The organism is Micromonospora sp. NPDC050276, assembly GCF_044459545.1.
In the GTDB taxonomy this organism is placed as follows: domain Bacteria; phylum Actinomycetota; class Actinomycetes; order Mycobacteriales; family Micromonosporaceae; genus Micromonospora.
In genome coordinates this window covers 1-111,772 of record NZ_JBITJA010000015.1, presented here as the reverse complement: position 1 = coordinate 111,772, position 111,772 = coordinate 1, and the positions used below count along the sequence as shown (strand labels likewise).

106 protein-coding genes and 5 pseudogenes (1 of these 111 cut by a window edge) are annotated in these 111,772 nt (G+C 68.9%); 35 read left to right on the top strand and 76 right to left on the bottom strand.

The features are described 5' to 3' along the window. Positions 1-722, top strand: partial view of a PP2C family protein-serine/threonine phosphatase gene (locus tag ACIBF8_RS26975; RefSeq protein WP_396786623.1) — the 3' portion only. Its footprint begins 472 nt before the window's first position; 722 of the gene's 1,194 nt are visible here — the last part of the coding sequence; its start codon lies off the left edge, out of view; its stop codon occupies positions 720-722. Positions 723-763: 41 nt separating this feature from the next. On the opposite strand, the gene ACIBF8_RS26970 is transcribed toward ACIBF8_RS26975, so the two are convergent. The 3 genes from ACIBF8_RS26970 to ACIBF8_RS26960 form a co-directional block, all read right to left on the bottom strand. Next, positions 764-1,111 carry an STAS domain-containing protein gene (locus ACIBF8_RS26970; protein WP_396786621.1) on the bottom strand — a complete coding sequence of 116 codons (348 nt, stop codon included), beginning with the start codon at positions 1,109-1,111 and terminating at the stop codon, positions 764-766. Continuing rightward, positions 1,108-1,572, bottom strand: coding sequence for an ATP-binding protein (locus ACIBF8_RS26965; RefSeq protein ID WP_396786619.1), 465 nt, complete (start codon positions 1,570-1,572; stop codon positions 1,108-1,110). The genes ACIBF8_RS26970 and ACIBF8_RS26965 overlap by 4 nt, the downstream gene beginning before the upstream one ends. A gap of 70 nt (positions 1,573-1,642) precedes the next feature. Continuing rightward, positions 1,643-1,939, bottom strand: a complete 297-nt coding sequence (locus ACIBF8_RS26960; protein ID WP_396786617.1) for a helix-turn-helix domain-containing protein — start codon at positions 1,937-1,939, stop codon at positions 1,643-1,645. Positions 1,940-2,742: 803 nt separating this feature from the next. Here ACIBF8_RS26960 and ACIBF8_RS26955 point away from each other — a divergent pair. After that, a pseudogene (locus ACIBF8_RS26955) lies at positions 2,743-2,829 on the top strand (ANTAR domain-containing protein); the annotation flags it as partial. 197 nt (positions 2,830-3,026) lie between these two features. Continuing rightward, entirely contained in the window at positions 3,027-3,311 is a 285-nt protein-coding gene (locus ACIBF8_RS26950; RefSeq protein WP_396786615.1) for a DUF2610 domain-containing protein, read from the top strand. A 151-nt stretch (positions 3,312-3,462) separates the two neighbouring features. On the opposite strand, the gene ACIBF8_RS26945 is transcribed toward ACIBF8_RS26950, so the two are convergent. From ACIBF8_RS26945 to ACIBF8_RS26935, 3 genes are read right to left on the bottom strand one after another with little or no spacing between them, the layout of a single operon-like run. Continuing rightward, positions 3,463-4,026: a GerMN domain-containing protein gene (locus tag ACIBF8_RS26945; RefSeq protein ID WP_396786614.1), complete on the bottom strand. Its 564-nt coding sequence runs from the start codon at positions 4,024-4,026 to the stop codon at positions 3,463-3,465. Continuing rightward, the gene (locus tag ACIBF8_RS26940; protein ID WP_396786613.1) at positions 4,023-5,378 is read right to left on the bottom strand and encodes a sensor histidine kinase; all 1,356 of its coding nucleotides are present in this window, start codon (positions 5,376-5,378) and stop codon (positions 4,023-4,025) included. The genes ACIBF8_RS26945 and ACIBF8_RS26940 overlap by 4 nt, the downstream gene beginning before the upstream one ends. Further along, positions 5,375-6,064 carry a response regulator transcription factor gene (locus ACIBF8_RS26935; protein ID WP_396786611.1) on the bottom strand — a complete coding sequence of 230 codons (690 nt, stop codon included), beginning with the start codon at positions 6,062-6,064 and terminating at the stop codon, positions 5,375-5,377. The genes ACIBF8_RS26940 and ACIBF8_RS26935 overlap by 4 nt, the downstream gene beginning before the upstream one ends. 153 nt (positions 6,065-6,217) lie before the next feature. Between ACIBF8_RS26935 and ACIBF8_RS26930 the strand changes: the two genes are divergently transcribed. The 5 genes from ACIBF8_RS26930 (at position 6,218) to nhaA (ACIBF8_RS26910) (ending at position 9,858) form a co-directional block, all read left to right on the top strand. Next, a complete protein-coding gene (locus ACIBF8_RS26930) occupies positions 6,218-6,634 on the top strand; it encodes an STAS domain-containing protein (RefSeq protein ID WP_396786610.1) in 417 nt (138 codons plus the stop codon). Positions 6,635-6,783: 149 nt separating this feature from the next. After that, positions 6,784-7,395: an STAS domain-containing protein gene (locus tag ACIBF8_RS26925; protein WP_396786608.1), complete on the top strand. Its 612-nt coding sequence runs from the start codon at positions 6,784-6,786 to the stop codon at positions 7,393-7,395. 174 nt (positions 7,396-7,569) lie between these two features. Further along, positions 7,570-7,932, top strand: coding sequence for a hypothetical protein (locus ACIBF8_RS26920; RefSeq protein WP_396786607.1), 363 nt, complete (start codon positions 7,570-7,572; stop codon positions 7,930-7,932). 103 nt (positions 7,933-8,035) lie between these two features. Continuing rightward, positions 8,036-8,335: a BON domain-containing protein gene (locus tag ACIBF8_RS26915; RefSeq protein ID WP_396786605.1), complete on the top strand. Its 300-nt coding sequence runs from the start codon at positions 8,036-8,038 to the stop codon at positions 8,333-8,335. 203 nt (positions 8,336-8,538) lie between these two features. Beyond that, positions 8,539-9,858 carry a Na+/H+ antiporter NhaA gene (gene nhaA, locus ACIBF8_RS26910; protein ID WP_396786603.1) on the top strand — a complete coding sequence of 440 codons (1,320 nt, stop codon included), beginning with the start codon at positions 8,539-8,541 and terminating at the stop codon, positions 9,856-9,858. A gap of 146 nt (positions 9,859-10,004) precedes the next feature. Here the strand turns inward: nhaA (ACIBF8_RS26910) and ACIBF8_RS26905 are convergent, their stop codons facing one another. Further along, positions 10,005-11,204 carry an ABC transporter ATP-binding protein gene (locus ACIBF8_RS26905; RefSeq protein WP_396786602.1) on the bottom strand — a complete coding sequence of 400 codons (1,200 nt, stop codon included), beginning with the start codon at positions 11,202-11,204 and terminating at the stop codon, positions 10,005-10,007. Positions 11,205-11,281: 77 nt separating this feature from the next. Here ACIBF8_RS26905 and ACIBF8_RS26900 point away from each other — a divergent pair, with 77 nt between their 5' ends. Both ACIBF8_RS26900 and ACIBF8_RS26895 read left to right on the top strand, forming a co-directional pair. Further along, positions 11,282-12,175 carry an ATP-binding cassette domain-containing protein gene (locus ACIBF8_RS26900; protein WP_396786601.1) on the top strand — a complete coding sequence of 298 codons (894 nt, stop codon included), beginning with the start codon at positions 11,282-11,284 and terminating at the stop codon, positions 12,173-12,175. Between the two features lie 113 nt (positions 12,176-12,288). Further along, positions 12,289-13,803 (top strand): hypothetical protein, encoded by a 1,515-nt coding sequence (locus tag ACIBF8_RS26895; RefSeq protein WP_396786600.1) that lies wholly within the window; start codon positions 12,289-12,291, stop codon positions 13,801-13,803. A 13-nt stretch (positions 13,804-13,816) separates the two neighbouring features. On the opposite strand, the gene nhaA (ACIBF8_RS26890) is transcribed toward ACIBF8_RS26895, so the two are convergent. Then, positions 13,817-15,148 (bottom strand): Na+/H+ antiporter NhaA, encoded by a 1,332-nt coding sequence (nhaA, locus tag ACIBF8_RS26890; RefSeq protein ID WP_396786599.1) that lies wholly within the window; start codon positions 15,146-15,148, stop codon positions 13,817-13,819. 364 nt (positions 15,149-15,512) lie between these two features. Between nhaA (ACIBF8_RS26890) and ACIBF8_RS26885 the strand changes: the two genes are divergently transcribed. Together ACIBF8_RS26885 and ACIBF8_RS26880 are read left to right on the top strand one after the other, a co-directional pair. Continuing rightward, positions 15,513-17,015, top strand: coding sequence for a SulP family inorganic anion transporter (locus tag ACIBF8_RS26885; protein ID WP_396786597.1), 1,503 nt, complete (start codon positions 15,513-15,515; stop codon positions 17,013-17,015). Continuing rightward, positions 17,015-17,431 carry a MerR family transcriptional regulator gene (locus tag ACIBF8_RS26880; protein WP_396786595.1) on the top strand — a complete coding sequence of 139 codons (417 nt, stop codon included), beginning with the start codon at positions 17,015-17,017 and terminating at the stop codon, positions 17,429-17,431. The genes ACIBF8_RS26885 and ACIBF8_RS26880 overlap by 1 nt, the downstream gene beginning before the upstream one ends. Before the next feature lie 277 nt (positions 17,432-17,708). On the opposite strand, the gene ACIBF8_RS26875 is transcribed toward ACIBF8_RS26880, so the two are convergent. The 5 genes from ACIBF8_RS26875 to ACIBF8_RS26855 all read right to left on the bottom strand — a co-directional run bounded on the left by ACIBF8_RS26875 (position 17,709) and on the right by ACIBF8_RS26855 (position 21,289). Next, entirely contained in the window at positions 17,709-18,140 is a 432-nt protein-coding gene (locus ACIBF8_RS26875) for a hypothetical protein (protein ID WP_396786593.1), read from the bottom strand. Continuing rightward, a complete protein-coding gene (locus ACIBF8_RS26870) occupies positions 18,137-18,949 on the bottom strand; it encodes an MFS transporter (RefSeq protein ID WP_396786591.1) in 813 nt (270 codons plus the stop codon). Before ACIBF8_RS26870 ends, ACIBF8_RS26875 begins: the two co-directional genes overlap by 4 nt. Next, positions 18,949-20,367, bottom strand: a complete 1,419-nt coding sequence (locus ACIBF8_RS26865) for an FAD-dependent oxidoreductase (RefSeq protein ID WP_396786589.1) — start codon at positions 20,365-20,367, stop codon at positions 18,949-18,951. Before ACIBF8_RS26865 ends, ACIBF8_RS26870 begins: the two co-directional genes overlap by 1 nt. A 74-nt stretch (positions 20,368-20,441) precedes the next feature. Continuing rightward, positions 20,442-20,939 carry a GNAT family N-acetyltransferase gene (locus ACIBF8_RS26860; RefSeq protein ID WP_396786587.1) on the bottom strand — a complete coding sequence of 166 codons (498 nt, stop codon included), beginning with the start codon at positions 20,937-20,939 and terminating at the stop codon, positions 20,442-20,444. Beyond that, positions 20,939-21,289, bottom strand: a complete 351-nt coding sequence (locus tag ACIBF8_RS26855; RefSeq protein WP_396786585.1) for an ArsR/SmtB family transcription factor — start codon at positions 21,287-21,289, stop codon at positions 20,939-20,941. Before ACIBF8_RS26855 ends, ACIBF8_RS26860 begins: the two co-directional genes overlap by 1 nt. 261 nt (positions 21,290-21,550) lie before the next feature. On the opposite strand from ACIBF8_RS26855, the gene ACIBF8_RS26850 reads away from it, so the two are divergent. After that, positions 21,551-21,928 carry an ArsR/SmtB family transcription factor gene (locus tag ACIBF8_RS26850; RefSeq protein ID WP_396786583.1) on the top strand — a complete coding sequence of 126 codons (378 nt, stop codon included), beginning with the start codon at positions 21,551-21,553 and terminating at the stop codon, positions 21,926-21,928. On the opposite strand, the gene ACIBF8_RS26845 is transcribed toward ACIBF8_RS26850, so the two are convergent. Further along, positions 21,900-23,006: a flavin-containing monooxygenase gene (locus ACIBF8_RS26845; RefSeq protein WP_396786582.1), complete on the bottom strand. Its 1,107-nt coding sequence runs from the start codon at positions 23,004-23,006 to the stop codon at positions 21,900-21,902. The genes ACIBF8_RS26850 and ACIBF8_RS26845 overlap by 29 nt on opposite strands. Before the next feature lie 62 nt (positions 23,007-23,068). Between ACIBF8_RS26845 and ACIBF8_RS26840 the strand changes: the two genes are divergently transcribed. The 4 genes from ACIBF8_RS26840 to trxB all read left to right on the top strand — a co-directional run bounded on the left by ACIBF8_RS26840 (position 23,069) and on the right by trxB (position 25,870). Continuing rightward, the gene (locus ACIBF8_RS26840; protein ID WP_396786580.1) at positions 23,069-23,398 is read left to right on the top strand and encodes an ArsR/SmtB family transcription factor; all 330 of its coding nucleotides are present in this window, start codon (positions 23,069-23,071) and stop codon (positions 23,396-23,398) included. A gap of 203 nt (positions 23,399-23,601) precedes the next feature. Continuing rightward, positions 23,602-24,303, top strand: coding sequence for a helix-turn-helix domain-containing protein (locus ACIBF8_RS26835; RefSeq protein ID WP_396786579.1), 702 nt, complete (start codon positions 23,602-23,604; stop codon positions 24,301-24,303). Between the two features lie 159 nt (positions 24,304-24,462). Next, positions 24,463-24,870 (top strand): arsenate reductase ArsC, encoded by a 408-nt coding sequence (locus tag ACIBF8_RS26830; protein ID WP_396786577.1) that lies wholly within the window; start codon positions 24,463-24,465, stop codon positions 24,868-24,870. Between the two features lie 70 nt (positions 24,871-24,940). Continuing rightward, entirely contained in the window at positions 24,941-25,870 is a 930-nt protein-coding gene (trxB, locus tag ACIBF8_RS26825) for a thioredoxin-disulfide reductase (RefSeq protein WP_396786576.1), read from the top strand. Between the two features lie 112 nt (positions 25,871-25,982). On the opposite strand, the gene ACIBF8_RS26820 is transcribed toward trxB, so the two are convergent. The 7 genes from ACIBF8_RS26820 to ACIBF8_RS26790 form a co-directional block, all read right to left on the bottom strand. Beyond that, positions 25,983-26,351 carry an ArsR/SmtB family transcription factor gene (locus tag ACIBF8_RS26820; protein ID WP_396786574.1) on the bottom strand — a complete coding sequence of 123 codons (369 nt, stop codon included), beginning with the start codon at positions 26,349-26,351 and terminating at the stop codon, positions 25,983-25,985. A 77-nt stretch (positions 26,352-26,428) separates the two neighbouring features. Beyond that, complete coding sequence (locus ACIBF8_RS26815) at positions 26,429-27,124, bottom strand: response regulator transcription factor (protein WP_396786572.1); 696 nt, start codon at positions 27,122-27,124, stop codon at positions 26,429-26,431. 69 nt (positions 27,125-27,193) lie between these two features. Further along, positions 27,194-28,018 carry a phosphate ABC transporter ATP-binding protein PstB gene (pstB, locus tag ACIBF8_RS26810; protein WP_396786675.1) on the bottom strand — a complete coding sequence of 275 codons (825 nt, stop codon included), beginning with the start codon at positions 28,016-28,018 and terminating at the stop codon, positions 27,194-27,196. A 93-nt stretch (positions 28,019-28,111) separates the two neighbouring features. Next, positions 28,112-29,032, bottom strand: coding sequence for a phosphate ABC transporter permease PstA (pstA, locus tag ACIBF8_RS26805; protein ID WP_396786571.1), 921 nt, complete (start codon positions 29,030-29,032; stop codon positions 28,112-28,114). After that, positions 29,029-29,973: a phosphate ABC transporter permease subunit PstC gene (gene pstC, locus ACIBF8_RS26800; RefSeq protein ID WP_396786569.1), complete on the bottom strand. Its 945-nt coding sequence runs from the start codon at positions 29,971-29,973 to the stop codon at positions 29,029-29,031. The genes pstA and pstC overlap by 4 nt, the downstream gene beginning before the upstream one ends. 8 nt (positions 29,974-29,981) lie before the next feature. Then, the gene (locus ACIBF8_RS26795) at positions 29,982-30,947 is read right to left on the bottom strand and encodes a PstS family phosphate ABC transporter substrate-binding protein (protein ID WP_396786567.1); all 966 of its coding nucleotides are present in this window, start codon (positions 30,945-30,947) and stop codon (positions 29,982-29,984) included. A gap of 327 nt (positions 30,948-31,274) precedes the next feature. After that, positions 31,275-33,374, bottom strand: coding sequence for a PhoX family protein (locus tag ACIBF8_RS26790; RefSeq protein ID WP_396786566.1), 2,100 nt, complete (start codon positions 33,372-33,374; stop codon positions 31,275-31,277). A 201-nt stretch (positions 33,375-33,575) separates the two neighbouring features. Between ACIBF8_RS26790 and ACIBF8_RS26785 the strand changes: the two genes are divergently transcribed. From ACIBF8_RS26785 to ACIBF8_RS26775, 3 genes are all read left to right on the top strand, one after another. After that, positions 33,576-33,935, top strand: coding sequence for an ArsR/SmtB family transcription factor (locus ACIBF8_RS26785; protein ID WP_396786564.1), 360 nt, complete (start codon positions 33,576-33,578; stop codon positions 33,933-33,935). Next, on the top strand, positions 33,932-35,008 hold the full coding sequence (gene arsB, locus ACIBF8_RS26780) for an ACR3 family arsenite efflux transporter (RefSeq protein ID WP_396786562.1): 1,077 nt from the start codon (positions 33,932-33,934) through the stop codon (positions 35,006-35,008). Before ACIBF8_RS26785 ends, arsB begins: the two co-directional genes overlap by 4 nt. Positions 35,009-35,083: 75 nt before the next feature. Further along, positions 35,084-35,734: an arsenate reductase ArsC gene (locus tag ACIBF8_RS26775; protein ID WP_396786560.1), complete on the top strand. Its 651-nt coding sequence runs from the start codon at positions 35,084-35,086 to the stop codon at positions 35,732-35,734. A 117-nt stretch (positions 35,735-35,851) separates the two neighbouring features. Here ACIBF8_RS26775 and ACIBF8_RS26770 read toward each other — a convergent pair whose 3' ends face one another. The 22 genes from ACIBF8_RS26770 to rpmB form a co-directional block, all read right to left on the bottom strand. Continuing rightward, the gene (locus tag ACIBF8_RS26770; protein ID WP_396786558.1) at positions 35,852-36,160 is read right to left on the bottom strand and encodes an ArsR/SmtB family transcription factor; all 309 of its coding nucleotides are present in this window, start codon (positions 36,158-36,160) and stop codon (positions 35,852-35,854) included. After that, positions 36,157-36,996: a metal ABC transporter permease gene (locus tag ACIBF8_RS26765; RefSeq protein ID WP_396786557.1), complete on the bottom strand. Its 840-nt coding sequence runs from the start codon at positions 36,994-36,996 to the stop codon at positions 36,157-36,159. The genes ACIBF8_RS26770 and ACIBF8_RS26765 overlap by 4 nt, the downstream gene beginning before the upstream one ends. Next, positions 36,980-37,840 carry a metal ABC transporter permease gene (locus ACIBF8_RS26760; RefSeq protein ID WP_396786555.1) on the bottom strand — a complete coding sequence of 287 codons (861 nt, stop codon included), beginning with the start codon at positions 37,838-37,840 and terminating at the stop codon, positions 36,980-36,982. Before ACIBF8_RS26760 ends, ACIBF8_RS26765 begins: the two co-directional genes overlap by 17 nt. Before the next feature lie 23 nt (positions 37,841-37,863). Next, positions 37,864-38,634: a metal ABC transporter ATP-binding protein gene (locus ACIBF8_RS26755; RefSeq protein WP_396786553.1), complete on the bottom strand. Its 771-nt coding sequence runs from the start codon at positions 38,632-38,634 to the stop codon at positions 37,864-37,866. A gap of 1 nt (position 38,635) precedes the next feature. Further along, entirely contained in the window at positions 38,636-39,625 is a 990-nt protein-coding gene (locus ACIBF8_RS26750; protein WP_396786551.1) for a metal ABC transporter substrate-binding protein, read from the bottom strand. Between the two features lie 120 nt (positions 39,626-39,745). After that, positions 39,746-40,507: a methyltransferase domain-containing protein gene (locus tag ACIBF8_RS26745; protein ID WP_396786549.1), complete on the bottom strand. Its 762-nt coding sequence runs from the start codon at positions 40,505-40,507 to the stop codon at positions 39,746-39,748. Positions 40,508-40,620: 113 nt separating this feature from the next. Continuing rightward, a complete protein-coding gene (locus ACIBF8_RS26740) occupies positions 40,621-41,811 on the bottom strand; it encodes an aminotransferase class V-fold PLP-dependent enzyme (protein ID WP_396786548.1) in 1,191 nt (396 codons plus the stop codon). 1 nt (position 41,812) lies between these two features. Next, on the bottom strand, positions 41,813-43,132 hold the full coding sequence (locus tag ACIBF8_RS26735) for a pyridoxal-phosphate dependent enzyme (RefSeq protein ID WP_396786546.1): 1,320 nt from the start codon (positions 43,130-43,132) through the stop codon (positions 41,813-41,815). Next, positions 43,129-44,577, bottom strand: a complete 1,449-nt coding sequence (locus ACIBF8_RS26730) for a Y4yA family PLP-dependent enzyme (RefSeq protein WP_396786544.1) — start codon at positions 44,575-44,577, stop codon at positions 43,129-43,131. Before ACIBF8_RS26730 ends, ACIBF8_RS26735 begins: the two co-directional genes overlap by 4 nt. Positions 44,578-44,872: 295 nt before the next feature. Further along, positions 44,873-45,280: a Fur family transcriptional regulator gene (locus ACIBF8_RS26725; protein WP_396786542.1), complete on the bottom strand. Its 408-nt coding sequence runs from the start codon at positions 45,278-45,280 to the stop codon at positions 44,873-44,875. A 363-nt stretch (positions 45,281-45,643) separates the two neighbouring features. After that, a complete protein-coding gene (locus tag ACIBF8_RS26720) occupies positions 45,644-46,297 on the bottom strand; it encodes a choice-of-anchor M domain-containing protein (RefSeq protein WP_396786540.1) in 654 nt (217 codons plus the stop codon). Beyond that, positions 46,294-46,950, bottom strand: a complete 657-nt coding sequence (locus ACIBF8_RS26715) for a choice-of-anchor M domain-containing protein (RefSeq protein ID WP_396786538.1) — start codon at positions 46,948-46,950, stop codon at positions 46,294-46,296. Before ACIBF8_RS26715 ends, ACIBF8_RS26720 begins: the two co-directional genes overlap by 4 nt. A 64-nt stretch (positions 46,951-47,014) precedes the next feature. Beyond that, complete coding sequence (locus ACIBF8_RS26710; RefSeq protein WP_396786536.1) at positions 47,015-47,932, bottom strand: anchored repeat-type ABC transporter permease subunit; 918 nt, start codon at positions 47,930-47,932, stop codon at positions 47,015-47,017. Then, positions 47,932-48,645, bottom strand: a complete 714-nt coding sequence (locus ACIBF8_RS26705) for an anchored repeat-type ABC transporter ATP-binding subunit (protein WP_396786673.1) — start codon at positions 48,643-48,645, stop codon at positions 47,932-47,934. The genes ACIBF8_RS26710 and ACIBF8_RS26705 overlap by 1 nt, the downstream gene beginning before the upstream one ends. Positions 48,646-48,671: 26 nt before the next feature. Beyond that, a complete protein-coding gene (locus ACIBF8_RS26700) occupies positions 48,672-49,664 on the bottom strand; it encodes a choice-of-anchor M domain-containing protein (protein ID WP_396786534.1) in 993 nt (330 codons plus the stop codon). Then, positions 49,664-51,244, bottom strand: a complete 1,581-nt coding sequence (locus ACIBF8_RS26695; protein ID WP_396786533.1) for an anchored repeat ABC transporter, substrate-binding protein — start codon at positions 51,242-51,244, stop codon at positions 49,664-49,666. Before ACIBF8_RS26695 ends, ACIBF8_RS26700 begins: the two co-directional genes overlap by 1 nt. After that, on the bottom strand, positions 51,241-52,845 hold the full coding sequence (locus ACIBF8_RS26690) for a TIGR03773 family transporter-associated surface protein (protein ID WP_396786671.1): 1,605 nt from the start codon (positions 52,843-52,845) through the stop codon (positions 51,241-51,243). The genes ACIBF8_RS26695 and ACIBF8_RS26690 overlap by 4 nt, the downstream gene beginning before the upstream one ends. A 148-nt stretch (positions 52,846-52,993) precedes the next feature. Then, on the bottom strand, positions 52,994-54,199 hold the full coding sequence (locus ACIBF8_RS26685) for a WxL protein peptidoglycan domain-containing protein (RefSeq protein WP_396786532.1): 1,206 nt from the start codon (positions 54,197-54,199) through the stop codon (positions 52,994-52,996). Positions 54,200-54,318: 119 nt separating this feature from the next. Further along, positions 54,319-55,791: a choice-of-anchor M domain-containing protein gene (locus ACIBF8_RS26680; protein ID WP_396786530.1), complete on the bottom strand. Its 1,473-nt coding sequence runs from the start codon at positions 55,789-55,791 to the stop codon at positions 54,319-54,321. A gap of 53 nt (positions 55,792-55,844) precedes the next feature. Next, positions 55,845-56,150 (bottom strand): 30S ribosomal protein S14, encoded by a 306-nt coding sequence (gene rpsN / locus ACIBF8_RS26675; RefSeq protein WP_396786528.1) that lies wholly within the window; start codon positions 56,148-56,150, stop codon positions 55,845-55,847. Then, positions 56,150-56,317: a 50S ribosomal protein L33 gene (gene rpmG, locus ACIBF8_RS26670; RefSeq protein ID WP_013287204.1), complete on the bottom strand. Its 168-nt coding sequence runs from the start codon at positions 56,315-56,317 to the stop codon at positions 56,150-56,152. Before rpmG ends, rpsN begins: the two co-directional genes overlap by 1 nt. After that, on the bottom strand, positions 56,317-56,553 hold the full coding sequence (gene rpmB, locus ACIBF8_RS26665) for a 50S ribosomal protein L28 (protein WP_203118037.1): 237 nt from the start codon (positions 56,551-56,553) through the stop codon (positions 56,317-56,319). The genes rpmG and rpmB overlap by 1 nt, the downstream gene beginning before the upstream one ends. A 198-nt stretch (positions 56,554-56,751) precedes the next feature. On the opposite strand from rpmB, the gene ACIBF8_RS26660 reads away from it, so the two are divergent. The 3 genes from ACIBF8_RS26660 (at position 56,752) to ACIBF8_RS26650 (ending at position 59,202) form a co-directional block, all read left to right on the top strand. Further along, positions 56,752-58,053: a CobW family GTP-binding protein gene (locus tag ACIBF8_RS26660; RefSeq protein ID WP_396786527.1), complete on the top strand. Its 1,302-nt coding sequence runs from the start codon at positions 56,752-56,754 to the stop codon at positions 58,051-58,053. Then, positions 58,050-58,310, top strand: a complete 261-nt coding sequence (locus ACIBF8_RS26655) for a type B 50S ribosomal protein L31 (RefSeq protein WP_396786525.1) — start codon at positions 58,050-58,052, stop codon at positions 58,308-58,310. The genes ACIBF8_RS26660 and ACIBF8_RS26655 overlap by 4 nt, the downstream gene beginning before the upstream one ends. A gap of 439 nt (positions 58,311-58,749) precedes the next feature. Then, positions 58,750-59,202, top strand: a complete 453-nt coding sequence (locus tag ACIBF8_RS26650; RefSeq protein WP_396786524.1) for a hypothetical protein — start codon at positions 58,750-58,752, stop codon at positions 59,200-59,202. 124 nt (positions 59,203-59,326) lie between these two features. On the opposite strand, the gene ACIBF8_RS26645 is transcribed toward ACIBF8_RS26650, so the two are convergent. The 3 genes from ACIBF8_RS26645 to ACIBF8_RS26635 all read right to left on the bottom strand — a co-directional run bounded on the left by ACIBF8_RS26645 (position 59,327) and on the right by ACIBF8_RS26635 (position 61,663). Next, positions 59,327-60,559 (bottom strand): GTP-binding protein, encoded by a 1,233-nt coding sequence (locus ACIBF8_RS26645; protein WP_396786523.1) that lies wholly within the window; start codon positions 60,557-60,559, stop codon positions 59,327-59,329. After that, positions 60,556-60,735 (bottom strand): 50S ribosomal protein L32, encoded by a 180-nt coding sequence (rpmF, locus tag ACIBF8_RS26640; protein ID WP_278153539.1) that lies wholly within the window; start codon positions 60,733-60,735, stop codon positions 60,556-60,558. The genes ACIBF8_RS26645 and rpmF overlap by 4 nt, the downstream gene beginning before the upstream one ends. Before the next feature lie 511 nt (positions 60,736-61,246). Beyond that, a complete protein-coding gene (locus ACIBF8_RS26635) occupies positions 61,247-61,663 on the bottom strand; it encodes a Fur family transcriptional regulator (RefSeq protein WP_203118058.1) in 417 nt (138 codons plus the stop codon). Between the two features lie 866 nt (positions 61,664-62,529). On the opposite strand from ACIBF8_RS26635, the gene ACIBF8_RS26630 reads away from it, so the two are divergent. After that, positions 62,530-63,612: a permease gene (locus tag ACIBF8_RS26630; RefSeq protein ID WP_396786522.1), complete on the top strand. Its 1,083-nt coding sequence runs from the start codon at positions 62,530-62,532 to the stop codon at positions 63,610-63,612. Further along, positions 63,609-64,412: a TIGR03943 family putative permease subunit gene (locus tag ACIBF8_RS26625; RefSeq protein ID WP_396786521.1), complete on the top strand. Its 804-nt coding sequence runs from the start codon at positions 63,609-63,611 to the stop codon at positions 64,410-64,412. The genes ACIBF8_RS26630 and ACIBF8_RS26625 overlap by 4 nt, the downstream gene beginning before the upstream one ends. 179 nt (positions 64,413-64,591) lie before the next feature. Here the strand turns inward: ACIBF8_RS26625 and ACIBF8_RS26620 are convergent, their stop codons facing one another. Continuing rightward, the gene (locus ACIBF8_RS26620) at positions 64,592-65,269 is read right to left on the bottom strand and encodes a hypothetical protein (protein WP_396786520.1); all 678 of its coding nucleotides are present in this window, start codon (positions 65,267-65,269) and stop codon (positions 64,592-64,594) included. A gap of 546 nt (positions 65,270-65,815) precedes the next feature. Beyond that, complete coding sequence (locus ACIBF8_RS26615; protein WP_396786519.1) at positions 65,816-67,063, bottom strand: cation:proton antiporter; 1,248 nt, start codon at positions 67,061-67,063, stop codon at positions 65,816-65,818. A 689-nt stretch (positions 67,064-67,752) separates the two neighbouring features. Between ACIBF8_RS26615 and ACIBF8_RS26610 the strand changes: the two genes are divergently transcribed. The 5 genes from ACIBF8_RS26610 (at position 67,753) to ACIBF8_RS26590 (ending at position 71,412) form a co-directional block, all read left to right on the top strand. Next, positions 67,753-68,238, top strand: coding sequence for a fluoride efflux transporter FluC (locus ACIBF8_RS26610; RefSeq protein ID WP_396786518.1), 486 nt, complete (start codon positions 67,753-67,755; stop codon positions 68,236-68,238). Further along, complete coding sequence (locus ACIBF8_RS26605; protein WP_396786517.1) at positions 68,235-68,576, top strand: DUF190 domain-containing protein; 342 nt, start codon at positions 68,235-68,237, stop codon at positions 68,574-68,576. Before ACIBF8_RS26610 ends, ACIBF8_RS26605 begins: the two co-directional genes overlap by 4 nt. Beyond that, a complete protein-coding gene (gene crcB, locus ACIBF8_RS26600) occupies positions 68,573-68,947 on the top strand; it encodes a fluoride efflux transporter CrcB (RefSeq protein ID WP_396786516.1) in 375 nt (124 codons plus the stop codon). The genes ACIBF8_RS26605 and crcB overlap by 4 nt, the downstream gene beginning before the upstream one ends. Before the next feature lie 648 nt (positions 68,948-69,595). After that, on the top strand, positions 69,596-70,621 hold the full coding sequence (locus ACIBF8_RS26595; RefSeq protein WP_396786515.1) for an aromatic acid exporter family protein: 1,026 nt from the start codon (positions 69,596-69,598) through the stop codon (positions 70,619-70,621). Positions 70,622-70,812: 191 nt separating this feature from the next. Beyond that, a complete protein-coding gene (locus ACIBF8_RS26590) occupies positions 70,813-71,412 on the top strand; it encodes a universal stress protein (protein ID WP_396786513.1) in 600 nt (199 codons plus the stop codon). A 15-nt stretch (positions 71,413-71,427) separates the two neighbouring features. On the opposite strand, the gene ACIBF8_RS26585 is transcribed toward ACIBF8_RS26590, so the two are convergent. The 4 genes from ACIBF8_RS26585 to ACIBF8_RS26570 all read right to left on the bottom strand — a co-directional run bounded on the left by ACIBF8_RS26585 (position 71,428) and on the right by ACIBF8_RS26570 (position 77,955). Beyond that, positions 71,428-72,282, bottom strand: a complete 855-nt coding sequence (locus ACIBF8_RS26585) for a universal stress protein (RefSeq protein ID WP_396786511.1) — start codon at positions 72,280-72,282, stop codon at positions 71,428-71,430. A 6-nt stretch (positions 72,283-72,288) separates the two neighbouring features. Then, on the bottom strand, positions 72,289-72,738 hold the full coding sequence (locus tag ACIBF8_RS26580) for a hypothetical protein (RefSeq protein ID WP_396786510.1): 450 nt from the start codon (positions 72,736-72,738) through the stop codon (positions 72,289-72,291). A gap of 88 nt (positions 72,739-72,826) precedes the next feature. Then, positions 72,827-75,292, bottom strand: coding sequence for a glycoside hydrolase family 65 protein (locus tag ACIBF8_RS26575; RefSeq protein WP_396786509.1), 2,466 nt, complete (start codon positions 75,290-75,292; stop codon positions 72,827-72,829). Beyond that, a complete protein-coding gene (locus tag ACIBF8_RS26570) occupies positions 75,289-77,955 on the bottom strand; it encodes an HAD-IC family P-type ATPase (RefSeq protein WP_396786508.1) in 2,667 nt (888 codons plus the stop codon). Before ACIBF8_RS26570 ends, ACIBF8_RS26575 begins: the two co-directional genes overlap by 4 nt. Positions 77,956-78,413: 458 nt before the next feature. Here ACIBF8_RS26570 and ACIBF8_RS26565 point away from each other — a divergent pair, with 458 nt between their 5' ends. Continuing rightward, on the top strand, positions 78,414-81,602 hold the full coding sequence (locus ACIBF8_RS26565) for an amino acid adenylation domain-containing protein (RefSeq protein ID WP_396786507.1): 3,189 nt from the start codon (positions 78,414-78,416) through the stop codon (positions 81,600-81,602). Here the strand turns inward: ACIBF8_RS26565 and ACIBF8_RS26560 are convergent. The 14 genes from ACIBF8_RS26560 to ACIBF8_RS26495 form a co-directional block, all read right to left on the bottom strand. Further along, positions 81,589-82,959 carry a KamA family radical SAM protein gene (locus ACIBF8_RS26560; RefSeq protein WP_396786670.1) on the bottom strand — a complete coding sequence of 457 codons (1,371 nt, stop codon included), beginning with the start codon at positions 82,957-82,959 and terminating at the stop codon, positions 81,589-81,591. The genes ACIBF8_RS26565 and ACIBF8_RS26560 overlap by 14 nt on opposite strands. Positions 82,960-82,961: 2 nt before the next feature. Continuing rightward, a complete protein-coding gene (locus ACIBF8_RS26555; protein WP_396786506.1) occupies positions 82,962-84,461 on the bottom strand; it encodes an amino acid adenylation domain-containing protein in 1,500 nt (499 codons plus the stop codon). A 25-nt stretch (positions 84,462-84,486) separates the two neighbouring features. Continuing rightward, positions 84,487-85,227: a GNAT family N-acetyltransferase gene (locus tag ACIBF8_RS26550; protein WP_396786504.1), complete on the bottom strand. Its 741-nt coding sequence runs from the start codon at positions 85,225-85,227 to the stop codon at positions 84,487-84,489. Beyond that, complete coding sequence (locus ACIBF8_RS26545) at positions 85,227-86,660, bottom strand: acyltransferase domain-containing protein (protein WP_396786502.1); 1,434 nt, start codon at positions 86,658-86,660, stop codon at positions 85,227-85,229. Before ACIBF8_RS26545 ends, ACIBF8_RS26550 begins: the two co-directional genes overlap by 1 nt. Then, a complete protein-coding gene (locus ACIBF8_RS26540) occupies positions 86,661-90,188 on the bottom strand; it encodes a beta-ketoacyl synthase N-terminal-like domain-containing protein (protein ID WP_396786500.1) in 3,528 nt (1,175 codons plus the stop codon). After that, positions 90,172-90,444, bottom strand: a complete 273-nt coding sequence (locus tag ACIBF8_RS26535; RefSeq protein WP_396786668.1) for an acyl carrier protein — start codon at positions 90,442-90,444, stop codon at positions 90,172-90,174. Before ACIBF8_RS26535 ends, ACIBF8_RS26540 begins: the two co-directional genes overlap by 17 nt. A 38-nt stretch (positions 90,445-90,482) precedes the next feature. Then, on the bottom strand, positions 90,483-91,862 hold the full coding sequence (locus ACIBF8_RS26530; RefSeq protein WP_396786498.1) for a class I adenylate-forming enzyme family protein: 1,380 nt from the start codon (positions 91,860-91,862) through the stop codon (positions 90,483-90,485). Continuing rightward, the gene (locus ACIBF8_RS26525) at positions 91,859-92,395 is read right to left on the bottom strand and encodes a hypothetical protein (protein ID WP_396786497.1); all 537 of its coding nucleotides are present in this window, start codon (positions 92,393-92,395) and stop codon (positions 91,859-91,861) included. The genes ACIBF8_RS26530 and ACIBF8_RS26525 overlap by 4 nt, the downstream gene beginning before the upstream one ends. Then, positions 92,392-93,522 carry a beta-ketoacyl synthase N-terminal-like domain-containing protein gene (locus ACIBF8_RS26520; RefSeq protein WP_396786496.1) on the bottom strand — a complete coding sequence of 377 codons (1,131 nt, stop codon included), beginning with the start codon at positions 93,520-93,522 and terminating at the stop codon, positions 92,392-92,394. The genes ACIBF8_RS26525 and ACIBF8_RS26520 overlap by 4 nt, the downstream gene beginning before the upstream one ends. Further along, positions 93,519-94,004: a 3-hydroxyacyl-ACP dehydratase FabZ family protein gene (locus ACIBF8_RS26515; RefSeq protein ID WP_396786495.1), complete on the bottom strand. Its 486-nt coding sequence runs from the start codon at positions 94,002-94,004 to the stop codon at positions 93,519-93,521. The genes ACIBF8_RS26520 and ACIBF8_RS26515 overlap by 4 nt, the downstream gene beginning before the upstream one ends. A gap of 18 nt (positions 94,005-94,022) precedes the next feature. Then, a complete protein-coding gene (locus ACIBF8_RS26510; protein ID WP_396786666.1) occupies positions 94,023-94,430 on the bottom strand; it encodes an acyl-CoA thioesterase in 408 nt (135 codons plus the stop codon). 23 nt (positions 94,431-94,453) lie between these two features. Beyond that, a complete protein-coding gene (locus tag ACIBF8_RS26505; RefSeq protein WP_396786665.1) occupies positions 94,454-95,674 on the bottom strand; it encodes an aminotransferase class III-fold pyridoxal phosphate-dependent enzyme in 1,221 nt (406 codons plus the stop codon). A 148-nt stretch (positions 95,675-95,822) separates the two neighbouring features. Next, positions 95,823-96,089, bottom strand: coding sequence for an acyl carrier protein (locus ACIBF8_RS26500; protein WP_396786494.1), 267 nt, complete (start codon positions 96,087-96,089; stop codon positions 95,823-95,825). 692 nt (positions 96,090-96,781) lie between these two features. Beyond that, a complete protein-coding gene (locus ACIBF8_RS26495; RefSeq protein ID WP_396786492.1) occupies positions 96,782-98,107 on the bottom strand; it encodes an MFS transporter in 1,326 nt (441 codons plus the stop codon). 567 nt (positions 98,108-98,674) lie between these two features. On the opposite strand from ACIBF8_RS26495, the gene ACIBF8_RS26490 reads away from it, so the two are divergent. Both ACIBF8_RS26490 and ACIBF8_RS26485 read left to right on the top strand, forming a co-directional pair. After that, positions 98,675-99,454, top strand: a complete 780-nt coding sequence (locus tag ACIBF8_RS26490; RefSeq protein WP_396786490.1) for a transposase family protein — start codon at positions 98,675-98,677, stop codon at positions 99,452-99,454. 727 nt (positions 99,455-100,181) lie between these two features. Then, a pseudogene (locus ACIBF8_RS26485) lies at positions 100,182-100,896 on the top strand (DNA-binding protein); the annotation flags it as partial. Between the two features lie 278 nt (positions 100,897-101,174). On the opposite strand, the gene ACIBF8_RS26480 reads toward ACIBF8_RS26485, so the two are convergent. From ACIBF8_RS26480 to ACIBF8_RS26470, 3 genes are all read right to left on the bottom strand, one after another. Continuing rightward, positions 101,175-101,849, bottom strand: coding sequence for a TrkA family potassium uptake protein (locus ACIBF8_RS26480; protein WP_347662510.1), 675 nt, complete (start codon positions 101,847-101,849; stop codon positions 101,175-101,177). Beyond that, positions 101,842-103,206: a TrkH family potassium uptake protein gene (locus ACIBF8_RS26475; RefSeq protein WP_396786488.1), complete on the bottom strand. Its 1,365-nt coding sequence runs from the start codon at positions 103,204-103,206 to the stop codon at positions 101,842-101,844. Before ACIBF8_RS26475 ends, ACIBF8_RS26480 begins: the two co-directional genes overlap by 8 nt. Before the next feature lie 416 nt (positions 103,207-103,622). After that, a complete protein-coding gene (locus tag ACIBF8_RS26470; RefSeq protein WP_396786486.1) occupies positions 103,623-104,003 on the bottom strand; it encodes a GbsR/MarR family transcriptional regulator in 381 nt (126 codons plus the stop codon). A gap of 151 nt (positions 104,004-104,154) precedes the next feature. Between ACIBF8_RS26470 and ACIBF8_RS26465 the strand changes: the two genes are divergently transcribed. Both ACIBF8_RS26465 and ACIBF8_RS26460 read left to right on the top strand, forming a co-directional pair. Further along, complete coding sequence (locus ACIBF8_RS26465) at positions 104,155-105,066, top strand: ABC transporter ATP-binding protein (RefSeq protein ID WP_396786485.1); 912 nt, start codon at positions 104,155-104,157, stop codon at positions 105,064-105,066. Further along, on the top strand, positions 105,059-105,847 hold the full coding sequence (locus tag ACIBF8_RS26460; RefSeq protein ID WP_396786483.1) for an ABC transporter permease subunit: 789 nt from the start codon (positions 105,059-105,061) through the stop codon (positions 105,845-105,847). Before ACIBF8_RS26465 ends, ACIBF8_RS26460 begins: the two co-directional genes overlap by 8 nt. Before the next feature lie 182 nt (positions 105,848-106,029). On the opposite strand, the gene ACIBF8_RS26455 is transcribed toward ACIBF8_RS26460, so the two are convergent. The 7 genes and pseudogenes from ACIBF8_RS26455 to ACIBF8_RS26425 form a co-directional block, all read right to left on the bottom strand. Next, entirely contained in the window at positions 106,030-107,688 is a 1,659-nt protein-coding gene (locus ACIBF8_RS26455; RefSeq protein ID WP_396786481.1) for an ABC transporter permease, read from the bottom strand. After that, positions 107,688-108,602: an ATP-binding cassette domain-containing protein gene (locus ACIBF8_RS26450; protein ID WP_396786480.1), complete on the bottom strand. Its 915-nt coding sequence runs from the start codon at positions 108,600-108,602 to the stop codon at positions 107,688-107,690. Before ACIBF8_RS26450 ends, ACIBF8_RS26455 begins: the two co-directional genes overlap by 1 nt. A gap of 92 nt (positions 108,603-108,694) precedes the next feature. Then, positions 108,695-109,168 carry a hypothetical protein gene (locus ACIBF8_RS26445; protein ID WP_396786663.1) on the bottom strand — a complete coding sequence of 158 codons (474 nt, stop codon included), beginning with the start codon at positions 109,166-109,168 and terminating at the stop codon, positions 108,695-108,697. A gap of 42 nt (positions 109,169-109,210) precedes the next feature. Continuing rightward, positions 109,211-109,387 (bottom strand): annotated as a pseudogene (locus ACIBF8_RS26440) (TetR family transcriptional regulator); the annotation flags it as partial. A 404-nt stretch (positions 109,388-109,791) separates the two neighbouring features. Next, a pseudogene (locus ACIBF8_RS26435) lies at positions 109,792-110,598 on the bottom strand (IS5 family transposase). Continuing rightward, positions 110,516-110,821, bottom strand: a complete 306-nt coding sequence (locus ACIBF8_RS26430) for a hypothetical protein (protein ID WP_396786677.1) — start codon at positions 110,819-110,821, stop codon at positions 110,516-110,518. Before ACIBF8_RS26430 ends, ACIBF8_RS26435 begins: the two are co-directional and overlap by 83 nt. Beyond that, a pseudogene (locus ACIBF8_RS26425) lies at positions 110,770-111,579 on the bottom strand (IS701 family transposase); the annotation flags it as partial. The gene ACIBF8_RS26430 and the pseudogene ACIBF8_RS26425, both read right to left, overlap by 52 nt. Positions 111,580-111,772 lie beyond the last annotated feature (193 nt).

Sequence of the window (111,772 nt, the reverse complement as noted above, 5' to 3'; positions counted from 1 at the left end):
TGCGGGCCCAGCTTCCCCCGCTCACCTTCGCCACCGGCAACATGATCATCAGTGGGATCCTGGAGCCCTGCTACGACGTGGGTGGCGACGCCTTCGACTACGCGGTGAACGGCGACACCGCCCACCTCGCTCTGTTCGACGCTGTCGGGCACGGCTCCGGGGGCGGGATGCGCGCGGTGATGCTCGCCGGCCTGGCGCTGGCCGCGTACCGCAACGCCCGCCGGGGCGGGCTCGACCTGGTCGAGACGTACCACCACATCGACACCGCGGTGCGTGACCACGACCGGCGCGGGCTGATCACCGGGGTACTGGCCGAACTCGACCAGCGCACCGGCCGGCTGCGGGTCATCTCCGCCGGTCACCCGGGCGGGCTGGTGATCCGGCGAGGGAAGGTCGCCACCGTCCTGCCCACTCCCACCGCCCTGCCGGTCACCCTGGGCGACCGGTGCCCTCCGGTCGTGGTCGAGGAGGCCCTCGAACCGGGCGACGATGTGCTCTTCTACACCGACGGCATCGTCGAGGCCCGGTCGGCAGACGGGAACCGGTTCGGCACCGAGCGGCTGGTCGACTTCACCGTGCGGGCGCTGGCCGATGGGCTTCCGCTGCCGGAGACCGCCCGACGGCTGGTTCACGCGATCCTCGCCCATCAGGACGACCGGCTCCAGGACGACGCGACCGTACTCATGGTTCGCTTCCTCGCGGCGAGGACAGGCCGGCCCTGACCACCGGGCGGCGCCACCGTCGCCGGCTGCCGGCCTCGACCTTAGATCGCGGCAGGTGGTGGTTCGGCCACCCGGCCGAGCAGCTGCATGATGCCGGTCATGTCGAGGACCCGGCGGACCTGCCCGGTGGCGTTGACCACGCTGAGGTCCACTCCCCGGCCGGCCGCGTGATGGTGCGCGCCGACGAGGGTGCTGAGCACGGTGGAGTCGATGAAGGTCAACCCCGCCAGGTTCACCTCCACCGTCGCAGCCTGGGCGATCGTCTCGAGCAGTAGGTCGTCGAGCAGGTCGGCGCCCGACATGTCGATCTCACCGGACAGCGCCAGGACGCTACGAGCGACACCGACGTCGACACGCCAGTGCCAGGTCTGCTCCGGAGCCACCGTCATACTCCCTCGTTCGCGGTCCGTCGGAGAGACAGCCGCGCTGTCACCGAGGCGGTCGTTCCCTGCCCAGAGTTGTCGATCATCAGTCCTCCGGTGAGCTGCTGCGCCAGCCACAGCCCCCGGTGGCCGACCTCCCCCGGCGACGGCAGGGCGACGGCGGTCTCGCCCAATCCGGGCCCATCGTCGCTGACCTGGCAGGTCAGCAGGTCGCGGTGCCGCCACAGCCGCAGCTCGCCGCTGCCCCCGCCATGGCGCACCACGTTGGTGACCAACTCGTGCACCGCCAGCACGAAGTCCTCCAGGCCGTCGCCCACCAGACCTGCCGCACGGGCTGCCGCGGTGACCTCGTGACGCAGCGCCGTCACCCGCACAGCGGTGATCTCTTCCGACACCAACGCCACTCCGCCGGCCCCAGGAGCGGTTCCCCACCCGGCGTCCGCGTCGTCCGTTCCGCCGCTGCCCATGCCCGGACGTTACACGCCGCCGACGACCTGGCCCGAGAGCGGTCGGCCCGTCCTGGCGCCGCGGCCCGCGCTACCGCTTGTCGTTCTGTCGGAGGGCTTCCTCGAGTTGGTCTTCGAGGATGATGATCCGGCAGGCGGCCTCCAGGGCGGTGCCCTGGTCGACCATCTCGCGGGCCCGGGCTGCCAGGCGCAACTGGTAGCGGGAGTAGCGGCGGTGCCCACCGCTGGAGCGGTGCGGGTTGATCAGTTTCGCCTCGTCCAGGCGACGCAGGAAGTCCTGCGTGGTGCCGAGCATCTCCGCGGCCTGGCCGATGGTGTAGGCCGGGTAGTTCTCATCGCCGAACATGTCATCGGGGTTCTGCCCCATGTCACCTCCACGTCGAGGGCCCCGGCGCTGACGCGCCGGGGCCCAGGGTTACGGGTCAGAACACCATCTGCCGACAGGAACGTCGGCTTGTCGTATCCGCACCAGCCGAGAATGACGGCTTCAGGCGCGAGGATCGCGTATGCGTGACCGGAGACCACCTCTCGTTCGATGGAAACTGCGGTGTCCGCCGAGCCTGGAATGACGGCTGCCGGCGGGCGATCCAACGGTGTACGGCCCTCCCTTTCCTCTGCCACTTCTCCTCTTGCCGACGTGCGGTCCGCCGGCGCCGGAGCCCACGCGACTTCCTGCCCCTGCGCCTACGGCGAACATCAGGTGGAACCCCGAAAGAGCATTGGCCCCACCTGCTCCCCGGCACGTATCACACCGGGCTTGACGTGCTCGTACTACATCTTGAGAGGAACGGGGACACCGCTCCTCTCGCCAGCCGCCCGTCGTGACCTCACGACCGGACAGCCCGTCTGCGTCCTGACGGGATCTTCGCTCTCAACTCAAGGAACAGTATTGCACGTTGCCAAAGATGTCTAGCGAATTCAGCCCAGATTTTCTGGTCTGTCGCGGTCAGGATCAGCGGACTGGCAGGCAAGTACCGCCGACGACCCCACAGAGCGCCGACCGGGATTGGCGGCGGCGGACGACGGGTAGCAGTGGGACATCGAGAGACGTAGTAGGCCGACCGACGGGCCGCGCTGGCCGGTCGCCTGCCCCCCGCAGACAGCCGGGACGGTTGACCAGCAGCAGGATGAGCGGTGGGAAACGGCGAGAACACGCACGGCCGTCGCGGGATGGAGCGGTACCGGCTCACCGGCGACGAGGCGCTCGCCCTACTGGTGCGGGTGAGCCAGAACGCGAACGTCAAGCTGGTCGAGGTGGCCCGCGACCTGACCTGGAGCACCGGTGGCTGCGGTCTCGGTGCTCTTCCTGATCAGCGAAGGGCTCGAGCGAGCTGGTGGGCCGGAATAGGCAGCCTCACCGTCGCAGTGACGGCCGTGGTCGTTTCCGTTGTTCGTTGGCGAATGAACCGGTCGGCTCCTGCCCCGATAACCAGCAGATCATCCAGCCTGGCCCGATGCGGCATGACGAGATACGGCCAGCGATACAGCAGGAGAATTCCGCCGGGCGACACCCTCTGGAGCAGCAGGCTGACTGGCTGCAGCGGACTCAGGACGGCTCGACTCCGCTGGAAGTGATGGACTCGTTCGCGAAGCTGTTGAGCATCGCCAACGAAAATAATGTCTCCTTCAAGGAGCTCTGCACCTACGCCATGGGCATGGCCCTCGCCGACGCTGACGGCAATCCGGTTCCACCCGCCCGGGTGGACGGAGCAGCGGATACTGCCACCACCGATACCTAGGCGAGGCACGTCCGCCGGATCTCGGGGCACGTTCCGCTCAGCGCGGCCGTGCAGACTGGAGGCGTGCCGTATCACCGGTACGGCTGCAGACGTGGTAGCTCCGCCCAGGGCTAAAGGGGATCGTCGGTCAGTTCAGCACCGGCGGACGAGGTCACCGTGGGGTGATTAGTGTTGCGTAGTCGGCGCGGGTGAGCGGTTGTTCCGAGAGCGAGCCGTCCGCGCGAGGCACTCTGAGAGGCCGGCCATCACGGGAAAACGTTACCGTGGTGACGTCGTCGCGGCTGGTGAGGGTGCAAACGATTTGCCCGAAGGCGAGGACCTCGTCGCTGCGGCCGGCGTCGTCGCCGGGTTTGTCGACCACGATGCGGGCCTGGGCGCCGGTCACGGTGACACCGGCGGCGTTGACCGCTCCTGGCAGCGCGCTGGTCAAGTCGGTGTAGCGTTCGGCCGCGGTGGGTCCGGCCAGCAGATGCCGCAGTTGGTCCTCGATCGTTGGTGGCCGGTCGACGCGCCGGATGAAAGAGATGATGCGGTTGTCGCGGACAAAGCAGAGCGTTTCGGCGGCAGGGCCGACTGGTGGACTGGTGTCGGCGGGCGCGGAGCTCTGGAAAGGTCCTTGCGGTGCCTGCACTACCCGGGGGGCATCATCGGTGGGGATGCTGCAGCTGGTCAGCAGCGCGGCAAGCGCCAGCACCACGAGATGACGGCGGTTCATGGCAGGCTCTCCGGCAGAGCGACACGGAAGCAGGCGCCTCCGCCGGGCCGGTCACCGACGGTGACGTGTCCGGCGTGTGCGGTGGCGTGCTGTGCGACCAGCGCGAGTCCCAGCCCTGTCCCGTCGCCGGTGCCGCGGGTATGAGCTGCTCGCCCCCGAACGAAACGGTCGAAAATCGCCTCGCGGTCCTCGACGGGCACACCGGGTCCGTCGTCCTCGACTTCGATGATGCCGGCGCTACCGTCGCGGTCCAGACGGATGCCTGCAGGACCACCCCCGTAGGTCACCGCGTTGTCGAGCAGGTTCGCCAGGACCTGTGCGACACGGCGCCGCTCGACCAGCCACGTCGCCGGGACGTCGGGGGCAAGATGGACGAGCGCCGTGGGCAGGTCGAGGGTGCGGCAGGCATCGCGGGCCAGCGCCACGATGTCCACGGGGCCCCGGTGGGCGGGCTGGTCACTGCGGGCCAGGTCGATCAGGTCGTTGACGAGCCGCTGAAAACGGTCGATCTCGTCGGCGACGAGCCCGGCCGCGATGGCGGTTCGTTCGTCCTGGTGTTCCCGGCGGCGGGCCAGGACGCTGGCCGCCGCGGCGAGGGTCTGCAACGGTGAGCGCAGCTCGTGGCTGACATCGGCGGCGAAGCGGCGGTCCCGCTCGATGCGGTGCGCGAGCCGGTCGACCATCTGGTTGAACGAGGAGGACAGTCGGGTCAGGTCGGGGTCGGTGGCCGTGTCGAGGCGGGCGGTGAAGTCACCGGCGGCGATCTTCTCGGCGGCGTCGGTGACCGCCGTGAGCGGGCGTAACCCGTGCCGGGTGGCGTACCAGCCGAGCGCCGCACCGGACGCGGCGACCATGATCGCGACGGTAGTCAGCGCGAGCGCCAGAACCTGGGAAGTCTGTTCCAGCTCCCGGAGCGAGTTGACCTCGAAGTACGTCGCCGACGCGGAAAGGGGCACCCCGACGACCAGGACAGATTGGCCGTCGACGCGTACCCGCTGCACTGCGGGCTCGCCCGCCGCGACGACCTGACGCAGCTCGACGGGAATGGCAGCGGTGGTGGTGGGGTCGGCGGTACGGGCGTACCACTCGCCGTCCAGGTGCAGCACGGGCCGCCGACTCCCGCCCGTGTCCAGCGACCGAAGCACCTCCACCACATCGGGGGTGTCGGTGTCGAGCCCGGCACGAACGACGGTAGCGTCGAAGTAGGCCGCGCGCAGGGCGGTGCGTTCCCGCTCGTCGAGCAGGGACCGGCGGGTCAACTCGTAGGAGACCAGGGCCATCGACGCCGATAGCAGAAGCGCGCCGACGGCAAACACGGCAGTGACCCGGGTCCGCAGTCCGAGGCGTCTCATCGCTGCAGCTTGTAGCCCAGGCCCCGCAGGGTGACCAGGTGCCGGGGGGTCGCCGGATCCGGCTCGATCTTCTGCCGCAGCCGGCCCACATGCACGTCGACCAGCCGTTCGTCGCCGCTGTCGTACCCCCAGACCCGTTCGAGCAGTTGCTGACGAGACAGCACCCGGCCGGCGTGTTCGGCCAGCTCGCACAGCAGCCGGAACTCGGTACGGGTGACCGGTACGGGTTTGCCGCCTCGGCGCACCTCTCCCCCGTCGGGGCTGATCTCCAGCTCGCCGACCATGAGCACCGGCACGGGCTCCGGCGCGTGCCCGGTGACGCCGGTACGGGCGCGGCGACGCAGGGCGCGCAGCCGCGCGGTCAATTCCTTGATCGCCACCGGCTTGACGACATAATCGTCGGCGCCGGCCTCAAGGGCGGCGACGACGTCGTGCGTGTCGTCGCGGGCGCTGACCACCACGATCGGCACGTCGTCGTCACGGCGCAACTGCCGGATGCACTCGAAACCGTCGAGGCCGGGCAGCATCAAGTCGACCAGCACGTAGTCGGCCGGGTCCCGGCGCTGCACGCGCAGGCCCTCCTCGGCCGTGGCCGCGCCGAGAGCGTCGTAGCCTTCCTCCTCGAGTGCGAGCAACAACGCCAAACGGATGCGGTCGTCGTCCTCGATCACCAGTACGGCCGTCATACCGGGCATCATCCCCACACGACCCGCTGGCTGCCAACCGTGGCGGCCGGCTGGCTGATTTGTCACGGAACTGTCACAGATCCGCGTGGTGACCGCCAAGCCGGCACGGCAGGGTCCTAGACGACCGCGTCCGCGAAGGAGAGGGGTGTGCCCGTGACAGGACCGCTGGCAACTACGCCGTGCACGCTGGCGCTGGTCGAGGTGTGCATCACCGAGTTCGACCTGGCCTGCCTGCCGGCGACCGGAGCAGTGTTCGACCAACTGTTGGCCTTACACCCCGCACAGGTCGTGGTCGACCTGTCTGGCTGCCGGCACATCGACGCCGCCGCCATCGGCCTCCTACTCGATGTGCACCGGCGGCTGGCCCGTGCCGACGGGATCCTCACCGTCCGCAACCCGAACCCGCGCATCCGACGCATCCTGCATACCGCCCGTCTGGACCAGATCCTGCCGGTCGTCGACGCTGCCCCCTCATCGCCGCCCTGCACCCCGACGACGGGACAGGAACCCACCTCCACACAGCCGGTGCTGGTCGCTCATGGCCGCGCCCCGGTAAGAGCCACGCACTGACGAACGCCAGCGGTCTCACTTTTCCCACCATCGGGCTGGACCGCCACTCGGCACGGAAACACCAGGCTCGGAAGCCAAACCGCTTCGGCACTGCACGAATGCCGTGTCCCACCGCACGGAAAGACACGGACCCAGGAAGGACCAGAAGAATGACCGTTGTCCCGGACGACCACCTCATGACCCTGATCTGCGACACCTGCGGCGACACCGTCAAGGCCACCGCGTGCGTGCTCCCCGACGCGGAGGTCGTCTGGACCCTGGTGTCCGAACAGGGCTGGAGCGGCTCCCCGTTCGCCACCGGCCCCCACCGTTGCCCGCACTGCAGCCTGCTGCCGCTCCCTGGCGGCGGCCACGCGTCGTGCGGCGGACACGGTCCTGGTGGAATCCTCGGCATCGACCACCTCGACGACGTAACCGTCGTCGCCGCCACCGGTGACGTCGATCTCGACACCGGGGACACCCTGCGCACCGCCCTGCGGCACGCGGCCGACATGGGCGGACACGTCGTGGTCGACCTGAGCCGAGTACACCTCATCGACTCCACCGGCCTCGGTCACCTCGTCCGTGCCCACCGCGACGCCCGAGACCGTGGGGCCAGGCTCTGCCTGGCCGCGCCGTCGCGGTTCATCCGTACCGTCCTGCACACCATGCGCCTGGACGGGGCCTTCCCCATCTTCGACAGCCGCGAAGACGCCCTCGCCCAACTGTCCAAGGGGTCGGTATCGAAGCGGCCAACCGCCGCCCCGGCCACGCGCTCCTGATCGAACTGGGTCCCGGACCGAGAGCAGCCTCGCCACCGGGGACAACCGGCACCCTGGGACCGGATCGCAAGGAGCCGAGGCCATTCGGATGGCCGCTCGTGCGGGGCGAATCTTCAGAACCGATCCCCCACCTGCCGTAGCACTCGTACTCGAAGGAGATCCGAGGGAGCCCCCATGAGCATCGCTGGTCTCGTCACCGCGCTCCTCGTCGGCGTCGCTATCGGCCTGCTCGGCAGGCTCGTCGTCCCGGGACGCCAGGAGGCCCCGATCTGGCTGACCGTGTCAGTCGGGGTGGTCGCCGCGCTGGCCGGCAGCATCGTCGCCCGTCTCGCGGGTATCGAAACCGGCACCCCCAACCTCCTGAGCCTGGTCATCCAGGTCGGTCTCGCCGGCATCGGCGTCGTGCTCGTCGTGGCCACCGCCGGGACGACCCATCCGACTTCCCTGAACTGGAGACGACGCAGTGCCAGCGCCAGAAGGCCAGCCACACCCACGGTTAGGCCGCTTTCGTTCAAGGTGGACGAGGAGCAAGGGTGAAGCCCTATGAGTCCCACCCGATCGCGTTCCTGACCGGCGTGAGGACGTCACCAGCTCACCGTCCGCTATCCCGCCCGGCCTCGTCGCAATCAAGGAGCTGACCGTGTACATACCATGGCCGTTACCGGATGAGAACTGGTTCGCCGACGCCTCGCACCAGCCCGAGCCGGACCACGAGGACCTAAGACTTGAGGCGCTGGTAGCGCAGCGGTTGAGCATCGACTGGACCACGCGGCGCCAGCAGATCACCGTCTCCGTGCAGAACCGGGTCGTCATCCTCGCCGGCGTAGTGAGCGACGCGAACGTGCGGCAGGTCGCGGCGGACCTCACCTACGACGTGCCGGGCGTCTTCGACATCTGCAACACACTGCGACTCGCCGGTCCGCGGCGTAGGCACTGCTGACCGACGATCACCGGTGACTCCGGCTCAGGGCCACATCGAAGGCGCGAATGACCTCTCAGGCTGCACGCTGCCTAGTCGTGGATGACACGCTTTCGTTCTCAGGGGCGGTGACAGGCTGATGGTCGTCGTTTGGCTAACGTAGTAGCCGGTGTGCCGAGAAGACTGGTCGGCGATTTCGTCACCGACCCCACCGGAGGACCACGATGACCCGCCCACCGGCGAACCGCACGCCACTCCTGCTCAGCCGCAGGAGCTGGCCTGAGGTACGCCGGATCGGGGACATCCTCCGGACCGAAACGGTCGGTGGGGTGCTGCTGCTGACCGCCGCCGTGCTTGCCCTCGCCTGGGCGAACTCGCCCTGGTCCGACGCGTACCGCTCGCTCGCCGACGTCACCGTAGGCCCCGAGGCGCTGCATCTGGACCTCTCATTGGGGCAGTGGGCCGCCGACGGTCTGCTAGCGATCTTCTTCTTCGTCGCCGGTCTGGAGCTCAAGCGCGAGTTCGTCGCTGGTGACCTGCGCGAGCCCCGCCGGGCGATGCTGCCCGTCGCCGCTGCGCTCGGCGGCATGACGCTGCCGGCGCTGATCTACGTGGCGTTCAACCTCGGGGCCGGCGACGGGGCGTTGACCGGGTGGGCGATCCCGACCGCCACGGACATCGCGTTCGCCCTAGCCGTCCTCGGGGTGATCAACACCAGTCTGCCGTCGGCGATGCGCACCTTTCTGCTCACCCTCGCGGTGGTCGACGACCTGCTGGCCATCGTGATCATCGCGGTCTTCTACACCAGTACCCTGCACTTCGGGCTGCTGCTGCTCGCGCTGGCCCCGATGGCGCTGTTCGGTCTGCTGGTGCGGCGCCGGGTGCGGTCCTGGTGGCTGCTACTGCCGCTGGCGGTCACGACGTGGGCGCTGGTGCACGCCTCGGGGGTGCACGCCACCGTCGCCGGGGTCGCGCTGGCCTTCACCGTGCCGGTGCTACGCCGCAAGCCGGGACCTGGCCCTGGCTTGGCGGAGCACTTCGAACACCGAATCCGGCCCCTCTCCGCCGGGGTCGCGGTGCCGGTGTTCGCGTTCTTCGCCGCTGGCGTCTCGCTCGCCGGGGCGAACGGCCTCGGCGCAACCCTGACCGACTCCGTAGCCCTGGGCGTGATGGTGGGGTTGGTGGTGGGTAAGGCGGCTGGCGTTCTCGGTGCCACCTGGCTCGTGCAGCGGTTCACCCGGGCCCGGCTCGCGGAAGGGCTCGCCTGGTGGGACATGGTGGGGTTGGCGCTGCTGGCCGGGGTCGGTTTCACCGTGTCACTGCTGATCGGTGAATTGGCGTTCGGCGCCGGCACCGAACGCGACGACCACTCCAAGATCGGCGTCCTACTCGGGTCGCTGCTGTCGGCGGTGCTGGCCACCGTCGTCCTACGCGCTCGTAATCGGCATTACCAGAGGGTCTGCGCCCTGGAGGAGCGCGACAGCGACGCCGACGGGGTGCCCGACGTCTACGAGGAGCAGCCGCCCACGACAAGGCCGTCCTGAGCTCGGCTATCGTGGCCAGCCGAGCAGCCGAGCGCCGAGTACGGCTGTTTGCAGCGTGAAGCGTTGGGTCGGAGGTGTAGATGGCGGTGAAAGCGGCGACGCCGCCCGCCCACCCGATCAACGCCAGGCGGTCGTCACGCCAGGTCTTACGCACCAGCGCGGGAAGCATCGCCGGCCCCTTCCCCGTGGTAGTAGAACGACAGGAACGTCTCTTCGAGATCGGGCTCGGCCGACAACATGTCCACCACCTCATGCCGAGCCGCTGCCTTGATCAGCGGGTCTATGCGGCCGTCGATCGTGCATTTGAGCACCGGTCCGGACACCACCACGTCGCTCACTCCTGGCAGGCCGCTGAACTCCGTCGGGTCCACGGGGTCATCGAAGTGGATCTCTACGGCGCGGACTGCTCGCTTCCCCAGTGACTCGACTCTCTCGACCGCCGCCAGCTGGCCGTCGCGAACGATGGCGACCCGGTCGGCGGCCTGCTGCACCTCTGCGAGGACATGAGAGGACATGAAGACGGTCTGCCCGGCGGCGCTGGCGTCGCGCACCATGGCCAGGAATTCTTGCTGCATGAGCGGATCCAGCCCACTGGTCGGCTCATCCAGGACCAGCATCGCCGGTTGGTGCATGAACGCCTGCACCAGGCCGACCTTCTGCTTGTTGCCCTTACTCATCGCCCGTACCGAGCGCGAAAGGTCCAGGTCGAGCCGCTCGGCCAATCCGGTCACCTGCGACCAGGCCACGCCGCCGCGCGCCGCAGCGAAGAAGCGCAGCAGGTCTTCTGCCTTGTCTCGTCCGGGAAACACGAGCTCACCGGGCAGATAGCCGACCTGATGGTGCAGTGCGGCCTTGTCCCTGCGCGGGTCGAGCCCGAGCACGGTTGCGCGTCCACGAGTGGGACGTAGGAAGTCCAACAGCAGCCGGATCGTGGTGGTCTTCCCGGCGCCGTTCGGTCCCAGGAATCCCACCACCTCCCCGGCACGAACCTCCAGGCTGAGCCCCTCGACACCGCGGCGCTGGCCATAGAACTTGGTCAGGTCCTCGGTGAGTAGGGCGATGTCGCTTGTCATGCCCACATCGTCGCCGGCCACCGGCCCCGCATCCAGGTCAGCATCCGGCCGACAAACCGCTGACGCCGTTGCCGGACCTCGGAAACCAACAGTCCCGGCATTCCGGCCGATCATCGGCGGCACCCCGGCGCTTATCGGCAAGGGCTCGACGATCAGTGTGCGGTTGAAGTTGACCTTGCCCTGCGCCCCGGGTCGAGACGGCTTGGGCGGTCGGCGAGCGGCGTTTGACCGCTGTCGACGGTGTCGGGGACGGGATTCCTCCGCGGCGAACACGGGAGTACGGTGAGTTCTGGTGTGCCGGGAAGTCTGGTCGGCGGTCATATTCGCGTCGGCCGCTAAGGACTTCCACGATGAGCGATGTTGCGCTACGCGCCGTCAGCCTGACCAAGCGCTACGGCCGGGTCCTGGCGCTGGACGACCTGTCCCTTGAGGTGCGCGCCGGTGAGGTGTTCGGGTTCCTCGGGCCCAATGGTGCCGGCAAGTCCACCACGATCCGGATGGTGCTGGGCCAGGTGCGCCCGACGACGGGCCGTGCCTGGGTGTTCGACACCGACACTGGGGACGTCTCCCGCGCGCACCGACTGCTGGCGTACGTACCCGCTGACGTGGCGTTGTGGCCGCAGCTGACCGGCGCGGAGATTCTGCATCTGCATGCCTCCACCGGCCCGGGCACCGACCTGGCCTACCGCGACGAACTGGTCGAGCGGTTCGCGCTCGACACGACCAAGCCGGCGCGTACGTACTCGTCGGGGAACCGGCAGAAGGTCGCGCTCGTCGCGGCGTTCTCGACCCGGGCGCCGTTGCTGGTGCTGGACGAGCCGACCAGCGGCCTCGACCCCCTGATGGAGCGCGAGTTCCGCGCCGCCGTCATCCAGGCACGCGAGCGGGGGCAGACGGTGTTCCTCAGCTCCCATCAGCTGGCCGAGGTCGAGGCGGTGTGCGATCGCGTCGGCATCCTGCGGGCGGGCCGGCTCGTCGAGATCGCTTCCATTGAGCAGCTGCGCGGTCTGCATCGTGCCGAGGTGACCGTGTCATACACCGGAAGACCGCCGGACCTCGACGCGCTCTCCGGTGTCGAGGCTGTCGAGCAGATTGAGATAGGGCGGGTGCGGTTCTCGCTCATCGGGTCGCCCACTCCGGCGCTGCGGGCGCTGGCCGCCGCTGAGGTGACCGCTCTGGCGGTTCGAGAGCCCAACCTTGAGGAGATCTTCCTCGACTACTACGGCAAGAGGGCCAACGGATGAGCATGTCGACGATGGCGCCCGCCACTGGAATCACCACGCAGGCCGTTCCGGGGAGGTCGATCAGCGGGCTGGCAACACGCCAGTTACGCCGAAGCGGGCTGATCGTGCTGGCCGTGACCGCCGTCATGCCGGCGCTGGTCGCTGGCACCTACTCCAGTGTCATGGCGGATCCCGCCGCTGCGGGCAGCATCGCCGAGCTTGCCGCGAACCCCGCCATCCGGACCCTGTTCGGGGAGCCGGTTGCGCTCGACCAGGCGGGCGGGTTCACGGTGTGGCGGGTCGGTACCTTCGTCGCCGTCCTGCTCGCCGCATGGTCGATTCTGGCGACCACCCGAGTCACCCGCGGGGAGGAGGACGCCGGCCGGTGGGACGTGCTGCTGGCCGGGCGGGTGCCGCTGCGCGCGGTGGTGGCCCGCCACCTCGCAGCCCTCATGATCGTGCCGGTTGTCGCCGGTGGCGTTGTCGCCACGGTGTTGCTGCTGGCCGGCACCGAGCCGGCCGGAGCCGTAGTGCACGGAGCCGGCGTGGGCGTCCTCGGGTTGTTCTTCGTCGCCCTTGCTGGGCTGACGGCGCAGGTGTTCCCGGCGCGGGCGACCGCGACCGGAGTCGCCGTGGCGGTCCTCGGCACGGGCCTGCTCGCGCGGATGGTCGGTGACGGCCTCACCGAGTTGGGGTGGTTGCGGTGGCTGTCACCGTTCGGGTTGCTCGCCCTGAGCGAGCCGTACGCGCAGAACCGAATCCTGCCGCTTGCCCTCCTCCTATCCGCGGCTGTGGTGCTGGTCGGCACCGCGCTCGGCGCCGCCGGGCACCGCGATGTCCGCGGCGGTCTGGTCGCCCCCGCCGCCGGCCGTCAGCCGCAGTTGATATTGCTGAGCAGCGTGGAGGGGTTCGCGGTGCGGCGGGTCCTGCGGCCGCTGACCGGGTGGGCCCTCGGCGTCGGCGCCTACTACCTGCTCATCGGCTGTACCGCGATGTCGGTCACCGGCTTCCTGGCCGATAATCCGGCGCTCGCCGCCGAAGCAGCACGAGCCGGCTTCGCCGCGCTCGGTGCGGTCGACGGGTTCGCCGCGACCCTGTTCGCGCTGCTCGCCCTGCCTGTCGGCGGTTTCTGCGCGGTTCGGATGTCCGCCTTCATCGCCGCCGAGACCAACCGTCACCTGACTTTGTTGACCGGTCAGCCGGTCAGCCGGTTGCGACTGGTCGCCGCGGAGCTCGCCGCCACCCTCGGCGGCGCAGTCGTTCTGCTCGTCGTCGCCGGTACCGCCGTGTGGGCGGGCGTCGCCACGACCGACGGTGATCTGAGCCTGCTCGCGGCCCTCGGCGGGGCCGGCAACGCGCTGCCTGTTGTGCTACTCAGCCTCGGCGCGGCCACCCTCGCCGCCGGCTGGGCACCCCGGGTGGCCGCGATCGCCGGTTCACTGCCCGCGACCGGCGGTTTCCTTCTGCTGGTGATCGCCGACAGCATCGGCGCACCCGGGTGGGTCCGCGAGGTGTCCCCGTTCGCCCATCTGGCACCCGTCCCCCTCACCGGTGTCGACTGGGCCGCCACCCTGGCCATGACCGGCGTGGCCGCGGTCGCGACGGTGGCCGGAGCCCTGGGCTATCGGCGGCGGGATCTGCGCGGGTGAGCGTGCTGAACGGTTAGGCGGTGCCGGTACGGCTCGCGGCGGGCTGCTGGTAGACGTCGGGGATGGCGTCGCGGTCGGCGTCGACGGCCTCTTCGTCGTGGATGCGCCGGTAGGCGCGGTTGCGCAGGCGAAGGATGATCGTGGCCAGCAGCGCGGCGGCCAGGGAGCCGGTCAGCACGGCGACCTTGACGTGGTCGTCGCGGTCGCTGCCGAGACCGAAGGCCAGCTCCCCGATCAACAACGAGACCGTGAACCCGATCCCGGCGAGCACGGCCAGGCCGAGCACGTCGATCCAGGCGAAGCCGGTGTCCATCTTCGCCCGGGTGAATCGGGTGACCAGCCAGGTCGCGGCGGTGATGCCGATCGGTTTGCCCAGCACCAGGCCGACGATGATGCCGATCGCGACCGGGTCGGTGAACGCGGAGCCGAGCCCGCTGAGCCCGCCAACCGCGACGCCGGCGGACATGAACGCGAAGACCGGCACGGCAACGCCGGCGGAGATCGGCCGGAAACGGTGCTCGAAGTGTTCGGCCAGCCCGGGACCGGCGTCCGGGCCGCCCGCCTTGCGGCTGCGCAGCACCGGGACCGCGAAGCCCAGCAGGACGCCGGCGACGGTGGCGTGAACGCCGGAGGCGTGCATCAACGTCCAGGTGGCGAACGCCAGCGGCAGCAGCAGCCACCACGACCGGACCCGGCGCTGCACCAGGACGGTGAACACCGCCAGCGGGACCAGCGCGGCGAGCAGCGGCAGAATCGACAGGTTCGCGGTGTAGAAGACGGCGATGATGACGATCGCGAGCAGGTCGTCGACCACGGCGAGGGTGAGCAGGAACGTGCGCATGGCGTGCGGCAGGAAGCGGCCGATGACCGCGAGCACCGCCAGGGCGAAGGCGATGTCCGTGGCGGTCGGGATCGCCCAGCCCTTGGCCTGCCCATCGGCCGAACTGGCGTTGATGACCAAATACAGCACGGCGGGGATCAGCACGCCGCCGACCGCCGCGGCGATCGGCACCGCGGCACGCCGCGGATCGCGCAGGTCCCCGGCCACGAACTCGCGTTTCAGCTCGAGACCAGCGACGAAGAAGAAGATCGCCAGCAGGCCGTCGGCTGCCCACGTCGCGGCCGACAGGTCGAGGTGCAGCGAATGCGGGCCGAACGTGAACCCGCGCAGCGTCTCGTACCCGTCCCGCCAGGGAGAGTTCGCCCAGATTAGGGCGAGGACCGCGCCGGTGAGCAGCAGAATGCCACCGATGGTTTCTTTCCGCAGGATGTCACCGATCCGGCGGGCCTCCAGCCACGACCCTCGGTCGAACAGGCGAGGGCTCGGCGGGGGTGTTGCCGTCATGAGTGCTCCACTTTCGGGGTCGGGTCGGACGTTGCCGACCAGACTTCCCGGCGCACCGGCTACAACCCTACCGGCATCGGCTGTGTGCACTGTGCGGACGTAGCTGCGGCGGACGTCACCGCGTGATCATCGACACGTGGGCCCTCAACGAACCCTCCCCTTACCGAAGGGTAGGGTTCGGTGCGTTGCTGGGACGTGCCGCCATTGCGCCCCCGGCAGCGACAACGCTTCGTGAGCGACGCCGCTCACCGCCGCGTCGACGGCCACGTCCGCGACCCGGCAACTCCTAGATCAAGCAGCGCACCCGTAGCCGGACGCGCCGGTGTACGCCCACGCGCGTGCACGTCGAGTGGAAATGAGAGCCATGTCCTCGCAGTTGTCCGCAGTACGCCCGCCCCGATGGTCACGCCCCGAGTGGCTGGCCTCCCCGCGGGTGCTGCGCACCGAGGTCCTCGCCGGCCTGGTCGTCGCGCTGGCGCTGATCCCGGAGGCGATCTCGTTCTCCATCCTGGCCGGCGTCGACCCGAAGATCGGCCTGTTCGCCTCCTTCACGATGGCCGTAACCATCGCCTTCACCGGCGGTCGACCCGCCATGATCTCCGCCGCGACCGGCGCTATCGCTCTCGTCGTGGCCCCCCTGGTCCGGGACCACGGGCTGGGCTACCTGATCACCGCTGTCATCCTCGGCGGATTCTTACAGGTGGTCCTGGCGCTGCTCGGGGTGGCGAAGCTGATGCGCTTCATCCCGCGCAGCGTCATGGTGGGCTTCGTCAACGCCCTGGCGATCCTCATCTTCACCGCCCAACTGCCCCACCTGCTCGGCGTGCCCTGGCTGGTGTACCCGCTCGTAGCGGTCGCGTTGGCTGTCATGGTGTTCCTGCCCAAGTTCACCACCGTGGTCCCGGCGCCGCTGATCGCCATCATCCTGCTCACCGCGTTCGCCGTCATCACGCACATGAACGTGCCGACCGTCGGCGACGAAGGCACCCTGCCCCACAGCCTGCCCGTACCCGGCCTGCCCGACGTGCCGCTCACCCTCGACACGCTCACGACCGTCGCCCCCTACGCCCTGGCCATTGCCCTGGTGGGGCTGATGGAGTCGCTGATGACCGCCAAGTTGGTCGACGACATCACCGACACCCCGTCGAACAAGACCCGCGAGTCCTGGGGCCAGGGCGTGGCGAACATCGTCACCGGCCTCTTCGGCGGCATGGGCGGCTGCGCCATGATCGGCCAAACCATGATCAACGTAAAGGCATCCGGTGCCCGCACCCGCCTGTCCACGTTCCTGGCCGGGGTGTTCCTGCTCATCCTGGTTGTTGCTCTCGGCGACGTGGTCGCGCTGATCCCGATGGCCGCCCTGGTCGCCGTGATGATCATTGTGTCGGTCGGGACGTTCGACTGGCACAGCATCGCCCCCGCCACCCTCAAGCGCATGCCAGCCGGCGAGATCATCGTCATGCTCGTCACTGTCGCCGCGACCCTCGCCACCCACAACCTGGCCATCGGCGTCGTGCTCGGCGTACTCGCCGCCATGGTGATCTTCGCCCGCCGGGTGGCCCACTTCGCCGATGTCACCAGCGTCCTGGACCCGGACGGCACGACGCGGATTTACCACGTGCACGGCGAGTTGTTCTTCGCCTCCAGCAACGACCTGGTCTACCGATTCGACTACGCGACTGACCCCGAGCACGTGGTCATCGACATGAGCGCCGCACACATCTGGGACGCCTCCTCGGTGGCCGCGTTGGACGCCATCACCACCAAGTACGAGTCCCGTGGCAAGCGCGTGGACATCGTCGGGCTCAACACCGCCAGCGCCCAGTTCCACGAGAACCTCGCCGGCAATCTCAAGGTTGGCCACTGATGACGGACAGGCACACTGACGCGATGACGCCAGGGCGCATGCAGATCGGCGAAGCCGCCGAACGGGTCGGGCTGAGCATCCGCACCATCCGGCACTACGAGGACGCCGGCCTGGTCGTGCCGTCGGCGCGCAGCGAAGGCGGGTTCCGCCTCTACACGGAACCCGACCTCGACCGCCTGCGCGTGGTCAAGCGCATGAAGCCGCTCGGATTCACCCTCGAGGAGATGCGCGACCTGCTGCAGATACTGGACGCTCTCCACGGCGCCGACGGCGACGAACGCGCCGCCCTGCAAGATCGGCTGGCTACGTTCCACACCGCCGCGCAGACCCGCGTCCAAGCCCTACGCGAGCAACTCGCCACCGCCGAAGGCTTCGCCCAGCAGATTCAGAGCCACATCGACCAGCACAACCGCTGACGCTGCCGGCTGCGCCTGCCTCCTCCCGGCCGGGGCAGGCAGGAAGGCGAAGGCATCCTTCTGCACCGGCTCGCGGCGTGGCAGGACCCGAACAGCAGGGGCGCTCCGACGGCCCCGAGAGGCGAGGTGTGAAACGAGCACCCGGTCCGAGACGACACCGAGCGGCAGGCCTTCGAGGATGGTGCCGGTGCGGTAGTCAGCGGCGAGCACGCCGCAAGACCGGCGGCCGCACCAGAGGTAGCACTACGTTGATCGCCTCAGGTCGGGCCGGGACGGGCTAAGGCGCAGAGACTCTCGCTCGGGTGGTCATGCCGATGGCGGCGAGTGCGCAGCAGGTGGCGGCAGCGGCGAGCAACGGCGTATATCCGCCGGCGGTATGCAGGAGAGCGGCGGCTGCCAGGGGTGCGGTCGCCTTGGCGATGGTGACGGGGGCGGCGAGGCGTCCGGCGATCGTGGCGTAGGCGGCGGTGCCGTACCGGTCGGTGAGCAGGGCTGGGGTGGCGAGGCTGGTGATGCCGAAGCCGAGTCCGAAGCCGACGACGGTCACGATCGCCCCGGTGCGGGTGCCGGCGAGCAGTGGCATGGCGAGGACGGCGGCAGCCTGGGTAGCGAAGACGGCGGCCACGATCCTGGTGACCGGCAGGCGTCGTCGGGCGGCGGTGAGGACGAGGCGTCCGGTGACGGACAGGACACCGAGCAGTCCGGTCATGGTGGCGGCGACGGTGGCGGGGTGCCCCGGCTGATGAGGTAGCCAATGAGGTGCACGGTCATGGTGCTGGTGGCCGCGCCGTGGGCGATCAGGGTCGCGACGAGGATCCAGAACCGGCTGTCGCGCATCGCGGCTCGCACGACGGCGCGCCGCTGGCGGTGCTCGGGTCGGGTCGGGCCTGCGAGGGTTGGCGTCGCTGCGGATTGGGGCCGGCGGATGGTGAGCGCGTGCAGCGGCACGGTCACCGCGCCGTGGATGGCGGCGAGGGCGAGCAGCGCGCCGCGCCAGCCGAGGTGGGCGGTCAGCAGGCCGGTCAGGGGCATGAAGATGGTGCTGGCAAACCCGGCGACGATGGTGACGGCGAGCAGGGCGGTGGCGCGTCGGTCAGGGGTGAACCAGGCGACGACGACCGCGAACGCGGGTTCGTAGAGGACCATCGCGCCGGTGATCCCGACGCCGATCATCACCATGTACAGCTGGCCGATGGTGTGGACCTGGGACCAGGCGATCAGCAGGGCGGTGGCGGTGATCGAGCCGGTGGTCATGAGGGCGCGTCCGCCCTGGTGGTCGAGCCACCGTCCGACGGGGATGGCCGCGAGCGCGCCGGCCAGGACGCTCACGGTGAGGGCGCCGGTGACGGCGGTGGTGGAAACACCGAGGGTGGCGGCCATCGGAGCGAGCAGAACGGCGTAGGCGTAGTAGAGGGTGCCGTAGCCGACGGTTGAGGTGACGGCGAGGGCGGCGACGATGCGCCACCCGTGGTGCCCGCCGACCGTGGGGTCGGCGGGCACGGTGATCGTGGTGGGCATCAGCTACCGCAGCAGCCGCCGGTTTGAGCGTCAGCGGGTGCGGTGCCGAGGGTAAGCAGGGTCCGCGGCGCAGCGAGTAGGCCGCCGGAGATGCCGGTGGCGAGGCCGCGTGCCGTCGGCTCGCTGTTCGGGGCCGTCCCGCAGCAGCTGTCGCCGGTGGCGGAGTCGTCCGGGTTGCTGTTGCAGACGCCGGTTTCGGGTAGGTCGAGTTGGACGTCGCGGGCGGCGGCCCAGTCGCCGGCGAGGGCGGCGACGACGGAGCGGACCTGCTCGTAGCCGGTGGCCATGAGGAACGTCGGCGCCCGACCGTAGGACTTCATACCGACGGCGTAGTAGCCCTGCTCCGGGTGGGCGAGTTCGTTCACGCCGTGCGGGGGCACGGTGCCGCAGGAGTGCTCGTTCGGGTCGATCAGCGGCGCGAGGGCGCGGGTGGCACCCAGCACCGGGTCGAGGTCCAGGCGCAGCTCGGCGGCGATCGAGTGGTCGGGGCGGAAGCCGGTGGCGGCGACGATCCGGTCCACGGTGACCGACTCCTCGCTGCCGTCGGCATGCCGCACCACCACACTCACCCGGCCGCCTGTCGGGCTGAGGGCGTGCACGGAGAAGCCGGTGAGCAGCCGGATCCGGCCGGCGTCGACGTGCGCGCGCAGCCGTGAGCCCAGGGCACCGCGGGCGGGCAGCGCGTCAGCGTCCCCACCGCCGTACGTACGCGCCGGTGAGGCGGTCCGAATCGCCCAGGTCACCTCGGTGCCCGGCGTGGCTTCGGCCAGCTCGGCCAGGGACAGCAGCGTATTCGCGGCGGAGTGGCCGGCCCCAACGACGAGCGTGTGCCGACCGGCGAAGCGGTCCCGGGCCGCGCCGAGAACATCGGGCAGCGCGTGTTCCAGGACCGAAGTGACGGTGGACTCGCCTCGGGCGGGGAGGCCGGACGCGCCGAGGACGTTCGGGGTGCCCCACGTGCCGGACGCGTCGATCACCGCGCGGGCGAGGAGCTCCTCGCCGTCAGCGAGGCGGATCAGAAACGGCGCGGACTCACGGCCAGCGGTGCGCAGCCGGTCGAGACCCAGGCGGCTGATCGCCTCGACCCGGGCGCCGTAGCGCAGGTGCGGCTTGAGCTGCGGCAGCTCCGCGAGGGGCTGGAGGTAGTCGCCGACCAGCTCCGCTCCGGTGGGCAGGGCCTCCAGGTCAGGGGCGACCCATCCCGCCTCGTCCAGGATCCGGCGGGCGGCCGGGTCGACGTTGTACCGCCACGGCGAAAAGACACGCACGTGCCCCCACTGCCGCACGGCGGCACCCGGGGTGCCGCCGGCTTCGAGGACGGTGAAGGCCATGCCCCGCTCGTGCAGGTGCGCGGCGGCGGCCAGGCCTACCGGGCCGGCGCCGATGACCACGACGGGCAGCTCGTTCAGGGTGCTCATCACAAACTCCTCTGTGTTGATAACTGTCGAATCAAATAGGTAGACGGGCCCCGCTTGGCAAGGGTCGGAGTTGGTCAGGTGACCAGGGGACTGCGCCGCTCGAGCAGCACGACGTCACGCCAGCGGCCGTGGTGACGACCGACCCGCTCGCGCACGCCGATGACCCGGAACCCGGCCCGCTCGTGCAGGAGCAGGCTCGCGGTGTTCTCAGGGAACACTCCGGACTGGATGGTCCAGATGCCGGCCGATTCGGTGGAGGTGATCAGCGTGTCCAGCAACAGCCGGGCGACGCCGCGGCCCTGCGCGGCGGGGTCGACGTAGACCGAGTGCTCGACCACGCCGGCATAGACCGCTCGGCCCGAGGTGGGTGTGACCGCGGTCCAACCGACCACCGTGTCATTCCCGTCGACCGCCACGAAGCGGTGCGCGGGCAGCTTTGCCGCGTCGAAGGCCGACCAGGTGGGTGCGGTCGTCTCGAAGCTGGCGTTGCCGGCGTCGAGTCCGGACTGGTAGATGGCCAGGATCCGCTCGGCGTCGTCGTCCCGCAGGGGACGCACCGTGATGTCGGCCATCAGCGGGCTCCGTTCGGATGGGGGGCGGGCCGGCCCATGACGACGTCTGCGGCGGAGGGGAAGCAGTCGACACAGGCGTCGTCGATCCGGTAGTGCCGGGCGGTGCCGACCGGTTCGACGAGGACGCACCGCACCTCGGTGAGGATCTTCAGGTGCTGCGAGACGGTGGACTGCGCCAGGCCGATCGCGGCGACGATCTCCCCCACGCTCATCGCCTGAGCCTGGCGGGCAAGGTACTCGACGATCTGCACCCGGGTCGGGTCGGCCAGGGCCCGGAGCCACGACGCGTATGCCTGCGCCGTCGTCCGATCGAGTAGCCCGGCCACCCCACCACCCCCTTCATCGCTCATCGCCGATTGGCGGTTGCTTACCGACCGCGAGCGGCGATCATCGGCCAAAGGTCGCGTGGGCGGCTCGCGCCGCGTCGAAGCGGCGCTGGGCACGCTGCTCGGCGGTGCTGACCTCGGCACACGAGTCGCAAAATCGGACACCCGTCGTGAGTGCCCCCTGGCGGCGCGTCAGCCTCAGCATGATCTCCCCTTTCCACACTGTCTTGACGTCTATCGAAACAGACAGTTGCACATTGATTAGAGGGATGTCAACCTAGAGGAATGTCGAAGCAAGCTGCGACCCTCACCCTCGCCGATGTGACCGCCGAGGCGTTCTGCTGCCAACCCTTGGCGCAGCACCGCGTGCCGGCCGAGACCGCCGCGGTGCTCGCGCCGGCGTTCAAGGCCCTCGGCGACCCGGTCCGCCTGCAGCTGATGTCGATGATCGCCTCCGCCGACAACGGCGAGGCGTGCGTGTGCGACCTCACCCCCGCCTTCAACCTCACCGGCCCGACCATCTCGCATCACCTAAAGACCCTGCGCGAGGCCGGCCTCGTCGACGCCGAGCGGCGCGGCACCTGGGTGTACTACCGAGCCCGACCGGCCGTCCTGCGCCAACTCGCGGCGCTGCTCACCGTCGAACCGGTGACCGCCTCATAAGCTGCCGGCGGCGCGATCCGCCGGACTCGCCGCCACTCAAAGCCGCGACGACGTGGGACGCGTCGCGCCCGACGCCGCGAAGGGTGTTCGACGAGAATGACCGCTGGAACTCCAACCCGAGGTAGACCAGTCCGCGATGGGTCGTGGAGACACCTGCAACGTGGCGGGGCATGCCGTCATCCAGGGCTCCGAGTGGGGCGAGGTAGTCGAGGTTCGGGCGGTAGCCGGTCGCGAAGAGCACCGCGTCGACCGCCTCGTGCGTACCGTCCGCCCAGATGACGCCGTCGGTGGTGAAGGCGGTGAACATTTCCCGGCGGGCAAGCAGGCCGGAGGTGATCGCGTCGCGGTAGACGCCGGCGTCGAGCACGGCGGCGTGGCGGACGAGTCGGTTGAGCACCGCCCGGGGCAGAAGGTCCGCACCGGTGACGCGGAGCCAGTGATGCAGGTCCCGGCCGCGGATGCGCTGGGGCAGGAACTGGATCGGCGCTCGGGTGGCGAGGGTGACCGTCGCGTGTGGCGCGAGCTCGTAGGCGACCTGGACGGCGGAGTTCCCGGCGCCCACGACGAGGACCCGCTTGCCGGCATACGGCTCGGGCCGCCGGTAGTGCGCGACGTGCCGCACCTCGCCGGGGTAGGCGTCCCTGCCGGGCAGTACCGGCACGTATGGATTACTGAAGGATCCGCTCGCGGCGATGATGCCCGCCGTGGCGATCTCGTCACCACCGTCGGTGTGGACGAGGTAGCCACCGCCCGGGCGCGGAAGCACAGCGGCGACCCGGGCACCGGTGCGGATCTCGGCGTCGATTCTGCCGGCGTAGCGGCGCAGATAGGCGGCAACCTCGTCGCGGGTCGGGTAGCGGTCGGGGTCTCCCCCGTCGAAGGCCATGCCCGGCAGGCTGCTGTATCGGGCCGGGGAGAACAGGGTGAGGCTGTCGTAGTAGCCAGGCCAGGACCCCACCGGCTCGACGCCCGCCTCCAGGACGACGGGGCGCAGGCCAACGGAGAGGGCGGCGCGTGCGGCGGCAAGACCGGACTGGCCGCCGCCGACGATGACGACGGGTTCTAAAGAGGTAGTCACCCCACCATCATATCGTCATTTCGTTGAATGACAATATGATGATGATGCGGGAAGGTGGAGCCATGGATGAGCCAGAGCCCGCAGCGGTCGCGCCCGCCGCCGCACCAACCGGGCTCGGGCCGGACACGCAGGAGTTCCTCAAGGCGCTGGGCAGCCCAACGCGACAGCGGATCATGACGCTGTTCTCCCAAGGCGCCGAGATGTCCGTCGGAGAAGTCGCCGAGCGCACGGGCATCAGCCAAGCGACAGCGTCGCAGCAACTGACCCTGCTGCGTCGGGGGCGGATCGTGACCTCACGGCGCGAGGGAAAGACCGTGTACTACCGCGCCGACCGCGACGGCGCCGTCGCGGCGCTGACCGAGCTGCAGTCGTACCTGATGACCTGCTGCTGACCCCAGTTCCCTGGCGGAGCCGCGCCGTCAACCCTGACCCCAGCCGATCAACCTCGACGGCAGCCGCCTTCAGAACAGCCACCCGAGGTCCGGAGCAGCAACCCCGCCGCCCTTCCGGCCTGTCGGCACACTCAGCACGCCGCACCGGCCCGCACCTCGGCGCCGCTTGACAGCAACGTGATTAGTCAGCAATAGTTGAGTCAATGACTACTGAGCTTGCTTCTCTGCAGGCGCGTGCCCGGATCCATGCCGCGCTCGGCGATCCGGCGCGCCTGGCGATCGTCGACGCGCTCACCCTGGGCGACGCCTCCCCCGGCGAGATCGCCCACGACCTTCAGATGCCGACGAATCTGGTCGCCCACCACGTCAAGGTCCTCAGCGAAGCCGGCTTGGTCGTCCGCAGCCGATCCGAGGGTGACCGCCGTCGCACCTACCTGCGGCTGCGGCCCGAGGCATTGGCCGCGTTGACGCCGGTGCCGATGGCCGGCGTGGGTCGGGTGGTGTTCGTCTGCACCCGCAACTCGGCCCGCTCGCAGCTCGCCGCCGCCCTCTGGGCGGACCGCACCCACACCAGCGCGGCGTCGGCCGGAACGCAGCCGGCCGAGCGGGTTCATCCGCGCGCCGTCGCCGTGGCCCACCGCCACGGGCTGCATCTGGACGCGACCGGCACCGCGCACGTCACGGACATCGTGCGTGACGACGACCTGCTCATCGCGGTCTGCGACAACGCCCACGAGGAACTCACCGGCCCGGTCCGGCCCCGGCTGCACTGGTCGGTCCCCGACCCGGTCCGCGTCGACAGCGACGCCGCGTTCGAGGCCGCGTTCGCCGACCTCGCCAGCCGCATCGACCGCGTCGCCCCCATCGTCACCTCCACCATGAGGTCGCCAGACCGTCATGCCTGACACCAGCCCCCTGCGCGGTGACCGGTGAATCCCGTCGCGTCCGGCCGGCCGTTACCTCCTGCTCGAGCGCAACAGCGCCCCCGCCCGCACCCTGCCGGCGATTCCTGTCCCGGTGCCGATCAACCGGCACCGCAACCCGTACTGCGAGGAAGGCTCCTGATGTCCGACAAGCCCAGCGTCCTGTTCGTCTGCGTGCACAACGCCGGCCGTTCCCAGATGGCCGCCGGTTGGCTGCGCCACCTCGCCGGCGACACCGTCGAGGTCCGCTCCGCCGGCTCCGCCCCCGCCGACACCGTCAACCCCGCCGCCATCGAGGCCATGCGCGAGGTCGGCATCGACATCACCGACCAGACCCCGAAACTCCTCGAGTACGCCACGGCCGAGTCGTCGGACGTCATCGTGACCATGGGTTGTGGTGACGCCTGCCCGGTCTTCCCGGGCAAGCGCTACGAGGATTGGAAGCTCGAAGACCCCGCCGGCAAGGGCGTCGAATCCGTGCGCCCGATCCGCGACGAGATCCGTACCCGGGTGGAGAAGCTCCTCGGCGAGCTGCGCGTCGCCGCCTGACCCCGTCAACCACCCCCGCCCGCCGACCCCGCCGTCGGCGGGCGGCTCTCCCCTGAGCAGGAGCCCCCTCATGTCCGACTCGCACCGCCTGATCATCATCGGCTCCGGACCCGCCGGATACACCGCCGCCCTCTACGCCGCCCGCGCCAACCTCGCGCCTCTCGTCATCGAGGGCAGCCAGTCCGGCGGTGCGCTGATGACCACCACCGAGGTGGAGAACTTTCCCGGTTTCCCCGACGGGATCACCGGCCCCGACCTGATGGACACCATCCGCAAGCAGGCCGACCGCTTCGGCGCCCAGTTCATCACCGACGACGTCACCCGCGTCGACCTCACCGGCCCTACCAAGACCGTGTGGATCGGCGAAAAGGCTTACCACGCGGAGGCGGTCATCCTCGCCACCGGTTCCGCCTGGCGCCCCCTCGGCGTCCCTGGCGAGCAGGAACTTCTCGGCCACGGCGTGTCCGCCTGCGCCACCTGCGACGGGTTCTTCTTCCGGGACCAGGACATCGCGGTGGTCGGCGGCGGTGACACCGCGATGGAAGAAGCCACCTTCCTCACCCGCTTCGCCCGCAGCGTCACCATCGTCCACCGCCGTGACACCTTCCGCGCCAGCCGGATCATGGCCGAGCGCGCGTTGAGCAACAGCAAGATCCGGGTGGCGTGGAACAGCGTCGTCGAGGAGATCCTCGGCCAAGACGGCGCCGTCGTCGGTGCCCGCCTGCGCGACGTCCACACCGGCGACACCCGCGTCCTGGACGTCACCGGCGTGTTCGTCGCCATCGGCCACGACCCCCGCAGCGAACTCTTCCGCGGCCAGGTGAAGCTCGACGACGACGGCTACGTCACCGTCGACTCCCCCGGCACCCGCACCAACCTGCCCGGCGTCTTCGCCGCCGGCGACCTCGTCGACCACACCTACCGCCAGGCCATCACCGCCGCCGGAACCGGCTGCGCCGCCGCCCTCGACGCCGAACGCCACCTCGCCGCCCAGTCCTGAGCCGTCCCCCGGTTCGCCGGTGCCGGCGGCCATCCAACGACGACCTGAAGAAGGTCGGCGTGCGGGTGCGGCTCAATCACAGTGCCACGGGAGTGTCCGCAGGCAGCCCGGGTCAGGAGACCACCGGCAGGAGACGTCGCTTCGGCAGGAGGTGCTTGACCGGTTCCAGTTGGCCAGGGTTGAGGGAGTACCAGGCCCAACTGCCGCGCTTGTTGCGGTTGAGCACGCCTGCCTCGACGAGGATCTTCAGGTGGTGGCTGATCGCCGGTTGGGTCATATCGAAGGGCTCGGTCAGGTCACACACGCACGCCTCACCGCTCGGCGCGACCTCGATGATCGACAGGATCTGCAGCCGGGTGGGGTCGGAGAGGGCCTTGAACAGCCGGGCGAACTGTTCGGCGTCGACGCGCGGCAGGGGCGGCCCCACCGGGGCGGGCGCGCACGCTGGCGCGACGGCCGGGGCGGTGGCGGCGGAAGACATGATCCGAGTTTAGGAAGTCCTGCTCAGGGGCCGAATGACCGGTAGGTGAACAGCAAGTGACGCCGATCACGAGGCCACTACGGCGGATCGAGACGGTATCCCATTCCGCGCACGGAAACGATGATCGAGGGTTTCCGTAGGTTATCGCCGAGCCGGTGCCGCAGGCGCCGAATGTGCACGTTCAGGGTGTTGGACGTGTCGCCTTCGCCGCTCCAGAGCAGCCGGTTGATCTGGTGTCGGGTGACGACCCGTCGGGCGTGCAGCATGAGCAGGTGCAGCAGTTCGAACTCCCGCATCGGCAGGTCGATCCGTCTGCCACCCAGTCGCACCTCGTGCGCCGCCGGGTCCAGGCGCAGCGCCCCGGCCTCCACGGCGACCTGGAAGTCCGCCGCGGTGTCCGGGGAGATCGCGCGCAGCATCGGCAGGATCTCCGTGACTCGGTACGGTCGGGCGACGCAGGCGGTGGCGCCTGCGGCGAGGGCGAGGCTGCCCTCCATGCCGTCGTGCTCCCCCACCCCGACGAGGGTGGGAATGCAGGCGCGGGTGTGCAGGGCCCGCGCGATGGTCGAGCCGCGCATGGGCGGGACGTCGGTGGCGGTGAGGACGGCGTCGGGCAGCAGCGCGCCGGCCTGCAGCAGGGCGTCGGCCGGGTCACCGGTGACGACGACGTCGATCTGCCGCTCCTGCAACTGCTCGGCGAGGGCGTTGGCGGTGCTGCTGTCGGGATCCAGGACCAGGAGCAGGAATCGGGTCCTGGTGGTCTGCGGCGTCATGGGCTGGCACCGCGGCGTCTCGATGGAATCGGGCTGCATCGTTGGCCTTCGCTGACGGGATTGGGCGGGTCAGCCGAATCGGCCGGTGATGTATTCCTCGGTGCGCTTCTGGGCCGGGTTGGTGAAGATCTTGTTGGTGGTGTCGTACTCGATGAGCCGGCCGTGTCGCTCGCCCTGCTCGTCGACCTCGGCGGTGAAGAACGCGGTGCGGTGCGAGACCCGCGCGGCCTGCTGCATGTTGTGGGTCACGATCACGATGGTGTAGTCGCGGCTCAACTCGAACATCAAGTCTTCGATCTTGCTGGTGGCGATCGGGTCGAGCGCCGAGCACGGCTCGTCCATCAGGATGACTTCAGGGCTTACCGCGATGGTGCGGGCGATGCACAGCCGTTGCTGCTGCCCGCCGGACAGGGCGAGTGCCGACTGCTTCAGCTTGTCCTTGACCTCCTCCCACAGGGCGGCGCGGCGCAGCGCCTTCTCCACCAGGTCGTCCATGTTGGACACCTTCATGCCGGTGACGCGGGGACCGTAGGCGATGTTGTCGTAGATCGACTTCGGGAAGGGGTTGGGTTTCTGGAAGACCATGCCGATACGGCGGCGAACCTCGATGGGGTCGACCTCGCGGGCGTAGAGGTCCTCGCCGTGGAAGGTGACCCGGCCGGCGACGCGGGCACCGGGGATGAGGTCGTTCATCCGGTTGAGCGAGCGCAGCACGGTCGACTTGCCGCACCCGGACGGGCCGATCAGGGCGGTGATCTGATGCCGGCCGATGGTCATGTCGACGCCTCGGACGGCCTGGTAGTCACCGTAGAAGATGCTGACGCCGTCCAAACGAAGGACCTGCTCGTCGCCGCCACGCGGTGCTTCTTCGCTGCGGCTGGCGGGGTTGACCAGCGCCACCGGGGGTGGGGCGGGGCGGGTGCTGCTCACGGTGTCGGTCACGTCGAGGGCCTTTCGGTTCGGATCGCTCACAATGGGGGTGGCCTGCTACCAGCGCTTCTGGAACTTGTTGCGGATGAGGATCGCGGCGGAGTTCAGCGCGAGGAGGATGACCAGCAGCAACACGATCGCCGCGGCGGCGAGTTCCTGGAACTCGGCCTGCGGCTCCTTGATCAGGTTGTAGATCTGGATGGGCAGGGTGGTGTACGACGACAAGAGGCTGTCGGGGTTGAACCGGATGAAGGTGACCGCGCCGAGCAGGATCAGCGGGGCTGCCTCGCCCAGGGCTCGGGACAGGGCAAGGATCGCGCCGGTGGACATACCGGGGACGGCGGCGGGTAGGACCTGCCGCCAGGTGGTCTGCCATCTGGTCGCGCCGAGGGCGTAGGAGGCCTGCCGGATCGAGCGCGGTACCGCGCGTAGCGCTTCCCGGCTGGCGATGATGACGACGGGCAGGACGAGCAGGGACAGCACGATCGCGGCGGTGATGACGGTGAACCCGAGGCCGATCACCCGGGCGATCAGTCCGAGGCCGAGGATGCCGAACACGATCGACGGGACACCGGCGAGGTTCTGGATGTTGAGTTCCAGCAGCCGGTTGTACCAGCGGGTGTTGTCGGCGTACTCCTCCAGGTAGATCGCCGAGGCGATGCCGATCGGTAGGCAGATCGCCGCCGTCAGGCCGATGACCCACAGCGTGCCGGTGATCGCCGACTGGACCCCGGCGCGGGCGACCCGCGAGGCGGCGCCAGTGGGCATCTCCTGCCACAGGCGTGGGTCGAGACGGTTCCACCCCTTGATGACCGCGAACGCGATCAACGCGACCAGGAACGCGAACGCAACCAGCAGGCAGAACTGCAACGCGAGCTTGAACAGCGTCTCGCCCGGGCGGGATCGCCGCTGGCTCAGCGACGGCCGGTGGCGCGGATTCGCCGCGTGGGAGGCCGGCGGTGTGGACGTCGTACTCACTCGTACACCTCCCGGAACTTGCGGACCAGCCGAATGGACAAGGCGTTGAGAGCAAAGGTGAACAGGAACAGGGTGGTGCCCACCGCGAAGATGGTCAGATAGTCGAGGGAGTCCACCGGCAGGTCACCCTGTGCGGCCCCGGCGATGTAGCTGGTCATGGTCGCGGCGCCGTCGATGGGCGACCACGGGATGCCTGCGGTCTTCAACCCGGCGGCGATGGTGACGATCATCGTCTCCCCGAGCGCCCGGGACACCCCGAGCACGATCGCGGCGACGATCCCCGACAACGCGCCGGGTACCACGACGCGGGTGGCGACCTGCATCTTCGTGGACGCTAGGGCGTAGGCACCTTCGCGCAGGCTGTGCGGCACGGCGCTCATCGCGTCCTCGGCCAGGCTGGCCACGGTGGGCACGATCATGATGCCCATGGCGATGCCGGCGACCAGGAGATTCTGGAACTCCGGCTTGTCGTCGCTGGGCCACAGGCCGACCAGGATTGGGTTGAGGAAGGTCAGCGCGAAGAATCCGTACACCACGGTCGGGATGCCGGCGAGAACCTCGAGGATCGGCTTGAGGAGCCTGCGGGTGCCGGGTCGGGCGTACTCGGACAGGTAGATGGCCGCCCCGATGCCCAGCGGCACCGCGATGACCGTCGCGATCAGGGTGACCCACAGCGTGCCGACCAGCAGGGGCAGCACCCCGTACTGCTTGATGTCGAACAGCGGCGTCCACTGCGTACCGGTGGCGAACTCGACGATGCTGACCTCGCCGAAGAACTCCACGGTGGGGAACAGCAGCGATACGACGATGCCGATGGTCGTCGCGATGGACACCACTGCGGCGAGGACGAGGAAACCCTCGATGATGCGTTCGCCGGGCCGGCGGCGTCCCCGCCGCACAGAGGCGGCGGGGACGGGGGCTCCGGGGGTGATGACCGCCACGAGCCCGCTCAGCCCTTCGTCAGGGTCGCGAACTCGGACTTCAGGGTCTCCTTCTGGGCAGCGGTCAGCGGCACATACTTGGCTTCCTTGACGACCTCGTCGATGCTCGCAATGTAGAAGTCGACGAAGCCCTTGACCTGCTCCTTGGCGATGCCCTTGTCGGAGACGTAGATGAACAACGGCCGGGACAGCGGCTTGTAGCTGCCGTCCTGCGCGTTGGCCACGCTCGGCTCGACACAGCCGGCGCCACCGTCGACCTTGACGAGCTTCAGCTTGTCGGCGTTCTCCTCGTAGTAGGTGAACCCGAAGTAGCCGAGCCCGCCCTTGGATCCGCTCACGCCCTGCACGGTGACGTTGTCGTCCTCGGTCGGGGTGTAGTCGGTGCGGTGCGCCTTCTCCTTGCCGTTGATCGCGGCGGTCCAGTAGTCGAAGGTGCCGGAGTCGGTACCCGCGCCGAACAACTTCAGCGGCTCGTTCGGGAACTTCGGGTCGACCTGGTTCCAGTTGTTGACCTTCGAGCCGGGCTCCCAGATCGCCTTCAGCTGCGGCACCGTAAGACAGTCAGCCCAGGTGTTGTCCTTGCTGACCACCACCGACAGCGCGTCGTTGGCCACGATCAGCTCAACGAATTTGACGCCGTTCTTCTCGCATTCGGCCTTCTCGGTGTCCTTGATCGGGCGAGAGGCATCAGAGATGTCGGTCTCGCCGTTGCAGAATTTCTTGAACCCACCACCGGTGCCGGAGATGCCCACCGTGACGTTCACCTTGGCCTGCTCGTCGGCGAACAGCTCAGCCGCCGCCTTGCTCAGCGGACCGACCGTGCTCGACCCGTCGACCTTCACGTCACCGGACAGCTCAGCCGCGGCACCGGTCCCGGTGCCACCGTCGTTGTTGTCGCCGCCACAGGCAGCCAGACCGACCGTCAGGACCAGCGCGACTGACGCCAGGCCCAGCCCACGCACCGTCTTGATCACAATTCGTCCTCTTCAGACAGGCCGGCGAGGTACCGCCGGATGCTCGTTCGGGGTCGGCCGTCTTCCACCGACGAGCTCATAAAAGATTGCTTATGTGATCGCCCATCGTCGGCTAGGTGAACGGAAGCTGAACATAACCAAGTGTTTATTTCCCCTTGTCCGAGGCGCTTCAGCCACGCGTCGATTCCCTTGCCGTTCACTTTTCGTTCACTCGCAACGCGCGCAGGCGACGTAGCAAGAGCCCCACCCTCGGGGTGGGGGCTCGCATGGGCAGACCGGGCGGGCGCCCGGACCGCAGCGGTCCGGGCGCCCGCTCAGATGAACAGTTCAGGCGCCGATCTGTCGGCCGTCGAGGCGCCAGACGCTGATCACAGCCGGACGGGCGAAGTCGCCGTCCGGCCAGGTGGAGACGGGGTTGTCCATGCTCGCACCATCGACTTCGCCGGGGTGTTGGACGGAGACGAACGCGGTGCGGTTGTCGTCGCTGAGCGACGCCGACGCTTGCTCCGCACCGACCGGGACGGTGAGGAACTGCTTCACGTGCCCGCGTTCGGGGCCGTCGAGGGGCACGGCGAACAAGCCGTCGTTCGAGCCGAGCGCGTTGCCGTCGGTGGAGATCCACAGGTTGCCGTGGGCGTCGAAGTCGAGGTTGTCGGGGCAGGAGATCGGGCTGACCTTGGTCTTGTCATAACCGGCGAAGTACGTCGACGGGTCGGTGGGGTCGCCACAAACGATCGGAACCGCCCAGGTGAACGTGGTCGCGGCGTTGTCGCCGCCGTCCTCCGTGATCTCCAGGATGTGGCCGTGCCGGTTGTTCGATCGAGGGTTGACCTCGTCAACGGCCGGTTGTCCCGCAGCGCCACGGCGTGTGTTGTTGGTCAACGCGGCGTACACCTTGCCGGTGCGCAGGTTCGGTGCGACATCCTCGGGGCGGTCCATCTTGGTGGCCCCGACCGCGTCGGCGGCGAGCCGGGTGTGAACCAGAACCTGGTCAATGCTCATACCGGGGACCAGGGACTGCCGACCCTGGGCGAGGGGGATCCACCGGCCGGCGCCGTTGAACGCCCCGTCGGTGGGCAACGCGCCCGATCCGTCGATCTCCGGCGCGGAGGTGAACCCGAACGATGCGACGTACAACGTCCCCGACTCCAGCAGGGTCATGTTGTGCGCCCGATCGAAGGGCTTGTCGCCCCGGCGCATCTTCTGGTCCGAGACGAACTTGTACAGGTAGTCGAAACGCTCGTCGTCGCCCATGTAGGCCACGACCCGGCCGTCGCGGGCGAGGATGATCTCCGCGCCCTCGTGCTTGAACCGACCCAGCGCCGTGTGTTTCCGCGGGGTCGACTTCGGGTCGTCGGGGTCGAGTTCCAGGATCCAGCCGAACCGGTTGGCCTCGTTCGGGTGGACGCTCAGGTCGAACCGGGCGTCGGCGCGCTCCCACCTGCGTGACCCGGACGGGTAGCGGTTGACGGTGTCGATGCCATAACGGGCCAGGGCCGGCTTAGCCCCGGCTGGGGCGGCGTCGCCGCCGACGAAGTACTGATTGAAGTTCTCCTCGCCGGACAGGATCGTGCCCCACGGGGTGAGCCCGCCGGCACAGTTGTTCAACGAGCCGAGCACCCTGGTGCCGGATGGGTCGGCCGCGGTGCGTAGCAGCGTCGAGCCGGCAGCCGGGCCGGTGAAGCGCATCGGTGTGCCGGCGGTGATCCGCCGATTCCACCGCCGCGCCCCCCGGGTCACCGGCACCCACTGCCCGGTGTCACCGACCCGCTCGATCTCCACCACACTGAGACCGTGGGCGGCCATCGCCACCCGGACCTGCTCCACCGTCAGCGCCTCCGGGGTGGTGTAGCCGGGGAACATCAGGTTCTCGTTGGTGTACTCGTGGTTGACCACCAGCAGCGCCCGGCGGGTATGCCGGTCCAGCGGCAGGGTCACGAGCCAGTCGTTGTTGTAACCGAACTGCTTGGCCTGCGCTGCGGCGCTCTGCCGGTCGACCCGGAAGGCCGGCGCTCCCGGCACGACCGGGTCGCCCCACCGGAGGATGACCGCGTTGTCGTAGCCGTTGGGCACGATGACGGTGTCCAGGGTGTTGGGCGGGATGGGCTTGAACGTCAGCCCCGCGGTGTTGATCGGCGGGCGGGGCCCGGTCGGACCCGCCGGGGGCGCGGCCTGCGCCGGGGCGGCATCGGTAGCCAGCGCAGCAGCGCCGACGCCGATGACCAGGGCGCCGAGAGAGCCGGCGCGCAGCAGGCCGCGACGGGACACCTCGGCGGTGACCACGTCACCGAAGTACGGATTGTCCGAGTTATTAGGGGCCGCGTGCGAGCAGGCGTTTCCGCAGCGGTACAGGCAGGTCATCGAACTGCGACCGCCGTGACCGGGCAGTAGCGGCAGCGAACGAGGTGGACGGGGCGAGGCCGTCATCGGTCCTCCCAGGGAAGATCGGAGATGCGGACACCTGCGGACGCTAGAAACGTCAGATAGACCGCCAGCGAACTCCGAGGCGACGAACCAACCAGCAGCGGATGAACGCGACATGGACATCAAATTTCAGGACCGCGAATCGTTCACTCAGCTCCGCCGGCAAGTTGACGATCGGATCCATATCAGCGAGGATTTAATTCAATGAGAGTTGATACGGATGAGACGCAGCTTGCGGCGCTCCGGGCGATGGCTGACCCGCTGCGCTGGCGGGTCATGCAGGCGCTGGCGCGGGAGCAGCTGTGCGTGTGCCACCTGGTCGAAGACCTGGGGGTCACCCAACCGCTGATCAGCCACCACCTGCGGGCACTGCGCCAGGCGGGTCTGGTGGAAACCGAACGTCACCGCTACTGGACCTACTACCGACTGCGGCCCGAAGCGGTCCGCGCGCTCAGTGCGGGCATCGCCGCGCTCGCCGACCAAGCGCCCACCGGCGCCGAGGGCAGACGGCCCTGCGGCCCGGACGCACCCACCCAGGAACCAACAGAGGAACCAGGCACATGACGACACTGGCCACACCGGCGAGCACCACACCCCGGCTCTCGACGCTGGACCGGCTCCTGCCGGTATGGATCGGCGCCGCCATGATCGCCGGGCTGCTCCTGGGCCGGCTGATCCCCGGGCTCGATGACGCCCTGGACCACGTCAAGGTCGGCGGGATCTCCGTACCCATCGCCCTGGGTCTGCTGATCATGATGTACCCGGTCCTGGCGAAGGTCCGCTACGACCGCCTCGACACCGTCACCTCCGACCGGCGCCTGCTGATCTCCTCCCTGGTGATCAACTGGCTCATCGGCCCTGCCGTCATGTTCGCCCTGGCCTGGCTGCTCCTACCCGACCAGCCCGCGTACCGCACCGGCCTGATCATCGTCGGCCTCGCCCGCTGCATCGCCATGGTCATCATCTGGAACGACCTCGCCTGCGGCGACCGCGAAGCCGCCGCCGTCCTGGTCGCCCTCAACTCCGTCTTCCAGGTCCTCGCCTTCGGCCTGCTCGGCTGGTTCTACCTCACCGTCCTGCCCGGCTGGCTCGGCCTGGAGCAGGCCGGACTGGCCGTCTCCGGCTGGGACATCGCCGGCAGCGTCCTGGTTTTCCTCGGCATCCCCCTCGCCGCCGGCTACCTCACCCGCAGATTCGGCGAACGCGCCAAGGGCCGCGACTGGTACGAGGCGACGTTCCTGCCACGGATTGGGCCGGTCGCCCTGTACGGACTGCTGTTCACCATCGTGCTGCTCTTCGCTCTGCAGGGCGACGCGATCACCGCCCAGCCCTGGGATGTCGCCCGCATCGCGCTTCCCCTGCTCGCGTACTTCGCGATCATGTGGTTCGGCTCGTTCGCCATCGGTCGGGCGATCGGCCTGAACTACGAACGCACCACCACGCTCGCCTTCACCGCTGCCGGCAACAACTTCGAACTCGCCATCGCCGTAGCGATCGGCGTGTTCGGTGTGACCAGCGGCCAGGCCCTCGCCGGAGTCGTCGGACCACTGATCGAGGTACCGGTCCTGGTCGCCCTCGTCTACGTCAGCCTCGCCGCCCGTCGCCGGTTCTTTCCCGCCCAGGTGACCAATGCCTAACGGTGCGCAGGCAGTGGCGGCCGGCCGGATCACCTCAGCTGGCCGACCAGCGGTTGGCACGGCAGGGACGACGTGATGGACGGACCGTTCGACGCAATGGACACCCGGGATGTCGACTACGTGCTGGGGCAGATCGCCAAACGGCTCTCCAGCAGGTTCACCGGCGTATTCGGCCCCGAGACCGTCGAACGGTACGTCTTCGAGTCCTACATGTACCTACACCGCACCGTCCGTCTCCAGACCCACCTGCCAGCACTGACGGAGAACTTCGCCACCGAACGACTCACCGCCCTGGCGCAGGTCGAAGGCAGCATCGACAAGCCGGTACCCGAGGTACTGTTTCTCTGCGCCTACAACGCCGGCCGTTCTCAACTCGCCGCCGCGCTCGCCGATCGGTACGCACAGGGCAGGGTGCACGTGCGGTGCGCGGGGTCGCACCCGACGGACTGGCTGGACCGCAACGTCGTCGAGGCGCTCGGCGAATGGGGCGTCGACATCAGCCGGGCGTACCCCAAGCCCTTGACGTCGGACGTTCTCGGCGCGAGCGACGTGATCGTGACCATGGGCTGCGGAGACGCCTGCCCAGTCCTCGCCGGCAAGCGGTACCTCGACTGGGACATCCCCGACCCCGCCGGCCGGGACCTGCCGTTCGTCCGAACCCTCCGCGACGACATCGACGCCCGCGTGCGAGCGCTGATCGACGACCTCACCCTGACCACGAGTTGATCCCGGCGATCGAGCGACGACTGATGCCGAGGACCGGATCGACCCCGACCGGTTGATTGCCTGCGGCCCTGAACAGCGCGCGGCGGCCAAGGCTGGACCAAGAATTCCGTGTCCTGTTCAGGTCGAATGCCGGGCGTGGTGCAGCACTTCCGCGATAAGTCGCCTCGTGGCCTCCCCCTGCAGCGTGTAGGTGACCTCTCGCCCGCGACGCTTGCGCCGGATCAACCGGGCCTCCTTGAGATACCTCAGGTGACGGGCGATGATCGTCGAATCCGCTGACATCGCCTCCGCCAGCGAGGCCGGCGTCTGGTCGCCGTCCTGCAGCAGCACGAGGATGCGTATCCGATGCTCGTACGCCATGGCGCGCAGCACGACCACCGCCCGGTCCAGTGTGCGCCTCGTCTCGTCGAGGTGTGGGGTGCTCATGCCGGGGCCGCCCGCAGGCGGCTGGTAGCCGTGGGCCTGGATGTGACCAGCCGGGACAGCACGGTCGACAGCGCCAGGATCGCGGTGGCGGTCAAGGTGATGCTCGCGCCGGCGGCGACGTCCCAGCGGCTCGACGCGTACAGGCCGCCGAGCCCGCTGAGTGCGCCGAGCGTGACGGCCAGGGCGGTGATGATGCTCAGCCGGTGCGACCACTGGCGTGCCGCCGCTGCCGGCGCGACGATGAGTGCGAGGGCGAGGATCGTGCCGATGGCTGGGACGATCGTCACGACCGCCACCTGGATGGCGAGCAGCAGCACGACGTCCCAGACACCGGTGGCGAAGCCGGCCGCCTGCGCACCGGCCCGGTCGAAGCCGGTGTAGCGCAGTGGCCGGGCGCAGGCCAGCAGGACGGTCGCGACGACGACGAGCGCCACCGCGGTGGTCAGGAGGTCCGGCGGGCTGACGGTGAGGATCGATCCGACGAGGAACGAGGTCAGGTCTCGACTGAAGCCGTTCTGGGTGGCGACGAGCCCGGCACCAAGCGCGAAGCCACCGGAGAGCACGACTCCGGTCGCCGCGGCCGTGTTCTGGCTTCGTCGGCGGCTGAGCGCGGCGACGCCCAGCGCGACGACCGCACCCGCGACCACGCCGCCGACGATGATGTTGACGCCGATGATGGAGGCGGCCACCACCCCGGGGAACGTGGCGTGGGTCAGTGCCATGGTGAAGAAGGACAGTCGGCGGAGCACGACGTGAACGCCGACGAGCCCGGCGAGTGCGCCGGCCAGCAGCACCTCGGCGGTGGCCCGGTGCAGCGCGTCATCCCACCAGTTCATGGGGGGACCTCCTTCCCTCGGAAACGATCCGCCGGTGGTTGCGCCTCGACCGCAGCGCGCCCAGCGGGAGCGACAGCAGGTAGGCGAGCACGAGCAGCAGGACGACGGCGGAGGCCGAGGTCAGGGAGATGCCGTAGTCGATCGACGCGGTCCAGCTGGCCAGCAGGCCGCCGTAGGCGGCGACGAGGATGAGGCTGGTGCCGATCACCGCCATCAGGGACAGGCGTGTGGTGAGCATGCGGGCGGTCGCGGCCGGCACGATGAGCAGCGCCACCACGAGGATGGTGCCGACGGCGCGTACCGCAGCGACGACGACGAGCGCGACGATGATGTTGAGCAGCAGATCGAGCCAGGCGATCCGGAAGCCGGCGGCGGCCGCTCCGGCCGGGTCGAAGGTTCGGAAGATCAGGGCGCGGGCGCTGATCAGCAGCAGCCCGAGGATGACGACCGCCAGCACGGCGGTCTCCGCGATCTGGCGCGGTGTCACCGTCAGGACGCGTCCGAAGAGAAACGACGTCAGATCCGAGGTGTACGAGGAGCGCCTGGACACGAGCACGACGCCGATCGAGAACATGGCGGTGAGCACCACGGCGGTGGAGGCATCGTCGGAGAGCGCCCCGCCTCGGGTCAGCAGGGTCAGCACCACCGCGGTCACCACGCCGGCGATCAGCGCCCCGACGACGATGCCCTCGATGCCACCGGCCAGGAACCCGATGACGACGCCGGGAAACACGGTGTGCGTCAGCGCGTCGGAGACGAACGACAGGCGGCGGGCGAAGACGAAGACACTGACCGGTCCGCAGATGAGGGCGAGCAGCGCGAGCTCGGCCAGAGCGCGCCCCATGAACGGTACGGTGAACGGCTCGATCACGGCTCCACCAGCACTGTCCGGCCGTCTCTCAACTCGATGGCGTGTCCGCCGTACGCGCGGCGCAGCGTGTCGGCGGTCAACGTCTCCTCGGGCGGGCCGACCGCCCACTGCCGGCCGTTGAGCACGCAGGCCGTGTCGGCGAGCTCATGCGCGACCGTCAGGTCGTGGGTGCTCAGCACCAGGGTGGTTCCGACCGTGCTGAGTTCGCGCAGGACGGACAGGATGGCTTCCTGGCTCACCGCGTCGACGCCGTTGAACGGCTCGTCGAGGAGCAGCAGCCGTGGCTCGGCGGCGACGGCGCGGGCGAGCAGTACCCGCTGGCGTTGGCCACCGGAGAGCACGCCGAAGGGTGTCCTCGCGTGATCGGCGAGGCCGAGGCGGTCGAGCGCCTCGTGGACCGCTCGACGGTCGGCGCTGCGGGTGGGACGCCACCAGCCGATGCGTCGGTAGCGCCCCATCATGACGACCTGGGCCGCGGTAACGGGGAAATCGGCGTCGAGCGAGTCGGTCTGGGGAACGTATCCGGTGAGGGTCCGGGCCTGGGCCGGTGTGCGCCCGAGCACGGTGGACGTACCGGCGAGGATCGGCACCAGGCCGAGGATCGACTTGATCAGCGTGGACTTGCCGGCGCCGTTCGGCCCGATCAGGGCCAGGCGCTGCCCGGCGGTCAGGTCGAGGTTGACGTCGGTGAGCACGGGCGTGCCGTGGTAGCCGACGCTCACCTCGGTGTAGCGAAGGGCGGCGTCGGCCACCGCGACATCGTCCATGTCAGCCGCCCAGAGCCGTGACGATGACCTGGGTGTTGTGCCGCTCCGCGCCGAGGTAGGTGCCCTGGGGGGTGCCTTCGGCGCCGATGCTGTCGCCGTAGAGGGCGTCCTCACCGCCGATGACCTTGACGCCGGCCTGGTTCGCGATCGCCTCGGCGCTCTTGGGCGGCAGCGACGTCTCCGCGAAGATGGCCTTCGTACCCGTCGCCTTGATCTTCGCGACAAGCTCGTTGAGCTGCTTCGCGCTCAGCTCGGCGGAGGTGTCGAGGCTGGGGATGACCGAGCCGACGAACTGCAGCTTGTACCGGTCGACGTAGTAGCCGAACGCGTCGTGGTTGGTCACGAGCTTGCGCTGATCGGCAGGGATCCGGGCGAAGGCTGCCTCGTTGTCGGCGTCGAGCTTGTCGAGTTCGGCCGAGTAGCTTTTCAGGTTGTCGGCGTAGGCGGCGACGTGTGCGGGGTCGGCCGCGGCGAGGCCCTTCTCGATGTTGGCGACCATGATCTTGGCGTTCAGCGGGTTGTGCCAGATGTGCGGGTCGTGCTCCTCGGCCTCGTGCCCGCCCTCGCCCTCCTGGTGGCCCTCCTCGCCCTCCTCGTGGCCGCCCTCGCGCAGGGTGACTCCTTGGCTGGAGTCGACGACGGTGCCCTTGAAGCCGGCCGACTCGATGGTCTGATCGAGCCACTCCTCGAGGCCGACACCGTTCTTGACCACGATGGCGGCCTTACCGATCGCCTGGATGTCGGCGGGAGTGGGCTCGTAGTCGTGCGGGTCCACGTTCGGCTTGATGATCTGCGTGACGGTGACGTCGCTGCCGCCGATGGCCCGGACGAAGTCGGCCACCTCGGGGGTGGTGGCGACCACGGCGAGGCCGGCGCCGGACGAGGCCTTGCTACCGCCACCGGCGGCGTCGTCACCCGAGCCACAGCCGCCAAGGAGAACGAGCGCGGCGGCTGCGGCCGCGGCGATGATCGTACGTTGTCCATGCTTCACGAAAACACTCCATTCCTGAGAAGCGGAACGGTAATCGTTTTCGCTAAGTATCGTCTAATAGTGAGATGACCACACATGCATATGTCGTCCCCGCAGCGCTCGGGGATCGGGCGTCGGCCCTCAGACCATGGCCGCCAGGGCCGCGTGCCTGCCACATCGCCAGAGGATCCCGACCTCGCCGAATCCGGCCTCACGAGCGGCGGTGGCATGCCATGACGCCGGAGCGGTGAACTCGGCCGGCAGGCGTTCGCCGAAGATCGCCGCCCGCTGCGCGAGCAGCGGGCGCAGCACCTCCACCTCCCCGATGTCGCTCCACCACTGCGCCCAGGCCAGCTCCGCAGCGGCTTCGTTCGGGGCGGGGTTCAACGCGCTCATCAGGGACGGGAGTCCCTCGTCGGGCATGAGGTCCGCGACGATGAGCAGCCCACCGGGCGCCAGGCAGCGTCGAGCGTCGTCGTAGAACGCACGCACCTGGGCTGGTGTCAGGTAGTGCAGGGTCATGACCACCGTGACCAGGTCATAGCCGCAACCCGCGCGGTCCACCCAGCGCGGCGTCGACAGGTCTCCCTCCAGCGCCCGCGCCTTGCCCGCCAAGGCACTGCGCGCCAGCGCGAGCAGCACGGGATCGATGTCCATGAGGGTGATCGCGGCATCGGTCCACCGCCGAGTCATCCGCTCGGCGAGCAGCCCCGGTCCGCCACCCAGATCGAGCACCCGGCCGGGCGTCCGGCCGCGAACAGCCTCGGCGACAGAGCACAGCGTCTCCTCGAGGCTGGCGAGGTGCGGCACGAATCCCCCCATGACCCGGGACCATGTCTCGCGCCACCGGACGATCTGGGTAGGGTCGAGCACCGCGCCGGGCGCGCCAGTGATCGTTGCCATGGGTGCACTCCGGGGACGGCGCGCGAACGGGAAGGCCATACGATAACGGAAGCCATTTCCGACAGGATAGGCGATCCGAGACGGCAGAACCGGCGTATCGCGGTGCGTGTCGGTCAATCGTGGTCGAGCTCGACCAGGACCGACAGGAGCCGGTCCACCTCCTCGGCGGTGTTGTAGACGTGCAGGCTCACCCGTACGGATGCCGTCTTCTCGCCCTGGTCGCCCTGACAGTGACCGTCCGCGCGAACCAGAAGCCCGTGCGCGGCCAGGATGAACCCGAGGTCGTTCGAGCCGATCAGACGGTGGCGAAAGGCCACGATGCCTTGGCGCTGCTGCACCGGGGCGTCGGCGGCCAGGCTGCTCTGACAGCCCAGCACCTCAAAGTTGGACAGCGTGCGCAACCCGTCGGTGAGCCGCGCGCCGAGCGCGGTGTTCCACCGGGCGACGCGATCCAGGCCGGCGGCGTCGAGCCAGTCCAGCGCGGCGACCAGGCTGATGATGCCACTGGTGTTGGGGGAGCCCTTCCAGCCGGCCGGCGCGTAGGCCGGACCGCGCTGATTGCGCGCCCAGATCGCGCCGGTGCCGGGCAGCGCCATCGCCTTGTGTCCGGAGAACACCACGAAGTCGACGTCGGTCGCCGTGGTGGAGAGCGGCAGGTGCCCCACGCCCTGCGCAGCGTCGAGGCAGATCGGGACGGTCGATCCGGCTGCCGCCCGCAGCCGGTGCACGTTCATGTCGTTGCCGTAGACGTGGTGCACGTGGGTCGCGGCGATCAGGCGCGTCCGATCGTTGATCATCGCCGCGAGCCGGCCGGTGTCGTAGTCGTGGGCGGCGTCATAGGGCATCGCCCGTACGCCGATCGAATTGCCCTGGCGACGCAGCAGCTCCGCGGTTTCCAGCCAGGGTGCGTTGTTGGCGGCGTGATCGGCGAACGGCACGATGATCTCGTCCCCGTCGCGCAGCTGCGGGGCGAGCCAGTCGCGGGCGATGGAGCGCAGTCCCTCGGTGGTGCCGCTGACGAAGTGCACACCCGAACGCTGCGGCGCCGGGTCGTCGAGGAAGCGGCGCAGCCGGTCGCGGGCCTGTTCGATGCGGGTGGTGGTCCGGTTCGCCCACGGGTACGTACCCCGGGCGGCGTTGGCGTTGCCCGTCGTCAGATAGGTCAGGACGGCGTCGAGGACCGCCTGCGGCTTTTGCGAGGTGGCCGCGCTGTCCAGATACGCCACGTCGGGGTTGGCGGTGATGAGCGGGAACTGAGCGCGCAACGCCTCCTGCCAGGGGCGTAGCTCATCGAGAGCATCCATGTCAGTCGCGCACGAGCTCGGCCCCGGCGTCGCGCCAGGCGATGATCCCGCCGTCGAGCGAGCGCACGTCTGGATGACCCATCCGGGTCAGCAGAGCGGCGTAGCGGGCGGACTTCTCCCCCACCGGGCAGACCAGCAGCACCGGCTGGCGGCGTCCGAAGGGCAGCCCGCCATGCAGCAACTCGGCGAAGAGTTCGTCGACGATGTTGATCGAGCCGTCGATATGCAGGGCCTGGTACGCGAACGGGCTGCGCAGGTCGATCACCACGCCGCGGCGCTCGGCGATCCACCGCTCGGCTTCCGCGACATCCACGGTGACCGCCTGCCGCACGTCCGCGTCGGTCACCGTGCGGAGGGAGTTACGCCGCGGTGGCCGACCGAACAGCTCGGGGCGGCGATCCCGCAGATAGCTCATGTAGCTCTCGACGCGGTCACAGACGATGAAGACCGCCGTGCGGCGTTCGGTGAGCTGCCCGTCGATGCCGCGCAGATGTCGTACGGCACCCTGGTAGGCGCCACCACCGGTCGGCCCGGCGAGCGTGCCGCATCGGCGGACGAGAGTCAGCAAACCATCGATGGCGTCGTCAGCGGTGATCGTCTCCACCGTGTCGTAGACGCCGGGGTCGAAGAGACCAACCTCCTGCACCTCGTCGATGGTGCGGATTCCCGGGATGAAGTCGGACTTGTGCGCCACCAGGCCGATGACGCGCACGTCAGGATTGTGCTGGCGCAGCGCGGCCGCCACCCCGGTGGAGGAGCCGGCCGTTCCGACGCAGGCGATGAAGTAGTCCGGGGCTCGGCCGTCGAGGTCCTTCACGATCTCCGGGCCGGTACCGTTCAGGTGCGCGTCGACGTTGAGCTCGTTGAAGTACTGGTCGGTGTGCAGGTAGCCGCCGCCCGACCCGGCGAGCCGGTGGTACATCTGGGTCAGCGGGTCGTCGGTGTCGGTGGGGTCGAGGCATTCGGCCTGCCCGGGCAGCTCGTCGATCTCCGCGCCCAGCAACAGCAGCAGGTCCTTGATCTCGGCGACCTTCATGCGGTTGGTGACGCTCTTGAAGGTGAGCCCGTGCATCCCGGCGATGACGGCGAGAGCCTTGGCCGTGTTGCCGCTCGACAACTCGACGACGGTGTCGCCGCGCTCAACGGCCTGGGTGAGCAGGGGGCGGGCCATGTTCCACGCGGCGCGGTCCTTCAGCGAGCCGAACGGGTTGAGCAGCTCCATCTTGGCGTACAGGTCGATGTTGCGCAGACCGTGCACGGCGGGGTCGATGCGCACCAGCGGAGTGTTGCCGATGGCCTCGGTCATGTTCTCGAACCTCATGGTGCCTCCGCACGATGGTGAACGGGCCAGTACTGCTCGTCGAGGCACCATCGCCACGCTCCGTCGTCGCGGTACAGCGCGACCTTGCGGCCGATCGGTTGGCGCAGCGCGTGCGTGGCGCTGAAGTCCATGAGGTAGCCGGCAGTGTTGACGAAGGCCAGCAGGTCGCCGGGGCGGGGCCGGGACGGCAGGAAGACCTTGCGTCGGGTGATGAGATCCGCTTCGAGACAGAGGTTGCCGAACAGGTAGACCCCCACCGGTCCCGGAGCGGCCGGGGTCGTGCGGTGCACGACGACCGGGTCCATCAGGACGCCGTGTTCCTCAAGGCTGACATCGCGTGCGTTGCAATCCAGGCGCACGATCGTGTCGCCGTTGGCCTCGTCACGTACCTCCAGAACGCTCGCCAGGACCAGGCCGCACTGGTCGAGCAGGGCCCGACCCGGCTCGACGTGCAGGTCGTACATGTTGTCCAACAACAATGTGCCGAGTGGACGGCGCTGCTCGGGCGCGGTTGTTCGCAGCAGCCGATCGAGATACGCGGGCCCGGAAACGGGCCGGTAAGCGGGGTACAGGTTCAGCGAGCCCCGCACGTGGCCACCCTCGGCGCGCAGCCCGTAACCGTGCCCGTTCCAGGTCAATGGCGCCCGACTGCCGAGCACCGCCTCGGTCAACGCGGAGGTGTACTGCTCCCACTGAGCGCCGTCAGCGAGGTAGTTAACGCCGAACCCACCGCCGATGTCCACTGACCATGGCCGCAGACCGCGGCGGCGGCACTCATCGAGCACGCCGAGGCAGCCCTCCAACGCGACAGCCTTTTCCGGCAGCCCGATCGTGTCGAGGTGAAATGCCACTCCGACCAGATCCAGGGCATCGGCGTGTTTCTCGATCACGTCGAGAACCTCGCTCGCCGCGGCGGCCGGCACCCCGAAGCGGCTGCGACGACTGCCGAGCTGCAGGCCTGTTGAGGTGAAGCCCGACAGGCGCGCCATCACCCGTACGCGCGGCAACGACCAATCCGTGACCACCGTGGCGAGCGCCGCCAACTCGCCGACCGAATCAGCGCTGACGGTGACTCCGGTGCGGGCGCACAGCCAGAGGAACTCCTCGTTCTTCGGCCCGGTCGCCATGATCCGTTGCGGCACGAAGCCAGCACCGAGCGCGTGCTGCAGCTCGGCGAGCGACGCCACGTCGATACCCGCGTCGGTGGCGGCTAGTTCGCGCACCAAGGCGCTGGATCGATTGGCCTTGTGCGCGTAATAGATCTGACCGGAGAGGCGATGGTCGGAAAAGACCGAACGGAATGCGGCGACGTTGTGCGCCAACTGCTGTGGCAAAATCACGCCGAGTGGAGATCCCAACGCGTCGGTTAATTGTGCCATTAACACGGTTTCGTCGAGCGCCGACCGCAGCGTCGGATCGATTCGCGGAGACAGGTAAAGGGGCAATGCGACTCCTCAGGTGAGTCGTGGCGCCACGGACGCCGCCACCCCTCTCGCCGAAAACCCTTCGTGACGACGGCCTGCTTCAACGTAACCGATGTTCCGACGCCCGCCAAGGGGTGGCAGCCGAGCGACTGGACGCCGCACCGCCATATATACGAGTGCGCATATATGGCAGCGGCCGTCAATGCACGAGTCGACCACCCAGCAAGCCCGAAGACCACGACGTAGAATCATTGTCTTCTTCTGCCGGCCCGGAGCACGCTTGATACCCGGTGCGGACGAGACCCGAGTCCGCAGTTCAGCCTTCGGCGCAGGCAGCGCAGATACCGAAGATCTCCATAGTGTGGTTGACGTCGGTGAAGCCGTGGCGGGCGGCCATCCGGTGAGCCCATTCGTCGACGCTTGGGCCGGTGACCTCGACAGTTCGGGCGCAGAGGCGACACACCAGGTGGTGATGTTGGGTATGGGTGCTGCACCGGCGGAACAACTGCTCACCGTTGGGCAGCCGCATACTGTCGATCTCGCCGCTGTCGACCAACGCCTGCAGGGTGCGGTAGACGGTGGTCAGGCCGACCGGCACCTCGCGGGCACGCAGGTCCGCATACAGCCGCTGCGCGCTGCGGAACTGGTCGGACTCCTCCAGTAGCGCCCTCACCTCGGCTCGCTGTCGGGTGTTGCGGCTGGCGCCGGGCGGTATGCCACTCATGGCCACGTTCCTCGGGTCCGCGTCGCTTCCTGTAGCGGCGTGGCAGCCTCGTCACCGAGGCCGCCACGCCTCCCCCTGATCCGCCCACCGGAGGTACCACGCTCCTCGACGGACCGACGAAATGATAACCAGTTCAGTTTGATGCAGGACTTTCCGCCCCCGCCGGCCACGCACGTCTCGCCGCCTTGTCGCTGGCGATGCGATCCGCCCTGCCCCGGGGGCAGAGGCCGGAGATGCTGGTGCCGGTCGAAGCGCGGCGCCTACGAGGAGTAGGCGCCGCGCCGATCGGATCCACTACGGCACACGCGTTCTACCGGGGCGGATGGTGACAGTAGGTCGGCAGATCAACTGAGGCGGGACGGGTCAGGGAAGGACTTCGAAGGTGAAGGTCTTGGCGCCTGAACTGACGGTGGCGCCGCTGGACGCGAGTTGGCCGGTGACTTCGAAGGTGACGGCGTAGGTGCCGGCGGCGTCGAAGCCCCAGTTGGCGTGGGCGTGGGTGTTGTAGTTGACGTTGAGGCTGTCCGGCAGGCCGTTCCCGCTGTCGAACAGCACGGTGGGGGTGCCACCAGAGACGGTGTAGATACTGAAGCCCGCGGGGCCGGAGACGCTGGTGAGCTTGAAGGTGACCCGGTTGTTCTGGAAGATGCCGCTGGGCACCTCGGTGGTGTTCCACCCGGCCCAGAGCAGCCCGGCGGTGCTGGACTGCGGCAGGACCCACGCCTGACCACCGGTGCCGAGGAAGGACCAGGCCGAGCCACCGGGCACGGTGATTTTGCCGGAGTTCGGCACCCGGAAGAGCACGTCGGCGGGGTTGCGTTCGACGCTGGTGGTGCCGGTTCCGTCCAGGACGTTGACGGTGAGCGCACCGGCAGCGTAGTCGACGTCGATCACGTCGACATGACCGCTGGAGAGCACCACCGGTGCCGCGGCGACGGGCGAAGCGGTGCCGACGAGCAGTGCGCCGGTCAGCAGGAGACCGGCGAAGAACCGGCTGCGGGTACGCATGGCGTTCACGCCTTGACCGTGAAGCGCAGCGTGGCGGGGGCGGAGGTCACCTGCTGGCCGGTGGCGGCCAGGGTGCCGGTGGCGCGCACGGTCACGCAGTAGGTGCCGGCCTTGTCGAACGCCCAGTTGGCGTGGGTGTGGTCACCGGCGGTCACCGTGACGGCATCCGGAAGCCCATCGCCGCTGTCAGCCAGGATGGTTGGCTGGCCGACAGCGTTCTCGGTGTAGATCGCGAGCTGGCCGGGACCGGTAACCGACTGCACGGACAACGTCAGCGCGTCGCCGGCGAAGACTCCGGCTTCGATCTCCTCGGCGGCGATGCCCGGCCAGATCAGGTTGGTGTTCTGGATCTGCGGCAGGACCCACACCTTTGACACGCCCGGGGTGCCCAGGAAGGCGAAGGCGGGGTCGGCGGGGACGGTGACCTTGGCTTGGCGCTTGACGATCAGCTTGACCTCGTCGGCGCCGTACTCGATGTCGTTGTCCTCGTCGTGGACGCCGACCTCCAGCGTGCCGGCCTCGTAGGCCACGTCGACGAGGTCGAGGTGGCCGGTGTCGAACACCACGGCAGACGTGGTGGCGGCCTGGGCGGGCAGGGCCGTGGCGACCAATGCCACGCCCAGGACACCCGACGCCAGCAAATGACGGATGGTGCTACGCACGAAGAGACTCCTCTCCCCGCGAAGGTCCCGAGTGGACCAACGCTTAATGGAAACGATAGTCGTTTTACTTTACTTGCGATAGGGCTGGACGAGGGTTCGGATGCGCGTCATCGCCGAGTTCCTGCCCGCCGGGGCGTCGCCACCGCCGGGTCAGGAGGCCGTGCCGCGGGGCGAACAGCCAGGCGGCCAGGAAGACAGCGGTGGCGACCAGGACGATGGTGCCGCCGACCGGCGTGTCGTAGCTCCAGGACAGGTACAGCCCGACAATCGCCGAGACGCCGCCGACCAGCGGGGCGAGCAGCATCATCACGCCGAGCCGGTCGGTGAGCAGACGGGCCGCCGCCGCGGGGGTGATCAGCAGGGCCAAGACGAGGATGTTGCCGATGGTCTGCAGGGAGATCACCACGGCCAGGGTGACCAGGACGTAGAGCACGATGTCGAGCCAGAAGACCGACAGGCCCATGGAGCGGGACATCTCCCGGTCCAGGCAGACCGCGACGAATTCCTTGTGCAGCGCGAGCACCAGGCCCAGGATGACCAGGCCGGTGCCACCGACGACGTAGAGGTCGCGGTCCGGGATACCGGTGATCGAGCCGAAGAGGAACTGCTGCAACGACCCGGCGTACCCGGGGGCCTGCGAGATGATCACGATGCCGAGGGCGAACGCGCCGACCAGGAAGACACCGATGATCGAATCCTCCTTGACCCGCCGGTTCTGCGAGAAGATCGCGATCAGCAGAGCGGTGGCGACACCGGCGACAGCGCCACCGAGCACCAGGCTGCCCTGCAGGACGAAGGCGACCGCGATGCCCGGGAAGACCGCGTGCGCCACGGCGTCGCCGATGAACGCCATGCCCCGCAAAACGACGTAGCAGCCGACGACGCCGCAGACGATGCTGGACATGACCGCGATCGCCAGCGCCTTGGGCAGGAACGCGAGGTCGGGGTTGAGCAGGTCGGCGAGGAAATCGGTGATCGACATCAGGTTGCCCTCACGAGCTTCAGCAGCGGGGAGGTTTCACTCACCCCGAAGGTCTTCGTCCACAGCTCGGCGTCCTGCAGGTCCGCCGGCTGCCCATCGGCGATGATCCGGCCGTTGAGCAGGACCAGACGGGTGCAGGAGTCGACCGCCGCGACGAGATCGTGAGTGGTCATCAGCACCGCCCGGTCCTCTGCCGCCAGGCTGATGAACAGGTCACCAAGCAGTTCCTGCGTGGGCATGTCGAGTCCGGTGAACGGCTCGTCCAGCAGCAGGATGCGCGGCGCGAGCGCGAGAGCTCGGGCGACCAGGACGCGTTGGCGTTGCCCGCCGGACAGCTCACCGACCGGCCGGCGACGCAAACCGGTCAGCTGTACGCGGTCCAGCGCGTCGCCGACTGCCCGCCAGTCGGCGACGCCAGGGCGGCGCAGCAAGCCGATGCGGCCGGTCCGGCCGCTCATCACGGCCTGTTCGACCGAGATGGGAAAGTCCCAGGTGAACTCGTGGCGCTGGGGGACGTAACCGATTTCGGACCGGCCGGGACGCGACGGCTTGCCCTCCACCGTCACGGTGCCGCCGCGGCTGCGAGTCAGTGCCAGGATGGCGCGGAGCAGGGTGGTCTTCCCGGCGCCGTTGGGCCCGAGCAGCCCGACCAACTCGCCTCGGTCCAGGTGCAGCCGGATGTCCCGCAGGACTGGCCGGCCGCCGAGGTCCACGTCCAACCCTTCGATGTCGAGTGCTCTCACCGCTGGCCCTCCGACAGTGCGGACGTGCGTTCCTGTTCGGCCCGGCGCTTCGCGCCGCGTCCGCGGAGCAGCAGGAGGACCAGCCCGACGGCGAGCAGGGCGGCCGCGCCTGCCAGCGCGATGAGCAGCAGTGACGTGGACGTGCCGGCAGGCTCGTCGGCTGCGGCCCGATCCTCGTCGGTTGCTGTCTGCCCTGCTGCTGCGGGGATGTCCGCGGTGGCGGCGAACGCCGCCTCGGCGCTCGTGGTGTCGCCCACGGCGAAGCGCAGCGTGCGGGTCGCCGAAACCGCCTCCCCGTTGATCAGGTCGGCCGACGCCCGGACCGCGACCAGGTAGACGCCGGGTGCGGTGAACACCCAGTTGGCGTGGGTGTGGGTGTTGACCTCGGCCCAGAAGGGCTGAGCGGTGGGTTCGGCGGAGCGCCAGAGCGGCTGAGGTGCGGCGAAGTTGCCCGACTGCAGGTAGGTGGTGAGGTTTCCCGGTCCCCGTACGCCGAGTAGGGTCAGGGTGACGCCACGGTCGATGGTCTGCATCACCCGGGGGTCCTGGGTATTCCAGCCGAGCCAGATGACGTTCTGGTTCTGGACCTGCGGCACCACGTACACCCGCTTGCCGGCGTCGACCCCGAGGAAGGCGTACGCCGGGTCGTCGGGAACGGTCTGCAGCGCGGCATCGGAGACCCGAATCAAGGCCTCGTCGGGGTCGCGCCACACCGGTCGTGCCTGCGTGCCGTCGTGGATCAGCACTGTCCACTGGTTGTCGACGTAGCGGGGGCCGATGTCGACGTGCCCGGTGGCGAGTTCCGCCCGGCCGGTGGCCAGGGGCTGATCGGCGGCGATCGACTGACCGAGGCCCGGTGTCGGCTCCTCGGCGCGGGCCGGGGTCTGCGTCGTGGCCAGCACGATGACCGTGGCCACCGCGCATCGCAGGATCGCGCTGATCGTACGGGGGCGGCGTCGCGCCCGTCCTGCCGTCACTGGCTCCTCCATCACTTGTCCGTCAGGCAGTCGTGCAGCGATTCGGCGTTGAACCGCATCATGTCCGCATACGTGGTGACGTCCCGGTCAAAGGTGTCGCCGTAGATCGCGCAGACCCGCAGCCCCTCTTCGCGGGCCACCTCGGTCAGGGTGGTGGATCGGGCCACCAGGTTGGGCTCCAGGAAGACCGCGGGGATCTTCAGGTTGCGGACCGTCTCGGTGAGCCGGCGGCGATCGGCGAGGCTCGGCTCGGTGGCGGGGTTGGGGGTGACGAAGCCAGAGATCTGGACCCCGTACGCCTGGCCCAGGTAGCCGAACGCGTCGTGGGTGCTGACCAGGTGACGTCGTGACGGCGGGATGGAAGCGATGGTGTCCCGGACCTGCGTGTCGAGCGTCTCCAGTTCCCGGATGTAGGCCGAGGCGTTCGTGCGGTAGTCCGTCGCGCCCTGCGGGTCGACGCCGATCAGGGTGTCTCGGATGAGCTCCACATAGGAGATGGCATTGCGGACGTTCTGCCACAGGTGCGGGTCGATCTCGCCGTGCACGTGCTTGCCGAGCACCGCCTGCGGAAGCTGATAGACCTGGGTGCCGGGTCGGCCGAGGAACCGGAACCTGCGATCACCGGGCACCTCCAGCAGCGCTTTGTTCGGCACCTCGATCACAGTGCTGGTCGGGTCGTACACCCGCTGGTTGGCTTCACCGCTGCCCTCCGGGTCGGCGAACAGGTAGAGCCGCCGCTCGTCGAGGTCGACGGTGACGTCGGCGTGGCCGGAGTTCAGCACCTCCGCGCCCGCCATGCCCGACACCGAGTGCGGGTCCACCCCGACGGCGAAGGTGAACACCTGCTCCCCCAGGGGAATGGGCGCGGTCTCGGGGGTCACCGCCAGCTGCGCCCGCATGCTCAGCCGGTAGACACCCGGCTTGGTGAACGCCCAGCTCATGTGGGTGTGGGCGTCGGGTGGCAGCGTGGCGGTGTCGTCCCGGTAGCCATTGGCGGGGTCGAACCCGTCGCCGGAGTCGACGTAGAACGACGGGTTGCCGAACGACTCGGTCAGGTACCCGAGCATCCGGCCCGGCCCGTCCGCGGCGGTCGCGGTGAGCAGCACGTCGGAGGCGCGGTTCGCGCCCTGCGCCGCACCGGTGCCGCGTACCCGCATGCCCAACCAGATGGTGTCCAGTGACACGTCCTCGACCAGCGGGATGATCTCCGCGGCGTACTTCACCGCGCCCTCGGCCAGCGAGATGTTCGGTACGCCGTCGCGCAGGTTCGCGTCCAGCGCCTTGATGACGGCCTGCTCCTCCAGGAGCAGGTAGTTGCTGAACGCGACGTCGGCGTAGACGACATCCCGGACGTCCCGCAGCGACGGCTCGTAGCTGTGCGGGTCGGCACCGTCCGGCACCAAGGAACTGACAGCTACCCGCTGCCCGCCGACGTTGCTCACCAGGTCCCGCAGGATGCCGGTGGTCGTGATGACCTGGACCCGGTCGTCGTTGGCGGTCAATGCCACCTCCGACCGGCAGCCGGCGATCAGCCCCACGATCAGCAGCGGCAGGATCGCCTGCCGCAGCCGTGACGCGACCAGCTGGCTCATGCGTCTGCCGTCGCGAGGCCGGCGCGGCGGCGACGGGCCAACAGCACCAGCAGCGCCCCGACGGCGACGAGAACCACGCCGGCCGCGCCGGCCGTCAACACCCAACCGGTGCCGGTGCGCGGGAGACGGCCAGCACCGCCCTGGTCTCCCCCGTCGTTGTCCCCGCCGCTCCCGGTGCCACTGCCGGAGCCGAAACCGCTGTTCGGGTCGGTGCTGTCGCCGACGGCGATGGTGAGCGTCTTCGTGTCGGTGACCGCCCTGCCGGCACTGGTGGTGCCGTTCATCTGCACGGCGAGGCGGTACAGGCCGGGCTTGCCGAACGCCCAGTTGCCGTGCGCGTGGGTGTTCAGCGGGACGCTCAGTTGCTGCGGGAACGCCTTGGCCGAGTCGAACAGCACGTCGGCCTTGCCGAACGAGCCGGTCAGAAACAGGGCGAACCGGCCGGGCCCGTTGACGCCCTTCAGCGTCCAGGTGACGTTGCCCTTGACCCCCGACACGACGGACTCGTGCTGGGTGTTCCAGCCGGGCCAGACGATGCCCGCCTGCTGGGACTGCGGCAGCAGCCACACGGCGTCGCCCTGCTTGCCGAGGAAGTCGGCGCCGGCCGGCACCGTGATCTTCGCGTTGTCCTTGACCTGCAGAACCACGTCGGCGGTCTCCCGCCAGACCGGAGGGCTGGTCCGGTCGTCCTTGATCCGGATCGTCCACTTGTCTCCGGACAGTTGGGGGCCCATGTCGACGTGCCCGTCGGCAATCACCTGGCGGGCACCCGTAGCGGTGGTGGCCGCCGCCTTCGCGGCCGCCGCCGGTGGGGCTGCGGCGGGTTTCGGCGCAGCCGCGGGTTTCGGGGCAGCCAGGGGCTTCGGCGCAGCCGGGGGCGCGGCGAGTGCGCGCGCTGCCGACTGCCCGTCGGGGCGAGTCGCCGGCTTGGCCAGAGCCGGCAGCGGCGCCTGCTCGACCGGGCTGATCGTGGGGACCCGCACCTTGTACGTCACCTCGGCGCCGACCTTCTCGCCGGAGCGCAGGGTGGCCGAGCCGGTCAAGGTCAGCCGGTAGTCACCGGCCGCGTCGAAGGCCCAGACCACGCCGCCGGTCCGTGTCGCCACCGGCAGCTGCACCGTCCGCTTCAGGCCCGGGCCGCTGCCGAAGAGCGGGGTCGCCGTGTCGAGACCGGACAGGGTGTACGCGGTGAACGTTCCCGGCCCCTCGACCGAGCGTACGGTGAGGGCCACCGTGTCGTCGGTGACGACGCCGGGGCGTACCTCGGTGGTGTCCAGCGCGGGGAACCCACTGTCGCCGGTGGACAGTGACCACACGGCGTGGCCCGGCGAACCGAGGAAGGCGAAGCTCTTCCCTGCCGGCACGCGACCGGCCAGCCCGCCGTCCGGGCCGAGCACCACCTCGGCCGGGTCGTGTCCGGCCGCGTCGCGGGACACCTGCGCGGCGTCGCGCAGCCGCAGCGACATCGAGTCGCCGCTCAGCGCGACGGACACCAGGTCCGCGCCGGCCGTGCTGACCGCGGCCGGTTCCGCGGCCGCCGGCACTCCCCCAGTGGCCAACGCCAGTACGGCTAGCGCAAGACCGGCGGCGCCGGTGCGCATCGTTCTCATCCTCATTGCCTGCTCCCCAGACGGCTTCGTAGTAGTTCATTGGCGTCGTGTCGCGCCGTGACGACATGACTGGCGGCGTTGACGCCGTCTGACGCGATCGAGAGGGCCGGGACGGCACGCTCTGTTCGGCACAGCCGTGTCATCGCTCGCCCTGCACCGTGTGATCGATGTCCGGCTGTCGGTCGTGGTGGCCCGGTTCACGATGATCAGCGTCCGGCACCGGTTGACCCGACCTAGCGCTGCCACCATCGCCCCGGGGGCCCGCATCGATCGCGGCAGGGACCGCGCCCTCTCGGCCATCCGAGGTCCGTTCGGTCTCCCGGCTGGCCTCGGCACGACCCTCCTCCCTGGCGGCGGCTACCGCCTGGGCGATCTGTCGAGACCGCCGTCGGCGGGCGGCGAGCAGCGCCCAGCCAACGAGGGCGAACAGGACCAGCAGGACCAGCTGCGGCCAGGGCACCGCCCAGAATGAGGCCCGCGCCGTGCCGACCACCGGCTGTGGGTCGAGGACCTGGTCGCCCACGGCGGCGGGCGTGACGACGGCGTTCACGGTCAGCCGGAACAGTGGCGGCACGCCCGTCATGCGTACCGTCGTGGTCAGTTCGCCGCCGGGCAGGATCTCCGGCAGGGCCGCCCCGTCGGTCGAGCGCCGACCGAGGCCGAACGGCCCGGCCGCGGCGAGCGTGGGCTGCCCGGTGAGCCGGACATTGCCGCTGTTGCGGACGGTGAACGTGGCGGTGAGCGTGCCACCGGCGAGGGGGTTGAGCGAGCCGCTGTGCCGTACCCGAAGGTCCTCAACGGTCAGCGCCGGTTGCAGCTCGCCAGTCACCCGCAGGTAGATCCGCGCGCCGACACGATGGTCGACGGCGACCTGGTTGGCCTGCGCGTCCACCGTCGTGGCTGCGAGCGAGGCGACGATCCCGCCGGCGTGATCCCCGGGCGTGGCGTTGTTCGGCACGGTGAGCGTGAACGGGATGTCCAGGCGGGACGTGGACGGAATGGTCACGGTGCCGCCGGTGAAACGGACCCAGGCGCCGACGTCGGTCGGCTGCTGACCACCGGCCAGCAGGTCGAACCCGCCCTGCGCGGTGGTGAACGCGTCGCTGGCGTACAGGTTGAGGGTCAGCGGGCGCGCCGAGTGGTTGGTGACTGCGACGTAGTCGGTCACTGTGGCACCGGGGTCGAGCTTGTAGGTGAACGCTGGCCGGCCGTTCGGGCCCTTCGCACCCGACGGCGCCACTCCCCACGTCACGGCAGACGTCACCGACGGCGCAGGAGGCGTGGGTGGTGCCGGGGCCGCGCCGAGCAGGACGAGGCCGGTGGCGATGGCGGCGAACAGGCGCATGGGTTCCGTTCCTGGTTATGAGGGTCAGTCGGGGTGGGCGGGTCGCGGCAACGGCCCGCCCACCCCGCGGCCGTCCGGTGGCACGGTTCAGCGCCGGGCCACCGGACGGGTTCGGGCGGTCAGATCGCGGTGAGGGTGAGGGTCGCGGAGTAGGTCCCCGCGGCCGTCTCGGTGGGCAGGCTCAGCCGCAGACCCGCACCCAATTGCGCGGTGCCCCGCCCGGCACCGCCCGGCGCCGCTCCCAGCACCGCACTGCTGCCCAGTCCGCCGCCGGCTCCGACGACGTACGGGGCAACCTGCGGACCAGCGACGACGCCCTGCCCGGAGCCCTGGGCGATCACCCGAGGGGTCCAGCCGAGGTAACCGGAGCTGAACGTCACACCGCTCGGCCCGGCGAAGTCCGCCGGGATCTGTCCGGAAGCGCTCCAGCCCGGTCGGCCGGCTCGGGTGTCCGTGACCGTGACCGGGCGGAGCTCACCGGTGCTCTCCCACCGGTCACCACCCGCGGTGAGCTGCGCGGGTGGCAGCACCACCGCACGGTCGTCCGGGTTGACACTGATCACCAGAGAACCCTGCGTCTCGTCGATCGACGCGGTGATCGTCTGCGAGGTGCCCGGATCCTGCGGCGGGAACGCCACCCACAGGGCCACCGGTTCGCTGGTCGCGACCACCTCGTGGGCGTCGCCGTACAGCTTGACCACGTACTCGCAGGCGTTCAGCTCCCGGGTGGCCGTGAACGAGTAGCTCGCACCCGCCTCACCCGCGATGATGGCCCAGTCGTCCGTGCCGGGGCACCTGCTGAACCAGTGGTAGTGGTCCAGCTCGGTCTGCGGTGTCTGCACCGCGTTGAGCGTCACCGTGTCGTTGGGCTGGTACTCATCGGCCATGCCGCTGATCGACAGGCTGACCTGTGGCCCACCGCCGGACAGCTCGCCGACGACGAATGAGTAGTCGACCGGCCCGGTACTGACCGTCGTGCCGCTGGCCAACGTCGCGTCGGCCTGGAACTTCAGCGTGTAGCTGCCCAGCGCGCCGAACGCCCAGTTCGAGTGCGCGTGGGTGTGCACCGGCACGTCGATCGCGTCCGGCAGACCGTCGTCGGAGCGGAACTTCATGATCGGACCGCCGAACGAGTCCTGCGTGAACAGCGTGACGGCACCCGGCCCTTGCACATCGACCAGGCTCAGCCGCACCTTGTTCCCCTCGAACACCCCCGTGTTCAGGGTCGTGGTGTTCCAACCCGGCCAGAGCAGATCCGGGTCCTGGGTCAACGGCAGGAGCCAGACCTGACTCCCCGCCGGCCCGAGGAAGGCGAACCGAGGATCGTCCGGTACGACCATCGCCGCCTCCGGCAGAACCTGGAACGTCACGTCCGCCGGGTCCCGCGTCACCGAAGGGCTGACCGTGTCGTCGTTGACCTTCAACGACAGCGCTCCACCCTCGTAGTGCACGTCGAGCGCGTCGGTGTGCCCCTTGGACAACACCACCTTCTCGGCCGCCGACGCAGCGGTCGGCGCCAGCACCGTGCCGGCGACCACCACCGCCCCGGCAACCAGGGCCGCGAAACCGCGAGCCCTCAGAATCGCATTCATACCTCCCCTTTCAGCACCGCGCGGATCTGCGCGCGGTGGTACATGTGGTGACATCACCAGGACGCCTTGCGCACTCCGGGCAGCTCGCCACGTAGTGCCAGCTCGCGGAACCGCACCCGGGACAACCCGAACCTGGTCAGCACCCCGCGCGGGCGGCCGTCAATCTGGTCGCGCGAGCGCAGCCGCACCGCACTGGAATCCCGGGGCAGCCGGCTCAACCGGCGCACCGCCTCGGCGCGTACCTCCGGGTCGCTGTCCGGATGGGTGACCAGCCGCTTCAGCTCCGCCCGCGTCTCGGCGTGCCGGGCTACCAGTTCCTCGCGGCGGGCCTGCCGATTGACCAGGCTCTTCTTGGCCATCAGCGGGCCTCGCGGAACTCGACGTGCCGGCGGACGACCGGGTCGTACTTGCGCAGGACCAACCGGTCCGGGTCGTTGCGGCGGTTCTTGCGGGTGACGTACGTGTAGCCGGTGCCGGCGGTGCTGCGCAGCCGCACGATCGGTCGCACATCGGTCTGGCGGGCCATCAGAGCTTCACCCCTCGGGCGCGCAGCTCGGCGACGACCTTCTCGATGCCCTTGCGGTCCACGGTCTTCAGCGCCTTCGTCGTCAGGGTGAGGCTGACCCATCGCCGTTGCGACGGCAGCCAGTAGCGGTGGTTCTGCAGGTTCGGGTTCCACCGACGGCGGGTGCGCCGGTGGGAGTGGGACACGGCGTTGCCGAAGCTCGGCTTCGCGCCGGTGACGTCACAACGTCGGGACACAGTGAACGCTCCCTTGCTCAGGTTGAAAGATAACGACAACGGTTTTCAGTTCTACATCACCCGTTCGGTCAGACCCACCCCGGGTCGTTGCCAACAACCTCAGCCGGAGCCTGTCGCGCCCCTGGGGACCGCCATTCACCTCGCCAGCCTCGTGTGGCTAGAATGACAATCGTTTTCAGTAACTGCCGAAGGAGTGCCATGTCGTCGTCACCGCAGGCCCCGACCCACGTCGTGACAACGGACGCTGATACCCGCCCCTCGTTGACGGTGCTGTCCGGGTTCTGGCCAGCGGCAACCTTCGCCGTCGCCCGGGCGCTGCTAGCCGCCGACGAGTCGCTGCTGCTGGTGCGGCACGACCTCACCGGGATCCGCGACGGCGTCGTGCGCCGGGTGGTGCGCTCCAGCTCAGGCATCATCGAGGACGAGCAGGTCAACCTGAGGCACGGCTGCATCTCCTGCACCCTGCGCGAAGACGTGCTGCCCACCCTCGTCCGACTCGCCCGCAACCATCCCGGCCGAGACCTGGTGCTGATGCTGCCCGAAGTGGTGGAGCCAGAGGCGGTCGCCGCCGCCTGCGCCCACTGCCTCGTCGACGGCGCACCAATCACGGAGCTCATCCGCGTCGACTCCTACGTCACCGTCCTCGACGCCGAACACCTGCTCGACGGCCTCGCCAGCACCGACGACCTCACCGCACTCGGCATCCAGGCCGCGGACGACGACGACCGCGCGCTCGCCGACGTCGTGGTCCGCCAGATCGAGTACGCCGACACCCTGCTGCTCTGGGGCCAGTCCCGAGAAGGCGCCTTCGACACCAGCCGGCTGTCGGTCCTGCTGCAGCGCATGGCGCCCTGGGCGGTGCACCTCCGCGTCGACGGTGACCTCGTCGACGCCAGCACGCTGACCCGCCAACTGCGTCACACCCACCGGCACCGACCGGAGACCCCCGGGCTACTCGCCCGCGGCCTGCAGGGCTACACGCTCGGCACACACGAGCCGGCATCCGACTGCGGCGTGGTCTCCGCCGTCTTCCGCGCCCGCCGCCCGTTCCACCCGCAACGCCTGCACGACGTCCTGGAAGACGTCAACGCCGAGATGATCCGCTCCCGAGGCCACCTCTGGCTGGCAAGCCAACCCGACACCGTGGTGGCCTGGGAATTCGCCGGCGGCGGCCTGGCCATGGGCTCGCTCGGACACTGGCTGGTGAGCCTGCCCGAGGACCGCTGGGAACACGTCGAAGACCAACGCCGCCTCGCCGCCGCCCTGGAGTGGGACCCCTACTACGGCGACCGCCACCAGCATCTGGTCTTCATCGGCCTCGACGTCGACCCCGTCGAGCTGCACAGCACCCTCGCCCGCTGCCTGCTCACCGACGCCGAACTCGCCGACGGCGAAGAAGCCTGGCGCACCTATCACGACCCGTTCGCCGGCTGCTTCCCCCTCCACACCGAGGAACTGGCCGACACCGATATCGACACTGAAGGAGCGCAACCCGAATGAAGCCCGGAATCCACCCCGACTACCGACCCGTCGTCTACCGCGACAAGAGCGCCGACTTCGCCTTCCTCACCCGCTCCACCGCAACCAGCGACCAAAGCATCGATTGGACCGACGGCAACACCTACCCCGTCATCGACGTCCAGATCTCCTCCGCCAGTCACCCCTTCTGGACCGGAAAGCAGCGCCTGCTCGACACCGCCGGCCGAGTTGAGAAGTTCCGCCAGAAGTACGCCCGCCGCGGACCCCAGAACACGTAACCATCTGGGGTGCTGGTCGACTGGACCGACCGGCGCCGCAACTGGTCGACGTCGAGCGGCACGACCGGGAGTGGTACCTAACGGTCGACCGCGACCTGGCAGCCCTCGGCAACTGGGCTCGCGGTCGACCGGCGGCGCCGGCGCCGGCGGGTCGCTTTCGCCATCGCCCGGTCGCGCCGCTGCGCTGACATCCCCACTGAGACAGCGGCCCTGCGGGGACGCTCGGCGCTCCGGCTGGCCGCGCCGAACACCCTCGCCGGGGGTCTGACGCCCACCGGGCATCGCCGCCCCGTCGTGGCGCTGCTGGTCGGACGCTGTGGGTCACCAGGACCACCTGGTCCGTCCGGACTCCTCAGCAAGGGCGCTGAGCAGCCCGGTGGTGATCGTCAATCATCCACCATGGGGTGATTGCGCGACATCGCTACGACGATCCTTCCGGATGCGCGACACCGGGTTTCAGCGCCGCGACGGTGACCCGGACCGCGGTGGTCAGGGTCAGACCGTTACCGGCTACCCGGGCGGGCCCGAGCGCTCGGGCGGCATCGGTAGTCGCGGCCTGGACACGGTCGGCCGGGATGTGCGGCAGCAACGCAACGCACGTGCGCCGTACGACCACATTCACGTCATCCAGTGGTCGACGTCGCGGAAGCGACTCTCGACCTCGTGCTCGGGTGACCGCAATGACGGCGCAGCCGGCTGCCGTCATGGTCGCGGTGATGGCTTCGTCGTCGGCGAACGGGGCCGGGGGCCAAGCAGCAGGTCGAGATTTCTCCGCCGGCAGGTGGGCCGCGAGGGCGTCCATGGCGGCGACGAAGACCGGGTCCTGGGCGGCGGAGGCGCTGACCCGGACGTCGACGTGGGTCAGGCCAGCGCGGGCGACGCGTCCGCGTAGCTGCTCGTCGGTGACGCGACCCGCGGCCAGGACGGCGTTGCGGCCAGCATGTCAGTGGCGCATCATGGTTCCCGATCGCTGCGCCACCGGGTGACGTCGTCCGAGGCCAGGGTCGTCGACATGATCAGACCTGAACCGAACCGGCATGGTCGTGTTCGTGCAGGTCGCTCAAATCCCAGCTGGGGAACGGGTCGGGCAGGGCCCGCCAAGCGTGCTGTCCGGCGGCGATCTCGGTGTCGGTGAGCAGGCAGGCGATCAGGGCGGCCCGCAGGCCCTGAGCGTCCAGGTCGATACCGATGAGGACGAGTTCCTGCTGCCGGTCCCCGAAGACCGGATGCCAGCGGGACTCCAACTCGAACCGCTCGTCGGGATCCTCGGGCCACTCTCCGGAGACCACGACGGGCACGCCGACCGGATCGCACCGGCCTGAAGGGCCGGCCTGCGACCACAGTGCCTGCACGTCCGGGCGGCTGGCCAGCCACAGGAATCCCTTCGACCGCACCACACCGAACACGTCCAGCCCGCCGGCCAACAGATCCCACAGTCGCTGCGGGTGCAGAGGCCGGTGGTCGCGGAAAACGATGCTGGAGATGCCGTACTCCTCGGTTTCCGGCACGTGCCCGCCGTTGAGCTCGGCGACCCAGCCCGGCGCCGTCTCGGCACGCTCCAGGTCGAAACGGCCCGTGTGCAGGATCTCGGCCGGGGCCACCCGGCCGTGCACGGCACGGACCTGTCGGGCGGCCGGATTCAGGCGGGTCAGCAGGGCCTCGACCACCGCCAGATCCTCCGGGGTGACCAGGTCGGTCTTGTTGACCACCAGCACGTCGGAGAATTCGATCTGGTCGACCAGCAGGTCGGAGATGCTCCGGTCGTCTCCTTCGTACGCGGCCAGCCCACGCGCCTCGAGGGTCTCCCCCGCCTCGATGCGGGCCAGCAGGCCCGCAGCGTCGACCACCGTCACGGTGGTGTCCAGCCGAGCCAGGTCGTCGAGGACCTGCCCGTCCTCCACACCGAAGGCGAACGTCGCGGCCACCGGCATCGGCTCGGAGATGCCGCTGGACTCGATCAACAAATAATCGAAGCGACCGAGCCGGGCCAGCCGGGCCACCTCGTCGAGCAGATCATCGCGCAACGTGCAGCAGATGCAACCGTTGGTCAGCTCGACCAGCCGTTCCTCCGTCCGCGACAATGCCCCGCCGTCACGCACCAACGCGGCGTCAATGTTGATCTCGCTCATGTCGTTGACGATCACCGCTACCCGCAGCCCATCACGGTTGGCCAGCACATGGTTGAGCAGGCTGGTCTTGCCCGCGCCGAGGAACCCGGACAGCACGGTCACCGGCAGCCGGCCCGTCACGGCTGATCCACCACCTGACGCCCCTTGTACAGGCCGCAGTGCGCACAGGCGCGGTGCGGCACCACCATCTCCTTGCGCGGACACGGGCAGGGCGTCAACTGCGGCACAGTCGCCTTCCACTGCGCGCGACGGTGGCGGGTGTTGGACCGGGACATCTTGCGCTTGGGCACGGCCATGACGGATCTCCTCACCGGGGTGTCAGCTAGATGCTAATGGTTCCCGTTTTCGGTTAGAGCTCGGGGGCCTGGAGACTCACCCCGCATGACCTTCCGGCTGGACACGCCGGCCCGGCGACCCGGCGGACGGACCAGTGGCGGTGGGGGCGGACCCGACGTGAAGAGGCCGTTGACCGGACAGAAATCTGTTGCTGGCTGCGCCCAGGCACGCCATGCGGACACCGAAGACCGCGAGGCAACCGCGGGTACCGCACTCCGCTGCGGACCCGCCCGACGGGTGGGCGGCCTCATCAGCGAGGCACGTTTGAGAGCACACCCAGACCTGTTGGCCGCAAGAGCTCTGGCCGGCCCCGTGGAAGCCGGCCGGCGCGGCGCCAGGATCGGACGCCGTCGACGCGACGCGGCCCTGGGTCACCCCATCTTGAGGCGCTTGGCTACCACGGACCAACCGGGGCCGGGTTCTTCCGGACTTCCCGCCCTGGCCGGCGTGAGGAAACGATCCGTCGATCGCTCAGCGAACGCACTCGGCACACGTGCCGAAGATCTCCAAGGTGTGACCGACGTCGACGAACCCGTGCTGTGCGGCAACCTGGTCGGCCCACCGCTCCACAGCCGGGCCGGCTACCTCGACCGTGCGCCCACAGTCTCGGCAGACTAGGTGGTGGTGGTGTTTGCTCTGGCTGCACCGGCGGAAGAGCTGTTCGCCGCCCGGTAGTCGAGTCGAATCGATCTCACCGGCATCCACCAGCAGCTGCAACGTCCGATAGACGGTGGTCAGGCCGACGCCCGCCTTACGCGCCAGCAGCATCTGGTGCAGTTGCTGCGCCGAGTGGAAGCCCTCCACCTCGCGCAACAGCGCCAGCACCTCTGCCCGCTGTCGGGTGTTCCGGGTCACATTCGGCATCGCCTGGTTCACCGTGGCCGCCATCCTCCCGTGATTTCGGGCGCCGCCGGCCTACCGCTTCCGGCACGTCGCCTCGCTGCCCATCGGACCATTATGCGTCGTCGCGCATGAACGCCGCCGCGCTGTCTCCCGACCCCACCTGTTTGCCGTTGCGGGGCAGTGCGGATCAGCCCGTGGCGGGAGGAGCGCGACCCACCGGAGCGCGGTAATGAAAACAGGAACGAGTGCCGATAGGGCAGCATAAGCGACAGGGCGGTAACGCCGATGGAACGCGGTCTCCGCAGGCGACCTGCTGGGCGTTGCCTGCGCGGCGTCGGCCCGTCCGGTGGAGTCGGTCCGCTCGACGTCACCAACGCCGTTCGCTCGGCATGACACCCGCGCCACCCTGCTGGCACGCGGCGGTCGATGAGCGAGGATTCGACGCCGAATTACCCGCGGCGTGACCATGGCCGATTGTGGTCAAGGAGCCGTCCTTCGAGGCCATGGCGGCCGACCTCGCCCTCACGCAATCTGAGCCGGCGCACCTCCGCCGCGCTCCTCGCACGCTGGACGTCCCGGCGACCCCGCTCGCTCTGCCCAACGGCGACGGCACCCTCGCGCCACGCCTGCCACCGCGAGGGCTCTTCGAGGGCCCTTTTCCCGGTTCTGGTCTGAGCGAAAAGAGACTGGGCAGGAAGCGGCAATTGCGCTGGCCGAGAGCTTCTGGCGCAGGCGATTAGCCCCTACAGTTTCGGGATGCCGACACACCGCGCTCGATACACTCACATCGCTGTTGATGGTGGTGAGCGAGCCAGAGGTCAAGGCACGCAGGTTGCTCTACGCCGACGCCAGTACGGGTAGGCGATCAAGCTGACGCCGTATCCACATGCCAGAGCAGAGAAGGGGGCGGCGTGGCCGCATCCGAGCCCACCACCTCGTCGAGCACCAGCACAGCCGCCGACGCGCCCGTCGACGCAGACGGCACGCCGCCAGGCCTCGACGTTGCTCAGCACGACCACGGTCACCGGCCCCCTTCTCTCTTCGCCGGCCGGATCGGCTCGGTCGAGATCCTCGCCGCCGTGCTGGTGCTGCTCATCTTCCTGCGCGACCCCCTGGCGGGGCTGCTGTCCGCGCCGTCGCTGGCGACCTGGACGACGGTGTTCGTCTCGGTGATGGTGCAGGCCGTGCCATTCCTCGTCTTCGGGGTGCTGCTCTCCGCCGTGATCGCGGTCTTCGTACCCCGCTCGTTCTGGGCCCGGGCCCTGCCGAAGCACCCCGCCCTCGCCGTGCCGGTCGCCAGCGCCGCCGGGGTGATCCTCCCCGGCTGCGAGTGCGGGGCCGTGCCGATCGCGGGCTCCCTGATCCGCCGCGGCGTCACACCGGCGGCGGCACTGGCGTTCCTGCTCGCCGCGCCGGCGATCAACCCGATCGTTCTCGTTGCCACGGCGGTGGCTTTTCCCAACAACCCCGAGATGGTCCTCGCCCGCGCGGTCGCCAGCCTCGTCGTCGCCATGATCATGGGCTGGCTCTGGCTGCGCCTGGGCCGCGCCAACTGGATCCGACTCCCGCGTCGGCCCGACCTGGACGGGCTCCGACGCGGGGAAGCGTTCTGGTCCGCCGTACGGCACGATGTCGCCCACGCCGGCGGGTTCCTCGTCATCGGCGCGATGGCCGCAGCCACCATCAACGTTGTCGTCCCCGAACAGTGGCTGCAGACCCTCGCCGACCAGCCGGTGCTGTCCGTGCTCGCCCTGGCCGGGCTCGCGGTCCTGCTGTCAATCTGCTCCGAGGCGGACGCGTTCGTCGCCGCCTCACTGTCGCAGTTCTCCCTCACCGCCCGGCTGGCCTTCCTGGTGGTCGGCCCGATGGTCGATTTGAAACTCATCTCCATGCAGGCCGGCATCTTCGGCCGTCGCTTCGCCGCCCGATTCGCGCCAGCCACCTTCACGGTCGCCGTCGCGGTCGCCGTCATCACCGGGATGGTGCTGCTATGAACCGGATGGCCCAAGCCTGCGTCATGATCTTCTTCGGAGCCGCAGTCCTGCGTGCCAGCGTCACGGACCTCTACCTGCGCTACGTCAAGGAAGGGCTGCGACCGTTCCTCATCGTCGCCAGCCTGCTGCTGATCGCCGCCGCAGTGATGACCCTCTGGTACGAGCTGCGTCCCCACGACGACACGCCTGAGGACCGGAACAGCCCGAACGACCCCGCCAGCGGGAATCGGCGGCAGAGCGCCGAGCAGAGCACGAGCGGGTCAACGACGGAAGATCTCCACGACGAACACGCCCACCACGAACCACGAGTCGCCTGGCTGCTTCTCCTTCCAGCCCTCGGCCTGCTGCTCGTAACCCCACCCGCCCTCGGCTCGTACGCCGCCGGCCAAGCCGGCACCGCACTGACCGCTGAGCAGGACTTCGACTACGACTACCCTCCGTTGCCTGCCGGCGATCCGGCGACGACCACAGTGTTCGACTACGCCGCCCGAGCCCTGTTCGACAAGGGCCAGTCGATCGGCAACCGCAGGGTCCAGCTCACCGGCTTCATCACCCCGGGACCCAACGGGCAACCGATCCTCGCCCGCATGATCCTGTCCTGCTGCGCCGCCGACGGCCGACCCGTCAAACTCGGCATGGCCGGCAACCCGCCCACCGGCCTAGCCAACGACACCTGGATCCAGGTCACCGGCCGCTACACCGACCGTGTCACCCACGACCCCATCAACGACGAAGAGATCCCCTATATCGACGTCGAATCCTGGCGACAGGTGACCGCCCCCAAGGACCCGTACGAGTAGTCGTCCCGCACCGCCGGGGACGACGCTGCGACGAGTACGGCCGCCGGAGCGCCGCAGACACTGCGCGCTCCGGTTAAAAAACCCGACGAGCACGTGCGAGCGAGATCGTCTTCCTACTAGCGCTACGAGAGCGGCCGCAGCCGCGCGGCCCCGCTAGGTTGCGCAGCGCGGGCGATCGGTCACCCGCCCGAGCCTTCTGCCGCGCCGTCGGGAGTGAAGGCGCCACCACCGGGACCGGTGTCCAGGTAGACATGTTGATGGCCTTGGCCGGCATCAATGTTGATCTGATCGAGCTGGGTGGCCGCGACGGACCAGGCGGCCGCCGCTTGAACTGCCTGCCGCTTCGCCAGTTCGGTCAGAACGGCCCGTTGAGTGGCCGGCCCGGTAACCGCGAGGAGATACGACTCGACCGCCAGGGACGCCTGCTCCACGGCGCTACGCAGCCCTCCACGCGCCACATTGGTTGCGGTAGTGCCCGACGGAGGGTCCGCGAACGGCTCCGCCGCCCGCAGCATGGTCTGTCGCCACTGCCGGGCCTGCTCGGGGCCTGGCTGCCCACTGGGGGGCGCGTCCGCCCGCAGGGCGGTGAGAATGGGAGAAATCTCCTCACGAAGACGGCGCGCCGTTGCCGTCAACTCGACTATCTGCTGACTGTCGCGCTTCGCCTCGGCCTCGCGAATGTCAGCGACAGCCGACTCGACGCCATCCGGTCGATTGGCCGTGTAACCGGCGGCGCCTCCCACCAGAACAGCCGCGAGCCCAATCGTCGCGACGACGACAGCGACACGCGCCATCCGGCGGCGGCTCGTGTCAGGAGCGGACAGCTGATAGGAGGGCTTACCGGTACGGCGCGACACGACATCCCCTTGCGTCGATGAAAGCCTGGACGCAGCCTAGTCCTCCCGTCCGATCCCAGTCGATACCCAGCATGGATCGTGCAACCGGTGCCCGCGACACAAGGCGGCCGGCACTGGTGTCGCGGCCCAGACGAACGCGGCTGAGCTCGAACTGGCGCTGACACGCACCCCCCGAGCTCGGATTGCATCACGTGGTGCAGGCGCCGCCTCGGCGGCCGTCATCCCTGGGGTGCGTGCCCGGGCACGGATCGCCCGTCGGGTGTGATTGCCATTGGGTGAGGTCCACCGCTCAGCGCGGCCAGGGCGGCGGCGACGGGCGCGAGGTCCGCCTTGATGTAGGTGGTGGTGGCGGGTCCGCGGCGGTCGGTGTGCCCGGTGGCAGCCACGCTCGGGCGTCCCGCCAACCGGTGGTCGCGGCCTGCCCATCATCGCCGCCCTCACCACCAACTGGGGCTTCTTCCCCTTCGGTGACGGCACAACCGTCTGGGCCGCAATCGAGGGCACCAATCAGTGATCTGTCGCTGAGCGTACTCACGGTGGGAGCGATCAACCATCGGCGGACGACCCGTCCCGACGTCGCGAAGAGGGCGGCAATGGCCGGCGGGCTCGGTGGAGAGCGCCGAACCAGGCAGGCGCCTCCCGGGACTCGTCGAAGGCACGCGCTATAACGACATCGGTCGATGAGTGCAACAGGATAGAGATCACGATCGTCAGGGCTACGAGGTGAAACACCTCGTCGCCGGCAGCAATGCCAGACTCCAGGACCAGCAGCCCGTAGACGACGGAGGCGAAACCCTTCGGCCCGAACCACATCGCCGCGGCTTGTTCCCTGGCGCCGAGGCCGGAACGTAGGAACGAGATCCACAACGCGACCGGTCGGGCCGCGAAGATGGCCAGCACCGCGAAGACCCAGCCGGTCCACGAGATCTCGCCCAGGAACCGTACCGAGATCAGCGCGCCGAAGACCAGCAGCGCGGCGAGTTTCAACAGCTCGGCGATGTTCTCGCCGAAATGCTCGAACGCCGCCCGTTCCCTCGGCCCGAACGTGGCCACGGTGATCCCGGCGGCGAACGCCGCCAGGAACAGGTTTCCGTGCGTGAGCTTGCCCAACGCCAACACCAACAGCCCGATCGCCACCCCGTTCAGCGGCGCGTACGCAGCGGACGCCGCAAGCCAACGGGTCCGTTCCAGAGCGATTGCCAACAGCGGCACCAGCACGCCGATGAGCAGGCCTACCGCAAGTTCGCTGGCAATCTTTGCCAGGTGCAGGTCATCCGAGCCTGCGGCCAGAGCCACCAGCAGGACCACGAACGGGAGGGCCAGCCCGTCGTTGACGCCGGACTCCACGTTGAGTAGATGCCGTAGGCGGGCCGGCACCTTGTCATTGCCCACCAGCGCCGCCGCGAACACCGGGTCGGTGGGAGCCAGGATTGCGCCGATCAGCAGCGCCTCCGGCCAGCCCAGGCCAGCCACGAAGTGGGCCAGTAGCGCCGTGATCAGCAGGGTGAGTGGCAGGCCCCAACCCAGCGCCCGACCGGGTAGCCGCCATGCCGAACGCAGGTCCGCCCACCCGACCCGCATCCCATCGGTGAAGAGCACCGCGAACAGGGCAAGCTCCGCGAGCTGCGCCACGATGGGGGAATCGGAATGCAGGTGCAGCAGCCCGGTGGTGTCCTCGCCGAGGATGAACCCGGCAACCAGGAACAGCGCCGCAGTGGACAGGATGGTGCGGTGAGCCAGCGCCGAGAGCAGCACCGCCACCAGGAGGACAACGGAAAACGACAACAACAGCATCGGTCACGCTCCACAGACGTACGTCATGAGGAAGTTGACCACATCGCGGCGTCCCAATACCTAGCCCGCATGGTCGAGCACGTCATCGAGGCTGCTGGCGTCACCAAGTCTGTTGCGGGGGATGACGCTGAGGCAGATGGTTCAGCATCACCACCGGACCCTCGGGGTCGATGGCGAGAAACTTCTTCAGATCCCGTCCGGTCGGGTGACGGGACATACTGGCCGGTGCCTACGCCGACCGGGGGTTATCGCGGACAGCCATCGTGGTGGTGCCGCTGGTCGAGCTCTTCTTAGCCTGCCAGAGCCAGCGGCCATCAAGCTCGACCTCGAGCGAAACTGAGAGTGGCGAACTATCGTGGCCGACGGCTGGCCGGGCCGACTGCCCGTCCAGGTGCAGGTCCGGGTTCCCGACGGTACGGAATCCACCTATTACCACTGCACGGCCGGTGCTGCATCGCTGGCCGGCGCCATTGGTGCGGGACTGGACCGTCCGCCGCGCCGAGTTGGACCTCACACCCGAGGGCGGGGACCGGGTGGCGGGCTGAGCCCGGCTCGGCGCTATCCTCGGCAGGAGGCACCGCCAGTGCCCGCGGCGGTGGGGCCCGCCGCCCCCGGCTGTCGGGGACAACCGCGGCGTAACGCCGCCAACGGTCCCTACCAGAGCCACGCTGACTGGTAGGAGTAGACCCGTGGGGCCCGATCAGCTGCCCACCAACCCCGACGTCGACCTGCGCGTAGCGCGGCAACGCGCCGAGCTGCGGCGCGGCACCCGCAGCCTGCTCGCCACCATCGCCGCCGGCGGCGTGCTCGGCGCCGTCGTCCGCTACGGACTCAGCGTGGCCTGGCCCCACGCCCCCGGCGAGTTCCCGTGGTCCACCTTCGTCACCAACGTCACCGGCTGTCTACTCATCGGCGTGCTCATGGTCCTGATCACCGAAGCGTGGACCGCGCACCGCCTGGTGCGTCCGTTCCTCGGCGTCGGAATCCTCGGCGGCTACACCACCTTCTCCACCTATGCCGTCGACATCCAACAGGCCGTCGCCGCCGGGCACCCTCGCATCGCGCTGGTCTACCTCGCCGGGACCCTCGCCGCCGCCCTCGCCGCGGTCTACACCGGCATCAATCTCACCCGCCTGGCCACCGGCTCGCGCCCCCGGCGAAAGGAGCACCGATGACACGGCAAGGCCCCGCCGCCCGCCTCACCATCTTCATCGGCGAGGACGACACCTGGCAGCACAAACCGCTCTACCACGAGATCGTGCACCGCGCCCACCGCGCCGGGTTGGCCGGCGCCAGCGTGCTGCGCGGCATCGAAGGGTACGGCGCCTCTTCCCGGGTGCACACCACCCGCATCCTGTCCCTGTCCGAGGACCTGCCCATCGCCGTGATCATCGTCGACACCGAGGACCGCATCCGCGAATTCCTGCCCCAGCTCGACGAACTGATCACCGAAGGACTGGTGATCCTCGACCCCGTCGAGGTCATCCGCTACACCGGCCGCAGCGCGCCATGACCGTCATCCTCCTCGCGCTCGGCGCCGCCTTCGGCGCACCCCTGCGCTACATGGTCGACCGCGCCGTGCAGGCCCGCCACGATTCCGTGTTCCCCTGGGGCACCTTCGCGGTCAACGTCATCGGCTCACTCATCCTCGGCGTGCTCATCGGCGGCGCCGCCCACAACGCGGTGCCCAGCCCACTGGTCACCCTGCTGGGCATCGGCCTGTGCGGGGCGCTGAGCACCTACTCCACCTTCGGCTACGAAACCATCCGGCTGTTCGAAGACGGTGCCCGTTTCTACTCGCTGTTCAACGCCGCTGTCAGCGTCGTCGCCGGACTCGGCGCCGCGTTCGTCGGGGTCAGCCTCGCCGAGGCGATCTGGGCCTGACCGGCTCTCCCTGAGCGGTGGGGCAACCCGGATGGCGAGTTCGCTGCTGGCCCATCGGTGTGCTACTCCGGCCGGTGTGGGCGACCAGGGTGGCGGTGCGGAAGTACGGGTTGCGGCCGAGCTACCCCGTCTCCGGCTCCCCGGTGATCCCGGACCGCGCGGCCCAGGCGTGCAGGGCGTCGTGGTCACCGGCCGCGTTCAGATTGAGCGCCGCTTCGATCAGCGCGAGGTGGGTGAAAGCCTGCGGGTAGTTGCCCAGGGCGGTGCCGTCGCCGGCGAGCTGTTCGGTATACAGACCGAGCGGTCCGGCGTACGACAGCAGCTGGTCGAACAGTGCGCGTGCCTCGTCGTGGTGTCGCTCATGTCGGTTGCCGCGGCACGCGTAACGCTGCGGACAGGCAGATCAGGGCGGCCATGCCTCTAGTTCTAGCCCAACATGTGGGCAAAACCGGTCAACAGGAAAATTTCAACCGGCTTTGCTCGTCCGGCCGTTCTACCCTCATGTTCACTGGAGGGGCTCTGCGGGTAACTGAGCCCATGCCGTCATTCGGTGGCACGGCCAGAGAACGCTTACCGAAGGCTGAGTCGAAGCGGCTGCACCGCCGAGTGTGGGACACAATCCAGCAGCGTCTGCAGAACAATCTGCTCGTGGCGGCGCAGGCGGGACTGGCCGCGACTCTGTCGTGGGTGGTGGCCCGGGAGGTGCTCAACAATCCCCAGCCGACGTTCGCTCCGGTCGCGGCGGTTGGTGTCATAGCCGCCGCGCTGGGCAACCGCTTCCGCCGCGCCATCGAGCTGATCGTCGGCGTGGTGCTCGGCATCGCGATCGGTGACCTGCTCATCATCCTGCTGGGCACCGGACCCCTGCAGACGGGAGTGATTGTCTTTCTGGCCGTCGCCACGGCGGCGGTCCTTCGCGGTAGCGGAGCGCTGCTGGTCCAGGCGGGGGTCACCGCGGCACTGGTCGCCACGCTCACTCCTACCGCGCCTGACCTGGAGTTGCCCCGGACGCTCAACGCGCTGGTCGGCGGGTTGGTCGGCCTGTTCGTGGTGCTGGTGCTGGCACCGCTGCACCCGCTGCGGGCTGTCCGTCGGGTCGCCGACCCGGCGCTGGACCGCTTCGCCCGCGAGATGACCGCTGCGGCGCGTGCCCTCGCCCGCGCCGACGCCGATCAGGCCGAAGAGGTGCTGGACCGGATGCGCAACGCCGAGCCGGACCTCGACCATCTCCTCGAGGTGGTCAGCGCGGCGGACGAGGTGGTGCGGCTCTCCCCGCCGTGGTGGAGACGGCGCCGGGTTGTCAACGCCTACCGTGATGGCGTCCAGCATATGGAGCGGGCGTTCCGTAACAGCCGGGGCCTAGTCCGCCGGATCAACACCGCTGTTCGGGACGAGGAACCGGTGCCGCCGGAACTGCCGGCAGGTATCGAACTCTTCGGCGAGGCCGTCCGACTGCTGAACCGTGAGTTCCTCGCCGCCCGAAAGCCGGTGCGGGCCCGGGAGCGGGCCCTCGCGGCGGCACGCGAGGCCGGCCGTGCCTACCGGCAGGGCCTGGGCTTCTCCGGGGGCATCGTGGCCTCCCAGCTGCGGGCCGTCGCGAGCGATCTGCTCCGGGCCACCGGCGTGTCCCGGGCGGAGGCCCGTCGACTGATTCGGCAGGCAGCCGACGGATGATGAAGCAGGCACGCGCGGGACAGGTCCACCCGTACGACGAGCACCGGCAGGCACATCCTCGCTGCGGCAGGCACCCCGACCGTCGTGGGGGCAGGTTACCCCTCGACAGCCTGGGTAGTCACCGGCATGGTTTCGTCGCCGCGAACCACCACCCGGAGCCGACGGTGACTCCCTGGTGGTGGGTCCCTCTGGTGGCCGTGCTCTGGCTGACCGTCGGCCTGCTCACCGCAGCTTGGTTCGTGATGCGGGCCGGCCATCGCCACCGGCTGTGGTACGTCGTCGGTGGGTTGCTTGGCCCGCTGTTCGTTCCGATCGCAGTGGAACGGGGACGGGCCGACGCGACAGTGGTCGACGTGGCCCACCGGCCGGCGGTCGAACAGGGCACGGGCCTCAGAGTAGCCGTCGGCGTGGACGGGTCACCCGATTCTGATCGGGCACTGCGCGCGATCGCCCGGGCCCTCAGCCGCACCGCCAGTGAGCTGGTGCTCGTCACGGTGACGAGCCCGGATCTGGTGGGCGAGGACGTCGGGGTGGCACAGCGAGCCGCCCGACGCATGCTTGAGGAGCGCGCCGAGGCGCTTCCTGAAGACTTGCCGCCGCCGACATCCGAGATCCTCAGCGGCCACCCGGTGGACGCGCTGCTGGCCGCCGCCGAGTCGCACGACGTCGATCTGCTGGTGGTCGGCCGGCACGGCCACGGGATGCGGGAGCGGCTGCTCGGCAGCGTGGCCGAGGAGTTGTCCCGCCGTTCCTCCCGCGCCCTGCTGCTCGGCAGCATGCCCGACCGGTGAAAGAGACGTTCGCCGTCAACTGGACGGGTGACGCACCACCGCGACGGGACACGGCGCGTGGTGCAGCAGGGAATGGCTGACGGAGCCGAGCAGCAGTCCGGCGAATCCGCCCCGGCCACGCGCTCCGACCACCACGAGTTGCGCGTCCCGGGCGGCGTCGAGCACCACGGCCGCAGGCTGTCCAGTATTGGCCAACCGTTCCACGGCAACGTCGGGATGGCGGCCGGAGTAGCGGTCCACGGACTCCGCCAGCAGCCGGGACGCTGCCCTGTCCGGCTCGCCGCTTCCAGGACCGCCGAGCGGGCCGGCGCTCGCGTAAACCGCCCGCACCGTTGCCTGCCGCCAGCTGGCCTCCTTCAGGGCAAAGGCGAGAGCGACATCCCCGTGCGGTGAGCCGTCCACTCCGACCACGACCGGCCCGCGTGCGACAGGTTCACCCCGTACGACGAGCACCGGGCAGGCGGCGTGCGGGGTGACCCCCACCGCCACCGAGCCGAGCAGCAGCCCGCTGAAACCGCCGAGGCCACGGTTACCCACCACGATCATCTCCGCCGTGCGCCCTTCTCTGATCAGCACCGGCGCGGCGGCACCATCCACCACCACGCCGGTCACGTCGATCTCGGGAGCCTGGGCGCGGGCTTGGTCGACCGCCCGCTGGACGATGCGGTTGGCCTCGTTGGCCAATCCAGCTTCCGGTGGGCCCGCCTCCGGCGGGCCGAGCGGCACGTTGAACAGTGGCCAGATGAAGGCGTGGACCACCCGCAGTGGCAGACCTCGCCAGCTCGCCTCCACGGCGGCCTGGCGTACCGCGCGATCCGCCTCTGCGGACCCGTCCGTACCGACGACGACCGACACGCGCTCGAGTTCCATCGACGCTCAGTCGCGGTGCGGCATCGGGAAGCCCGCCACCACAATCCCGTACAGCAGGTGGTCAGCGGTCAGGGCCAACTGTTCGTGGACGTCGGTCAACCGCTGGTCGATGCGCAGTGCGGGCGCGATACCCGCCTGGAAGACGGCCAGCAGGGCAATGCCGAAGAGCGGACCCACCCACAGCCGGTGTCGCAGGTGGGTGGGAAGCATTCCGAAGGCCACTCCGGCGCTAAGCCCGTACCCCCAATGTGCCACAGCCAGCAGAGCTGGGTGGTGACTGGGGTGGAATCGGTCAAGCAGTCCGGGTGCGAGTTTCTCCAGCACGGACTTGGGTGGGGAACTCTGCACCAGGTTCAGCGAGGTGGTTGCCTGCCGCAAGCCCGACATGGCCATCGCCGCGACCACTCCGCGCGTGCCGGTCCTCACCATCGTGCCCAGGTTGAACTCCAGCTTCATGGCCACTCCCGGACGGCAGGTGGAACGGACCCGGTGGCATACCCCCTGGCTGCGCCGGGAAACCAGGCAATCCGTGACTGCTCAGCGGCTACGGGCGCGGTTGCCCGGTCGCGAAGTTCTGGTGCACGCTGCTCTCGCCGGCGAGCGGGTACTCCTGGCCGTGGATGATGACGGTGACTGGTGGGGCTGCGGTGGGTAGTGCGTACACCGAGACGACCTGGTGGTCGCAGTGGATGCGCAGCCAGTGCCCGCGATAGCGCAGGTCGAAGTCGAGGTGGGTGAGGGTGTCCGGTAGTTGTGGGTGGAGGTGGAGCGCGTCGTCGCGGGTTTCCAGGCCGGTGTAGCAGCGCTGGAGGATGTCGGCGGTGCCCGCCATCGCGCCGAGGTGGATGCCCTGGCGGGTGGAACCTCCCTGGACGTCGGAAAGGTCGGTGGCGAGTGCGTCACGCAGGAGGTGCCAGGACTGGGTGCGGGCGGAGCGGGCGAGGACCCAGGAGTGCACCACACGGCTGAGGGTCGAGCCGTGGGTGGTCCGGGCGAGGTAGTGGTGGACGGTGGCCGGGATGGTCGCGGGGTCGAAGTCGTAGCCCAATCGGTGCAGGAGCCCGGTGACCTCTTCAGCGCTGAGTAGGTAGAACAGCATCAGGACGTCCGCCTGCTTCGACGTCTGGTAGCGGTTGGTGTGGTCGTCCTCGGCCTCGAGGATGAGATCGAGGCGGCCGACGTCGCCGTACCGGTCGCGATATGCGTCGAGGTCCAGCTCGTCGAGGTCGGCGAAGCCCTCGAACTGGCTGATCAGGCCGTTGGGCAGGAAGGGGACGTACAAGCGCCGGCTGAGGTCGTCCCAGCGGGCGACTTCTGAGTCGTTGACCCCCAGGCGCTGCCACAGGTCGTCGGTGTGGTGCGCGCCGAGGATCCGGTAGGCGTGGGCCGCCTTGGCGAGCGTCCAGGCGGTCATGATGTTGACGTAGGCGTTGTCGTCGATGCCTGATCCTGGACGGTCGGGGTAGCCGTCGTGGAATTCGTCCGGGCCCATCACTGCCCGGATGTGGTAGCGGTCCTCCTGAGGGTCGTGGTCGACGATGGCCGCCCAGAACCGGGCGACGTCCACGAGGAGTTCGGCGCCGTACGTGGCTAGGAAGTCGATGTCGTTGGTGGCCTGGTGGTATTGCCAGACGTTGTAGGCCACGGCCAGGTTGACGTGGTGCTGTCGCCGGGAGTTGTCGGGCATCCACCGCTGGGAGAGCGGGTTGTGGAACCAGCCGGGTGTCTCCTCGCGGCCGTCACTACCGCTCTGCCACGGAAACAGCGCGCCGCCCAGACCGCGGGCGCGAGCGAGTCTGCGGGCCTGGGGCAACCGGCGGTGCCGGTAGAGCAGCAGGGCCCGGGTCAGCTCGGGGGTACGCAGGTTGAGCAGTGGAAAGACGAACAACTCGTCCCAGAAGACGTGTCCCCGGTAGCCTTCGCCGTGCCACCCCCGTGCGGGCACGCCCGCGTCGGCGTCCGCCGTGTGCCCGGACAGTGTCTGCGCTACGTGAAACAGGTGCACGTTGAGGGCCCGCTGTTCGCGCACCAGGTCGCGGCCACCGATGCGGAGGTGGAAGCGTCGCCAGAGCTGTTCCCAGGCCAGGAGGTGGGCATTCCATAGGGCGGGGAACGGTGGCGCGGTTGCGATCTCGCCCAGCGCCGCGTCGAGCGGTTCGGAGATGGCTCGATCCCGGGACGTGAACAGGGCGACGGTCTTGTCGATCACGACCGGCGTTCCCAACGTCACGGCAAGGTGGACCTCCTGGCCGACATATCCGGGGCCGCTGAGCTGGTGGCGGGAAACCGGCTCGCCATGTTGGTAGAGGACGGTGCGGGCGGCCTCGGCGATCCGGATGCGCGACTGCGTCGTCCGTACGGTCAACCAGCAGGTGTCCCCCTGGTGTCCGGTGGCACAGTCGGTCAGGTGGTGCCGGGCCAACGCGCCGTACTCGGCGACGTTGTCGTTGGTGACGCGGGCGTCCAAGAGGCTACGGACGTGCAGCGGTCCCGACCAGTCCAGGGCGGTGAGGGTGGTACGGAGACAGGCCACGTGCGGACGATCCATCGAGACGATCCGCTCCTGGACGACGCGGGTGCGTCGACCGTGCGGGTCCCTGACCACGAGATCCCGCTGTTCCGTGCCCTGCCGCAGGTTGAGCGCCACGTGGTGGTGCGCGACGTGGAACACCGCGCGGGAGAACCAGGGCCCGTCCGGGTGGCGGAACGTCAACGGTAACCAGTTGGGTAGGTTGACCAGGCTCTCGTCGACCCGGCGGCGACCATCGACCTCGGAGGTCAGCCGGTTGTAGAGTCCGGCGAGGTAGGTGGCGGGATAGTGCACGCCGTCGGCGGTGGCCTCGGTCGCCGCGCCACGGGTCACCTGATAGCCGTTGCCCAGCGCCAGCAACGCCTCCCGGGTTCCCTCGTCGGCGGCCTCGAAGCCCTCGTAGCCCAGCAGCCACTCGTCCTCGGGCAGGCGACACAGCCCACACGGACGGTCAGCCGTCGTCGGATCCGGCGAGGTCACATCAGGTGCCGTCGTAGTCGCTTGTCGATCGCGACCACGGCTGCGGCGGCGACCCCGACCGCGAGGATGCGCAGCCAGACATCGCCGCCGATCGGCGCGGTGTTGAAGACGCTGTTCATGACCGGCAGGTAGGTGATAGCGAGTTGGGCGACGGCCTGCAGTGCTACACCGGCCAGGATCCACCGGTTGGCGAAGAAGCCGACGTGCCATGCCGAGTGGACCAGGGACCGGCAGCTGAACAGGTAGAACGTCTCCACCACGACGAAGAGGTTGAGTGCCGCGGTGCGTGCTTCGGCCACATCGGCACCTCGGTCCTGCTCCCATTGGAACAGCCACCAGGCACCAGCGACGAGCAGCGCGGCCACTAGCACGATGCGGACCACGAGAGCGCCGGTCAGCAATGGTCGACGGGGGTCACGCGGCGGTCGCCGCATGATGCCGGCCTCCTTCGGCTCGAAGGCGAGCATCAGGCCGAGCAGGACGGCGGTGGTCATGTTGATCCACAGAATCTGCGTCGGCAGCAGCGGCAGGGTGGCGCCGAGGACAATGGCCACGAAGATGACCAGTCCCTCACCGAGGTTGGTCGGCAACGTCCAGACAATGAACTTGGTGAGGTTGTCGAACACCCCGCGGCCCTCCTCGACCGCGGCCTCGATGGTGGCGAAGTCGTCGTCGGTGAGCACCATGTCGGCGGCCTCCTTGGCCACCTCGGTCCCGCTACGGGCCATGGCTATCCCGATGTTCGCCTGGCGCAGGGCCGGGGCGTCATTGACGCCGTCGCCGGTCACCGCGACCACGTGGCCGCGCTGCTGGAGCGTCTCGACCAAGCGCAGTTTCTGCTCCGGTGACACCCGGGCGAACACCGTGGCGCGGTCCACCGCCTCCGGGAACCGTTCGGCGGACAACGCCTCCAGGTCTCTGCCGGTGAGCACCTCCCCTTCGTGATCGTCGCCAATTACGCCGAGCTGGGTGGCGATGGCGGTGGCCGTCGCCGCATGATCCCCGGTGATCATCTTCACGCCGATACCGGCGGTGCGACAGGCCCGCACCGCAGGCGCGGCGGCGCTCCTGGGCGGATCCAGCATGGCCTGCAGGCCGGTCAGGCTCAGGGTGCCGGGCAAGTCCTCTTCGTCGAAGCCGGCGGACTCGCCAGCCGGACGCACGGCCGTCGCGAGGACCCGAAGTCCTCGGCCGGCCAGCTCCTCCGCCGCGCGGAGGACCGCCTCGGCGTCCAGCGGGCGACGGTTCCCGTCGGCGCCCATCTCGGTCCGGCACATCGACACGATCCGCTCCACGCTGCCCTTGACCAGCACGACCTCCCGCCCGGAGTCGCGTTCGCCATGCAGGGTGGCCATGTACTGCCGCTCAGAGCTGAAGGGGATCGTGGCGGTACGCGGACATTCGGCCTCGAACCGATCGCGGTCGATGCCACCCTTCCCGGCGGCCACCAACATCGCGCCTTCGGTCGGGTCTCCGGCGAGGATCCACTCGCCGTCCTCCTCGCGTAACCGGGCGTCGTTGCAGCCTGCACCCGCGAGTAGGGACCAGTGCAGCGACTGGGTGGTCGCCTGGCCGGCCGCGGCGCCCGAATCGTCCCGGATCTCCCCTTCAGCCCGATAGCCCGAACCGGTGACGGTGAACTCGCCGTCCGCCGTCCACACCGCCCGAACCGTCATCTGGTTCTCGGTCAGCGTGCCCGTCTTGTCGGAGCAGATGACCGTGGTGCTACCCAGTGTCTCGATCGCCGGCAGGCGGCGGATCACCGCCCGCCGCCGCGCCATCCGCGTCACTCCGATGGCCAACGTGATGGTGACCGCCGCCGGCAACCCCTCGGGGATTGCCCCCACCGCCAGAGCGATAGCGGCCGTGAAGGTGTCGGCCGCGTCCTGCCCACGCAGCACACCGACACCGAAGGTCACCCCGGCCAGGGCGAGGATGGCCACCGTCAGCACCTTGCTGAACCAGGCCAGCTTGCGCGTCAACGGAGTCGCCAGCGTCTCGGCCGCGCCCACCAACCGGTGGATCTGCCCCAACTCGGTCTGGGCACCGGTGGCCACCGTGACGCCGGTACCACTGCCCGCCGTCACGAGTGTGCCCGAATAGACCATGTTGCGCCGGTCCGCCACCTCGGTGATGTCCGGCAGTTCCGCCTCGTCCTTGGTCACCGGAACCGACTCACCGGTCAGCGCCGACTCGTCCACCCGCAATTCGGCAAGGCGGACCAGGCGCAGGTCGACCGGCACCTTGTCGCCCGCCTCCAGCACGATCAGATCGCCGGGGACCAGTTCGTCCGAAGAGATCATCCTCTCCCGCCCGTCGCGCACCACCCGCGCCTCGGTGCGCACCATCGACCGCAGGCTCTCCAGGGCGGATTCCGCCTTGGACTCCTGCACGTACCCGATCGCCGCGTTGACCAGCACGACACCGAAGATCACCGCCGAATCGACGTACTCGTCGAGGACCGCCGTGATCACCGCCGCCGCCACCAGCACGTAGATGAGCGGATGATGGAACTGTCGGAGAACCCGCCGCAGGACCCCGCCACCGCCGGCGGCAGGCAGCACGTTGCGTCCGTACCGCTCCAAACGGCGCGCGGCCTCGTCCCCGCTCAACCCACGGCGCGGGTCCGTCTCGAGCACGAGCACCACCTCGTGGGAGGCCATGGCATGGTGCCCGTCCCGGCGAAAAGTCCCAGTCGGCTCTCCAGAGCTCACCCTTACCTCGCCATGGGGGATCGGAACCCACGCCGCCTGCTCCGGAGCGGGTAAATCTGACCTTCGGGGCCGCCGAGCTGAGGCCGGGCAGTTGATGAAATCTTCGGCCAAGCCGACGGCGGTCGACCACGAAACCCCGAAACGGCGCGAAAGTCGTCGTCGGGCTCACCCCGCACGTCGTCTTCCTGCTGCGGGCCGACCGCCGGTGGATCAGGATCGGCACAGTACGTCCCGCACACCCGATCACTTCACGCCGGAGGTGTGGTGCCCCACCGCTGCCCCACCGCGGACACCTCAACCTGGGATCGGAAGATCGGTCAGCTGCTGTCGGAGCTGGAACGGCACCTGCCGTCGAGCATCTGCTAGCGTCGATGCGGTCGAGGCCGACAACATGGGGGAGGTTGTTGATGAGCCGTGCCCGCCCGCAGTCACAGTACGCGGTGGTGACAATGCCGGACTCGCATCCCTCCATCTGGCCGGACGCCGCTCCGCCGCCCCGCGGCTGGCGACGATCCGGGTTCGTAGGCAACAAGCAGCAGTGTCTCGACCACATCGCCTCGACCTGGCCGAGTTCCCGGCTCGACGTACTGCCGGCGCCCGACATGGCGAGCGTGCACGGCCTGTTCCACCACCACGCGCGAGCTCGTCCGCAGGCACCGGCGCTTCGCTGGCAGGGCAGCGAGACCTCCTACGGCGATCTGAATTCCGCCTCGGCCGGGCTGGCCTTGCGGCTGCGTGAAGCAGGGGTGCGGCCGGGCGACATCGTCCCCGTCCGGCTGGGTCGCTCACCGGGCCTGGTCGCCGCGCTACTGGCCGTGATGCGCAGCGGCGCCGCCTACGTCGCCGTACCAAAGGACTGGCCCGCAGACCGCTTGGCGGTGCTCTGCCAGAGGAGCCGTAGCACCGTCGCGGTCGACGATCGCTTCGACGAAACGCGGTGGCCGAGAACGGTCCAAACGGTGACGATCACACCGGATCTTGGCCCGGGTGCGGACAATCACCACACCGACGAAGGCGTCGAGGGCGCCGTCGCGTGCATCTTCTTCACTTCCGGCAGCACCGGCACGCCAAAGGGCGCCATCTGCCCGCACACCGCCCTCATCAATCTTCTCCACGAGCCGGCGTTCGCCTCATATGGGAAGGACACGGTCACGCTCCAGGCGGCGGCGCTGCCTTGGGACGCGTTCGCTCTCGAACTCTGGGGCGCCCTGCTCAACGGCGGCTGCTGCGTACTCGGCCCAGCGGGCCCACTCGGTCCCGACGAGTTGCGCACGGCAATTTGCCGGGACGGCGTCAACACGCTGTGGCTCACCAGTTCGTTGTTCAACGTCCTGCTCGACATCGATCTCGACTGCTTTCAGGGTGCTCGCACGGTGATGATCGGCGGCGAGCGGCTGTCGGCCGCGCATGTGCGCCGGTTTCGCCGGCGGTACCCGGACACGGTGCTGATCAATGGCTATGGCCCGGTGGAAGCCACCGTTTTCGCCACGACCCACCGCATCGACGATGTCGCGGACGGGTCGATCGAAATTCCGATTGGCAGGCCGGTGCCCGGCGCCACCCTGCGGATCCTCGACGAGGCGGGACGGGAGACACCGCCGGGGCACACGGGCGAGTTACACGTCAGCGGGCGCGGGCTGTGCCTCGGCTATCTACATGACCCACGGGAGACGGCGCTGCGGTTCGTGCCGGTCGATGACGGCGTCGCCTACCGCACCGGCGACCTCGTGAGCGTCAGCCAGGACGGCGTCCTGCACTACCTGGGACGAGCGGACCGACAGGTGAAGCTGCGCGGAGTGCGCATCGAGCCTGGCGAGGTCGAGGCCGCGCTACGAGACTGCCGCGGAATAGCGGATGCCGCGGTCGTGCGGCGCCTGGGCCCGCAGGGGCAGGTGGTGGACATATGTGCCTGGTACACGGGAGAGGCTTGGGAGCCGACCGCGTTGCGGCAGGAACTGCTTCGTCGACTCCCTCCCCCCCTGATACCAGGCGTCTTTTCCTACTTGGTGGAGTTGCCGCGCGGCGCATCGGGCAAGATCGACGTGCGCGAGCTCGAGCGACGTTCCGCACTTGCCGCAGCGAACGGGACGGACCCCTTGCCCGCGGGTGTCGACAAGGGCGACGACACCGAGCGGATGGTGCTGACCGCGATGGCCGAAGTGCTCGGTCAGGCGGTGACAGCCCGAAATTCGGACTTCTTCCACCTCGGCGGCACGTCACTGACCGCTATCGTCCTGGCCGGGCGTCTGTCTGCGGCCAGCGACCGGCGGATCACGGCTGCGGATGTGCTGCAGGCAGGGTCTGCCTCGGCACTGGCCGAAGCAGTGCGGACAGCCCCGGCGACGCCCCCGCCGCCCACGGACGAGCCCGCGGTCTCGGCAGGCCAGCGCAGGCTCTGGCTCGCCGATCAGATCGATCCGGGCAACCGCCACGTCAAGGTCCACCGGTTGTTCGAGATCGACGGGATCGTTGACGAACCGGCCCTCACGGCAGCCCTGGCCGATGTCGCCGAGGCTCACCCCGCCTTGCGGCACGGCATTGCCGATACGGACAAGGGTCTGGGGCTGCTCCCCCTCGCGCCCGCCGCAGCCGCTGTGCTGACCGTCGCCCCACCGATCGGCGCGGCGGCAGAACTGCTGGAGCGTCCACAGACCTGGGACGTGAGCACGACCGGCCCCACCATCCGCCTCTCCCTCGCGCAACTCCAAGGCCAGCGGGGTCGTTCCGCGCTGGCGCTGGTGGCACACCACGCGTTCATCGACGGCTGGTCGCTGAGGATCGTCCAGGAAGACCTCGCGGCCGCGTACCGCGCCCGAAGAAGCGGCAAGGTCCCCCGCCTTCCCTCCGAGGCCATCGGGTACGCGGCGTGGGCGAGTTCCACCCTCACCTCGGACGCGAGCGGGAGAAGGGCGTTCTGGCAGGAAAATCTCCGAGGCAGTACCGACCTCTCGTGGCCGGCGCCACGTCGCGCCGAGGACGCCGACCTGCTGTCGACGTGGCCGGTGGACCTCTCCCCCACCGTGCGGCGCTCCGCGCGCGAGCAACACACCACGATCAGCGCCATGTTGCTGGCCGCGGTCGCCGCCGCATTGCACGATGTCGCCGGGGTCACCGACCTCTGTGTGGCCGTTCCCGTCGCGCGTCGGGAGGACCCTGGAGTCACCCGAACCGTCGGCCTCTTCATGGACACGGTGCCGGTGCGGTTACGCCCACACAGCTCCGATCCCACCGACCTTGTGACCGAGGCCCACGACGCCCTGCTGAGCGCGCTGCGGCACGCGATGGCCTTCGACGACATCGTCGCCGCGGTCCAGCCCTCGCGCTCCGGACGTCCGACGCTCTGTCAGGTCGCCGTGCTACGCCACCTGCATCCGAACGCGACCTTGCACCTCGCTGGCGCCTCGGTGCGCACGCCGCCGCCGCCTCCCAGCGGAGGGATGTACGAGATGACCGTCGAATTCTGGCCCACTGCCGACGGCGGATGGAGCGGCTCGCTCCAGTGCCGTGCGGATGCGGTGCCGCCCGGTCTCGGCGACCGGATTCACCGGACGTTGACGGGGGCGCTGAAAGCCCTCGAACAAGTCAGCCGGCGCTGACCGTCCGCGCGGCGTCGACCCACCACTGCCGGCCCTCGTAGGGCAGGGTGTGGATGGGATCGTAGTAAGGATAGGTCTGCCGCAACGCCACCTCGTCGTCGCCGTCCAGTCGAGTCCGATAGTTCTTGGTCCAATAGGAGATGCCCCGGAGGCGGTCGTAGTCGGCCTGTTGGTGAACCCACCGCTTGCCCACGTACGGGACGTCGCAGACGATCCGCGGCGTACCGAATCCGGGCAGGTAGCCCATGATCGAGTGCTGCAACTCCTGGGCCTCGGCCAGCGAGAGGCGCCAGTGTTCGCTGCCCGGGATCATGTCGCACTGGTAAAAGTAGTAGGGCTCGATTCCCGCCTCATCGAGCAGTGCGAAACACAGGTCGAGCAGATCGCGCATCGAGTCGTTGACTCCCCGCATGAGCACGCCCTGATTGCGGATGTGACGCACCCCGGCGTCACGCATCGCCAGCACCGCCCGGGCCACGGCCGGCGTGACCGACTGCACCGAGTTGACGTGAGTGTGAATCGCCAGTCTGACGCCCCGCTCGTCGGCCGCCTTCGTGAGCCGGCGCATGGTCGTGACGGCCGCGTCCGAGGTCCAGTGCTGGGGCAGGCCGGCGAGCGCCTTCGAGGCCAGCCGGATGTCGCGCACGTTGTCCAGGTCGAGCAGCCGTGTGACGAAGTTCTCCAGGCGGTGCCACGGCAGGTTCGCCACATCGCCCCCGGACACGACGACGTCTCGCACCTCGGGATGCCGGCTCAGGTAGGCAACCATGTCGTCGAGGCGATCAGCCGGCTTCACGGTGAGCTTGGCTTTGACGACCACCGGTGTGGAGTTGCCGACCAGGTCCATGCGAGTGCAATGTCCACAATACTGTGGACAGGTCTCGAGCACCTCGGCCAGCACTTTGGTGGGATACCGGTGCGTCAGCCCCGGCGTGACCCACATATCCCGCTCGTGCAGTGAGTCCCGCGCCGCGTACGGGTGTGACGGGAAGTCATTTCGACGGTCGGAGAACACCGGCAGCATGTAACGCCGAACCGGGTCCGCGTAGAAGGCGTCGGTGAGACTGCCCACGCCGACCGGCGTGGCGCTCGGGCAGATCGTGTTGAGCATCTGAGGCGGCAATAGTATGGACATCGTCGCCGACTCGCGCTGATCGCGTGCGAGATCCGCGTACAGCTCGTCGGAGACCACGTCGCCGAGCACCGAACGCAACTGTCGCACATTGCGCACACAGTGAACCCGCTGCCACTGGACCGACGCCCACTCGGCAGCCGTAACGTCGCGCCAACCGGGGAATCTGCGCCAGTCGGGCTCGGAGAGCGGCCGGCGACGATATGCGTACGGCTGTTGCGGAATGCTCACGGCGTAAGCCCGTCCACTAACAACTTGCGATCCACCTTGCCGCTCGGCGTTCTCGGCAACTCGGACACCGTCTCTATTCGGGCCGGCACCATGTACTCGGGCAACGTCTCGCGCAGTACCGACACGATCTCACCCGGATCGAGCTCGCCGTCGCGTGGCACGACGAATGCCTGGAGATACCGGTCTTCGGCAAGGCTGCCGGCGACGGTCACCACCGCCTCGGCGACGCCCGGGAAAGACGCGATCGCCGTCTCGATTTCACCGAGTTCAACCCGGAAGCCCCGCACCTTCACCTGCCTATCCCGCCGGCCGAGGAACTCGAGCAGGCCGTCCTCTCCCACCCGGCCGAGATCACCGGTGCGGTACGCCCGCCCCGACGGGTCATCCGGATCCGGCACGTAGCTCCGCTCGGTCTGCTCCGGCAGGTTGAGGTAGCCCGGCCCGACACAGTCACCGGCAATCCACAGCTCACCGATCTCACCGACCGCGGCCACGCTACCGTCGTCACGCCGGACGTCGACCCGGCTGCCCGTGATCGCCGTCCCGATCGACGGAAGACTCGGCCACGACGCGACGTCTTCCGGCAGCGTGAACGATGTCGCGACGTGGGTCTCGGTCGTACCCCATTGGTTCACCAACCGGCAGTCAGGCAGGGCCGCGAACATCGCCCGGATCGTGCTGTTGCACTGCACCTGTTCGCCGGAGGTGAGAATCTCGCGCAGTGGGTGAGTTCGCGGTGACACCTCATCGGCGAAGACCGCCAACGCCTGGATCATGACGAATGGGATGAACAGCCGGTTGATGCGTTCCTCAGCGATGAGATCCCACAACAGTTGCGGGTCGAGCCGGTGCTCGTCGGTGCAGCAGACCACCGTGCCACCCTCGCCGAGCGTCGTCAGGATCTCCTGAAAGACGACATCGAACGACGCCGGGGAGAACTGCAACGTCCGCTCCCCTGCACCGCAGCGGCTGGCCGCCATCTGCCAGGCGATGAGGTTGGCGAGGTTTCCGTACTCGTACCGCACACCCTTGGGGCGGCCGGTGGATCCGGAGGTGTAGACGATGTAGGCGAGATCTTCATTCGCTGCGCTCACCCGGCCAGCCCCGCCGGCCGCGTACACCAGAGCACCGTCACGCGTCACCGCTGCCCGCAGGCCCAGACGTTGCGGGCTATCGTCGTGACCGATCACGAGGGAGACGGCCGCGTCGGCGCACATGTACCGCAGACGGTCGGCCGGATAGGACACGTCCAACGGCACGACGACACAACGCGCCCTAAGCGCTCCGACAAGGCTGCACACCAGGTCCAGAGAACGAGGCAGATGGACGCCGACGGTCGAGGTCGAACCGGCGCCAAGGCTCCCCAGCCTCTCGGCGATCGCGCCGGATCTGTCCCACAACTCCTGGTAGCTGAGGGACGTACCGAGAAATCGGCAGGCCTGAGCGTTGGGGGTGAGCCGCACCCGGTCGGCGACCGCGTGCAGCACCTCCGGCATGCTGCTGACCATCACCTGCTGCGGCTCAGCTGGGGGCATGGTCAGCCTCCCCCAGGTTCTGCACGCCGGACATCGTGGCGGCGGTGACAGCGTGGCGTACAGCACTGGCACCGACGGGCGGCCGGTCCCCGGCGCCGAACATCTCCAGACTGTCCTCGATACCAACGATCTCTGCGGTGATTGTCCGGTGCTGCTCCCAGGTGCCACGGTCCAAGTGGTAACGGTCGCTGAACACCCGTTCACCACGGACCGCGTTGACCTGCACGCCCCGGGCGACGAAGCCGAACTTCCGGCAGACCGCCTGAGAGGCGGTGTTGTCCTGACGGACCACCACGACAGCCTCCCGGGCGCCGAGGCCGGCGAAGCACAGCTCGAGCAACGCCGCTCGGGCTTGCAAGCCCAGTCCCTTGCCCTGGAAGCGCCGGCCGGACCATGACGTCAAGACGACCTCACGGGTGATCCCGAAATTCCTCGCCCCGACGCTCTGGCATCCGATGACCGTACCGTTGTGCACTACCGCCAGGTACAGCGTCCAATCCTCTGGCGACCAAGCGCCAAGCGCGGCCCAGGTCCGCTGCAGAACTCGACGGGCGACCGTCGCCGGCTCGCCGTCGGTCCACTGCGAGAAGAACGGCATGTAGGCGGGATCATGCACCCCCTCGACACCCCGGTCCGCCAGCGCGTCCAAGTCCTCAAGCGTCGGCCAGCGCAGTTCGAGTTCGGGCGTGCGCACCCGCAGCGACGATACCGGCCAGTACTTCAGCATCAGTTACTCCCTATGGTTGTTATCTCTGCTGCATCACGTCCTCGCAGCAGGGTGTCCAAGAGACCGGTGATTCCTGGTTTGTCGATGAGCCCGCGGTACGCAGCCAGACCGATGACATGACGGTCCCCCCAGGTAGCGACCAGTCCTCTGACAAGCGCGGCATTGGCGGGAGAGAACGGCCTCTCCGCGAGTTGGGCACGGACCAGTTCAGGCCCGGCACCCGGCTCCGCTGCACCGCTCTCTCTGTGGATCTCCAGCGACACCGCCGGGTCCGGTCTTTCGACCGCCGCCCATGATCGACCCCGCTGGGTGAAGTAGGTTCGTAGCACCGGATGAGCCCGTTGCAGCTCTGCGAAGTCCTGTTGCAGCGCCGCGACGTCGAGTGGACCTTCGATCTCGCTCACCGTCACCACGGTGTGTTCGACATTGGGCGTGGTCCGCACCAGGTCCAGAAAGAGCACCCGTTGCTCGGCTGCACTGAGCGGGCGCGCCGAATGCGCCACGTCGTCGTGCTCGACCTCCGGCGACCGGGACGAGCCGGGGGTCCGACTGAAGGCGTACCCGGGCAGGTGGATCCGCCGACCCGGCGCGCCCATCGACAGGTCCGCCGCCGCCCCTCGCACCCAGGCGGCCGCCACCTGCGCGGCCAGCTGGGCCGCTCGGGCGTCGATGTCGACCGGCACGATGACATGCCGCGGATCCGGATCCGGATCCGGATCCGGCACGGCAGGGGGCTCGTCGACCGCGTAGTTCTCGACGAGGCCGTCCGCGACCAGCCGCGACCAGCCGGCGACCCGATCGAGAGCCTCGTCGAAGCCAAGCTCCCCACAGATCACGGCGGCTGCGAACGCCCCGGCGCCGTGGCCGTTCGCATCGGCGGGGCACAATCCCCACGCCTGCAACTGCCGTGCCGCACCCACCTGGGCAGCGAACGCCGCCGGCAGCCACGACAGCATCGCCGCCGGGTCGCCGGGCCCCTCATCGAGCGCCTCCATCAGACTTACCGGCAGGCTCCCCGCGAGGCGCTCCTCGGCCTGTTGCAGACACCGTTGCACCTCCGGCGGTCGCGGGTCTGACGCCGCGGCCTCCGGTGGGGGGACCGCAGCCACCGACGGAAACATGAAGGTCGTCGGAACGTCGAATCCGGTTGTCACGTGACCGCTGGCCACGACCACATCCCGGCGTCTCGGCGCGCGCCCGTCGCCGGCCCGCAGGGCTTCGACGACCGCAGCGACGTCGTTGGCGACGATCGCGTACCGGTGGGTGAAGACCTCACGCCCGGTCGCCAGCGTCACCGCCACGTCCGACAGGCTGAGTCCGGCATGAGCGGCGAGGTGAGCGGCCATGCGTGCCCTGCTGGCCGCGAGCGCCTCGGACGTCCGTGCCGACAGGGCAACGATCCGATACGGTCGGTCCTGGGGTGCAGGTCCCATTCAGTGTGCCTCCTGCCGGTCCTGCAAGGCGTCCTGCTGGACGATGACGTGCGCGTTCGTTCCACCCACACCGAACGAGCTGACGCCGGCGACACGGAGACGGTCCTGGCTGTGCCAGGGCCTGCTCTCGGGAAGCAGGGTGAAACGGGATCCACGACGCAGTTCACCTATCGGGTTGCGCACATGCGGAGTCGCGGGGAGCAGGCCATGATGGACGGCGAGTACCGCCTTGATCAGACCAGCTACGCCCGAGGCGCTGTTGGTGTGACCGATCGACGCCTTGAGGCCGCCGATGGCCACGGTCCGCCCCTTCGGTCCGAGTGCCTCGACGAGCGCGGTGGCCTCAATCGCGTCGCCCAGGCGCGTGCCGGTGCCGTGCGGCTCGACGAACTCAACCTCGTCCGGTGCGATCCTCGCCGCTTCCAAGGCGCGCCTGATCACCCGTACCTGCCCGTCGACGCCGGGCGCCGAATACCCCACCCGGGCCCGGCCGTCGTTGTTCACCGCGCTGCCACGGATTATCGCGTACACGGGATCGCCGTCGCGGCGCGCGTCGCCAAGCCGGCGCAGCAGCACGGCACCGGCGCCGTCTCCACCAACGGTGCCGGATGCGGCCTCGTCGAACGGGCGGCAGTAGCCGTCCGCTGAGTAGATGTGGCCGGGCCAGGCCACATAGGAGCCGTCGGGCGGGTATTCGATGGAGGCTCCGCCGACGAGTGCATAGTCGCAATCTCCCTGTCGCAGGCTCCGGCAGGCCAGATGCACCCCGACCAGCGACGTGGAACAACCGGTGTCCACGAGAAGACTCTCGCCCTGCAGGTCAGCCCAGTAGGAGAACCGCGACGGCAGGAACGTCGCGTTCCGTCCGACGACGTCGTCGGCCCGGGCGGGCGGCTGCTCCGCGCCGTTGTCGAAGCTTTCCGACCACCGGTCACGCCCGGCGTAGAGGCTCGTTCGCGGCCCGATGTCAGACATCCGCAGACCGGCGTCCTCGACTGCTGCCCACAGGCACTCGTACAGGACACCGTGCCGCGGATCGACGTCGGCGGCATCCGCCGTTGAAAAGCCGAACAGTCCAGCGTCGAAAACGGGCCCCTCGGCCAGCATGCCCCACCGGCCCACGCGTGTGGCGCCGGCACCGAGGTCGGTGACTGTGGGACCGGGGGCATTGGTCAGGCAGTCCCGGCCCAAGCGCAGGTTGTCCCAGAACGCGGCCAGGTCCGCCGCCCCCGCGAACCGGCACCCCATGCCGATCACCGCAATGTCGGCGTCGCTCGGATCAGGTTGGTTTCGACGACGCGTCCCGGGCAGCTCCTGAATCTTGCTGCTGCCGACCGACTCGGCGCCGTGTCGACTCTGAGCGCGCACCGTGGTGTGGCGGAACAGATCAGCGAGGGTCATCGACCGCCCCGCACGCTTCTTCAGCGCCTGCTGCAACCGCAGCACGAGCAGCGAGTTGCCACCGACGTCGAAGAAGTTGTCGTCGTCGCCGAATGACTGATCCCCGAGCACGTCGCGCCAGGCGAGACGCACCGGAAGGACGTCCGCCGTGCTGTGGCCCAACTGGTGCGGCTCGGTGGGACCCGGTACAGCCACCGGGCTGGCGGACTCCTCAACCAACTCGAGTAGACCGGTCGCGGCGAGGCGGACCGCCGGCATGGGCGGTGCGTCCGGTGCGGCGGCGGCCAGCGACAGCTCACCGACGACCCCCACCGCACAGCGGTGTGCCGTAGACCCAAACCACGCCTTCAGCGCAGCCCCCGGCACCTGACGGCCGAGGACAGCCCGCCTGGTCGGCTCCTGCTGCCGGGTCACCTCCCACACTGTCGCCACCGTGGTCCCGTACGGGGTGTAGCCGAACCACAAGCCACCCGGGCCGCTCCACGAAACCGCCTCGTTGAGTTGGTTTCGCGGGACCGGAGCGCCGAAGATCCGGGTCTGACGCACACGTTGCAGCAGGGCCGGTTCCTCAGCCAGTACCCGACCAAGCAGGTTAGCGGGAAGGAACAGAACAGTGGCACCGCGCTGGGCGAGAACGCTGCTCAGTCCCCGCAACTCCGACGCCTCGGGAAGGCCGAGAGCAAGGACCCCTGCCCCGTGCTCGCGGGCGCATTCGGCGGCGAACATACGACCGACCGAGTCCGCCGCAAGATGGGCCACGACGTCACTTTGATCGACGGCAGTGAATGACGGACCGTGCTGGTGCGGGTCGTCGCCCTGGCCAAGGTTCTCGAGAAGCTGCCGGCAGGTCAGCTCGGGGTCGCGGCCGGCCTCATCGAGGAGAGTCTCCACCTGCTGAAGCAGATGGTCGATGGTGTCCTGCCGGTACCGGCTGGCGTCGTAGTCGATCCAGAGCGACATCGAGTCGGTGCCCTCGACCGCCGCCAGGGTCAGGTCGTACTTGGCCGTGTCGGGCAGGCATCGCACCACCCGCACTGTGGTGGCACCGAACTTCCAGATCATCGTCGGCTCTGTCACGTGCAGGAAGGCGATCTTCACCTGGCCCGCGCTGACGCCGTCGTCGTTGCGGATGGCGCGCAGCCGGGCGGCCGGTATCGCCGCATGGCCCATGGCATCGAGCACCTGGTTCCGCAGCCCGCCCGCATGTTCAGCGAACGACTGGGCGGCATCCCATCGTGAGCGGATTGGAAGCACCCGCGTGAAGAGACCAACCTCCTCATGGTCGTCCTCGCGCCCGTGGAAGGCCGTTCCGACGATGCCGTCGTCCGCGCCGCTCCAGGCGTGCAGCACCAGCGTCCAGGCCGCGAGAACCGTTACTGCGGGGCTCTCCCGTAGGTGCTGGCTGAGGCCGCGGAGTTGAGCCAGCCCGTCCGCCGTCAGCGGGCGCCACCGACCACCTGACGGTCCGGGACCTGATCCCGCCGGGTCGAGGTCAGGCGGCGGGTGCATCCACCGCCATCGCTTGGGGCTCAGCAGGTCGGCCCAGTATCTCTCGGCTGCACTAACGGTCTGCGGATCTGCCGACGGGACGGAGGTGACGCCGGCCGGGCGTCCCGCCTCATTCGGGCGGTCGAGCCGCGCTTTGTAGTAGTCGAGTAGGTCTCGGGCGAGGATCTCGACCGACCAGCCGTCAGCGACGATGTGATGCAGGGTGAGGACCATGACGGTCGTGCCTGAGTACTCCAGAAGGTCGGCACGGAACGCCGCCGCGGAGAGATCGAGTGGGCGCGTCCACAGCTCGGTGGCAGCCCGCGATGCGCTGTCAGCCGAGTACGGCTCCGGCATCGGCCGCCGGACGACAGTCACCTCAGGCGCTTCGGCGATCCGCCGGATGAGGTCGCCGTCGACCACCTCGAACCGGGTTCGCAGGGCGGGATGACGCCACTGCACGTCGTCGAGCGCCACTGCCAGCGTGGTGAGGTCCAACTTGCCGGACCACTGGAGAACCAGCGGCACATGGTAGCGGCCGGGCTCGGTGTTGCGCTGCTCGGCGAGCCAGACGTCGAGCTGCTCGTCGCTGGCCGCGGCTCCCGGCACCACCCCGGCGGAGTCAGCCCACACGGACATGGGCCCGCACCGCTTCCGTCAGCTCCCGTACCGTCTGATTCTCGAAGAGCAGTCGGGTGGGCAACCGTTGGCCCACCGCCCCGGACAGCTCCTTCATCACCGTCACCACTCGCATCGAGTGGCCGCCCAACGCGAAGAAACTGTCGTCGTCGGTGAAATCTGACCGGGCTAGGACCGCAGACCACGTCGCACGAATCAGAGCGGTGAGATCCGCAGTGTCACCCGTGGTCGTGGGTACCGGATCGGGCCGTCCCATCATCCTCACTCCTCCACCTCTGTCGACGATGTCGCTTACTACTTGTGCCAGACGCCCTCGGTCGCGGGGCGCAGTGTGATGTTCCGCGGCTGTTCCGGCCGCAGCAGCAGTCGACGCAAGGTTCGCCGGACGTCGGCGACATCCACCCCGCTCCGGTCGTCGGCGTAAACCTCCAGGTCGTAGCACCTGCCGCCCGTCTCGGTGACCGCGACGACCGTCCTCGCAGCTCGGACCCCCCGCATCGAAGAGATGACCTGTCGGACGGAGGGAAGCCACACCTTCTCTCCGTTGATGACCACCGAGTCCGACAGCCGGCCACGAAAGAACAGGTAGCCGTCATCGTCAACGTCGAAGGAGTCGCCGGTGGCGATGGTGTCCGCGGCGACCAGAGGGTCGGCCGTTCCCTCCGGCACCTTCCTGCGCAGGACCGTGTCCGAGCGGACCAGAAGCTCACCCGCGCCCGAGCCGACCGGCGACGGACGCAGGGAGACCTCGGTGCCCTGCAACGGCAGACCCACGGAGGCGAACCGCCGGGCTGGTTCCCGGTGCGCGGCCAGCGTCGAGACTCGTGGCCCGGCTTCGGTGAGCCCGTACGTCACGTAGACCTCGGGAGTCGCGGCGAGCAGCATGGGCAGGTGTACGGGCCGGAGGACGTCCCCACCGACCGTCAGCGCCCGCAGTGTCGCGGGCGGGCGGAAACCCGCCTCGGAAAGCTGCTCGACGGCACTCGGGGTCAGCGAGGACACGGTGACGCCATGCTCGGTCAGACTGTGCCGATACGCCGGGGGAGTGAACGGTGGCCCCGAGACGACCAGCCGTGACCCGGACACCACGGAGGCGAGCACCTGCGCGACGAGAGCGTACGAGTAATAGAGCGGCAGGTTGAGCAGCACCGTGTCGTCGGCGCGTTGCCCGACCGACGCGGCGTGACGTCGCGCGTTACGCAGCAACGCGGTGAAGTCGTGCAGGCATCCGGTCGTGATGCCCGAGGTCCCGGAGGTCAGCAGGATGACATGCCGCTCGGGATAGCGGATCGCCGCCGCAGTAGTCCAGACGAGGCATTCGGCATCGGCCAGCCGATGCTTGCGGGATCCATCGAGCAGCGCCGCCGGGGTACGCTTCGCGACCAACGCCGACGCGCCCAGACTCCTGGCGATCGCCGCGATCCGGTCAGGGCCTGCGGCCGGCGCGACCGGAACCGGGATCGCTCCGGCGCCGAGCAGAGCGAAGAAGACCGTGAGCATCGACAGGCCATTGGGCAGCGCCACCAAAACAGCCGATCCCGGTTCGACCGCGCAACGGTCCCACTCCGCGGCCACGTCCGGCAACGACGGCACCGTGCCGTCCCGATCGACATCGGTGACGGTGGCGAGGAAGCGCTCGATCCGGCCGGCCTCCAGGCCGACGATGGGCGTCACGTCTCCCGCTCCTGCTGGCGGTCGCTGACGACGACGCTCTCCGCCACGTCCTCCCCGGCGGCACTGACCTCGTGCGCCGTGACCACAACGTAGGCCGCAGCTTTCGAGACCAGCCACGCGCGGGCGATCGTGGCGGCGACACCAAGCCCGACCGCCGGATCGTTGACGAGGGTGAGGGTTGGACCGGTCAGGCGGTGCACCATGCAGACGAGACTTCCGGCGCTGCCCGGGCTCGCCCCCGTGAACCGCATCGGGGACACCCTGCCGGTAGCGCTGGACCGGCGCACCTCGCGCATGGTCTTGAGGGTGCACCGGGCGCTGACGAGGATGACCCCCACATCGTCCCGGGCCGTGAGAATCTGGTCGGCCCCCGCAGCCAGGGCCCGACTGACGGCCTCCGTCACGAGCCAGGAAACCGGATCGCCGTACATCAAGGGCAACTTGCCGCGCACCGCACCCGGCTCGCTGGCTCCGGCCTGTCCCCGCGACACCACGTGGAGACCAGTGACAGGAAGCGCTGACAGGGCGCTCATGTGGGCGCTCCGAACACGACGCAGGTGTTGAACCCGCCAAAGCCCAGCGTCACGCTCATTCCGGTGTCTCCGACGAACGTGCGCGGCTCTCCGACCGGCACGGGCAGCGTCAACTCGGGCACGACGTCCTCGAGACCGTGAACCGGCGGCACCCTCTGGCCCCGCAGCGCGAGCAGGACGGCTACCGCCTCCAATGCTCCGGTCGCACCCAGGGTGTGACCGAACGCGCCCTTGGTCGCGAACACGGTCGGAGCGACGGACTGTCCAGCGAAGATCTGCCGGTAACTGGCGGCTTCGGTCTCGTCGTTGGCCACCGTTCCAGACCCGTGTGCGTTGACCACCCCGACGTCGCTCGGTCCGCGGCCGGCCGACCGCAGAGCACGGTGGACGGCACGCACGACGCTCACCCCGGACGGATCCGGAGCGGCGGAGCTGACAGCGTCGTTGGCGGAACCGGCGCCGAGCAGGTAACCGTGGGCCCGGGCCCGGCGGTTGCGGGCGTGGGCTTCGGATTCCAGGACCAGAAAGGCCGATCCCTCACCGAGCAGCGTGCCATCGTGGCGGGTGTCGAAGGCACGCAACCGGGTTGGCGACATGGTGCCGAGCAACGAGTGCCCGATGCGTTTGCTCGGGGTGAGGATGTCCGCTGCTCCGCACAGGCAGATCTGCTCGACACCGGCCCTGATCAACTCAGCCCCGACCAGCAGGCTGTCCGATCCGGATGAGCAGGCGGTGCTCACCGCGATCGGTGGGACCGGCATGCCCAGCTCACCCGTGACATCAGCGCACCACTGATCGAGACTGCTGACGTCGCCCATGTCCAGGTGTGGTCCATAGCTGGTGCCGACAATCGGCCGCAGGCCGGGATGGGTCCGGCTGATCCCCGCGTCGGCCAGCGCCGCCAGCATGGTGTCCCGTGTCAGAGCATGCAGCCGGGCCGTCGGCGGCTCGTGCAGCGGCAGATCGGCAAGCGTGGCGGCACGGCTGTTTCGCACCGGGTGCTCCGATGGGACCACGTCGATTCCGGTCGCCCCGGACAGCAGCATGCCCCACACATCATCGAGATCCGACCCGAGTGCCGTCCGCCACGCCATCCCGGTGACCCACACCCGCCCGATGTCGGTCACCAGAACTGCCTTCCAAGATCCGCAGCTTTGACCCGCACCAAGGAGGCATTGAACGCCGCGACACGGACGCCATCCACCGTGGCGCGCCCGGAGAAGAAGAACGTGGTCCCCTGCAACCGCTCCTGGCGCACGGTGAAAATGACCTGATCACCGGGTACGACGATCTTGGTGAATCGGGACTTCATCGATCCGACCAGCGTCAGTTCGTCATCGGCGAGGCGTGTGGTGCTCAGCTGGAAGAGAATGATCCCGGACTGCGCGAACGCCTGGCTGAGGTGACTGGCCGGGAAGATCGCACGCTCGGGGAAATGGCCGGCGACGGCGTCCATGTTCCCGGAGACCATGAGGGTGCTGATCAAAAAGTCCCCGGGTTCGTATTCCAGGACCCGGTCGAGATAGAGCATCGGGTGCCGGTGACGCAACCAGTGCTTCAGCTCCGTGAACCCCATCGACTTGCGGGAGGCTCCGGCTGCGGCGTCCACGTTCTGTGCCGTCGACATTCACAGGCTCCTCAGTGCATCTCGGAGATGGGACGGCAACTGCTGCGCAGTCGCGGTTTCCCGGTTGACCACGCCGAACACCAGCAGCCCGGTGGCGACAGACACGCCGTCAGCGCCGTCGACCGTCCGGACCACCGTGCCGGAGAACCGGAAGTGCGCGGCACCGAGATGAGCCACGGCGACGTCGACCCGCAGGAGGTCCAAGAAGCGCGCGGGCGCCAGATAGCGCACGCGGCATTCGGTGATCACCAGGTCCAACCCATCGCGGGCGAGGGCATCCGGTCCGGTGCCCAGACAGGCGAGGTTCTCCAGCACAGCCGTCTCCAACAGCGATGGGTACCGTGCGAAGTGGACAACTCCGGAGGAGTCGGTGTCCACGTGTTCGACGCGTCGTTGCAGGGGTGTCATCGCCGTGTCCGCGCCCGCCAGCGTCATGAGAGTTCCTTGAGGAAGGTGCGCGACCCGTCGACGAGCCGGGTAACGATCGCCTCGATGTCAGCCTCGGTGGCGATCAACGGTGGCGCGACCCGCATGGTCGGGAAGACGTACGGCAGGTCGTTCGAGCGGCGGCCCGCACCCGCCATGAATTCCACGAACACCCCGCTGCGCACCATGCACTCACGGAAGCGACGAACTTGACCAGACGCCCGCTCGGTCAACTCGACGCCGTGCAGACTACCGACGCCTCGCGCCTGCAGATAGACCTCCGGAAACTCCTGGACCAGCTGTCGATCGAGAAGTTCCGCGAGTCGGACACCGACCGCCCGCGAGCGATCGAGCAGCCCTTCGGCGACGATGTGATCGACACCCTGACGGATCACCGCGCAGGTGATCGGCCGCAGGTCCGACGTGGCCACCGCCCCGGACGAACGGATTCCCAGCTCACGGCGTGCGATCACCAGCGAGGTCGAGATCACGCCCATGCCGAGGCTCTTGCCGATGACCGTGACATCCGTGGGCACGGGGCCCTGCTCATCGGCGGCCGCGAAGAACGTGCCGGTCTTGGCGAAGGTGAGCACCTCGTCGGCCACCAAGAGGCCGCCCCGCTGCCGACACTGCTCGGCAAGTTCGCGCAGATAGCCCCGTGGGGGGGTCAGGATGCCAGCGTCCCCCTGGACCGGTTCCATGACCACGGCAAGCAGCCGGTCACCGATACGCTCGAACGCTGACCGGGCTGCCTCGGGGTCGCCGAACGGGATGTGTTCGACACGGAGGCCGTATGGTGCGGAGGTGACCGTGGGCAGGCCGACCCGGTAGTGCCGGCGGTTCAACAGGGGTAGCAGCCCGCCCGTCCAGCCGTGCCACGCCCCTTCGAACGCCACGATCACGTCGCGGTTCTCGCGCCCGGGCAACGGACGGAGCCGGCGGCGGTCGAAACGTGACTCCAGCACGAGGCGCAGCGCGAGCTCCATACCCTCGGAGCCGGAGTTTCGACCGCTCACGTGGTACTCGTCGGCGGGAAATGCGTCAGCCCAGAGACCGCCGTCACCGAAGAGCCGTTCCAACATGCCCGATCGCTCTGCCGAGGCGACCTCGTCGGTGACGTAACCGGCCTCCTCAATTGCCCTGGTGACGGCGGAGACGACGACCTCCGACCCGGCGCCGAGACAGGCGCTGGCGTAACCGCCGCTGGCGTCGAGGACCTCGATCATCCGCCCGGCGGCGCTTCCCTCGATCTCCATGAACCGCTGCGTGATGCCCTTGGCGCCCAAGCAGCCGAACGGCAGCCGTCCACCATAGTGGTCCATCTGCATCCGACGGTCGAACCAGGATTCTGCGAGCATGGCGTGGACTGCCGGCTCAGGCGTCGGCGCCGCGAGCGGCCTGCAGCCGGCGGACCAACTCGGATACGGTACGGACGCTGGTGAAATTGCCCGGGGAAAACTCCTCGTCCGAGATCCGGATGCCGAATGTTTCCTCGCACTGGACCCGCAGCTCGACGAACCCGAGCGAGTCGAGCCCCATCACACTTCGCAAACTGTCATCAGCACCGATCTCTTTTTCCGGGATGTCGACGAACAGATCGTTCACCAGCAGTTTCCTGATCGAGTCGTGCAGCTCGTCCACGGTCAGTCCTCCAAAAGTCAGACACCGGCAACAACACGCGACAGGGCGCAAAGAGCAGCATTGGTAGCACGTGACGGCCCACCGACAGGCACAATTGCCTAAACGGCTTCAGCCCACACTGAAGAATCGGCAGATTTCTTGGCAGCATCCAGGATGCACAGGCCGAAGGGGCGCCGCGATTACGGCGCTCAGCTCACCACTGGATCAGGTTCGAGCAGAATTCTCACCAAGACCATATCAATCCCCGTTACCCCCGTCGACGCCTACCATCGAACTCTATCAAGGTTCCGATCGTCACGCAATGCATCGAAGTTGTTCACTCAAAGTGGACCTGACCTGCGGAAATGGCGACGACGGGCAATCGCTTACTATCACGCTGATCGGAACAAGCCCCAGGTCGACGAGGAATCTGTTCACCGGACCCACCGGCCCACATTCCCGGGACCTACATGCTGTAGCCGAGAAGCAGAAGAATCGGCGCGCGAGACAACACCAGACCGAGAGAATGACCCGCGACGCGGCCACCGGTCGGCCCGGCCCTGGCCTCCTCCTACCGGCACCACCGGCATACGCGCGTGAACATTCGACCCGGGCGCTCCGCGGGCATGGGCCCGTCGAGCCCACTGCCAGCGCCCGACTTTCAGCGCTGGCCGGTCAGCACCGCACCCCTGGGACACAGGAGACCCGAGTCCTCACTGAGGACCGCGCTCATCAGCGAGTACCGCTGTCTCCCCCGGTTCCTCGTCAGACTCACGCGCCATCGCCACGTGAGGACTGGTGCGCTCGTCGTAGGAGGTGAGGTCGGGGAGAAGCTTCGCGATAACGGCAACCGCGCCGACACAGAGCAGACCGCCGGACACGATCGCCGCCCGCAGGCCGATAAACTGAGCTGCCGCTCCGGCTCTGGCCTGCCCCAACGTGGGTCCGATGGAGAACGACAGCAACTCGATGCCGGCCAGGCGACCGCGGAGATGGTCAGGGATCGAGTGGTTCCAGATGGTCTGGCGAAAGATCCCGCTGACCATGTCCGCAGCACCGGCCACCATGAGGCAGGCCACCGCCGTCGCTGGATTGGGCGAGAACCCGAAACCCGCGATGGCAAGCCCCCAGAGCATGGCCGCGACAACAACCGCACGACCGTGGCGATGGACACGCCGGACCCACCCGCTTGTCAGGGTGACGAGCAGAGCTCCGACCGACGTCGCTGCGTACAGCAGACCCAGCGACCAGTCGGCGCCGAGGTCCTCAGCCACGAAGGGGTAGAGCGCCATGGGCATGGCCAGCAGCATCGCAGCGATGTCAACGACGTAGGTGCCGAGCAACTCCTTGCGGGAGAACGCATAGCGCACGCCGGCGGCGATGCTAGCCATACTGGGCCGTTCCCCTCCGACCGGCGGCGGAACGGCGCGCATCATGGACAGCAGGACCAGCGACATGACGAACGTAGCGGCGTCGATGGCGTAGGCGATCGGTAGACCAGCCTGCGTCACGAGCAGACCCCCGACGGTGGGGCCGACAATGGACCCGATTTGCCAGCGCATGCTCTGCAGCGCCACCGCACCCGATACCTCATCCCGCTTGACTAGCCGCGGTATCAGCGCGTTGAGCGACGGGCGCTGCAGGCCGTCCAGTGCCGCGATTCCGCCACCCACCAGATATAGCGGCCACACCGCTGGCTCCGGCTGGATTGCGTTCACCAGCAGCGCACAGCTGAGGATTGCCATCCCGACTTCACACAGCAGGATTAACCGCCTGCGGTCTACCGCATCCGCCAGCGCACCCCCCCAGAGCCCACAAATGACCATTGGAACGATCTCGACCGCACCCATGAGACCGACCGCGAGGTAGGATCCGGTGAGTTCCTTGATCTGAAAGGGAATAGCTACGTAGGTGATGAAGCTACCCAGCATGGTGATGACACCGCTGGCAATAAGTAACCGAAACTCGCGGTGGCGCAGTGGCCGCAGATCGGGAGTGAGGTCCTTAACGCGCCGGGTCCAGGAATTCTCGCTCACCATTTTTTCCGCATCGTCAAAGCTTCCCCCGTAAAAGCGGCGCGGGCCGCCACCCTGATCACGTATCAGTCAAAGACCAGCCACGGTAGACTACGGTGACGCGCGCCCATCCTCAAGGCATGCAGCGCCGGCAATTCGTAGCGTCACCGATGCCACCGCCAGCCGAGAATCTTATGGCCGGGGTCGCGTCGGGCCAGGATCGCCGCGGCGGCGACGGTCGTGGTTATCACAACCGGACATGGCCAGAGGAGGACGCCGGAACCAGCCGGTCGTCCCTCGCCGTCGCATGGCTCCATTACGCGATGATGATCCGACCGGTGCGGGGAGCAGTGATCGCCTGGCTCATCCGCACAGCGCGGCAACCACAGTGGCACCTACGGGGGCGAACCTCACGCCCTTCACAGGGGCGCCAGCTGGCAATGCCGCGTTGCTGAACCAGCACGCCACGTGCCGACGGCTAGCTTTGTCGCCACGCTGCGCCGCTTGGCGCTTGCGGTCAGCCGCATCGGCTGAGGGACGTCTCGCAACCCTGGCGTCTGTCTGTTGAGGATGGTCGGGCAGGATGCCTGGGTGCAGGTGATCACCGCAGCCCGCCCGGAATGGATCTTCCCGTTCACCGGGTTGCAGCCCGCCCAGTTCCGCGCGCTGGTCCGCTTGGTCGCCGAGCGTGGCGGTGACGGCATCGCCGACGGCCGGCCGGGCCAGCAATGGGCCCTCGACCTGCCGGATCGGGTGCTACTCGTGGCCGCTTACTGGCGGACGAACCTGGCGATGCGCCAGATCGGCCCGCTGTTCGGGGTGTCGCACTCCGCCGCGCACCGGGTCATCGACACCCTCGGCCCGCTGCTGGCCCTGGCGCCGGTGCGCAAGCGCCCGGTCGAGCAGATCGCGATCGTCGACGGCACGCTGATCCCCACCCGCGATCACCGCCTGGCCGCCCGGAGCAAGAACTACCGGTACTCAACGAACCCGCAGGTCGCCATCGACGCCAGCACCCGCCTGGTCATCGCCGTCGGCGACCCCCAGCCCGGCAACCGCAACGACACCATCGTCTACCGCACCTCCGGCATCCAGGAGAAGCTGGACGGGCGGCCGGTGATGGCCGACGGCGGCTACCGCGGCAACCCGCAGGTGATCATGCCGTACGGCAAGCCCACCGACGGCAACGACCTGCCGGATTGGAAGGAAGCCCGCAACGTCGAACACCGGACCGTCCGAGCGGGGGTTGAACACGCCCTGGCCAGGATGAAGTGCTTCAAGATCCCGCGCGACTACCGCCGCGCCGCCCACACATTGACCGACGCCGCTTCCGGCTTCGCTAACCTCCACAACATCATCCTCACCGGCTGACCACCGACCCCGGCTCGGGCAACGCCTTCACCCAGTTACGAGACGTCCCTTCTTGGCTGTCGTCGGTGGCCAACTGCTGCTCACGCCACCCTCGGCCGCGTTTTGGGAGCGCGTGACGTGGGACGGTGACCTTGCCGCTGGTTGGCGCCCAGACCCCAACCCCCAATCCCCCGTGCGCATCCTGCCGGGCGTCCGCTTCGGCCGTCCGTCGATCAAGGGCATCAGCACCGAAAGATCTGGGAGAACGGCATCCACCGCCGACTTGGCCCAATCGTGGCGCATCGTCCGCACCGCCGGCTTATCCCGCGCCGCGAGGGGCCCACAGTCGCACGCTGTGGGTCCCTCTTGCAGTACCGCGACCGCCCAAACGGCGGGCGATTGGTCAAACTCGGAGTGGGCTCGTCATTACTGAGACCTGCCCGTGTCACGCTTCCTGGTACCGAGGTATATCAACCACGGGAGAAGCGCAGTCGAGCCGATGAACAGGCTGGTGTCCAGAGGAAGTTTTCCTGTCGCCCACAGGAGCGGAGACATCGCCCAGATCAGGAAGCCCACCCCAGCAAGAATCCAGCCGAATCTGGTCACCAGTACCTGCTTTTTGCGAACATGCATCCACCCTCAACTCCCCAGCCAACCCATCCGGCTCTGGACGCGAAACGAGCACCTCGCCAGCCCCACCTCGCGGCCGCAGCCCCATATCCGGCCGCACCCCCAGACCAGCCCCAAGAGAGCCATCAACGGGTTCGGCGCCGTGATGACCGGCTTCGTGTTGATCCTGGTCCTGGCGACCAAGCTCACCCACGGTGCGTGGATCTCCATCGCCGCGATGGCACTCATCTACCTGATCATGGTGGGTATCCGCCGGCACTACACCGCCGTGTCGCAGGAATTGGCCCCGGCCGACGAACGCCCGATGCTACCGGCTCGCAACCAGGCCATCGTGCTGGTCAGCAAAGTGCACCAGCCGACCGTGCGGACGGTCGGCTACGCCCGGGCCACCCGCCCCGACGCGCTCACCGCAGTCACCGTCAACGTCGACGACAAGGACACCCGAGAGATTCTGGCCGAATGGGGACGCCGCGATATGGCGGCGCCGCTGACCGTGATCGACTCCCCGTACTGGGAGATCACACGACCGATCGTCGACTTCGTCAAATCGGTGCACCGCCAGTCACCCCGCGACGTGCCCACCGTGTTCATCCCCGAGTAGGTCGTCGGGCACTGGTGGGAGGCCCTGTTACACAACCAGAGCGCCCTGCGCATCAAGAGCCGGCTGCTGTTCGAACCCGGCGTCATGGTGACCAGCGTCCCGTGGCAGCTCGCCTCCACCGGCGCCAAAGGACCTGTCCCGCTACGACCGCGACCTGGCCCGTGGATCCGCCCGCGGACCCCGCTTCCACGCCCGCGAATCCGGACCCGACGGCGACGTCAACGGGCAATGAGGTCACGGCGTAGGTCGCGAGTGTACGGCTGGCGGAACGACGATCGACCCTGGCCAGGGAAGTGGCCGATGACTGACAACTGTGCGCCAACAGAGCGGTTCACCGACGAGGAGGCGCCGTTCCTGCGACACATGCGATTCGCACGGCTCCGGTCGGTGCGGCTGCCTACCCGAGGAGGCCGATTCCTTCGTCGGCGTCCCGGTACAAGCTGATGACACGTCCCCGCCGAAAGATAGAAGAGGAAGGACCAGTCGATCGGGATCCTGCTCGGGGGCGGGTCAGTGGGCGTTGGCGAACCGCTCGACGTCGCTGATCCTGCCCACGACGAGGACAATGTCGCCATACATCAGCACGTCATCCGGAGTGGCGTAGGTGAAGGCAGCGCCCCGTCCGTCGGCCTGCCGCTTGACCGACACGACAGTCACGCCGTACCGGCTGCGGAGTCGAGACTCGCGCAGCGGCACGCTGACGACATCCCGGGGAGGCTTGGTCTTGACCATGGCGTAGTCCTCGTCGACCTGAATATAGTCAAGGATGCGTCCGGTGAGTAGGTGAGCAACCCTCTCCCCCATGTCATGTTCGGGCAGCACCACATGGTGGGCGCCAACCCGTTCAAGAATCTTGCCGTGCTGGCGACTGATCGCCTTGGCCCAGATATCCGGGATCTCCAGGTCCACCAGCAGCGAGGTAGTCATGATGCTGGCCTGGACGTCGGTGCCGATCGCCACGACCACGCGGGGAAACTCCGGTACGCCGAGTTGCCGCAGCGCCTCGATGTCGGTGGTGTCGGCGGTCACCGCGTGCGGCAGTTGCCCCGCGAAGCTCTGTACCACCTTCGGACGGTGGTCGACGGCGAGTACCTCGGTGCCCTGCCGGTGCAGTTCCACGGCGAGCGCGCCGCCGAAACGGCCGAGCCCGACGACCACCACCATTTCTTCCGTGACGTCAGCCAACGATCGTCCTTTCCTCGGGAAGTTCGAACCGGCGGGTGCGCTCCCGCAGCGCGAGCGCGGAGGCGAGGGTCAGCGGCCCGGTCCGGCCCAGGAACATCAGCCCGACCAGGAGCAGCGCCGCGGCCGGCGGCAGGTCGGCGGTGATGCCGGTGGACAGGCCCACGGTGCCGAAGGCGGAGACCGCCTCGAACAGCACCCGGTCGAAACTGTGGGCGGTCAGGGACAGCAGGATGAACGTGGAGACCGTCACCGCGCCGATACCCAGCAGCGCGACGGTGAGTGCCTGGCGTTGGTTACTCACCGGAACCCGACGACGCCCGACGTTAACCTTGGGCTCGCCGCGCATCTCCGACCAGATGACGAACGCGAGCAGCCCGAAGGTGGTCACCTTGATGCCGCCGGCGGTGCCGGCGCTACCGCCGCCGATGAACATCAGCACATCGGTGGTGAACAGACTCTCCGGGCGCAGCGCAGACACGTCGATGCTGTTGAACCCGGCCGTGCGCGTGTTGACCGAGTAGAAAAAGCCGGCAAGCAGCTTGGCCGGGGCGTCCAGCCGGCCGAGCGTCGCCGGGTTCGAGTACTCGGCCAGGGTGAACACCGCCGTGCCGGCCGTCAGAAGCGTCACGGTGAGGAACACGGTGATGCGGGTCATCACCGACCACATCCCGGGCCGCCGCCAGTTCCGCGCCAGTTCGAACACCACCGGGAACCCGAGACCGCCGATGATGATCGCGGCCGCCACGGTCAGCGTCACCCAGGGGTCGGCGACGTAGCGGATCATGCTGTCGGTGTTGAGGGAGAAGCCGGCGTTGTTGAACGCTGACACCGCGTGGAACACCCCGTGATACACGGCACTCCCGAACGGCTCGTCGTAGCCGACCGCGAACCGGGCGGTCAGAACTACTGCTGCGACGGCCTCGCTGAGCAGGCTGAACAGCACGATGTTGCGCACCAGGCGGCGGATGTCACCCAGCCCGAGTGTCTTCGTCTCCACCTGCGCCAGCAACCTGCCCCGTAGGCCGAGCCGCCCGGCGAGCAGCACCGTGAACAAGGTTGCGAGGGTCATGATGCCCAACCCGCCGGCCTGGATCAGTGCCAGGATGACAATCTCGCCGAACCGGGACCAGTGCCCGCTGGTGTCCACGGTGACCAACCCGGTTACACACACCGCCGAGGTGGCGGTGAACACCGCGTCTACCACTGCGGCCCGCTGCCCCGACTCGGTAGCGGCCGGCAACGACAACAGCCCGGTGCCGACCGCGACCGCGGCGGCGAACCCACCCACGACGACCTGCGCCGGCTGTTGAAAGCGGGCCAGCACACCCAGCCGTAGCCGTCGACGCCACCCACGCATCCGGTTCCCCCACCCGTTGCCAAACCGATCACGCCCACAGGAAGCTCTCGTCCGCGGGCCGTAGCCCGACGACCCTAGCTTGACCGTATTCTGCCGTCACCGACGGCGGCTGGTCAGAAGGCGTCCGGACGCCGCAGGCGCTACTGCTCCGCGTTGCGATGCCAGATGTTCCGGGAGTACCCACGAAGATGGTCAACGGGGCCATGAGGAAGGCCGGGATCAGCGCCGCCGCGTCGTCGCCGAGGGACGGTTCTGGCCGGCGCATCCAGTAGCCGATGGACCTGGGTCGCGGGCGAAGCTGCCGCCAGGCTCGGCGGCGTCTCTTCCCGCTTGAGTCGGGGCGGTCGGGCCGAAGCCTGTCGCTGTCTCCTTCTGCGGGGTCGCATCGCATCTGGCTCCCGTAACGGCTGATGGCTCTACCTCTGGGCCTTCCACCGGTCGATCAGGGCCGGTAGCTCCTGCCACAGGTAGTTGTAGAAGTCCCGCATCTCGGCGAGGCGGCGACCAGCTGGGCTGTCCTCACCGGTGGCGGCGATGCCCTGCTCAGCGGCCTCCCGCATCACTTTCACCAGTTGGTTCTGTTCCGACATCAGGGTGGCCCAGGCGCCTTCGCGGAAGCGGAAGTGTTCCCGGCGGCTGCCGGGGGCGGGCACCTTCTCGATCAACCCGACTGAGGTGAGTGACTTCAACGCGGTCGATACGCTGCCCGAGCTGATGGTGAGCAGCTCCGTGATCTCACCTGCGGTCAGTGTGTCCCGCTCGGTGAACAGCAAGGCTGCCAGGACCCGTGCGGTCATGCGTTGCATTCCCCCTTGTGTGAGGGTCAAGGCGAGTCGCTCCGCCGGATCGCGCAAGGCTGACACTTCGGTCCTCCTGTCACTCATTTTGACGAAATCCTAACAGCTTCGAATCTTCAGAGATCTCTGAAGATTCGGTATCGTGGTGGTCATGGGAGACGTGATTCAGCTGGAGAAGCTGACCAAGACGTACGGAACCCGCCGGGGGCTGGTCGAGCTGGACCTGGCGGTGGCCGAGGGCGAGGTGTTCGGCTACCTCGGCCCGAACGGTGCCGGGAAGTCCACCACCATCCGGCTGCTGCTGGACCTCATCCGCCCGACGAGTGGCCAGGCCCGGCTGTTCGGCCGTGACCCCCGCGAGCACGCCGTCGAACTCCACCGCCGGATCGGCTACCTCGCCGGCGACTTCGTGGTCAACCCCCGCCAGCGGGTCGGCGAGTGCCTGGCGTTCCTGGCCGACCTGCGCGGCGGCGTACCCCGGGCGCGGATCGAGGAACTGGCCGCCCGCGTCGATCTCGACCTGACCGCCCGGATCAAGGCTCTGTCGAAGGGCAACCGGCAGAAGGTCGGCCTGGTCCAGGCGTTCATGCACCAACCAGAGCTTCTGATCCTCGACGAGCCGACCTCCGGACTCGACCCGCTCGTCCAACAGACGTTCCTCGACCTCGTCCGCGAGGCCAAGGCCGCCGGTCAGACCGTCTTCATGTCCTCGCACATCATGACCGAGGTCGAGGCGGTCGCCGACCGGGTCGGGATCATCCGGGAAGGCCGGCTCGTCGCCCTCGACACCGTCGCCCGGCTCCGCGACCACGCCCTACACCGGTTCGAGATCACCTTCACCGGCCCAGTCGACCGGGCCGCCTTCGCCACGCTATCCGGCATCTCCGACCTGACCATCGACGGCGCGACCGCCCGGTTCGCCCTGGCCACCGACCCAAACGAGTTGATCGCGGTCCTCGCCCGTCACCGGGTCGCCAGCCTGCTTGCCAGCGAACCCGATCTCGAAGAACTCTTCTTCGCCTACTACCAGCCCAGCGAGGCCAAGGAGTCCAGCCGTGCCTAGCGTCCTGACGAAGACCCTCTGGGACTCCCGCCGCAGCCTCGCCGGCTTCGCCGTCGGCACCGCCCTGGTCGGCACGATGTACGCCGGCTTCTACCCGCAGGTCGCCGGCGGGGCGATGGGCCAGGCCGTCGAAGGCTTCTCACCCGCCCTGCGCGAAGCCCTCAACATGGAAGACATCGCCAGTGCCGCCGGCTACCTCGGCTCCAGCGTCTTCGGCATCATCGTGCCCCTGATCGCCGTCATCTACGGCATCGCCACCGGCACTCGCGCCATCGCCGGCGACGAGGAAGCCGGCTATCTCGATCTCCTCCTCGCCCACCCGGTCGGCCGGACACGACTCCTGCTGCACCGCTGCGCCGCGCTCGCCATCGGCGCTGCCATCCTCGCCGGCCTCGTCCTGCTCGCCATGCTCGCCGTCCGCACCAGCGCCCAACTCGACACCATCAGCATCGCCCAGTTCGCCGCCCAGTCCGTGGCACTGGCACTGCTCGCCACCGTCTTCGGCACCATCGCCACCACCATCGGCGCCGCCACCGGCAGCCGCGCCGCCGCACTCGCCGGCAGCGCCGCCGTCGGCGTCCTCGCCTACGCCGCGAACACCTTCGCCACCCAGATCGGCGCCGACCGGCTCCGCTATCTCTCCCCGTTCCACTACTACATCGGCAACGAGCCGCTGCGTAACGGCTTCCAATGGGCCGACCTCGGCATCCTCGCCGCGGCCGTCGCCGTACTCGTCCTCATCGCCACCACCGTCTTCAACCGCCGCGACCTGACCAGCTGACCACCGCCGTCCCGCCCCGCCGACGACCGATCCGTCGGCGGGGCGGGCGCCGCCCCGCACCGGGTCGCCCGGCTCAGCCGGGACTTCCCGCCTGTGGGATCGGGCTTGCCGTCGCGAAAGTCCCCCTCCACTGCCCGCCGAGACCGAACGGCTCGACCTTCTGCGGCTCCCGTATCAGGTGGTCAGGCGGTGCCGGACAGGTCGCGTCGGCGGAACGCCGCCACGGCCGCCTGGGCGACCGCGGCGGCGAGCACGGTCAGGATGAGTACGGCGGCGATGCTGACCTTGTCGAGTGGGTACTCCCCGATATGTTCGAACGGCGACAGGCGTACGGCGCCGACGGGGATGTCGAGGATCGGTGCGAAGAAGCCGACGATCAGGGCGTATCCGAGGACTGCCCAGATCGCCGGCAGCAGCCGTGGCGTGGCCGCGTACAGGATGGCGGCGGCGGTGAGGACCAGCCAGACCGCCGGGGTGTGGGCGACGTGGCCGATGATGAGGTCGCCGATCAGTCCGGCGTCACCGGTGCTCACCGCCGCGCCGATCCCCATTCCGGTGCCGGCGACCAGCAGCAGCCAGGGCACGCCCGCGGCGGTGACGGCGAGGTGGCTGCCGATCCAGGCGCGGCGGCTGACGGCGGTCGCGAGGACGGGCTCGGTACGGCCGCCGGTTTCCTCGCCGCGTAGGGCGTGCACGGCGAGTACGGCGAAGATGGCGACGGTGAACGCCATGGTCAGGCCCATCAGCCCGAGGAAGCCGGCCAGCATGTCCTGCGAACCTCCCATCACCGCCACGAGATCTGCGGGGGCGTCGGCGAAGCCGTCGAGCATCGGCTGGGTGAACGATCCGTAGGCGAGGCCGCTGACGAGCAGGGCGGCGCTCCAACCGATGAGGCTGGCCCGTTGCAACCGGAAGGCGAGCGCGAGCGGGCCGGCCAGCCAGCCGGCGGCGCGGGGGGAGCCCGGGCGAGGCGGGATCAGGCCCGCACCGAAATCGCGGCGCGCCGACAGCGTGTAACCCACAGCGGCAGTCGCCGCCGCGAACGCCAACGAGATCACCAGTGGCCACCAGCGGTCGTGGACGTACGACGCGGTCTGCTGGGACCAGCCGATCGGCGACAGCCAGGACAACCACGAGGGACCACTACCCTGGACCGCTGCCATGTCCCCCAGGCCGCGCAGCAAGAACGCGGCGCCGAGGACGGCACCGGCGATGCCGCCAGCCGCCCGAGGGTACTCCGACAGCTGTGCGGTGACCGCCGCGACCGCCGCGAAGGCCAACGCCGCGGCGCCGATGGCGGCACCGAACAGCAGCGACCCGCCCACGCCGTAGCCACTGGCGGCCATCAGCACGCCGACCAGCAGCGCGACCAGCACGCCCATCGCGGCGGCGAGGGTCAGCGCGGCGGTGAGCTGGGCGTGCCGGCCGACGACGTTGGCGCGGACCAGTTCGGCCCGGCCGCTGCGCTCCTCCGCCCGGGTGTGCCGGACGACGGTGAGCAACCCCATCAGTCCGGCGCCGACGAACATGTAGAGCCCGTACTGGCCGGCGAGGAACCGCTCGATGGTCAACTCGTCGAACCCGAAACCAGGCCCGCCGAACAGGGCACCCGCCGGGCTGCCGGAAAACGCGCTCAGCCCTTCGAGGTCCTCCGGGCTCTGGACGACGCCACCGATCGCGGTCGAGTAGTAGGTCATCATCAGCGTCAGCCCGAGCGTCCACGCGGGGAATCGGATCCGGTCGCGCCGCAGCATGAGCCGCAGGAGCGTGCCGGTCCCGGTGAACATCGTCCTGTCGGAACTGGCGGAACGCGTCAGCCGGTCGACGGTCATGGTGGCCATCACGCCACCTCCCGGGCAGCGTCGTGACCGAGCCGATCGTCGTAATGGCGCAGCAGCAGTTGCTCGAGGGTCGGCGGGCGGGCGGTCAACCCGTGCACGCCGAGCTCGCCCAACTGCCGCACCACCGCGGCGAGGTGGTCGCCCTCGACCTCGAAACGGACATGGCCGTTCTCGGCCCGCAGGTCGTGTACGCCGGCCAGGCCGGCGAGCGCGTCGGCGGGACGATCGACGATCGCCTCGACCGAGGTGCGGGTCAGGTGACGCAGCTCGGCCAGCGAGCCGGTCTCCACGATCCGGCCCTGCCGGATGATCGAGATCTGGTCGGCGAGGACCTCGACCTGGGCAAGGATGTGACTGGACAGCAGGACGGTCCGGCCGGCGGCCTTGGCCTCGCGGATGCAGTCCTGGAACACCGCTTCCATCAGCGGGTCCAGCCCGGCGGTGGGCTCGTCGAGCAGGAGCAGCTCGACGTCGCTGGCCAGCGCGGCGATCAGGGCCACCTTCTGCCGGTTGCCCTTCGAGTACGTCCGGCCCTTCTTTCTCGGGTCCAGATCGAATCGTTCACACAGCTCGTCCCGCCGGGCCGGGTCGGTGCCGCCGCGGAGCCGGGTGAACAGGTCGATCGCCTCACCGCCGGTGAGGTTGGGCCACAGCTCCACGTCACCGGGCACGTAGGCGAGCCGGCGGTGCAGCGGCACCGCAGCCGTCCACGGGTCGCCGCCGAGCATGCGGACCCGGCCGGCGTCCGCCCGCAGCAGTCCGAGCAGGATCCTGATTGTAGTGGACTTGCCGGCGCCGTTGGGGCCGAGGAAGCCGTGCACGTGGCCGGTCTCGACCGTCAGGTCGAGACCGTTCAGCGCCTTCACCCGGCCGAAGGACTTGTCGAGGTGTTGGATGTCGATAGCAGCAGTCATGGTCGTATGTCCCGTTCGAAGGCAGCCCGGAGCAGTCTCTGGGCAACGTGTCGTCGGATGGTGAGAAGAAGCCCCGCGCGGGGGCGTGGTGATTACCGTGCGGCCGTGGCCGCGTCACCATCCGACGGCGGATCCGGGACATACATCAGGTAGTCGTCGAGCATCGACCGGTCGACCAGCAACCCCTGGCTGAACAGCTCCAGGGCGGGCAGGGTGATCTCCTCCACGTACCGTCGGAACAGCGTACGGAACGAGTCAGGCTCCGCAGTCGCGCCGTGCACGGTGAACCACAACACCATGCCACCCGCCGCCTGGTAGGCCAGGTAGCGCGTACGGGCAGCCCGGTCGCGGCTAGGCCGGACCACCCCGGCCGCCTCCCCCGCGGCCAGGTACTCCTCGGCGTCGGCGATCATTTGCTCGATCAGCGTCACCGCCAGGTCCCCGCCGGCCTGCAGGCTGCGCAGTAGATACCGCACCACCGGCGCGAACCGCTCGACCTCGGCCAGCTGCGCCATGAACATCGCCGCCGTGCCGTCGGTCAGCGCCTTCGTCTTCTGCTCGCGCATGACCGCCAAGGCGTACTCGTCGCAGACGCGACGCAGCCCGTCCTTCGAACCGAAGTGGTGCACGACCAGGCCGGCGGTCACCCCCGCATCCGCGGCGATCGACCGCAGCCCCGCGCGGAAGCCATCCCGGCCGAACCGCTCGATGGCAGCGTCGCGGATCCGATCAGCGGCCAGGACGTCGCCGTCCCGCCCACCGAAAACCGCGTCGGCCGATGCCATACCCAGACATTAAACACTCGTTCAATCCCGGCGCAACAGCGGAAGCGGCAGGGCCGCCCCGGGCATCTGGAATCGATGTCGGCTGAGATGTCTATCCAGCGAGGGCTGGGACCCGGCCGGGCCTGCTGATCGCGGTGGCCGCTGCGACGCCGGTGGCTGGCGTGAAGAAAGTGTGAAAATTTGGCCATTTACCGTCATGGTTGCGTCACGAACCCTGTCCTTGAGTTGGCGACGGCGTTGTCGTTGCCCGGCGGCCGAGAGGCGTCCGCGTCGAGCGAGTCCGGTTAGGGAGAGTCAGACGTGTCTGACGTCGTTTTCGTACTGCTGACGGTGGTGCTGTTCGCAGCGCTCGTCCTGGTGGTGAGGGGCGTAGAGAAGCTGTGACCGTCGTCAACGCCGTCGGCTTAGAGCTCCCAACTCTTTGAGTGGTGGAGTCTGCGCCAGCAGATGACGGCGCAGGCGAGGGTGAGGAACGCTTCGTGGATGTCGTCGCGGATCTCCCAGCGGGTCCGCAGGCGGCGGAACCAGCGCAGCAGAGCGATGTCTGCTCCACGACCCAGCGTCGGGTGCCGAGCCCGGAACCGTGCGGGACGCCGCGTCGGGCGATGACGGGTGTGATGCCGCGCGTCCGTAGCTCACGGCGGTACTTGTCGAAGTCGTAGCCGCGATCTGCATAGATCCGGTCAGGCCGTTGCCGAGGTCTGCCGCGGATGCCCTTGATCCGGGGGACCTTGTCGACCAGGGGCAGCAGTTGGGTGACGTCGTGACGGTTGCCGCCGGTCAGGGACGCGGCGAGGGGGATGCCGCCCGCGTCGGTGATGACGTGGTGTTTCGAGCCGGCTTGCGGCGGTCGACCGGGCTCGGACCGGTTTTGGACCGCCCTTGAGCGCCCGAACATGAGAGCCGTCGACCACCGCCCGCGACATGTCCAACTGCCCGGCGGCCCGTAGTCTGCCGAGCAACACCTCGTGCAGTTGCTGCCACACCCCGGCGTCGTTCCAGTCCCGCAACCTGCGCCAACACGTCATTCCAGAGCCGAAGCCCAGTTCCTGGGGCAGGTACTCCCACGGGATCGCGCAGTGAAGCACGAACAGGATTCCGCACAACACCTTGCGATCGTCGAGGGGCTTACGGCCTGGGAACCGGTGCCGCCGTGGCGGCCGGGGTGGCAGCAGCGGTTCGATCTCGGCCCAGAGTTCGTCCGAGACGATCCACGGGGAAGCCGAGCTTGCCGGCGATGTGGGCGAGGGACGCGGCGACGGCCTCGGGATCGTTGCTCTCGACGGTCATACCCTTGCCCTCGCGTACCTGCCGGTCCTCCAGCTCCGCAACGATGCCGCAGATCTGCTGGAAGACCAGCTCGTATCGACCAAGGTGTGGTTCCAGTGCCCCCGGCCGGGATGCCAGCAGATACGCGCCGGCACCCGCGCCCACCAGTACTCACGCGGGCCGTGGACGCCGGCGCCGGCGGACAGCTGGCACCGCGCCCGGGCCGGCAGGGCGGCGATCAGCTGGTCGGCGCGGGCAGCTCCCAACGTGGTGGTGATCATGTCGTCGTTGCGGCGGGCCGCGGCCACATAACCCACATCCCGGTGTTCCAACCAGACTCGCAGGGCTTTGGACTGGCCGTAGGCCTCGTCCATCGTCACCCATCCGCCTGGCACCCCAGCGTCCAACGCTCGGGCCAGCATCTGGCGGGACATCTGCCCTTTCGTGGCGAACTCGACCTCGTCCCGGTATCTCGGCGGCTCGAAAGGGTTCCCGGTCATCGGTCCACGACGCCGGGAGGTAGAGCGGCGGGTCGATCAGCATGTGGCCCTTCCCTGAGCGGTAAGCCAAAATGGCCCTGACCTGGCAGTTCGCCGTCCGACCAGCGGTGCCGGAATAACTCCCGCTGCACCCCGGCCGACCGCGTCCCCTCCTTCAGGAACCGGTGTCATCAACGATCAACACACCAGCCGGGTCGCCAAGGTGCTCGACGACGTAGTCCCGCACATCGTCGCGAACCGCGTCGACGTCCCAGTCCGCCGCCGCAACGACCTTTGCATCCCGTCCGGCGACACATCCCCGGCCTGCTCGGCCAAGGTCCAGCGGTTCTTCCGCCCGAGACCCGAGAGCAGCCCGCACAAGTACTGACGCATCCGCAGCCGCGGCTCCGACCGGCGAAGCCGGGACCCGATCCGCGCGTACAACCGGTCCGACTCCCCATGCCAACGATCAACGTCAACGTCCGTCACAGGCAGACCGACGAACCCGAGTTGACCTCGATTCGCCTACTGCCGTTGCAGTTACTAGGCCGTGTTTCGTAGGGCGTCGATGTTGGGGCGTGGCGGTGGTCGCTAATTGAAGAGGTCTCCGGTAGTTGGTTCAGCGACCAAGCTAGAA

What these genes read in the sequence shown, in the direction of transcription:
- ACIBF8_RS26970 (WP_396786621.1), bottom strand. Translation starts at nt 1,111, where the DNA reads ATGACGGTGGCTCCGGAGCAGACCTGGCACTGGCGTGTCGACGTCGGT.
- ACIBF8_RS26965 (WP_396786619.1), bottom strand. Translation starts at nt 1,572, where the DNA reads ATGGGCAGCGGCGGAACGGACGACGCGGACGCCGGGTGGGGAACCGCT.
- ACIBF8_RS26960 (WP_396786617.1), bottom strand. Translation starts at nt 1,939, where the DNA reads ATGGGGCAGAACCCCGATGACATGTTCGGCGATGAGAACTACCCGGCC.
- ACIBF8_RS26950 (WP_396786615.1), top strand. Translation starts at nt 3,027, where the DNA reads ATGCGGCATGACGAGATACGGCCAGCGATACAGCAGGAGAATTCCGCC.
- ACIBF8_RS26945 (WP_396786614.1), bottom strand. Translation starts at nt 4,026, where the DNA reads ATGAACCGCCGTCATCTCGTGGTGCTGGCGCTTGCCGCGCTGCTGACC.
- ACIBF8_RS26940 (WP_396786613.1), bottom strand. Translation starts at nt 5,378, where the DNA reads ATGAGACGCCTCGGACTGCGGACCCGGGTCACTGCCGTGTTTGCCGTC.
- ACIBF8_RS26935 (WP_396786611.1), bottom strand. Translation starts at nt 6,064, where the DNA reads ATGACGGCCGTACTGGTGATCGAGGACGACGACCGCATCCGTTTGGCG.
- ACIBF8_RS26925 (WP_396786608.1), top strand. Translation starts at nt 6,784, where the DNA reads ATGACCGTTGTCCCGGACGACCACCTCATGACCCTGATCTGCGACACC.
- ACIBF8_RS26920 (WP_396786607.1), top strand. Translation starts at nt 7,570, where the DNA reads ATGAGCATCGCTGGTCTCGTCACCGCGCTCCTCGTCGGCGTCGCTATC.
- nhaA (WP_396786603.1), top strand. Translation starts at nt 8,539, where the DNA reads ATGACCCGCCCACCGGCGAACCGCACGCCACTCCTGCTCAGCCGCAGG.
- ACIBF8_RS26900 (WP_396786601.1), top strand. Translation starts at nt 11,282, where the DNA reads ATGAGCGATGTTGCGCTACGCGCCGTCAGCCTGACCAAGCGCTACGGC.
- nhaA (WP_396786599.1), bottom strand. Translation starts at nt 15,148, where the DNA reads ATGACGGCAACACCCCCGCCGAGCCCTCGCCTGTTCGACCGAGGGTCG.
- ACIBF8_RS26885 (WP_396786597.1), top strand. Translation starts at nt 15,513, where the DNA reads ATGTCCTCGCAGTTGTCCGCAGTACGCCCGCCCCGATGGTCACGCCCC.
- ACIBF8_RS26880 (WP_396786595.1), top strand. Translation starts at nt 17,015, where the DNA reads ATGACGGACAGGCACACTGACGCGATGACGCCAGGGCGCATGCAGATC.
- ACIBF8_RS26875 (WP_396786593.1), bottom strand. Translation starts at nt 18,140, where the DNA reads ATGACCGGACTGCTCGGTGTCCTGTCCGTCACCGGACGCCTCGTCCTC.
- ACIBF8_RS26870 (WP_396786591.1), bottom strand. Translation starts at nt 18,949, where the DNA reads ATGCCCACCACGATCACCGTGCCCGCCGACCCCACGGTCGGCGGGCAC.
- ACIBF8_RS26865 (WP_396786589.1), bottom strand. Translation starts at nt 20,367, where the DNA reads ATGAGCACCCTGAACGAGCTGCCCGTCGTGGTCATCGGCGCCGGCCCG.
- ACIBF8_RS26860 (WP_396786587.1), bottom strand. Translation starts at nt 20,939, where the DNA reads ATGGCCGACATCACGGTGCGTCCCCTGCGGGACGACGACGCCGAGCGG.
- ACIBF8_RS26855 (WP_396786585.1), bottom strand. Translation starts at nt 21,289, where the DNA reads ATGAGCGATGAAGGGGGTGGTGGGGTGGCCGGGCTACTCGATCGGACG.
- ACIBF8_RS26850 (WP_396786583.1), top strand. Translation starts at nt 21,551, where the DNA reads ATGTCGAAGCAAGCTGCGACCCTCACCCTCGCCGATGTGACCGCCGAG.
- ACIBF8_RS26840 (WP_396786580.1), top strand. Translation starts at nt 23,069, where the DNA reads ATGGATGAGCCAGAGCCCGCAGCGGTCGCGCCCGCCGCCGCACCAACC.
- ACIBF8_RS26835 (WP_396786579.1), top strand. Translation starts at nt 23,602, where the DNA reads ATGACTACTGAGCTTGCTTCTCTGCAGGCGCGTGCCCGGATCCATGCC.
- ACIBF8_RS26830 (WP_396786577.1), top strand. Translation starts at nt 24,463, where the DNA reads ATGTCCGACAAGCCCAGCGTCCTGTTCGTCTGCGTGCACAACGCCGGC.
- trxB (WP_396786576.1), top strand. Translation starts at nt 24,941, where the DNA reads ATGTCCGACTCGCACCGCCTGATCATCATCGGCTCCGGACCCGCCGGA.
- ACIBF8_RS26820 (WP_396786574.1), bottom strand. Translation starts at nt 26,351, where the DNA reads ATGTCTTCCGCCGCCACCGCCCCGGCCGTCGCGCCAGCGTGCGCGCCC.
- ACIBF8_RS26815 (WP_396786572.1), bottom strand. Translation starts at nt 27,124, where the DNA reads ATGACGCCGCAGACCACCAGGACCCGATTCCTGCTCCTGGTCCTGGAT.
- ACIBF8_RS26790 (WP_396786566.1), bottom strand. Translation starts at nt 33,374, where the DNA reads ATGACGGCCTCGCCCCGTCCACCTCGTTCGCTGCCGCTACTGCCCGGT.
- ACIBF8_RS26785 (WP_396786564.1), top strand. Translation starts at nt 33,576, where the DNA reads ATGAGAGTTGATACGGATGAGACGCAGCTTGCGGCGCTCCGGGCGATG.
- arsB (WP_396786562.1), top strand. Translation starts at nt 33,932, where the DNA reads ATGACGACACTGGCCACACCGGCGAGCACCACACCCCGGCTCTCGACG.
- ACIBF8_RS26775 (WP_396786560.1), top strand. Translation starts at nt 35,084, where the DNA reads ATGGACGGACCGTTCGACGCAATGGACACCCGGGATGTCGACTACGTG.
- ACIBF8_RS26770 (WP_396786558.1), bottom strand. Translation starts at nt 36,160, where the DNA reads ATGAGCACCCCACACCTCGACGAGACGAGGCGCACACTGGACCGGGCG.
- ACIBF8_RS26765 (WP_396786557.1), bottom strand. Translation starts at nt 36,996, where the DNA reads ATGAACTGGTGGGATGACGCGCTGCACCGGGCCACCGCCGAGGTGCTG.
- ACIBF8_RS26760 (WP_396786555.1), bottom strand. Translation starts at nt 37,840, where the DNA reads ATGGGGCGCGCTCTGGCCGAGCTCGCGCTGCTCGCCCTCATCTGCGGA.
- ACIBF8_RS26755 (WP_396786553.1), bottom strand. Translation starts at nt 38,634, where the DNA reads ATGGACGATGTCGCGGTGGCCGACGCCGCCCTTCGCTACACCGAGGTG.
- ACIBF8_RS26745 (WP_396786549.1), bottom strand. Translation starts at nt 40,507, where the DNA reads ATGGCAACGATCACTGGCGCGCCCGGCGCGGTGCTCGACCCTACCCAG.
- ACIBF8_RS26740 (WP_396786548.1), bottom strand. Translation starts at nt 41,811, where the DNA reads ATGGATGCTCTCGATGAGCTACGCCCCTGGCAGGAGGCGTTGCGCGCT.
- ACIBF8_RS26735 (WP_396786546.1), bottom strand. Translation starts at nt 43,132, where the DNA reads ATGAGGTTCGAGAACATGACCGAGGCCATCGGCAACACTCCGCTGGTG.
- ACIBF8_RS26725 (WP_396786542.1), bottom strand. Translation starts at nt 45,280, where the DNA reads ATGAGTGGCATACCGCCCGGCGCCAGCCGCAACACCCGACAGCGAGCC.
- ACIBF8_RS26710 (WP_396786536.1), bottom strand. Translation starts at nt 47,932, where the DNA reads ATGTCGATCACCGATTTCCTCGCCGACCTGCTCAACCCCGACCTCGCG.
- ACIBF8_RS26700 (WP_396786534.1), bottom strand. Translation starts at nt 49,664, where the DNA reads ATGGAGGAGCCAGTGACGGCAGGACGGGCGCGACGCCGCCCCCGTACG.
- ACIBF8_RS26695 (WP_396786533.1), bottom strand. Translation starts at nt 51,244, where the DNA reads ATGAGCCAGCTGGTCGCGTCACGGCTGCGGCAGGCGATCCTGCCGCTG.
- ACIBF8_RS26690 (WP_396786671.1), bottom strand. Translation starts at nt 52,845, where the DNA reads ATGCGCACCGGCGCCGCCGGTCTTGCGCTAGCCGTACTGGCGTTGGCC.
- ACIBF8_RS26685 (WP_396786532.1), bottom strand. Translation starts at nt 54,199, where the DNA reads ATGCGCCTGTTCGCCGCCATCGCCACCGGCCTCGTCCTGCTCGGCGCG.
- ACIBF8_RS26680 (WP_396786530.1), bottom strand. Translation starts at nt 55,791, where the DNA reads ATGAATGCGATTCTGAGGGCTCGCGGTTTCGCGGCCCTGGTTGCCGGG.
- rpsN (WP_396786528.1), bottom strand. Translation starts at nt 56,150, where the DNA reads ATGGCCAAGAAGAGCCTGGTCAATCGGCAGGCCCGCCGCGAGGAACTG.
- rpmG (WP_013287204.1), bottom strand. Translation starts at nt 56,317, where the DNA reads ATGGCCCGCCAGACCGATGTGCGACCGATCGTGCGGCTGCGCAGCACC.
- ACIBF8_RS26660 (WP_396786527.1), top strand. Translation starts at nt 56,752, where the DNA reads ATGTCGTCGTCACCGCAGGCCCCGACCCACGTCGTGACAACGGACGCT.
- ACIBF8_RS26655 (WP_396786525.1), top strand. Translation starts at nt 58,050, where the DNA reads ATGAAGCCCGGAATCCACCCCGACTACCGACCCGTCGTCTACCGCGAC.
- ACIBF8_RS26650 (WP_396786524.1), top strand. Translation starts at nt 58,750, where the DNA reads ATGCGCGACACCGGGTTTCAGCGCCGCGACGGTGACCCGGACCGCGGT.
- rpmF (WP_278153539.1), bottom strand. Translation starts at nt 60,735, where the DNA reads ATGGCCGTGCCCAAGCGCAAGATGTCCCGGTCCAACACCCGCCACCGT.
- ACIBF8_RS26635 (WP_203118058.1), bottom strand. Translation starts at nt 61,663, where the DNA reads ATGGCGGCCACGGTGAACCAGGCGATGCCGAATGTGACCCGGAACACC.
- ACIBF8_RS26625 (WP_396786521.1), top strand. Translation starts at nt 63,609, where the DNA reads ATGAACCGGATGGCCCAAGCCTGCGTCATGATCTTCTTCGGAGCCGCA.
- ACIBF8_RS26615 (WP_396786519.1), bottom strand. Translation starts at nt 67,063, where the DNA reads ATGCTGTTGTTGTCGTTTTCCGTTGTCCTCCTGGTGGCGGTGCTGCTC.
- ACIBF8_RS26605 (WP_396786517.1), top strand. Translation starts at nt 68,235, where the DNA reads ATGACACGGCAAGGCCCCGCCGCCCGCCTCACCATCTTCATCGGCGAG.
- crcB (WP_396786516.1), top strand. Translation starts at nt 68,573, where the DNA reads ATGACCGTCATCCTCCTCGCGCTCGGCGCCGCCTTCGGCGCACCCCTG.
- ACIBF8_RS26585 (WP_396786511.1), bottom strand. Translation starts at nt 72,282, where the DNA reads ATGGAACTCGAGCGCGTGTCGGTCGTCGTCGGTACGGACGGGTCCGCA.
- ACIBF8_RS26580 (WP_396786510.1), bottom strand. Translation starts at nt 72,738, where the DNA reads ATGAAGCTGGAGTTCAACCTGGGCACGATGGTGAGGACCGGCACGCGC.
- ACIBF8_RS26570 (WP_396786508.1), bottom strand. Translation starts at nt 77,955, where the DNA reads ATGGCCTCCCACGAGGTGGTGCTCGTGCTCGAGACGGACCCGCGCCGT.
- ACIBF8_RS26565 (WP_396786507.1), top strand. Translation starts at nt 78,414, where the DNA reads ATGAGCCGTGCCCGCCCGCAGTCACAGTACGCGGTGGTGACAATGCCG.
- ACIBF8_RS26555 (WP_396786506.1), bottom strand. Translation starts at nt 84,461, where the DNA reads ATGCCGGAGGTGCTGCACGCGGTCGCCGACCGGGTGCGGCTCACCCCC.
- ACIBF8_RS26550 (WP_396786504.1), bottom strand. Translation starts at nt 85,227, where the DNA reads ATGCTGAAGTACTGGCCGGTATCGTCGCTGCGGGTGCGCACGCCCGAA.
- ACIBF8_RS26545 (WP_396786502.1), bottom strand. Translation starts at nt 86,660, where the DNA reads ATGGGACCTGCACCCCAGGACCGACCGTATCGGATCGTTGCCCTGTCG.
- ACIBF8_RS26540 (WP_396786500.1), bottom strand. Translation starts at nt 90,188, where the DNA reads ATGTCCGTGTGGGCTGACTCCGCCGGGGTGGTGCCGGGAGCCGCGGCC.
- ACIBF8_RS26535 (WP_396786668.1), bottom strand. Translation starts at nt 90,444, where the DNA reads ATGGGACGGCCCGATCCGGTACCCACGACCACGGGTGACACTGCGGAT.
- ACIBF8_RS26525 (WP_396786497.1), bottom strand. Translation starts at nt 92,395, where the DNA reads ATGAGCGCCCTGTCAGCGCTTCCTGTCACTGGTCTCCACGTGGTGTCG.
- ACIBF8_RS26510 (WP_396786666.1), bottom strand. Translation starts at nt 94,430, where the DNA reads ATGACACCCCTGCAACGACGCGTCGAACACGTGGACACCGACTCCTCC.
- ACIBF8_RS26505 (WP_396786665.1), bottom strand. Translation starts at nt 95,674, where the DNA reads ATGATCGAGGTCCTCGACGCCAGCGGCGGTTACGCCAGCGCCTGTCTC.
- ACIBF8_RS26495 (WP_396786492.1), bottom strand. Translation starts at nt 98,107, where the DNA reads ATGGTGAGCGAGAATTCCTGGACCCGGCGCGTTAAGGACCTCACTCCC.
- ACIBF8_RS26475 (WP_396786488.1), bottom strand. Translation starts at nt 103,206, where the DNA reads ATGCGTGGGTGGCGTCGACGGCTACGGCTGGGTGTGCTGGCCCGCTTT.
- ACIBF8_RS26470 (WP_396786486.1), bottom strand. Translation starts at nt 104,003, where the DNA reads ATGACCGCACGGGTCCTGGCAGCCTTGCTGTTCACCGAGCGGGACACA.
- ACIBF8_RS26465 (WP_396786485.1), top strand. Translation starts at nt 104,155, where the DNA reads ATGGGAGACGTGATTCAGCTGGAGAAGCTGACCAAGACGTACGGAACC.
- ACIBF8_RS26455 (WP_396786481.1), bottom strand. Translation starts at nt 107,688, where the DNA reads ATGGCCACCATGACCGTCGACCGGCTGACGCGTTCCGCCAGTTCCGAC.
- ACIBF8_RS26450 (WP_396786480.1), bottom strand. Translation starts at nt 108,602, where the DNA reads ATGACTGCTGCTATCGACATCCAACACCTCGACAAGTCCTTCGGCCGG.
- ACIBF8_RS26445 (WP_396786663.1), bottom strand. Translation starts at nt 109,168, where the DNA reads ATGCGCGAGCAGAAGACGAAGGCGCTGACCGACGGCACGGCGGCGATG.